Annotated in this window: 110 protein-coding genes and 9 pseudogenes (2 of these 119 only partly in view); 59 read left to right on the top strand and 60 right to left on the bottom strand. The window is 60.8% G+C overall.

The features are described 5' to 3' along the window. The 4 genes in view from ACKFRX_RS03355 to rbsD are tightly spaced (at most 12 nt apart) and all read left to right on the top strand, a layout consistent with a single transcriptional unit that may run on beyond the window. A protein-coding gene (locus ACKFRX_RS03355; protein ID WP_408928112.1) for an ABC transporter permease crosses the window boundary here: on the top strand, positions 1-927 show its 3' portion. The gene continues 15 nt to the left of window position 1, outside the view; only the last 927 of its 942 coding nucleotides appear in the window; the start codon falls outside the window, past its left edge; the stop codon is at positions 925-927. A 12-nt stretch (positions 928-939) separates the two neighbouring features. Further along, positions 940-1,854 carry a substrate-binding domain-containing protein gene (locus ACKFRX_RS03350; RefSeq protein ID WP_408928111.1) on the top strand — a complete coding sequence of 305 codons (915 nt, stop codon included), beginning with the start codon at positions 940-942 and terminating at the stop codon, positions 1,852-1,854. Continuing rightward, a complete protein-coding gene (locus ACKFRX_RS03345) occupies positions 1,851-2,759 on the top strand; it encodes a ribokinase (RefSeq protein WP_408928110.1) in 909 nt (302 codons plus the stop codon). Before ACKFRX_RS03350 ends, ACKFRX_RS03345 begins: the two co-directional genes overlap by 4 nt. After that, on the top strand, positions 2,752-3,126 hold the full coding sequence (rbsD, locus tag ACKFRX_RS03340) for a D-ribose pyranase (RefSeq protein WP_250408848.1): 375 nt from the start codon (positions 2,752-2,754) through the stop codon (positions 3,124-3,126). Before ACKFRX_RS03345 ends, rbsD begins: the two co-directional genes overlap by 8 nt. Here the strand turns inward: rbsD and ACKFRX_RS03335 are convergent. Further along, entirely contained in the window at positions 3,123-3,389 is a 267-nt protein-coding gene (locus tag ACKFRX_RS03335) for a type II toxin-antitoxin system RelE/ParE family toxin (protein ID WP_250408847.1), read from the bottom strand. The two genes, rbsD and ACKFRX_RS03335, sit on opposite strands and share 4 nt — an antisense overlap. Before the next feature lie 69 nt (positions 3,390-3,458). On the opposite strand from ACKFRX_RS03335, the gene ACKFRX_RS03330 reads away from it, so the two are divergent. Next, positions 3,459-3,710: a type II toxin-antitoxin system Phd/YefM family antitoxin gene (locus ACKFRX_RS03330; RefSeq protein ID WP_040424847.1), complete on the top strand. Its 252-nt coding sequence runs from the start codon at positions 3,459-3,461 to the stop codon at positions 3,708-3,710. Here ACKFRX_RS03330 and ACKFRX_RS03325 read toward each other — a convergent pair. The 3 genes from ACKFRX_RS03325 to ACKFRX_RS03315 all read right to left on the bottom strand — a co-directional run bounded on the left by ACKFRX_RS03325 (position 3,707) and on the right by ACKFRX_RS03315 (position 5,886). Further along, positions 3,707-3,988 (bottom strand): type IV toxin-antitoxin system AbiEi family antitoxin domain-containing protein, encoded by a 282-nt coding sequence (locus ACKFRX_RS03325; protein ID WP_250408846.1) that lies wholly within the window; start codon positions 3,986-3,988, stop codon positions 3,707-3,709. The genes ACKFRX_RS03330 and ACKFRX_RS03325 overlap by 4 nt on opposite strands. A 257-nt stretch (positions 3,989-4,245) precedes the next feature. Beyond that, positions 4,246-4,746: a 5-(carboxyamino)imidazole ribonucleotide mutase gene (gene purE, locus ACKFRX_RS03320; protein ID WP_005326706.1), complete on the bottom strand. Its 501-nt coding sequence runs from the start codon at positions 4,744-4,746 to the stop codon at positions 4,246-4,248. A 24-nt stretch (positions 4,747-4,770) separates the two neighbouring features. After that, a complete protein-coding gene (locus ACKFRX_RS03315) occupies positions 4,771-5,886 on the bottom strand; it encodes a 5-(carboxyamino)imidazole ribonucleotide synthase (protein ID WP_250408929.1) in 1,116 nt (371 codons plus the stop codon). Between the two features lie 79 nt (positions 5,887-5,965). Here ACKFRX_RS03315 and budA point away from each other — a divergent pair, with 79 nt between their 5' ends. Then, entirely contained in the window at positions 5,966-6,697 is a 732-nt protein-coding gene (gene budA, locus ACKFRX_RS03310; protein WP_250408844.1) for an acetolactate decarboxylase, read from the top strand. Here budA and ACKFRX_RS03305 read toward each other — a convergent pair. Together ACKFRX_RS03305 and ACKFRX_RS03300 are read right to left on the bottom strand one after the other, a co-directional pair. After that, positions 6,675-7,115, bottom strand: coding sequence for a hypothetical protein (locus ACKFRX_RS03305; RefSeq protein WP_250408842.1), 441 nt, complete (start codon positions 7,113-7,115; stop codon positions 6,675-6,677). The genes budA and ACKFRX_RS03305 overlap by 23 nt on opposite strands. Before the next feature lie 24 nt (positions 7,116-7,139). After that, entirely contained in the window at positions 7,140-7,994 is an 855-nt protein-coding gene (locus ACKFRX_RS03300) for a biotin--[acetyl-CoA-carboxylase] ligase (protein WP_250408840.1), read from the bottom strand. 44 nt (positions 7,995-8,038) lie between these two features. Between ACKFRX_RS03300 and ACKFRX_RS03295 the strand changes: the two genes are divergently transcribed. Continuing rightward, positions 8,039-9,031 (top strand): ABC transporter ATP-binding protein, encoded by a 993-nt coding sequence (locus ACKFRX_RS03295; protein ID WP_250412686.1) that lies wholly within the window; start codon positions 8,039-8,041, stop codon positions 9,029-9,031. A 5-nt stretch (positions 9,032-9,036) separates the two neighbouring features. On the opposite strand, the pseudogene ACKFRX_RS03290 reads toward ACKFRX_RS03295, so the two are convergent. The 4 genes and pseudogenes from ACKFRX_RS03290 to ACKFRX_RS03275 all read right to left on the bottom strand — a co-directional run. Beyond that, positions 9,037-9,123 (bottom strand): annotated as a pseudogene (locus tag ACKFRX_RS03290) (hypothetical protein); the annotation flags it as partial. 260 nt (positions 9,124-9,383) lie between these two features. After that, a pseudogene (locus tag ACKFRX_RS03285) lies at positions 9,384-9,503 on the bottom strand (IS481 family transposase); the annotation flags it as partial. Then, complete coding sequence (locus ACKFRX_RS03280; RefSeq protein ID WP_250412687.1) at positions 9,503-10,747, bottom strand: MFS transporter; 1,245 nt, start codon at positions 10,745-10,747, stop codon at positions 9,503-9,505. The gene ACKFRX_RS03280 and the pseudogene ACKFRX_RS03285, both read right to left, overlap by 1 nt. Beyond that, positions 10,744-12,396 (bottom strand): ATP-binding cassette domain-containing protein, encoded by a 1,653-nt coding sequence (locus ACKFRX_RS03275; RefSeq protein WP_250412688.1) that lies wholly within the window; start codon positions 12,394-12,396, stop codon positions 10,744-10,746. Before ACKFRX_RS03275 ends, ACKFRX_RS03280 begins: the two co-directional genes overlap by 4 nt. Before the next feature lie 400 nt (positions 12,397-12,796). On the opposite strand from ACKFRX_RS03275, the gene ACKFRX_RS03270 reads away from it, so the two are divergent. The 5 genes from ACKFRX_RS03270 (at position 12,797) to ACKFRX_RS03250 (ending at position 17,667) form a co-directional block, all read left to right on the top strand. Further along, positions 12,797-14,047, top strand: coding sequence for an ABC transporter substrate-binding protein (locus ACKFRX_RS03270; protein WP_408928109.1), 1,251 nt, complete (start codon positions 12,797-12,799; stop codon positions 14,045-14,047). Between the two features lie 122 nt (positions 14,048-14,169). Further along, positions 14,170-15,174 (top strand): carbohydrate ABC transporter permease, encoded by a 1,005-nt coding sequence (locus ACKFRX_RS03265; RefSeq protein ID WP_408928108.1) that lies wholly within the window; start codon positions 14,170-14,172, stop codon positions 15,172-15,174. Then, entirely contained in the window at positions 15,174-15,995 is an 822-nt protein-coding gene (locus tag ACKFRX_RS03260) for a carbohydrate ABC transporter permease (protein WP_005326715.1), read from the top strand. Before ACKFRX_RS03265 ends, ACKFRX_RS03260 begins: the two co-directional genes overlap by 1 nt. Next, positions 15,995-16,180 carry a hypothetical protein gene (locus ACKFRX_RS03255; protein ID WP_005326716.1) on the top strand — a complete coding sequence of 62 codons (186 nt, stop codon included), beginning with the start codon at positions 15,995-15,997 and terminating at the stop codon, positions 16,178-16,180. The genes ACKFRX_RS03260 and ACKFRX_RS03255 overlap by 1 nt, the downstream gene beginning before the upstream one ends. Then, positions 16,177-17,667 carry an alpha-amylase family protein gene (locus ACKFRX_RS03250; RefSeq protein ID WP_408928107.1) on the top strand — a complete coding sequence of 497 codons (1,491 nt, stop codon included), beginning with the start codon at positions 16,177-16,179 and terminating at the stop codon, positions 17,665-17,667. Before ACKFRX_RS03255 ends, ACKFRX_RS03250 begins: the two co-directional genes overlap by 4 nt. A 109-nt stretch (positions 17,668-17,776) precedes the next feature. Here ACKFRX_RS03250 and ACKFRX_RS03245 read toward each other — a convergent pair whose 3' ends face one another. From ACKFRX_RS03245 to ACKFRX_RS03235, 3 genes are read right to left on the bottom strand one after another with little or no spacing between them, the layout of a single operon-like run. After that, a complete protein-coding gene (locus ACKFRX_RS03245; RefSeq protein ID WP_005326721.1) occupies positions 17,777-18,355 on the bottom strand; it encodes a hypothetical protein in 579 nt (192 codons plus the stop codon). A 2-nt stretch (positions 18,356-18,357) separates the two neighbouring features. Continuing rightward, positions 18,358-18,930, bottom strand: a complete 573-nt coding sequence (locus ACKFRX_RS03240; RefSeq protein ID WP_005322542.1) for a hypothetical protein — start codon at positions 18,928-18,930, stop codon at positions 18,358-18,360. Positions 18,931-18,959: 29 nt separating this feature from the next. Then, positions 18,960-20,228 carry a hypothetical protein gene (locus ACKFRX_RS03235; RefSeq protein WP_179387461.1) on the bottom strand — a complete coding sequence of 423 codons (1,269 nt, stop codon included), beginning with the start codon at positions 20,226-20,228 and terminating at the stop codon, positions 18,960-18,962. 349 nt (positions 20,229-20,577) lie between these two features. On the opposite strand from ACKFRX_RS03235, the gene ACKFRX_RS03230 reads away from it, so the two are divergent. The 5 genes from ACKFRX_RS03230 to ACKFRX_RS03210 are packed head-to-tail and all read left to right on the top strand — an operon-like array spanning position 20,578 to position 24,047. Next, on the top strand, positions 20,578-22,038 hold the full coding sequence (locus ACKFRX_RS03230) for an acyl-CoA carboxylase subunit beta (protein ID WP_250412691.1): 1,461 nt from the start codon (positions 20,578-20,580) through the stop codon (positions 22,036-22,038). Positions 22,039-22,046: 8 nt separating this feature from the next. Then, positions 22,047-22,256, top strand: a complete 210-nt coding sequence (locus ACKFRX_RS03225; RefSeq protein ID WP_198492599.1) for an acyl-CoA carboxylase subunit epsilon — start codon at positions 22,047-22,049, stop codon at positions 22,254-22,256. Next, complete coding sequence (locus ACKFRX_RS03220; protein ID WP_408921461.1) at positions 22,256-22,843, top strand: Maf family protein; 588 nt, start codon at positions 22,256-22,258, stop codon at positions 22,841-22,843. The genes ACKFRX_RS03225 and ACKFRX_RS03220 overlap by 1 nt, the downstream gene beginning before the upstream one ends. 31 nt (positions 22,844-22,874) lie before the next feature. Then, positions 22,875-23,291, top strand: coding sequence for a DUF3151 domain-containing protein (locus ACKFRX_RS03215; RefSeq protein ID WP_049377994.1), 417 nt, complete (start codon positions 22,875-22,877; stop codon positions 23,289-23,291). 15 nt (positions 23,292-23,306) lie between these two features. After that, entirely contained in the window at positions 23,307-24,047 is a 741-nt protein-coding gene (locus tag ACKFRX_RS03210; protein ID WP_408928106.1) for a hypothetical protein, read from the top strand. Positions 24,048-24,158: 111 nt separating this feature from the next. Here ACKFRX_RS03210 and ACKFRX_RS03205 read toward each other — a convergent pair whose 3' ends face one another. Both ACKFRX_RS03205 and ACKFRX_RS03200 read right to left on the bottom strand, forming a co-directional pair. Further along, the gene (locus ACKFRX_RS03205; RefSeq protein ID WP_408928105.1) at positions 24,159-25,052 is read right to left on the bottom strand and encodes a DUF4282 domain-containing protein; all 894 of its coding nucleotides are present in this window, start codon (positions 25,050-25,052) and stop codon (positions 24,159-24,161) included. An 88-nt stretch (positions 25,053-25,140) separates the two neighbouring features. Next, positions 25,141-26,202 carry a Cj0069 family protein gene (locus ACKFRX_RS03200; RefSeq protein ID WP_005326737.1) on the bottom strand — a complete coding sequence of 354 codons (1,062 nt, stop codon included), beginning with the start codon at positions 26,200-26,202 and terminating at the stop codon, positions 25,141-25,143. A gap of 248 nt (positions 26,203-26,450) precedes the next feature. Here ACKFRX_RS03200 and ACKFRX_RS03195 point away from each other — a divergent pair, with 248 nt between their 5' ends. The 7 genes from ACKFRX_RS03195 (at position 26,451) to ACKFRX_RS03165 (ending at position 32,983) form a co-directional block, all read left to right on the top strand. Then, positions 26,451-27,314: a sulfurtransferase gene (locus ACKFRX_RS03195; protein WP_005322559.1), complete on the top strand. Its 864-nt coding sequence runs from the start codon at positions 26,451-26,453 to the stop codon at positions 27,312-27,314. Positions 27,315-27,469: 155 nt separating this feature from the next. After that, on the top strand, positions 27,470-29,233 hold the full coding sequence (locus ACKFRX_RS03190; protein ID WP_408928104.1) for an acetyl/propionyl/methylcrotonyl-CoA carboxylase subunit alpha: 1,764 nt from the start codon (positions 27,470-27,472) through the stop codon (positions 29,231-29,233). A 23-nt stretch (positions 29,234-29,256) separates the two neighbouring features. Further along, on the top strand, positions 29,257-29,700 hold the full coding sequence (locus ACKFRX_RS03185; protein WP_408928103.1) for a hypothetical protein: 444 nt from the start codon (positions 29,257-29,259) through the stop codon (positions 29,698-29,700). Positions 29,701-29,742: 42 nt separating this feature from the next. Beyond that, entirely contained in the window at positions 29,743-30,324 is a 582-nt protein-coding gene (locus ACKFRX_RS03180; protein ID WP_408928102.1) for an ATP-binding cassette domain-containing protein, read from the top strand. Next, positions 30,321-31,343, top strand: coding sequence for an ABC transporter permease (locus ACKFRX_RS03175; RefSeq protein WP_408928101.1), 1,023 nt, complete (start codon positions 30,321-30,323; stop codon positions 31,341-31,343). The genes ACKFRX_RS03180 and ACKFRX_RS03175 overlap by 4 nt, the downstream gene beginning before the upstream one ends. Positions 31,344-31,484: 141 nt before the next feature. After that, a complete protein-coding gene (locus tag ACKFRX_RS03170) occupies positions 31,485-31,862 on the top strand; it encodes a GntR family transcriptional regulator (protein ID WP_179387448.1) in 378 nt (125 codons plus the stop codon). 47 nt (positions 31,863-31,909) lie between these two features. Next, positions 31,910-32,983, top strand: coding sequence for a DUF5808 domain-containing protein (locus tag ACKFRX_RS03165; RefSeq protein ID WP_408922938.1), 1,074 nt, complete (start codon positions 31,910-31,912; stop codon positions 32,981-32,983). A 165-nt stretch (positions 32,984-33,148) separates the two neighbouring features. On the opposite strand, the gene ACKFRX_RS03160 is transcribed toward ACKFRX_RS03165, so the two are convergent. Continuing rightward, entirely contained in the window at positions 33,149-36,580 is a 3,432-nt protein-coding gene (locus ACKFRX_RS03160) for a pyruvate carboxylase (RefSeq protein WP_408928100.1), read from the bottom strand. A gap of 360 nt (positions 36,581-36,940) precedes the next feature. Here ACKFRX_RS03160 and ACKFRX_RS03155 point away from each other — a divergent pair, with 360 nt between their 5' ends. Genes ACKFRX_RS03155 through ACKFRX_RS03145 form a run of 3 tightly spaced genes read left to right on the top strand, consistent with a single transcriptional unit; the run spans position 36,941 to position 38,836 of the window. Continuing rightward, complete coding sequence (locus tag ACKFRX_RS03155; RefSeq protein WP_005326752.1) at positions 36,941-37,309, top strand: GntR family transcriptional regulator; 369 nt, start codon at positions 36,941-36,943, stop codon at positions 37,307-37,309. After that, a complete protein-coding gene (locus ACKFRX_RS03150; protein WP_250408809.1) occupies positions 37,296-38,150 on the top strand; it encodes an ATP-binding cassette domain-containing protein in 855 nt (284 codons plus the stop codon). Before ACKFRX_RS03155 ends, ACKFRX_RS03150 begins: the two co-directional genes overlap by 14 nt. Before the next feature lie 2 nt (positions 38,151-38,152). Then, the gene (locus ACKFRX_RS03145; RefSeq protein ID WP_005326756.1) at positions 38,153-38,836 is read left to right on the top strand and encodes a hypothetical protein; all 684 of its coding nucleotides are present in this window, start codon (positions 38,153-38,155) and stop codon (positions 38,834-38,836) included. A gap of 115 nt (positions 38,837-38,951) precedes the next feature. On the opposite strand, the gene ACKFRX_RS03140 is transcribed toward ACKFRX_RS03145, so the two are convergent. From ACKFRX_RS03140 to upp, 4 genes are all read right to left on the bottom strand, one after another. Further along, positions 38,952-40,379 carry an NAD(P)H-quinone dehydrogenase gene (locus ACKFRX_RS03140; RefSeq protein ID WP_204610085.1) on the bottom strand — a complete coding sequence of 476 codons (1,428 nt, stop codon included), beginning with the start codon at positions 40,377-40,379 and terminating at the stop codon, positions 38,952-38,954. Positions 40,380-40,449: 70 nt separating this feature from the next. After that, positions 40,450-41,640 (bottom strand): M20 family metallopeptidase, encoded by a 1,191-nt coding sequence (locus ACKFRX_RS03135; RefSeq protein ID WP_250408808.1) that lies wholly within the window; start codon positions 41,638-41,640, stop codon positions 40,450-40,452. Between the two features lie 93 nt (positions 41,641-41,733). Next, positions 41,734-42,108 carry a helix-turn-helix domain-containing protein gene (locus ACKFRX_RS03130; RefSeq protein ID WP_179387438.1) on the bottom strand — a complete coding sequence of 125 codons (375 nt, stop codon included), beginning with the start codon at positions 42,106-42,108 and terminating at the stop codon, positions 41,734-41,736. Between the two features lie 47 nt (positions 42,109-42,155). Beyond that, complete coding sequence (gene upp / locus ACKFRX_RS03125) at positions 42,156-42,791, bottom strand: uracil phosphoribosyltransferase (RefSeq protein ID WP_034667911.1); 636 nt, start codon at positions 42,789-42,791, stop codon at positions 42,156-42,158. A gap of 57 nt (positions 42,792-42,848) precedes the next feature. On the opposite strand from upp, the gene ACKFRX_RS03120 reads away from it, so the two are divergent. The 3 genes from ACKFRX_RS03120 to ACKFRX_RS03110 are packed head-to-tail and all read left to right on the top strand — an operon-like array spanning position 42,849 to position 45,362. Next, positions 42,849-43,127 (top strand): hypothetical protein, encoded by a 279-nt coding sequence (locus ACKFRX_RS03120; RefSeq protein ID WP_005322591.1) that lies wholly within the window; start codon positions 42,849-42,851, stop codon positions 43,125-43,127. Further along, complete coding sequence (locus ACKFRX_RS03115; RefSeq protein ID WP_005326764.1) at positions 43,128-44,072, top strand: C40 family peptidase; 945 nt, start codon at positions 43,128-43,130, stop codon at positions 44,070-44,072. Between the two features lie 51 nt (positions 44,073-44,123). Next, complete coding sequence (locus ACKFRX_RS03110) at positions 44,124-45,362, top strand: hypothetical protein (protein WP_005326765.1); 1,239 nt, start codon at positions 44,124-44,126, stop codon at positions 45,360-45,362. Positions 45,363-45,468: 106 nt separating this feature from the next. Here ACKFRX_RS03110 and ACKFRX_RS03105 read toward each other — a convergent pair. Next, positions 45,469-45,633, bottom strand: a pseudogene (locus tag ACKFRX_RS03105) (IS481 family transposase); the annotation flags it as partial. 140 nt (positions 45,634-45,773) lie between these two features. Between ACKFRX_RS03105 and ACKFRX_RS03100 the strand changes: the two are divergent. From ACKFRX_RS03100 to ACKFRX_RS03080, 5 genes are read left to right on the top strand one after another with little or no spacing between them, the layout of a single operon-like run. Beyond that, positions 45,774-46,409 carry an MptD family putative ECF transporter S component gene (locus ACKFRX_RS03100; protein ID WP_066484691.1) on the top strand — a complete coding sequence of 212 codons (636 nt, stop codon included), beginning with the start codon at positions 45,774-45,776 and terminating at the stop codon, positions 46,407-46,409. Further along, positions 46,406-47,131, top strand: a complete 726-nt coding sequence (locus ACKFRX_RS03095) for an energy-coupling factor transporter transmembrane protein EcfT (protein ID WP_071407493.1) — start codon at positions 46,406-46,408, stop codon at positions 47,129-47,131. Before ACKFRX_RS03100 ends, ACKFRX_RS03095 begins: the two co-directional genes overlap by 4 nt. After that, positions 47,128-48,597 (top strand): ABC transporter ATP-binding protein, encoded by a 1,470-nt coding sequence (locus ACKFRX_RS03090; protein ID WP_066484694.1) that lies wholly within the window; start codon positions 47,128-47,130, stop codon positions 48,595-48,597. Before ACKFRX_RS03095 ends, ACKFRX_RS03090 begins: the two co-directional genes overlap by 4 nt. Before the next feature lie 7 nt (positions 48,598-48,604). Then, on the top strand, positions 48,605-50,353 hold the full coding sequence (locus ACKFRX_RS03085) for an ABC transporter ATP-binding protein (protein WP_408928099.1): 1,749 nt from the start codon (positions 48,605-48,607) through the stop codon (positions 50,351-50,353). Continuing rightward, complete coding sequence (locus tag ACKFRX_RS03080) at positions 50,346-52,118, top strand: ABC transporter ATP-binding protein (RefSeq protein ID WP_408924511.1); 1,773 nt, start codon at positions 50,346-50,348, stop codon at positions 52,116-52,118. The genes ACKFRX_RS03085 and ACKFRX_RS03080 overlap by 8 nt, the downstream gene beginning before the upstream one ends. A 156-nt stretch (positions 52,119-52,274) precedes the next feature. Here the strand turns inward: ACKFRX_RS03080 and ACKFRX_RS03075 are convergent, their stop codons facing one another. Continuing rightward, entirely contained in the window at positions 52,275-52,508 is a 234-nt protein-coding gene (locus ACKFRX_RS03075; RefSeq protein ID WP_070769502.1) for a hypothetical protein, read from the bottom strand. A 619-nt stretch (positions 52,509-53,127) separates the two neighbouring features. Between ACKFRX_RS03075 and ACKFRX_RS03070 the strand changes: the two are divergent. Beyond that, positions 53,128-53,374, top strand: a pseudogene (locus ACKFRX_RS03070) (transposase); the annotation flags it as partial. A gap of 37 nt (positions 53,375-53,411) precedes the next feature. Here ACKFRX_RS03070 and ACKFRX_RS03065 read toward each other — a convergent pair. The 4 genes and pseudogenes from ACKFRX_RS03065 to ACKFRX_RS03050 form a co-directional block, all read right to left on the bottom strand. After that, a pseudogene (locus ACKFRX_RS03065) lies at positions 53,412-53,630 on the bottom strand (IS3 family transposase); the annotation flags it as partial. A 1,046-nt stretch (positions 53,631-54,676) separates the two neighbouring features. Then, a pseudogene (locus ACKFRX_RS03060) lies at positions 54,677-55,015 on the bottom strand (ATP-binding protein); the annotation flags it as partial. Between the two features lie 31 nt (positions 55,016-55,046). Beyond that, positions 55,047-56,239 (bottom strand): IS3 family transposase gene (locus ACKFRX_RS03055; protein WP_100067808.1). Its coding sequence is split into 2 segments (ribosomal slippage): positions 55,047-55,960 and positions 55,960-56,239, totalling 1,194 coding nucleotides; the frame shifts between segments, so codons are not numbered across the junction. Positions 56,240-56,311: 72 nt separating this feature from the next. Next, positions 56,312-56,545: pseudogene (locus tag ACKFRX_RS03050) on the bottom strand (ATP-binding protein); the annotation flags it as partial. A 47-nt stretch (positions 56,546-56,592) separates the two neighbouring features. Here ACKFRX_RS03050 and ACKFRX_RS03045 point away from each other — a divergent pair. After that, a protein-coding gene (locus ACKFRX_RS03045) for an IS3 family transposase (protein ID WP_239194158.1) occupies positions 56,593-57,827 on the top strand; the annotation gives its coding sequence in 2 pieces (ribosomal slippage) (positions 56,593-56,881 and positions 56,881-57,827; 1,236 coding nt in all). Between the two features lie 19 nt (positions 57,828-57,846). Here the strand turns inward: ACKFRX_RS03045 and ACKFRX_RS03040 are convergent. Together ACKFRX_RS03040 and istA are read right to left on the bottom strand one after the other, a co-directional pair. Beyond that, entirely contained in the window at positions 57,847-58,050 is a 204-nt protein-coding gene (locus tag ACKFRX_RS03040) for a hypothetical protein (protein ID WP_408928098.1), read from the bottom strand. 17 nt (positions 58,051-58,067) lie between these two features. Continuing rightward, positions 58,068-59,675 carry an IS21 family transposase gene (gene istA / locus ACKFRX_RS03035; protein WP_150851611.1) on the bottom strand — a complete coding sequence of 536 codons (1,608 nt, stop codon included), beginning with the start codon at positions 59,673-59,675 and terminating at the stop codon, positions 58,068-58,070. A gap of 68 nt (positions 59,676-59,743) precedes the next feature. On the opposite strand from istA, the gene ACKFRX_RS03030 reads away from it, so the two are divergent. Further along, positions 59,744-60,508, top strand: a complete 765-nt coding sequence (locus ACKFRX_RS03030; protein ID WP_408928097.1) for a hypothetical protein — start codon at positions 59,744-59,746, stop codon at positions 60,506-60,508. A gap of 29 nt (positions 60,509-60,537) precedes the next feature. On the opposite strand, the gene ACKFRX_RS03025 is transcribed toward ACKFRX_RS03030, so the two are convergent. Next, complete coding sequence (locus ACKFRX_RS03025) at positions 60,538-60,777, bottom strand: hypothetical protein (RefSeq protein WP_408924507.1); 240 nt, start codon at positions 60,775-60,777, stop codon at positions 60,538-60,540. 356 nt (positions 60,778-61,133) lie between these two features. After that, entirely contained in the window at positions 61,134-63,992 is a 2,859-nt protein-coding gene (locus ACKFRX_RS03020) for a DNA methyltransferase (RefSeq protein WP_408928096.1), read from the bottom strand. Positions 63,993-64,177: 185 nt separating this feature from the next. On the opposite strand from ACKFRX_RS03020, the gene ACKFRX_RS03015 reads away from it, so the two are divergent. After that, on the top strand, positions 64,178-64,441 hold the full coding sequence (locus ACKFRX_RS03015) for a hypothetical protein (RefSeq protein WP_408924504.1): 264 nt from the start codon (positions 64,178-64,180) through the stop codon (positions 64,439-64,441). A 134-nt stretch (positions 64,442-64,575) separates the two neighbouring features. Here ACKFRX_RS03015 and ACKFRX_RS03010 read toward each other — a convergent pair whose 3' ends face one another. From ACKFRX_RS03010 to ACKFRX_RS02995, 4 genes are read right to left on the bottom strand one after another with little or no spacing between them, the layout of a single operon-like run. Then, positions 64,576-64,776 carry a hypothetical protein gene (locus ACKFRX_RS03010; RefSeq protein ID WP_239192829.1) on the bottom strand — a complete coding sequence of 67 codons (201 nt, stop codon included), beginning with the start codon at positions 64,774-64,776 and terminating at the stop codon, positions 64,576-64,578. A 26-nt stretch (positions 64,777-64,802) separates the two neighbouring features. Beyond that, complete coding sequence (locus tag ACKFRX_RS03005) at positions 64,803-65,834, bottom strand: alpha/beta hydrolase (protein ID WP_408928095.1); 1,032 nt, start codon at positions 65,832-65,834, stop codon at positions 64,803-64,805. Next, positions 65,835-66,512: a type 1 glutamine amidotransferase domain-containing protein gene (locus tag ACKFRX_RS03000; RefSeq protein WP_408928094.1), complete on the bottom strand. Its 678-nt coding sequence runs from the start codon at positions 66,510-66,512 to the stop codon at positions 65,835-65,837. Between the two features lie 11 nt (positions 66,513-66,523). Continuing rightward, a complete protein-coding gene (locus tag ACKFRX_RS02995; protein ID WP_408928093.1) occupies positions 66,524-67,414 on the bottom strand; it encodes an adenosine deaminase in 891 nt (296 codons plus the stop codon). A gap of 39 nt (positions 67,415-67,453) precedes the next feature. Between ACKFRX_RS02995 and ACKFRX_RS02990 the strand changes: the two genes are divergently transcribed. After that, positions 67,454-68,659, top strand: a complete 1,206-nt coding sequence (locus tag ACKFRX_RS02990) for a D-alanyl-D-alanine carboxypeptidase family protein (RefSeq protein ID WP_408928092.1) — start codon at positions 67,454-67,456, stop codon at positions 68,657-68,659. Here the strand turns inward: ACKFRX_RS02990 and ACKFRX_RS02985 are convergent. The 7 genes from ACKFRX_RS02985 to ACKFRX_RS02955 all read right to left on the bottom strand — a co-directional run bounded on the left by ACKFRX_RS02985 (position 68,622) and on the right by ACKFRX_RS02955 (position 75,352). Continuing rightward, on the bottom strand, positions 68,622-69,554 hold the full coding sequence (locus ACKFRX_RS02985) for an RDD family protein (protein ID WP_408928091.1): 933 nt from the start codon (positions 69,552-69,554) through the stop codon (positions 68,622-68,624). The two genes, ACKFRX_RS02990 and ACKFRX_RS02985, sit on opposite strands and share 38 nt — an antisense overlap. 55 nt (positions 69,555-69,609) lie before the next feature. Then, the gene (locus ACKFRX_RS02980; protein ID WP_005322616.1) at positions 69,610-70,689 is read right to left on the bottom strand and encodes a YhjD/YihY/BrkB family envelope integrity protein; all 1,080 of its coding nucleotides are present in this window, start codon (positions 70,687-70,689) and stop codon (positions 69,610-69,612) included. Between the two features lie 102 nt (positions 70,690-70,791). Further along, the gene (gene trpS / locus ACKFRX_RS02975) at positions 70,792-71,817 is read right to left on the bottom strand and encodes a tryptophan--tRNA ligase (protein WP_250408800.1); all 1,026 of its coding nucleotides are present in this window, start codon (positions 71,815-71,817) and stop codon (positions 70,792-70,794) included. 116 nt (positions 71,818-71,933) lie between these two features. Then, positions 71,934-72,125 carry a hypothetical protein gene (locus ACKFRX_RS02970; protein ID WP_408928090.1) on the bottom strand — a complete coding sequence of 64 codons (192 nt, stop codon included), beginning with the start codon at positions 72,123-72,125 and terminating at the stop codon, positions 71,934-71,936. Positions 72,126-72,176: 51 nt separating this feature from the next. Then, complete coding sequence (locus tag ACKFRX_RS02965) at positions 72,177-73,160, bottom strand: trimeric intracellular cation channel family protein (RefSeq protein ID WP_408928089.1); 984 nt, start codon at positions 73,158-73,160, stop codon at positions 72,177-72,179. Then, positions 73,160-74,077 (bottom strand): exodeoxyribonuclease III, encoded by a 918-nt coding sequence (locus tag ACKFRX_RS02960; RefSeq protein WP_408928088.1) that lies wholly within the window; start codon positions 74,075-74,077, stop codon positions 73,160-73,162. Before ACKFRX_RS02960 ends, ACKFRX_RS02965 begins: the two co-directional genes overlap by 1 nt. A 21-nt stretch (positions 74,078-74,098) precedes the next feature. Then, a complete protein-coding gene (locus ACKFRX_RS02955) occupies positions 74,099-75,352 on the bottom strand; it encodes an MFS transporter (protein WP_408928087.1) in 1,254 nt (417 codons plus the stop codon). Positions 75,353-75,568: 216 nt separating this feature from the next. Between ACKFRX_RS02955 and ACKFRX_RS02950 the strand changes: the two genes are divergently transcribed. Then, positions 75,569-77,782: an NADP-dependent isocitrate dehydrogenase gene (locus ACKFRX_RS02950; protein ID WP_408928086.1), complete on the top strand. Its 2,214-nt coding sequence runs from the start codon at positions 75,569-75,571 to the stop codon at positions 77,780-77,782. Between the two features lie 71 nt (positions 77,783-77,853). Here the strand turns inward: ACKFRX_RS02950 and ACKFRX_RS02945 are convergent. From ACKFRX_RS02945 to pdxS, 3 genes and pseudogenes are all read right to left on the bottom strand, one after another. Further along, positions 77,854-79,114, bottom strand: a pseudogene (locus tag ACKFRX_RS02945) (IS3 family transposase). A gap of 184 nt (positions 79,115-79,298) precedes the next feature. Next, positions 79,299-79,889 carry a pyridoxal 5'-phosphate synthase glutaminase subunit PdxT gene (pdxT, locus tag ACKFRX_RS02940; RefSeq protein WP_408928085.1) on the bottom strand — a complete coding sequence of 197 codons (591 nt, stop codon included), beginning with the start codon at positions 79,887-79,889 and terminating at the stop codon, positions 79,299-79,301. Continuing rightward, entirely contained in the window at positions 79,883-80,785 is a 903-nt protein-coding gene (gene pdxS / locus ACKFRX_RS02935) for a pyridoxal 5'-phosphate synthase lyase subunit PdxS (RefSeq protein ID WP_040424867.1), read from the bottom strand. The genes pdxT and pdxS overlap by 7 nt, the downstream gene beginning before the upstream one ends. An 81-nt stretch (positions 80,786-80,866) precedes the next feature. On the opposite strand from pdxS, the gene ACKFRX_RS02930 reads away from it, so the two are divergent. The 4 genes from ACKFRX_RS02930 to ACKFRX_RS02915 all read left to right on the top strand — a co-directional run bounded on the left by ACKFRX_RS02930 (position 80,867) and on the right by ACKFRX_RS02915 (position 84,974). Further along, positions 80,867-82,171 (top strand): PLP-dependent aminotransferase family protein, encoded by a 1,305-nt coding sequence (locus ACKFRX_RS02930; RefSeq protein WP_408928084.1) that lies wholly within the window; start codon positions 80,867-80,869, stop codon positions 82,169-82,171. Between the two features lie 37 nt (positions 82,172-82,208). Then, positions 82,209-82,370, top strand: coding sequence for a hypothetical protein (locus ACKFRX_RS02925; RefSeq protein WP_179387425.1), 162 nt, complete (start codon positions 82,209-82,211; stop codon positions 82,368-82,370). Between the two features lie 172 nt (positions 82,371-82,542). Then, positions 82,543-83,859 (top strand): O-acetylhomoserine/O-acetylserine sulfhydrylase, encoded by a 1,317-nt coding sequence (locus ACKFRX_RS02920; RefSeq protein ID WP_408928083.1) that lies wholly within the window; start codon positions 82,543-82,545, stop codon positions 83,857-83,859. Next, positions 83,856-84,974, top strand: a complete 1,119-nt coding sequence (locus ACKFRX_RS02915) for a homoserine O-acetyltransferase (RefSeq protein ID WP_408928082.1) — start codon at positions 83,856-83,858, stop codon at positions 84,972-84,974. Before ACKFRX_RS02920 ends, ACKFRX_RS02915 begins: the two co-directional genes overlap by 4 nt. Positions 84,975-85,087: 113 nt before the next feature. Here the strand turns inward: ACKFRX_RS02915 and ACKFRX_RS02910 are convergent, their stop codons facing one another. The 3 genes from ACKFRX_RS02910 to ACKFRX_RS02900 all read right to left on the bottom strand — a co-directional run bounded on the left by ACKFRX_RS02910 (position 85,088) and on the right by ACKFRX_RS02900 (position 87,354). Further along, complete coding sequence (locus ACKFRX_RS02910) at positions 85,088-86,068, bottom strand: HNH endonuclease signature motif containing protein (RefSeq protein WP_408928081.1); 981 nt, start codon at positions 86,066-86,068, stop codon at positions 85,088-85,090. Positions 86,069-86,194: 126 nt separating this feature from the next. Next, complete coding sequence (locus tag ACKFRX_RS02905) at positions 86,195-86,509, bottom strand: DUF3017 domain-containing protein (RefSeq protein ID WP_408928080.1); 315 nt, start codon at positions 86,507-86,509, stop codon at positions 86,195-86,197. Then, positions 86,506-87,354, bottom strand: coding sequence for a bifunctional methylenetetrahydrofolate dehydrogenase/methenyltetrahydrofolate cyclohydrolase (locus ACKFRX_RS02900; RefSeq protein ID WP_150850691.1), 849 nt, complete (start codon positions 87,352-87,354; stop codon positions 86,506-86,508). The genes ACKFRX_RS02905 and ACKFRX_RS02900 overlap by 4 nt, the downstream gene beginning before the upstream one ends. Positions 87,355-87,377: 23 nt before the next feature. Here ACKFRX_RS02900 and ACKFRX_RS02895 point away from each other — a divergent pair, with 23 nt between their 5' ends. Beyond that, positions 87,378-87,848, top strand: coding sequence for a tRNA (cytidine(34)-2'-O)-methyltransferase (locus tag ACKFRX_RS02895; protein ID WP_005322648.1), 471 nt, complete (start codon positions 87,378-87,380; stop codon positions 87,846-87,848). Here ACKFRX_RS02895 and ACKFRX_RS02890 read toward each other — a convergent pair. Beyond that, positions 87,832-89,196, bottom strand: a complete 1,365-nt coding sequence (locus tag ACKFRX_RS02890) for a PH domain-containing protein (protein ID WP_408928079.1) — start codon at positions 89,194-89,196, stop codon at positions 87,832-87,834. The genes ACKFRX_RS02895 and ACKFRX_RS02890 overlap by 17 nt on opposite strands. Further along, on the bottom strand, positions 89,193-89,654 hold the full coding sequence (locus tag ACKFRX_RS02885) for a PH domain-containing protein (RefSeq protein WP_408928078.1): 462 nt from the start codon (positions 89,652-89,654) through the stop codon (positions 89,193-89,195). The genes ACKFRX_RS02890 and ACKFRX_RS02885 overlap by 4 nt, the downstream gene beginning before the upstream one ends. Positions 89,655-89,765: 111 nt before the next feature. On the opposite strand from ACKFRX_RS02885, the gene ACKFRX_RS02880 reads away from it, so the two are divergent. Genes ACKFRX_RS02880 through ACKFRX_RS02865 form a run of 4 tightly spaced genes read left to right on the top strand, consistent with a single transcriptional unit; the run spans position 89,766 to position 91,328 of the window. Continuing rightward, entirely contained in the window at positions 89,766-90,314 is a 549-nt protein-coding gene (locus ACKFRX_RS02880) for a hypothetical protein (RefSeq protein ID WP_005322654.1), read from the top strand. Continuing rightward, positions 90,307-90,525, top strand: coding sequence for a helix-turn-helix transcriptional regulator (locus ACKFRX_RS02875; RefSeq protein WP_040424873.1), 219 nt, complete (start codon positions 90,307-90,309; stop codon positions 90,523-90,525). The genes ACKFRX_RS02880 and ACKFRX_RS02875 overlap by 8 nt, the downstream gene beginning before the upstream one ends. A gap of 42 nt (positions 90,526-90,567) precedes the next feature. Further along, a complete protein-coding gene (locus tag ACKFRX_RS02870; RefSeq protein WP_408928077.1) occupies positions 90,568-90,831 on the top strand; it encodes a helix-turn-helix transcriptional regulator in 264 nt (87 codons plus the stop codon). Next, positions 90,831-91,328 carry a hypothetical protein gene (locus ACKFRX_RS02865; protein WP_408928076.1) on the top strand — a complete coding sequence of 166 codons (498 nt, stop codon included), beginning with the start codon at positions 90,831-90,833 and terminating at the stop codon, positions 91,326-91,328. The genes ACKFRX_RS02870 and ACKFRX_RS02865 overlap by 1 nt, the downstream gene beginning before the upstream one ends. Here the strand turns inward: ACKFRX_RS02865 and ACKFRX_RS02860 are convergent. After that, positions 91,325-94,444, bottom strand: a complete 3,120-nt coding sequence (locus ACKFRX_RS02860; protein WP_408928075.1) for an error-prone DNA polymerase — start codon at positions 94,442-94,444, stop codon at positions 91,325-91,327. The genes ACKFRX_RS02865 and ACKFRX_RS02860 overlap by 4 nt on opposite strands. Before the next feature lie 137 nt (positions 94,445-94,581). Here ACKFRX_RS02860 and ACKFRX_RS02855 point away from each other — a divergent pair, with 137 nt between their 5' ends. From ACKFRX_RS02855 to ACKFRX_RS02845, 3 genes are all read left to right on the top strand, one after another. Continuing rightward, positions 94,582-95,445, top strand: a complete 864-nt coding sequence (locus ACKFRX_RS02855) for a MetQ/NlpA family ABC transporter substrate-binding protein (RefSeq protein ID WP_005326805.1) — start codon at positions 94,582-94,584, stop codon at positions 95,443-95,445. A 70-nt stretch (positions 95,446-95,515) separates the two neighbouring features. Continuing rightward, the gene (locus ACKFRX_RS02850) at positions 95,516-96,553 is read left to right on the top strand and encodes a methionine ABC transporter ATP-binding protein (RefSeq protein ID WP_408919219.1); all 1,038 of its coding nucleotides are present in this window, start codon (positions 95,516-95,518) and stop codon (positions 96,551-96,553) included. Continuing rightward, a complete protein-coding gene (locus ACKFRX_RS02845) occupies positions 96,550-97,230 on the top strand; it encodes a methionine ABC transporter permease (protein ID WP_150851552.1) in 681 nt (226 codons plus the stop codon). The genes ACKFRX_RS02850 and ACKFRX_RS02845 overlap by 4 nt, the downstream gene beginning before the upstream one ends. A gap of 36 nt (positions 97,231-97,266) precedes the next feature. On the opposite strand, the gene ACKFRX_RS02840 is transcribed toward ACKFRX_RS02845, so the two are convergent. After that, entirely contained in the window at positions 97,267-98,127 is an 861-nt protein-coding gene (locus ACKFRX_RS02840; RefSeq protein WP_250411246.1) for a sucrase ferredoxin, read from the bottom strand. Positions 98,128-98,237: 110 nt separating this feature from the next. On the opposite strand from ACKFRX_RS02840, the gene ACKFRX_RS02835 reads away from it, so the two are divergent. After that, a complete protein-coding gene (locus tag ACKFRX_RS02835; protein ID WP_005326812.1) occupies positions 98,238-98,795 on the top strand; it encodes a hypothetical protein in 558 nt (185 codons plus the stop codon). On the opposite strand, the gene ACKFRX_RS02830 is transcribed toward ACKFRX_RS02835, so the two are convergent. Both ACKFRX_RS02830 and ACKFRX_RS02825 read right to left on the bottom strand, forming a co-directional pair. After that, on the bottom strand, positions 98,792-100,315 hold the full coding sequence (locus tag ACKFRX_RS02830; RefSeq protein ID WP_408928074.1) for a DNA polymerase Y family protein: 1,524 nt from the start codon (positions 100,313-100,315) through the stop codon (positions 98,792-98,794). The two genes, ACKFRX_RS02835 and ACKFRX_RS02830, sit on opposite strands and share 4 nt — an antisense overlap. Next, entirely contained in the window at positions 100,312-100,908 is a 597-nt protein-coding gene (locus ACKFRX_RS02825) for a hypothetical protein (RefSeq protein WP_150851531.1), read from the bottom strand. The genes ACKFRX_RS02830 and ACKFRX_RS02825 overlap by 4 nt, the downstream gene beginning before the upstream one ends. Positions 100,909-101,038: 130 nt before the next feature. On the opposite strand from ACKFRX_RS02825, the gene ACKFRX_RS02820 reads away from it, so the two are divergent. Together ACKFRX_RS02820 and ACKFRX_RS02815 are read left to right on the top strand one after the other, a co-directional pair. Next, entirely contained in the window at positions 101,039-101,458 is a 420-nt protein-coding gene (locus ACKFRX_RS02820; protein ID WP_150851532.1) for a hypothetical protein, read from the top strand. A gap of 137 nt (positions 101,459-101,595) precedes the next feature. After that, positions 101,596-102,633, top strand: coding sequence for an HNH endonuclease signature motif containing protein (locus ACKFRX_RS02815; protein WP_005322682.1), 1,038 nt, complete (start codon positions 101,596-101,598; stop codon positions 102,631-102,633). Between the two features lie 67 nt (positions 102,634-102,700). On the opposite strand, the gene guaA is transcribed toward ACKFRX_RS02815, so the two are convergent. Further along, the gene (gene guaA, locus ACKFRX_RS02810; protein WP_408924459.1) at positions 102,701-104,275 is read right to left on the bottom strand and encodes a glutamine-hydrolyzing GMP synthase; all 1,575 of its coding nucleotides are present in this window, start codon (positions 104,273-104,275) and stop codon (positions 102,701-102,703) included. Positions 104,276-104,308: 33 nt separating this feature from the next. On the opposite strand from guaA, the gene ACKFRX_RS02805 reads away from it, so the two are divergent. Continuing rightward, entirely contained in the window at positions 104,309-104,680 is a 372-nt protein-coding gene (locus ACKFRX_RS02805; RefSeq protein ID WP_005322686.1) for a hypothetical protein, read from the top strand. Between the two features lie 111 nt (positions 104,681-104,791). Here the strand turns inward: ACKFRX_RS02805 and ACKFRX_RS02800 are convergent, their stop codons facing one another. Further along, positions 104,792-105,955 carry a GuaB3 family IMP dehydrogenase-related protein gene (locus ACKFRX_RS02800; RefSeq protein ID WP_005322688.1) on the bottom strand — a complete coding sequence of 388 codons (1,164 nt, stop codon included), beginning with the start codon at positions 105,953-105,955 and terminating at the stop codon, positions 104,792-104,794. Between the two features lie 7 nt (positions 105,956-105,962). Beyond that, complete coding sequence (gene guaB / locus ACKFRX_RS02795; protein ID WP_250411226.1) at positions 105,963-107,483, bottom strand: IMP dehydrogenase; 1,521 nt, start codon at positions 107,481-107,483, stop codon at positions 105,963-105,965. Between the two features lie 119 nt (positions 107,484-107,602). Between guaB and ACKFRX_RS02790 the strand changes: the two genes are divergently transcribed. Further along, complete coding sequence (locus tag ACKFRX_RS02790) at positions 107,603-107,974, top strand: DUF5319 domain-containing protein (protein WP_005326826.1); 372 nt, start codon at positions 107,603-107,605, stop codon at positions 107,972-107,974. Positions 107,975-107,977: 3 nt separating this feature from the next. On the opposite strand, the gene ACKFRX_RS02785 is transcribed toward ACKFRX_RS02790, so the two are convergent. Further along, positions 107,978-108,733 carry a hypothetical protein gene (locus tag ACKFRX_RS02785; RefSeq protein WP_005322694.1) on the bottom strand — a complete coding sequence of 252 codons (756 nt, stop codon included), beginning with the start codon at positions 108,731-108,733 and terminating at the stop codon, positions 107,978-107,980. A gap of 65 nt (positions 108,734-108,798) precedes the next feature. After that, positions 108,799-109,371 carry a sigma-70 family RNA polymerase sigma factor gene (locus ACKFRX_RS02780; protein ID WP_040424956.1) on the bottom strand — a complete coding sequence of 191 codons (573 nt, stop codon included), beginning with the start codon at positions 109,369-109,371 and terminating at the stop codon, positions 108,799-108,801. A gap of 306 nt (positions 109,372-109,677) precedes the next feature. Here ACKFRX_RS02780 and ACKFRX_RS02775 point away from each other — a divergent pair, with 306 nt between their 5' ends. Further along, entirely contained in the window at positions 109,678-109,980 is a 303-nt protein-coding gene (locus ACKFRX_RS02775) for a WhiB family transcriptional regulator (protein WP_005326832.1), read from the top strand. A gap of 9 nt (positions 109,981-109,989) precedes the next feature. Here the strand turns inward: ACKFRX_RS02775 and ACKFRX_RS02770 are convergent. Together ACKFRX_RS02770 and groL are read right to left on the bottom strand one after the other, a co-directional pair. Further along, positions 109,990-110,318, bottom strand: a pseudogene (locus ACKFRX_RS02770) (hypothetical protein); the annotation flags it as partial. 93 nt (positions 110,319-110,411) lie between these two features. Then, a protein-coding gene (groL, locus tag ACKFRX_RS02765) for a chaperonin GroEL (RefSeq protein ID WP_005326837.1) crosses the window boundary here: on the bottom strand, positions 110,412-111,359 show its 3' portion. It continues 669 nt past the right edge of the window; 948 of the gene's 1,617 nt are visible here — the last part of the coding sequence; the start codon falls outside the window, past its right edge; its stop codon occupies positions 110,412-110,414.

Raw genomic sequence — 111,359 nt, 5'->3', positions numbered from 1 at the left:
GTAGTTAACTGGGCCATGAATAATGGCGCGCTCGTCGGCCTCATTGCCCTGTGCATCGCGCTGTTTATCGCTACGCCGTACTTCCTCACCGTGGCGAACCTGCTCAATATCGGCATCCAGGCCGCCACGGTGGCCATCTTGGCCTTCGGCATGACCTTTGTCATCGTCACCGCCGGTATCGACCTCTCGGTGGGCTCGGTCGCCGCGCTCGGCGCCATGGTCTCTGCCTATATGTTCTCCACCGCTGGACTGCCTGGCTGGCTCACCCTGCTTCTCGGCCTGATCGTCGGCGCGCTGGCCGGCGCCATCTGCGGCATGGCCACCGCGTGGGGCAAGATCCCCTCCTTCATCGCGACGCTAGCCATGATGTCCATCGCCCGCGGCCTCACCCTGGTCATCTCCCAGGGCTCGCCGATTGAAACCGCCCCGTCCGTCAACGCCTTTGGCGGCGATATCGCCGGCTTCCCCGTGCCCATCATCATGATGGTCATCGCCGGGCTCATCTGCTGGTTCATCTTGGAGCGAACGGTGCTAGGCCGTTCCATGTACGCCATCGGTGGCAACCTGGAGGCCGCCCGCCTCTCGGGCCTGCCGGTCAAGCGCATCCAGATCGCCGTCTTCGCACTCTCCGGTTTCTTCGCCGTCTGGGCCGGCATGGTCATGGCCGGCCGCCTCGAATCCGCACAGCCGCAGGCCGGCACCGGCTATGAGCTCGATGCCATCGCGGCCGTCGTCATCGGCGGCGCCTCGCTCTCCGGTGGCCAAGGCAAGGCCACCGGCACCCTGGTCGGCGCCATCTTGCTAGCGGTCATCCGCAATGGCTTGAACCTGCTCAACGTCTCCTCTTTTTGGCAGCAGATCGTCATCGGCCTGGTCATCGCGCTGGCCGTCGGCTTCGACGTCATCCGCAATAAGACGGCCAACTAAGGAGCACCCGCCATGAAAAAGCTCATCGCCACCCTCCTCGTACCTGCCCTCGCGCTGGGCCTTGCCTCCTGCAATCGCTCGGAAGAAGACCGCAACCGCATCACCCTAGCGCTCTCGACGCAGACCAACCCCTTCTTCGTCGAACTGCGCCACGGCGCACAGGGTAAGGCCAAGGAACTCGGCGTTCCGCTAGACATCCAAGACGCTTCCGATGACCCCGCCCAGCAAGTCAATCAGTTGGGCAATGCCACCTCCATGGGCGCCAAGGTCGTCGTGGTCAACCCCACCGATTCCGATGCCGTTGCCCCGGCCGTTCGCGGCATCAAAAATGACGGCGTGCCCGTCATCGGCGTGGATCGCGATGTCAACGGCGTAGAGCTGGATTCCATGGTGGCCTCCGATAACGTCGCCGGTGGCGCGCAGGCGGCGGATAAGCTCGCCGAATCCATTGGGGAAAAGGGCGATATCCTCATCCTGCAGGGCACCGCTGGCACTTCGGCCTCGCGGGAGCGCGGCAAGGGCTTTGAAGAGCAGATTGCGAAGTACGGGGACATTCGGGTCGTCGGCAAGCAATCGGCGAATTTCGACCGCACGGAAGGACTCAACGTCGCCACCAACTTGCTGCAGGCCAACCCGGATATCAAGGCCATCTTTGCAGAGAACGATGAAATGGCGCTCGGCGCGGTCGAGGCGTTGGGCTCGCGCGCCGGATTTGAGGTCAAGGTGGTGGCATTTGATGGCACCTTCGATGGCCTCAAGGCGGTCAAAGATGGCAAGCTGGAAGCTACCATCGCCCAGCAGCCCGCAGAGCTCGGTGCCCGCGCCATCGAACAAGCCGCAGCGCTCCTGCACGGTGGCGCGGCGGAGAAGAACGTCCCCGTCGAGGTCATCACCGTCACCCGCGACAATGTGGAGGATTTCCAATGAGCAAGCTAACCGTCGTCGGTTCCATCAATGCCGATCTCATCGTGCACGCCGAGCGCCACCCACAGCCCGGCGAGACCCTCCTGGGCTCTGGCGGCGACATCTTGGCCGGGGGCAAGGGCGCTAACCAGGCTGTCGCGGCCGCGCAGCTGGGCGCTACCGTGGCCTTCGTGGGCGCGGTCGGCTCCGATCCCTATGTCGAGCCCGCCATGCACTACATGCGCACCTCCGGCATCGATCTGAGCGCCGTGGAGCAGGCCGATACCAATACCGGCCTCGCCGTCATTACTGTCTCGGCCGATGGCGAGAACACCATCGTCATCTCCCCCGGTGCCAACGCGCTTGTCGACGCCCCCTTTGTCTCCTCCCGCGCCTCCACCATCGCCGATGCCGATGTAGTCCTCCTCCAGGGCGAAATCCCCGCCTCCGGTTTCCAGGCCGCGGTCGAGGCGGCCCAGGGCCGAGTGGTGGTTAACCTCGCGCCCGTGGTCGAGGTCGACCGCGACTCGCTCCTGCAGGCCGATCCCCTGCTGGCCAATGAACATGAAGCAGGGCTCATCCTGGACCAGCTCGGACTACCTGCAGAGGGTGCCCCGCGCGAGCTCGCCCACCGCCTGGTAGAGGCCGGTTTCCGCTCTGTTGTACTCACCCTTGGCGCCCACGGCGCCTACGTGGCCACCCCGGAGGGCGGCACGGACATCCCCACCCCGCGCGTGACCGCCGTGGATACCACCGGCGCCGGCGATGCCTTCGCGGGTGCGTTCTGCGCCCAGCTCCTCACCGGTGCCTCGCTTGTCGATGCCGCCACTTTCGCCGCCCGCGTCGGCGCCTTCGCCGCCACCGGCAACGGCGCACAGCCGTCCTACCCCACCACCGAATCCGCCCTGCCGGAGGTCACCGATGCGTAAATCCGGCCTGCTCAATCCCGCGCTCACCAGCGCCGTCGCCCGCTTGGGCCACACCGATACCTTCGTTATCGCCGATTGCGGCCTGCCCATCCCCCACGCTGTGCCCGTCATCGACCTCACGCTGACCTTCGGCATCCCCACCTTTGCCGATACCCTGGCGGCCCTCCTCGATGAGGTCGTGGTCGAAGCCGCCACCATCGCCGATACCACCCCGCCCGAGGTGCGCTGCCTGCTTCCCGCAGTACCGCTTACCGAGGTCTCTCACGACGACCTCAAGCGCGAGGTCGCCCGCGCCTCCTTTGTCGTGCGCACCGGTTCCACCACGCCGTTTGCCAATGTCATCCTGCGCTCCGGCGTGCCCTTCTAGCGCTTATAAACGCTTCCGCGTGCCCCTACGGTAAACACTTCCACCAGCACTTCTTGCTCCTCAACGGAGTACAGCACGCGGTAATTTCCCACCCTTATTCTTCGGCCACTCCTGCCGGACAAAGCGATAGATCCCGGTGGATATGGGTCTTTAGCCAGTCCACCGATCGCGCGCTTAATCCGTTGATAGTGCTTTCGGTTTCCCCGATGGATTTTTTGTAACTCTCGCTTAGCCTGCCGCGTAAACGCGATGTTGTAGTCCATGACCTCTTAAAAAGTTGTACTCTTTGCTAACTTAGTACTAGTAGTACTTTGATGCATTAGGAGCTTTCATTGTCTTTGCCACTTTCCGAACTCCGCACCCGCTTAGGCCAGGTCATTGACCAAGCCCACTACGCAGGCACCCGCACCGTTGTCACCCGCAACGGTAAGGAAGCCGCAGTTATCATTTCGCCTCAAGAACTAGCATTCCTTGACCGCCTCGAAGCCGCCGCAGATGCTGAAGCCCTCCGCCAAGCCCGCGCAGCCGATACCGGCGAACGCTTCTCTTTTGAGCAGGTCACGGAAGAAATTGAAGGGCGCTAGCCGTAAATTGCCTCGGCTTCAAACCACTGCGAACCACTCACGACATGCCTGTAGGCAAATTTCAGAGGAAAGGTCATCTCCTTCTTGGAGTACAGCTGCACCGCAGAGCTGCCTGAAAGCATGATTCCAGGCCACCGCTTGTGTAGGATGCGAGCTACCTCCATGGCAGTCGGTTCCCGCCACGTATAGATCCCGCGGCCGATTCGGATTATCTTTCCATTCGCTACATGAGTTTGCAGTTCTCCCCTGCTTAGGCCTGAAACCAGTACTTCTTCCATGCTTCCCCCTTTGAGCATTATCCCCCTGCCCGAAAGCTTAGAGCACGCTTCCTCACGCCGCAGGCTACAACGATGCACAGCAAGCACGTTTTATCCTTTTCCTCCGCGAATTTTGCCCAATCGTGCTTGTTTTGCATGTTGGCAAGGGGCGACGAGAACTTCGCTAAAGCTTAGGAGACAAAACAAGCACGTTTTGCCGAAAAACTACGTGGTTTTGGCTAAAACGTGCTTGTTTTGTTTGGCCTTAGACCGGAGAACTACTCTCCCAGCAGCTTGTCGCGCAGGTTCTTATCCTTCTGCTCGACTTCCTCGGCCATCTGCTTTTGGTAGTCCACCATCTTGTCTTGGATGGCGGGGTCGTCAGCGCCGAGGATGCGGGCGGCGAGCAGGCCGGCGTTCTTCGCACCACCGATGGAGACGGTGGCTACCGGCACGCCACTGGGCATCTGCACGATGGACAGGAGGGAGTCGAGGCCATCGAGATCCTTTAGTGCGCGGGGGATACCGATGACCGGCAGCGGCGTGGCCGCGGCGACCATGCCGGGAAGGTGCGCGGCACCGCCGGCGCAAGCGATAATCGCCTTCAACCCGCGGGTATGGGCTTCCTTGGCATAGGCCAGCATCTTTTCCGGGGTGCGGTGGGCGCTGACCACGCCGACCTCGAAGGGGATGCCAAAGTCCGCGAGGACCTGAGCGGCGGGTTCAACGGTGGGCCAATCGGAATCGGAGCCCATGATGATGCCTACGTGCGGTTGCATAGTGTCCTTTCTACAGGAAGGAATTTAAGCCCATTCGGCGTGCACGAGGAAGTGCGCGGCCTGGCGGGCGATGGTCAGGGTCTCGTCGGTATCTTCACCGGTGACGTTGACGTGGCCAATCTTGCGGCCTGGGCGGTGGTCCTTGCCGTAAAGGTGAATCTTGGCCTGCGGGTAGCGCTGCATGACCTCGCGGACGCGCTCCGGCATAGGCATGGTGGGATCTTCGTCAGCGCCCAAAACATTGGCCATCACGGTGACGGGGGCGAGCGCGTCGACTGCGCCCAAGGGGAGGTCGAGCACGGCGCGCAGGTGCTGCTCAAATTGGGAGGTCACGCAGCCATCCTGGGTCCAGTGGCCGGTGTTATGCGGGCGCATGGCCAGTTCGTTGACGGAGATATCCTCGCCTTCGGGGCCGTCGAAGGCAAAGAGTTCGACGGCCAGCACGCCGGTCACGCCGAGGGATTCAGCGATGGACAGGCCCAGCTCGGAGGCGCGCTGGGAAAGTTCCGGTGTAAGGCCAGGGGCGGGAGCAATGGCCTCGGCGCAGATGCCGTTTTCCTGGCGGGACTGGGTAATCGGCCACACCTTGGCCTCGCCGGAAGGACGGCGGGCGACCAAGATGGAAAGCTCGCGGGTAAGTTCCACCTTTTCCTCTGCCATCAGCGGGGTTCCGGCCTCGAGCAGCTCGGAGACCAGCTCAAAGCAATTCTCAGCGGTGGGGAACCATACGCCCTTGCCGTCATAACCACCGCGGCGGGCCTTGAGGCACACGCGGCCATCGACGGCGTCGAAAAAGGCGCGGGCATCGGCCACCGAGTCGATGGCGGCAAAGCGCGGCACGGGAGCGCCCAGCGCGGCGAGCTTTTCGCGCATCTTGAGCTTATCTTGCGCATAAATGAGGGCGGTGGGCTGGGGCTGGACGTTAAATCCGGCGTCGATAAGCGCGGCGGAGTGCTCGTTGGGCACATGCTCATGCTCGAAGGTAATGGCATCCGCGCCCTCTGCCACACCGCGCAGCTCCTCCAAGGAGGTGTAATCCCCCAGCACCACGTCCGGGGTGACCTGCGCGGCGGAGGAATCCGGCTTGCTAGCCAGAATCCGCAGGTGAATATCGAGTTCCGCGGCGGCCGGCTGCATCATGCGAGCCAGCTGGCCGTCGCCACACACAGTTACAATAGGCTTTAAGTCACTCACGTCCCCCAATACTAGCCTGGATACTATGTTCACTCGTCATACCATCTTCCAAAATTCCCTCATGACCGCTTTGCTGGACGGCATTTATGACGGCGAAATGACCATTTCGGAACTGCTTGGTAAGGGCAATTTTGGCCTCGGCACCTTTGATGGCCTCGACGGAGAGATGATCATTTTGGACGGCACCTGCTACCAGCTGCGCGGCGATGGCTCCGCGCAGATTGCAGACCTAGACCAGCGCACCCCCTACGCGGTGGCCACGAACTTTGTCCCGCGCATTACTGCCGACGCCCCAGCGGGCCTGCGCCGCGATCAGCTCTCCGCGTTCATCGATAAGCTCGAGCCTTCCGCTAACTACATGTACGCGGTGCGCATCGTGGGCACGTTCAAGGAGGTGACCACCCGCACGGTGGTCAAGCAAGAAAAGCCCTACCCGCCAATGTCTGAGGCCGTGGGCGGCGATAAGGAGCTGCATTTTAAGGACGTCGAGGGCGTCATCGGCGGCTTCCGCACCCCCGTCTATGAAAAGGGAATCTCGGTACCGGGCTGCCACGTGCACTTTATCGACGCCGCCCGCACCTCCGGTGGCCACGTGCTGGACTACGTAGTGGATGAGGCAACGGTTGAACTCTGCCCTGCCTCCGACCTAGAACTGCGCCTGCCGCTGACGCAAGAATTCAGCCGGGCCAACCTCTCCCCCGAGGATCTGGATAGCCAGCTGCACACCACCGAGGTTAAAACCAAGGGCGATCATTAATAATCTCGGCCACGCGCTTGGGCTTGGCCACGTTGGGAAAATACATGGCCCGGTCCCAGCCGTGAATTGCTAGGGATACCCCGCCTCGGCGCTTGCGGGCGCCGCGGATATCCTGCAGCGGAATCGAATCGACATTGCGGCCCTCGCGCGCGATGACGCGCCTATTAGTCACGATGAAGCGCTTCCGGCGGGCCTTATAAAGAGGAATGACAAAGCGCCAGATTCCCAGCAGCGCCCATACCGCGACGAGGCCGTTGCGCAGCATCGGGTCTACCGCTTGGACATCGCACCAGCCGATGGCGATCCACAGCAGGCCGGTGATGAGGATGAGCTCGAGGAAAGGGAAAATCAGCGCGCGAAACGGCGCGGAGACATCCGCGCGCTTGACCTCACCTTGGCCCATCTTCATTAGTCCCATAGCTATGGATGCTACCTCGCGTGTCTACTTCCGTGGACGCAGGTGCGTGACATCACCTGCGGAGTAGTACTCGCCGGCGACCATGATGCGGCCGTCCTCGCCGATTTCATCGACGTGCCCGGTGACATCGCCGGACGGGGTCTCTAGGCGTACCTCCTGGCCCAGCGAGGAGCAGACCGCACGGTAGTCACGCAAGAGCTGCGGCTCTTGGTTCTCCCACTGCACGATGCGGCGTCGCAGGTTCTTCAGCACGGTAATGGCCAGCTCGGTGCGGTCCGTATCGCGGCCCTCGAGTGCGAGCGAGGTGGCCTTTTCAATCGGTAGTTCCTCACGAGTCAGGGTGACGTTGATGCCCATGCCCACGACGACGCGCGCGGATGGTGCGGCGCCACCTACTGCCTTATTTACTTCGGCCTTATTAACCTCCGCCTTGTTAACTTCAGCCTTGCCTACCTCCACCTTGGTGAGCTCGGTCTTTGGCGCGGCCTTGAAGGCTTGGCCCACGGGACCGGCCTCGGCAAGGATGCCACACAGCTTATTGCCGTCGATATGCACGTCGTTTGGCCACTTCAGCACGGTGCCCTCGATCGAATCGGTCACCGCGAGGCCCGCGGCCAGCGGCAGGGTGCCCAGGTGCTCGAGGGATTCCGGCAGCAAGAGCACGGAGAAGATGACCTGGGAGCCGGCCGGCGCGGTCCAAGTGCGGCCGAGGCGGCCCTTGCCGGAAAGTTGTTCGTCGGCAAGCAGCACGGTGCCATCCGCAACGTTGGTGGCCTGCATCAAATCGGTATTGGTGGAGCCGGTCTTTTCCACGAAATCGATGGTGGTGAAATCGTCCGCCAGCGCGGTGCGAATGCGTTCCAAATCAAGTGCAGTCATAAGCTTCAAGGATACCGGCCTCCAATGGTGCTAGTGTGTTGCGCATGGCAAAGGTCACTTTTGAAAAGGTCAACATCACCTACCCCGGCGCGAGCGCGCCCACGGTAAAAGACTTGGACCTCGATATCGCGGACGGCGAATTCCTAGTCCTCGTTGGTCCATCGGGCTGCGGTAAATCCACGACGCTGCGCGCACTGGCGGGATTGGAGCCGACGTCGAGCGGCCGCATCACCATCGATGGCAAGGACGTGACAAACCTGGAACCAGGCGATCGCGATATCGCCATGGTCTTCCAGAATTATGCGCTTTACCCGCACCTAACAGTGGAAGAAAATATGGGCTTTGCTTTGAAGCTGGCGAAGTTGCCCAAGGCCGAAATCAAGGCCAAGGTGCACGAAGCCGCGGAAACACTCGGACTGACCGAGTATCTCAAGCGCAAGCCCAAGGATCTGTCCGGCGGCCAACGCCAGCGCGTGGCCATGGGCCGTGCCATCGTGCGCGAACCGAAGGCCTTCCTCATGGATGAGCCACTCTCCAACTTGGATGCCAAGCTGCGCGTGCAGACCCGCGCCGAGCTGGCCAGCCTGCAGCAGCGCCTGGGGACGACGACGGTTTACGTTACCCATGACCAAGTTGAGGCTATGACCATGGGTGACCGCGTGGCAGTGCTCAAAGACGGCGAGCTGCAGCAAGTTGCCCCGCCACGCGAGCTTTATGATGCCCCCGCAAACGAATTCGTCGCCGGCTTCATCGGTTCGCCGGCGATGAATATCTTTGACTACAACGGCGGCCGTGTAGGTGTGCGCCCAGAAAAGATGTTTATCAACAAGGGCCCAGTGGGTTTCCAAGGTGTGGTGGATATTGTGGAAGAGCTGGGCGCCGAGTCCTATGTCTACGTCACCGTGGGCGAAAACCGCTTTGTCGCTCGCGCCGAGGGCACCCCACCACAGCGTGGCGAAGAGGTGGTACTGACATTCAACCCGCGCGAAGCGCTCCGCTTCGATCCAGAAACGGGCCGTCGCATCGCCCAGGACTAGCTGAACTAACCGGAGCCGTAAGTCAAACGTGAAAACGGCGGCTGGTCTCCACACGCAGTGTGGGGACGATGCCGGTTGTAGTAATGCAGCCAGGCGTCGAGCTCACCGCGGCGTTCGGCTTCGGAAGTATACCGGTGGGCGTTGAATCACTCGCCAACCCCACCAGGACCGCGGTGGCGGTGATTGCGGTTTCGCCATTGTGAATCTCGGCGTAGACGAGGCAGAAGTAGTCGTCGATGACGGCGTGGACGTAGACCGTGCCTATCCACGGGTCGTAGGGCTTGCTCCGGGGTGGTCATGCTCGTAGCGCGGTCGACGCGAGTCAGCCGGTTGAAATGGCAGGACGAGAGGATACGGTCGGCCATGAGACCTGGAAGCGGGCAGCGACCTCGCTAATCGGCCATCCGTCGTCGACGAGGAGTTGGGCGACCTCCGAGCGGTGGCGAGGTGTGAGGATGGCGTTGGCATGCATTAATCCTCTCCTGCCTCGACAAGCGTCTTCTGCGGCATCTTGAGTTGTCCCAGGGCTGCGAGGAGTGCTCCCGTGGCCAGTGGCACTAGGCCGGCGGCGATAAACAGAGTTCTGATGTCGATGTGGCGGCTGAGGAGTCCGGTGAGAGCGATGGACAGAGGCATGAAGGCGATGGATATAAAGAAGTCGAGGCTGGCGACCCGGCCGAGCATCTCCATGGGGACGTGTTCTTGGAGTACTGCTCCCCAGATGACCATTCCGATCCCGATCAGCGCCCCGTAGAACGCGAGGCCTGCGCCGATGGCCCACGAATTGCTGGTGAGCGCCGGGATGGACAGGGGCAGGCATCCGATCACCCAGGCACCGACCATGGCCGGCAGGAAGCGTTCCGGTGTGCGCCACGACCCAGCTAGCAGAGAACCCACCACCCCGCCCGCTCCGAGGGCAGCCAGGACGGTGCCGTAGAGTGCAGGTCCGTTGTCATGCGATGAGCGCATGAGGGCAGGTAGGAGGACTTCGAGTGGTCCAGTCACTACCAGTCCCATTACGGCCGCGAACAGGACACTGGAGCGGACCCAACGTGTGCGGGAAACGTAGCGGAAGCCGTCGAGCAGGTCGGTGATCAGTGAGTCTTCCGCACCGTCGGCCTCGGGCTCGGCGCGGGTGGGGGCGGGAAGCTGCAGAGCCGCAAGCAGGGCAAGTCCGAGTGCTGCTGCGATGAGGTATCCGCCAGCGGCGGGCATGCTGGCACCGATGACCGCTCCGACGGCGGCGGGCGCAATTGCCTGTCCGACCAACGGGCGGGCGGCGCCTTCGAGGCCGTTGACGGCCATTAAGTCGTCCCCGTCCACCAGGACTGGCACCAGCGCCGTGTAGGCGGGGAAGAAGAAGGCGGTTGAAGTGCCAATAATGAACGCGGAAACCGCGAGCATCCAGAAGGTAACAATGTCGAGGATTGCTGCCGTGGACGTCGCGGTCGCGATTGCGAGGTTCAGGGTGAGCACGCTCACGATGACGGACTTATTGGGGAACCGGTCTGCGATTACGCCAGCTGGGAGGGATCCTGCAAGCAGGCCAATGCCGCTCCAGACTACGACACCCGACAGGGCGGCTGGCGTGGCGCCCAGGTCGAGGGTCTGCATGGCAAGGTAGAGGGCCCAGGCACCCTGGGCGAAGATGGTCAGCACCATCGCTGCGAACAGCTGACGGTACGTGGGGATGGTCAAGGGGTGAAGCGGGTTCATGGCATGTCTTTCAGGTCAAGGTTCAGGTGGGGCCAGTCGGCCAGGTCGTGGAGCATCTGCCGGTCATGCGTGGCAACGATCACCGCGCAGGAGGTCTGCAGCAGCTCGGTGGTGATGTCATCAACGAGGATCGAGGACAGATGATTGGTGGGCTCGTCCAGGAGCAGCAGGTCTGGATCCTGGGCCAGACACATGGCCAGGTGGAGACGGCGTTGCTGTCCTTGCGACAAGCGCCCCACCGGCGTGCCGGTTGCGGAGGCTTCGAGCAGCCCGAGCGAGCCGAGGGACGGCGCCTGAGCTCGACGGCCTAGCTTCGCCAGGTACGCCTCATAGACCTCGTGTGCGGGGCTGGAGCGGTCCCAGTCGGGGACCTCTTGGGACAGCAGAGCGATGCGCGCTCTCGGATTAACTCGCACATGTCCCGTGGTGGGGGCCAGCCGCCCTGCGAGAAGTGCCAACAGGGTGGATTTTCCCGCGCCGTTCGGTCCGGTGACCACCAACCGGTCACCGCCGTTCACGTCGACCGAAACCGGAGCGTCCAATCGGTCCTTCACAGTAACCTGGGTGGCGTTCATGATGCTCTGTCCGGCACGGGTTGCCGAGGCGGGCCACGCAAGACGCAGTGGCGGCGCCGGGACGCCGATTTCATGACTTTTCAGGTCTTCGATACGTCGGTTGAAGGCTTGGACCACTCCAGCAGCGCGTGTGGCGCGTTGGTGCTTGCCTGTGCCCTTTTCAGGTCTCCATCCACCCTGGGACAGGTGGGAGCGCGCCTCGGCTGCAGCGCGTGTCAGTTCCTCGTGTCGGGCAACCTGGGCGGCGTGATCCTGTTCCCACTTGAGGCGTTCTCGTCGGCGGCCTTCAATCCAGCCTTTGTAGCCGCCCGAGTAGGTTCGCGGGACACCATCTCGGGTCGGGTCGAGATCCAGGAAGGTCGTCGCCACATCATGCAGCAGCGCGCGGTCGTGACTGACCAGAGCCAGGCCACCAGGGTGGTCACGCAGTTGCTCGGTTAGAAAAGACAGTCCTTCAGCATCCAGGTGGTTGGTGGGCTCATCCAACAGGAGCAGGTCGGGGGTCGATCCAAGTGCGACGGCGAGCCGGACCCGGTAACGTTGTCCGACTGACAAGGTCGACAGGATGCGAGCGCGGTCGCTGCAGGCGTCGAGGCCTGCCAGTGCGATGTCCACCCGCCTTTCTGCGTCCCAGGCATCCAGTAGCGTGGCGGTCTCGAGCGCTGCGGAATAGGCATCGGCCGCGTCGTCACCCGCGGCGAGTGCAGCGCTCGCCACGTCAAGGGCCTCGAGCGCAGACCGGGAGGGAGCAGTCGCTTCGGCGATGAGGTCGCCGACGGTGCGGTTGCCCTCGGTAGACATGTCCTGCTTAACCAAGACGCGGGAACCCATTTGGGTCACTATTCCCGAGTCAGGGGTCAGGATCCCGGCCAAAATGTGAAGCAAGGTGGTCTTGCCACGGCCGTTGTCGCCGACGATCGCCAGACGTGAGCCGGCGGAGACGGTGACGTCCAGCCCGTTCAGGAGGTGCCTGTCCCCTAAGGTGATGTGTATTGATTCAGCGCGGATGTGTGCGGCGGACCCTTGGGGCGTTCCACTCCACACACATGACCGCAAGGTTGGTGTGTTTGGCATTGCATACTCTCAGCTCGTCATGGAGCCGGGCAGCACAAGATGGCCGCCCGGCAGATGGCCAGGACGGCAGACGAAAGATCAGAAGGGGTCCCGCCGCCGTCAGCGGGCGGAACGCAGCTTCATGGAAGCGATGCCTGAGTACATGCGGCAGAGTCTACCCAGCGGGACGGATCTCGGCAAACCAATTAACATCTAAGGTCAATACAACTAGCACCCACGATTCCCCACGGAGGAGACTTATCCGCAAAGGCAGCTAGGCCGTCGTAAAACAGGTACACGGCCGAGCCAGCAGCATCCCCCTTACTACCCCCATTTAGAGTTAAATAGGTCAAAATTATCCACCTTCCGGTTTCCGTATTTTAGGTTTAAAGAACCGAAAGTTTTCCGAAAGGTGATTTCCATGAAGAAATTCCTGCTTCGCACCACCGTTGCGACTACCGCAGTTCTGGCCTTGGCCGGCTGCTCTTCTTCCTCCTCCGATTCTGCTACGGGTGGTTCCTCCGAGGGCGGCGCGGATGCGCACGGCCCCATCACTTTTGCCATGGGCAAAAATGACACGGACAAGGTGACCCCCATCATCGAAAAGTGGAATGAGCAACACCCAGACGAGAAGGTCACGCTCAAGGAACTGGCCGGCGAGGCCGACGCCCAGCGCGAGACCCTCGTGCAGTCCCTACAGGCGGGCAGCGATGACTACGATGTCATGGCCCTCGACGTGGTGTGGACCGCAGAGTTCGCAGCTAACCAGTGGCTCCAACCGCTCAATGGTGACTTTGAAACCAATACGGATGAGCTTTTGCCGGCCACCGTGGAGTCCGCCACCTATAACGACGTGCTCTACGCCCTGCCGCAAAACACCAACGGTCAGCTGCTTTTCCGCAATACCGAGCTCGCGGATAAGGCGCCGGAGAAGTTCGCGGACCTTAAATCCGCCTGCAAGGCGCTGGACAAGGGCAAGGACTGCCTGACCACCCAGCTCAAGCAGTACGAGGGCCTGGCACTCAACACCGCCGACTTTATGGAAGGCTGGGGCGGCTCCGTCCTGGATAAGGACGGCAACGTCACCGTGGACTCCAAGGAGGCCAAGGACGGCCTGCAAGCCATGGTGGATGCCTACAAGGAGGAGACCATTTCCAAGGACTCCACCGCCGCCACCGAGGAAGAAACCAATATGGCCTTTACCGAGGGCAAGACCGCTTTCGCCATGAACTGGCCCTATATGTACTCCAACGCGGTTGATGCCGGTGTTGACGTCGAGGTTCAGGCCCCGCTGGGCAAGGACGGCGTAGGCGTGTCCACGCTGGGCGGCTATAACAACGGCATCAATATCAATTCCAAGAATAAGGGCACCGCGCTCGACTTCATGAAGTTCATTATCAACGAGGACAACCAGAAGTCCTTTGCGGAGCAGTCCTTCCCGCCGGTCTTGGCTTCCATCTACGATGACCCGCAGCTGCAGCAGGAATTCCCGTATCTGCCGGCACTCAAGGAGTCTCTGGAGAACGCGGCACCGCGCCCGGTTTCCCCGTTCTACTCGGCAATTTCTAAGGCCATCCAGGACAATGCCTACGCTGCCTTGACGGATGGCAAGTCGGTCGATGATGCCACCGCCGATATGAAGGCGGCCATCGAATCGGCTTCCCAGGGCTAAACGCCCAATCCGGGTGAGGTAGGCGGACACCCCGCCGCCTCACCCTTTGTGGTTTTCACTCCCCTAATGGGGATAGAATCTAGCCAATACTTAGCATTTCTTGAACAGAAAGGCGGTCCAGCGTGGCTATAGCTTCGCCGACTGCGTCCAAGGGGGCGCCGAAGGGGGCGTCGGCAAGCGCGCCGAAGCCCCAGCGCAAGAATTATGGGCGCGTGGCCGGGCTGATTGCTCCGGCGCTCATCGTGCTCGCCGTCATCATCGGCTACCCCATCATCCGCGCCATTTTTCTGTCCTTCCAAGGCAATAGGCACCTCAACCCGCAAACGGGGCTTTTTGAGGAAGGCGGCTTTGCCGGGCTGGAAAATTATCTGTACTGGATTAATAACCGGTGCGTTTCCGGCACTGGTCAGATTTCTACCTGCCCGCCGGGCGTTATCGCCACGGACTTTTGGCCGGCGGTAAAGATTACGCTCTTTTTCACCATCGTTACCGTGCTGCTGGAGACCATCCTGGGCATACTGATGGCGCTCATTATGAATGGTGAGTACCGCGGCCGCGGCCTGGTGCGTGCTGCGGTGCTTATCCCGTGGGCTATTCCTACGGCCGTCACGGCCAAGCTATGGCAGTTCATGTTCGCCCCGGAGGGCATCGTTAACTCGCTGCTTGGTGCGAACATTGCCTGGACCACGGACCCGTTCTACGCTCGCCTGGCTGTCATCATCGCGGACGTGTGGAAGACCGCACCGTTCATGGCGCTGCTCATCCTGGCCGGCCTGCAGATGATTCCCAAGGACGTTTACGATGCCGCCCGCGTGGACGGCGCCAACCGTATTCAGACTTTCTTCCGCATCACGCTCCCGCTGGTGCGCCCGGCGCTCATGGTGGCCGTGCTCTTCCGCACCCTGGATGCGCTGCGCATGTATGACCTACCGGTCATCATGATTTCTAGCTCCTCCAACTCCCCCACCGCGACCATCTCCCAGCTGGTGGTAGAGGATATGCGCCAGGGTAACTTCAACTCCGCCTCCGCGCTCTCCACCCTTATTTTCCTTCTCATCTTCGTCGTCGCCTTTATCCTCATCCGCTTCCTTGGCGCGGATGTCTCCGGCAGGAAGGCAGCTAAATAATGCGTAAATTCGGACACTACGCCGGCATCATTTTCATCATGTTCTGGGGCCTAGCGCCCTTCTACTGGATGCTGGTGACGGCGCTGCGGGATCAGCGGTTCACCTTCGACACCACCCCGTGGCCCACCCACGTCACGCTGGATAATTTCCGCGATGCCCTGGCTACCGATAAGGGAAATGACTTCCTAGCCGCGCTCGGTAACTCGCTGCTTATCTCCCTGGTTACCACCGCTGTGGCCGTGCTCATCGGCGTCTTTACCGCCTATGCACTCTCCCGATATGACTTCCCGGGCAAAGGAATCGTGACCGGCATTATCCTGGCCGCCTCGATGTTCCCGGCCATTGCCTTGGTCACCCCGCTCTTCCAGCTCTTTGGCAACCTGGAATGGATTGGTACTTACCGCGCGATGATCATCCCCAATATTTCCTTCGCGCTTCCGCTGACGGTTTATACGCTGCTGAGCTTCTTCCGCCAGCTGCCTTGGGAACTAGAAGAAGCAGCCCGGGTGGATGGTGCCTCGCGCTCCCAGGCTTTCCGCCTCATCCTCCTGCCTCTGGCAGCACCGGCGCTATTTACCACCGCGATCATCGCCTTTATCACCACGTGGAATGAGTTCATGCTGGCCAAGCAGCTGTCCACCACCGATACCGAGCCGGTGACCGTAGCCATTGCACGCTTTTCCGGCCCGTCCGCTTTCGAGTACCCGTATGCTGCAACCATGGCCGCCGGCGCATTGGTGACCATCCCATTGGTCATCATGGTGCTCATCTTCCAGCACCGCATCGTCGCCGGTCTCACCGCAGGTGGTGTCAAGGCCTAATGCGCCGGGCCATGCTGTGGGATACCGCCTTAGGTTTCCTCGGTTTCTTTAGCCTCCTCGCGGTTATCCAAGCTGTACTCAATCTCTTCCACGACTCCCCCGCCTTATGGCCCGGCCTCCTCGCCGGCGTCTTGTGCCTCCTTACCTACCTGACCTGGCGGGCGAAAAGAAAGGACCTTTCATGAGCTGGTACCACAATGCCGTCTTCTACCAGGCCCTCGTCGGCTCCTTCAAGGCCGATGGGGATAAGGAGGTAGGCACGCTGCGCGGGGTCATCGATAAGCTGGATTACCTGCAGTGGCTCGGCGTGGACTGCCTGTGGCTCTCGCCGTTTTATGCCAGCCCCTTGCGCGATGATGGCTACGATATCGCGGACTACTATTCCATCCACCCAGATTATGGCACGATGGAAGATTTTGAAGAGCTCATTGCGCAACTCCACCGCCGCGGCATGCGCATTATGACGGATTTGGCGCTCAACCACACCAGCTCCGATCACCCATGGTTCCAGGCCTCCCGCACGGATCCCACGGGCCCCTATGGCGATTTCTACGTCTGGGGCGATGACCCGGAGCGCTACCCCGAAATCCGCGTCATTTTCACTGACGTGGAGACTTCCAACTGGACTTGGGATGAAAAGCGCGGCCAGTATTACTTCCACCGCTTTTATTCCCACCAGCCGGATTTGAACTACGATAACCCGGCCGTGCAGGAGGAAGTTTTCAAAATTTTGTCCTTCTGGATGGATAAGGGCCTAGACGGCCTGCGCCTCGATGCTATTGCTTATCTCTTTGAACGCGATGGTGTAGGCGGAGAATCCCTGCCGGAGACCATCGAGTTTGTGGAAAAGATTCGCTCCTTCATGGACGCGCACTACCCGGAAGCCGTGCTCATAGCGGAGGCCAACCAGCCGCCGGCCGAAACCATGCAATTCTACGGCCAGGGCGAACGCTTCCACATGGTCTTCAACTTCCCGGTCATGCCGCGGTTGTATCAGGCTTTGGCGCTTGGCGACGCCACCCCGGTCTACTCCATTCTCGACGAACTGCCTTCCCTACCGAAAGGGTGCCAGTGGGGCACCTTCTTGCGCAACCACGATGAGCTCACCTTGGAAATGGTGGACGATGACGTGCGCGAGCTAATGTATGAGGCTTTCCTCCCCGATGATGAAATGCGCGCCCATGTGGGCATTGCCCGCCGGCTGATGCCGCTGATGAACGGTGATCGCCGCAAGGTGGAGCTCATGTTCTCGCTGCTGATGACCCTGCCGGGCGCACCGTTTATCTACTACGGCGATGAGATTGGCATGCTCGATGACACCACGCTCCCAGACCGCTATGCGGTGCGCACCCCAATGCAGTGGGACGATTCCGAGCACTCTGGTTTCAGCACCAAAGCACCTTCCCGCCTTCCGGTTGTGGGAGGTACCTCCGTGGCCGCCCAGCTTGATGACGCCACCTCGTTGCTCAACACCGTTCGCTCCATGATTGCCGAGCGCCATGCCCATCCGGATCTCGGCACCGCTCCGTGCGAGCCGGTCGAGACGGGCGAGGAAGCCGTCCTTGGCTATCAACGCGGCGATCTGCTGTGCCTGCACAACTTCAGCGATCGCTCCATCGACCTGGGCCCAGTAGAGCTCGGGCCGTACGGCTACGCCTGGCTGCCCGCCTAAGCCATAGCGCATAGCCACTCCCCGCACTCCCCGCTGCACTGCGACGCGCAGATAGAAAGCGCCCTCTCGATCCATACGAACCGAGAGGGCGCTTAATAGTTGTGGTGGCCTAGTTCCACTCAGGCGCGTCTTCGAGGCGCAGCTCGGAGTAGCGCGCTTCTGGCACAGAAGCCGAATACGGCTTGCCCTGGGCTTCCCACTGCTGGTCGGAGTTGCAGCGCACGTCCTGACCGTCAGTGTCGAGCATGGTAAAGCCCCATACCAGCTTGCCCTGCGAGTTCGCAGGCAAGGTGTACGGGCCAACCACCTGGTTTAGCTTCCAGTGCTGCTCGCTGACGTAGTTGAAGCCATAGGTCTTGGTCAGCACCTTGGCCAGCTCGCCGGTGCCCTCAACGGATCCGGAGACCTCGATGGTCTGCGTGCGAGCCTGGGTAACAGTGTGCTTGACCGGTACTTCCTCGGCGTTGCGGTTTGCCACGCTAGTAGCGTCGGTCTGCTTGAACCAGCGGCGCTTTGCGGTGACGTAGGTGCCGTTTTCACCTGGCGTCGAGCAATGCGTGCCTGGCTTGTAGTCGTCGTTCCAGCGCTGGGGCAGCTCAAAGTCCCCACCGAAATCAGCGGCGTGGGCAACAGGAGCGGCCACCAGGCTCAGCGCCGCGAGGGCGCTAGCGATGGACGTCTTGCTCACGTTTAGCCCCAATCGTTGTTATCGCGGGTGGAGACCTCGATGTGGCGCTCCTTCGGCAGGGTGGCGGTGAAGGTGCCGCCGTTGGCCTGCCACTTGTGGTCGGAGCCGCACACGGTCTTCTGGCCCTCGAAGTCAGAGACAACCCAGCCGGCGCGCAGGACGGCGGTCTTGCCCGGAGCGATGTTGTACGGACCAACCTGCTCGCCTACCTCGTAGGACTGGCTATCGGTGTAGCTGGAGGAGAAGGTGAAGTTGATGAGGTCCATCAGCTTGAAGTCAACGCCGGCGGAAACATTCCAGGTCTTGGTTTTGGTTTCCTTGATAGAACGGGTAACGGGCAGCGGCTCATCGTTGTAGTTGGACACGGTCCAGGAACCGGCGGAGCCATCGAAGTAGGTGCGCTTGATGTCAACGGTCTGGCCGGTATCACCCGGGTTGGAGCAACGCTCACCGATGGTGGTCGGGTTGGCCGGGCCGAGGTCGCGCTGCGGCAGGGCGTTAGCGGCCGGAGCGAAGATGAGGCCGGAAGCAACGGCAAGAGCCGCGGTGGTAGAAGCAATCTTGGACTTGAACATGGAACTTTCTCCTTGCGTAGGTGTGGGGTTTAGTAGATGGTTTGGGTGGAAACCGGCAGGTCGCGGAAGTCGTCCGGAGTGACGTCCTCGGTGCGGGTATTGCCGGCCTTATCGGTGATCTTGGCCTCTGCCCAGAAGCCGCTCGGGGCGGAGGTCTGCTTGTAGTTAGAGGTGAGGTCGTAGTTTCCGCTCTTGCCGCAGTGAATCTCGCGGTAGTTAATGCGGGTCATGGTGGTGCCATACTCCACACGCACGCGCTCGCCTGGCTTGAGGTCGACGTGCTTGAGCTCGGTGCCGACCGGCATGTAGGCGCGCTTTACGGCACCGACGGACTCCAGCCAGCCCTTCGGAATATCGCCGCGGTTGCCCTGCCAGTTGGTGTATGGGGCGTGCTCGGCGCCAACGACGAAGTCAGTTACCGGTGCAAACTCGTAGTCACCCTTGGACCAGTTGAGGAAGTCCGTGGAGTAACCAGCCTTGCGGTAGGTCGGCTTTACAGCGGTGATGTCCAGCGGGTACCAGGAGCTATCGCTGGCTTCACACTTATCGCCTTCCTTAGGCCAGGAGGGATCGCGCTGCAGATCCGCAGAAGGCTGCATGATCTCATCCTTCTTCGGATCGGCGATCTTCTCTAGGCTCGGGCCGGATACAGAGGTGTAGTTACCCTCGATCGGCTTGGAGTTTGCACCCGGGGAACGGGAGGGAATTTCCATGGCCAGGTCGGACACGGAGCCGTCCGCCTTGATGATGTAGGCAAAGGCGTAGCGCTCGGCCGGGCCCTTACCGCGGATGACGTTAGAGCCTGGGATATTTTCCAAGCGGTCATCGTTGCAGCCTACGAACATGGAGATGAAGTCCTTTTCAATCACGCCGTACTCGACGCGGAAGGACTCACCCGGCTTCAGCTTCACTGGGCCGAAGGTTTCTTTATCGCGCCAGCCGTTGGTCATCTTCAGACCGATATCGGACTTAGCGGTGGTGTCCCAACCGGAAGGCAGCTTGGCCTTGGAATTGGCTTCAATCTCGTGATTGGTACCAGTTTCTACCTCGGCGGTGTAGGGCACTTCTTGGTTGGTGGTGTTTTTAAACTGCAGGGTGCCGTCGCTCATGTAGCGGCGGCCGGTTTCTGCAAAGCGCCATTCGCGCTCTGCATTATCGCCGGCGGCACTGCAGCTCTTGTAGAGGTTGGAAATGGGATATGCCTGCGGCATCGGGGGAACATCTCCCGCGTGTGCCACTGGCGTGAAGAGAGCCGCTACGGCGAGCGGTGCGAGCAAACGCAGTCCCTTTTTAATCACCAGAAGACCGTCCTTAATAGATCGTTAAAATCAGGGGAAACATTCATGAAGACTCAGGCAATCATAAGGGCTTACGGGGCACACATCAATAGCTGAATGAAAATCTTTCTAATGCTTTTATCCACCTTGAGGTGCAATAATGGGCACTCACCTGCCCAGCACCGTTAAATGTTTACAGTGGGAACTACCCCCAGATTAGGGCCCTTTGACCTAGTGCCACCCAAGGAATTCCCAGGTTTTATGCACCGCCCACACTGTGGTGGCATTTGCCACCCAATCATTTTCCGCACCGCGTCCCCGCAGCGTTCCATTCCGCATTGACCGGGGTGCGCTAGTAATGTGGGGGCCTATGACTGACCTGAAAACCACCGCCGGCAAGATCGAGGACCTGGACGCCAAGCTCGCCGAGTCCCGCGCGCCGCTGGGAGAAGGCGAGCCGGCCGCCCGCACCCGCGTGACGCAGCTGCTCGATGAGGGCTCCTTCGTGGAAACGGACGCGCTAGCCCGCCACCGCTCTACCGACTTCGGTCGCGAGCATGACCGCCCTTATACCGATGGCGTGGTCACCGGCTACGGCACTATCGACGGCCGCCGCGTGTGCGTCTTTAGCCAGGACGGCGAAATCTTCGATGGCACGATGGGTGAGGTTTATGCCGAAAAGCTCACCAAGATATATGACCTCGCCATCAAGACCGGCGTGCCCATCATCGGCATCTATGAATCCACCGGCCCGCGTGTACAAGAAGGCATCGTCACCATGGCCGGATACGCCCGCCTCATGGCGCGTGTCTCCCAGGCTTCGGGCCTCATCCCGCAGATTTCCGTTGTCGCAGGCAATACCAGCGGCATTGCGGCGTTCGCGCCAACGTTTGCCGATGTCCTCGTAGTCACCCAGGGCACCGCCCTCCACCAGGCCGCCAGCCACGTGGCCGGCGCGGAGCCGGAAACCTTCGGCGGCGCCGCAGCCCACGCGGAATCCGGCACTGCCCACTTGGTGGCCAGCGATGACAAGCAGGCTCTGTCCCTCGTGCGCGACGTTGTGGCTTACCTACCCGCCAATAACCGCGCTGAAGCGCCGCGCGTGGAGGCCGGTAGCGTCGCGGACTTCGATCTCAATAGCGTCATCCCGGATACCGCCGCGCAGGCCTATGACATGAGCGATGTCATCAAGGCTGTCGTCGATGAAGGCTCCTTCTTCGAGCTTTCTGCCGAGGCAGCACAAAACATCCTTACCGGCTTTGCCTACATCGATGGCCGCGCCGTCGGCATCGTTGCCAACCAGCCGCTGGCGCTGGCCGGCGCTCTAGACTCCGCCGCGGCAGAAAAGGCCGCACGCTTCGTGCGTACCTGTGATGCCTTCAATACCCCCATCGTGGAATTCGTGGACTCCCCAGGCTTTGTGCCTACCCCGGAAGAGGAAAAGGCCGGACTGCTGCGCAGGGCGTCGAAGTTTGCCTATGCGCAGGCTGAAGCGAGCGTCGGAAAGCTCACTGTGATCACCCGCAAGGCCATTGGCCCGGCCTACGTATTTATGGGCGCCAAGGACCTCGGCGCGGATCTGGTCTACGCCTGGCCCACCGCAGAAATTGCCGTCACCCAGGCCTCCCAAGCTTCCCTGGCCATTTATGGCTCGGAGGACAAGGAAGAGGAGATGGACGAGCTCTTCTTGCACCCGTATGCCGCAGCAGAGCGCGGGCTGGCCGATAATGTCATCGAGCCAACGGCAACCCGCCACTACCTGGTAGAAGGCCTGCGCCTGCTAGAGCGCAAGGCCGTAGCCCAGGTACCGAAGAAGCACGGAACCGTTTAGGAGGGCACATGTCTGCACCTGAAATCAAGGTAGTAAAGGGCAATCCCACCGAGGATGAGCTCGCGGCCCTGCGCACAGTCTTAGCGCAGATGAGTGCAAAACACTCGGGCGCTACCGGCGAGCGCAATGAATGGGGCAACCCAGCCGAGCGCTTCGAGCGCTTTGGCGCGCAGCGCGTCTACAACCCCTCCGCCTTCCATACCGTGCGGTACTTCTAATGCGGCTTATCCTTGCCTCCCAATCACCCTCGCGCGCGTCTATCCTGCGCGGCGCGGGCGTGGAGCCCGTTTTAGAGCCGGCCGATATAGACGAGCGCTCCCTCGAAGCCTCGCTTGCGGGCCACCCACCGGCCGATATCGTGGCAGCCTTAGCCACCGCCAAGGCCGAAAAGGTGGCCGAGCGCTACCCCACCGAGCCCGTCATCGGCGGCGATTCCATGCTGCTGCTCGACGGCGAGCTACAAGGCAAGCCCCATACCGAGGAAGCCACCATCGAGCGCTGGCACCAGCAAGCCGGCCGCACAGCCGAGCTGCTTACCGGCCACTGCCTCATCTTTGGCAATAAGCGCCATGTGGAAACATCCACCACCACGGTGCACTTTGCCCAGGCCAGCGAGGCCGATATCGCAGCATATGCCTACTCCGGCGAGCCTCTCCACTGCGCCGGTGCCTTCACCTTGGAAGCAATGGGCGGCTGGTTCATTGACCGCATCGAAGGCGATCCTTCCTCCGTTATCGGTTTGTCCTTGCCAGTGGTGCGCCGCGCGCTCTACGCCTTTGACCTGAACGTCTCCGATTTCTGGTAGCCGCGCGTCGGCGCCGCTACAGTGGGGTGGCATGGAAATGAAAGACATGCTTGCCCCGAAACCCATTGAGCTGCCGGCCGATCCCGGCGCAGAGTCCACCTCAGACCTCGCCGCCGGCATTGTTGCCCACCCCGATTCCCCGCTGCTGTGGGCGCTCCTAGCGGAGCAGGAACTCAACCAGCAGGAGGGCTCTGAGCCGTCCGCTTTCATCACGGCCTATGCCTACGCTCGCACGGGCTACCACCGCAGCCTCGATCGCCTGCGCGGTAATGGTTGGAAGGGTTGGGGCCCTGTCCCCTTCTCCCATGAGCCGAACCAGGGTGTCCTGCGCGCCATCGCCGCGCTCGGACACGCAGCCAAGGCTATCGGCGAGGACGACGAGTATGACCGCATTCGCCAGATGCTTTCCGACGCCGACCCGGAGTCCGTCGCCACCCTCCTAGACTAATCCTGGAGTTCCCGCATGCCTGCCGTGACACCGCGCTACCTACGCCGCTTCTCTGCCGCCGTATTGCTCACCGCTGCCGTGCCGCTCGCGCTGAGTGCCTGCGGTGCTCAGGAGGATTCTTCTTCCTCCCATCAGCCGGTCTTTTCCAGCCAAGCACCTGCCGAAGATGATTCCGCCGGCGGGGACGATGCGGGTTCCGCTGCAGCACCCTCCCCGTCGGAGTCCACCGATAAGGGCGAGAAGTCAGCCACGCAGCAGCAGGATAAGAGCGAGGACAGCGAGTGCACGGAGCTCCCCAACGACCCGCGCAAGGTCTACGCCTCTGGAACGGCACCTGGGCGCATGCCCGCTGATGACGGCAGCGATTTCAATTACTGGATCGCCGATATCGATAACTCCTATGACCCGTGCGCCACGATTAGCTGGATCATCTTCCGCGGCTCAATGGGCGATTTAAACGGCCCGGCAGGCACCGGCGCCTCGATTACTGATGGCATAGCCTTCTACGTCAATGGCGCCCCGGCCAAGGACATGTCCATCTTCCACAAGGTAGAGAGCGTCACCCCGGTCTCAGACAACGAGGTCGATTTCACGTGGGGAGAGCGCAGCCGCACCACCGCAGAGGGTATTACCGCCCACCACACCGTGCGCCTGCGGGCACAGGGCGATTCCCTCGAACCGGTATCCGGCGAAGTCGCGGAATTCAACAAGATGTGGGTTGACCTTCCCAGCTACCAGCTTGGCACCTACGACTAACTTTTAGGCCGGCACTTAAACGTCTCTGCCTGTAACAAAGCGCGCCCCAGCGGAATCCCGCCGGGGCGCTCGCCTTTGCTCGCTTAATTGCGCAAGCAGCTCATTACAGCGCTAGTCCATCTTGTCCAAGATGTCGCCGGTGTTTTGCGCAATGCGCACGTTAGCCACCATGGCTTCCAGGAACAGCCTGATGGTGACCATGATTGCGTAGTAGATGACAGTGCTCAGTACCGCCAGGAAGATGAAGGCAAAGATGCTTCCGAAGATGGCGGACGCGGAATCTTCCTGAATGCCATAAATGCCCATGCCGGTGGCGAAAAAGAAGGCACCGAGGAGGTGAAGGATCCACATGATGCCGCCAAGAATCATGGCAACCTTGTAGATTTCCTTCACGTGGGTAAGTGTCAGGAAGTGCTTGAACTCGAACTCAAAGAGCCCGCCCAATAGGCCGTCCTTCTTGCCCAGGCCCTTGAGAGCGTCACTCATTTGGCTCTTCTTATCACCGAGAGTCTGGCCGGAATCGGCAGGAGCATCGCCTGCTTGCGGGAACTGTCCGAATCCCTGGCTCGTGCCCTGCTGTTGGGTGTAGCCGCCGAAAACCGGCTGATCGCTAGCGGACTGGGCGGAACCGAATTGGTTGCCGTTCGCAGCAGCATCCGACGATGCCGAATCCGTAAATGGATTATGCGCACGGGAGGCAGCGCCCCCGCTTGGGGTGGAGGACTTCGAGGAGGCCCAGAAGTCAGAGGAGTTGCCCTCCGCGCTCGGCTTCGGGGAGGAAAGGTCACTCGAATTTCCAGGCTCACCAGGCTTATCGGTGTGGCCGAAAGACTTCGTCTCCTTGGCATCGGTAGAGCCGAATTCCTTAGTCTCATTCACCTCGGAGGCACCGGCGCCTTCGGCGCTTTTCGCAGCGTCCTCGGCGCGGTGACGCGGGGTTTCAGAAAAATCGCGCGGAGAAAAATCCTTCGGAAACCCGTCGGAGTTGAAATCATTATCAGCCATAATCTGGTCCTTAGAAAATGCTTTAGGGGGATGGTAGGAAAATGCCCCACGGTCACCCGTGGGGCCACTTGGCAGAATACAGCGTGCGCTAGGCGTTCGCGTCCTGAACGCGACGAATCGCCTCGGCGGCAACCTTTTCTTGAATACCCATGTCCAGTTCGGAAGTGAAGCCAACGCAGGAGCAGTTGATTTCGCCGAGAACGTAGGTGTCGGTGCCATCCGGGGCATCGTCAAGCATGAAATCCGCGGTCCAAATCAGCGGAACGTCCTTGGTATCGCCGAGCTTTTCTGCGATAACGGGGCGAGCCTTCTCGAACATCTCGAGCAACTCCGGCCAAGACTCCGGCTTATCGTAGGTGTACTTTGCGCCGGAGAAGAGCGTGGCAGAGAAGTTGTCGCCGCCTTCCGCTGGCTTCTTGTGCACGATGAATACCGGCTCATCGCCCACGAGGAGAATGCGGATTTCGCCCTCCACAATGCGCGGCATAAAACGCATGTCCACCAGCATGCCGTTATCGCCCTCAATGTACTGGTCGCAGAAGTCCATGAAGGCGCCCAGCTTATAATCGTGGGTCTGGTTATCTACTGCCTCGGTGCACTTCAGGGCGGTGTCGAGCGGGAGCGCGGTGCCCGGTTCTACGGACTGGGCAAGCTCCTGGTCCGCAAGGCGCACGCGCCAGATGCCCTCACCGGTGGAACCGCGGTTCTGCTTGAGTACGCGCTCGCCATAAGACAGCGAGGTGGGGAAAGTATTGTGCAGCTCTTCTACCTCGTAGTACGCGGCGGTATCGTCCGGCACCAGAGGGGTGTCATTGAGCTTGACCAGTGCATCTTTGGCGCCGTAGGCCATCATGTCCGCCGGAGTGGACATGCCTACCAGGCCGGCGTCTGCCAGCTTGGTGAGCAATTCGAAATAGCCCTTTTCGCCACCGGGGATATTGCCTGGGTTCACACGAGAGATATAAGCATCAAAGTTTTCAGAAACCTGGGCGTAGATCTCCTCTGCCTTGTCTGGGTGGAAGTAGATGACCTCCGCATCCCAGCCTTGTTCCTTGATCGCGTTGACGATCGGCATGGTGTCCTTACGGTGACCATCTGCGCCTTTATCGGAGCCGCCCTCTACCTCAAATACAACGATTGCCTTGTGCACTAGCAGTTCCCTTCTTAGGTGGTGTTCATAGCACGTTTTCGCACCATATCCGTAGTTTATCCCAGCTTTTCCTCCCCCGCGCGGCCAACTGCCCCCTCTACCTAGCCCCGCCGGCCGGCGCCCCTACTTCCCCGGCCAAGCCCTGTATCGCACACCACAGGAATGATCCCCGAGTGATCACCACGGGAAAAATCGGGTTAAAGTGGTGGTAGCAAATTACTAACCCTTATAGGAAAGGCAGGCGGACAGTGGCTGACGTTGATCCCTATCCCCCATTTCAGGAATACGCACACCCCGAGCGCCTCGTGTCTGCACCGTGGCTGTCCGCACGCCTAGGTATCAAGGGCCTGCGTGTCATCGAGGTCGATGAAGACTCGCTCCTCTATGACATTGGCCATATCCCCACCGCCACTCGTATCAACTTCCGCACGGAACTACTGAGCCCACTTACTCGCGATTTCATCGATGGCAAAGAGTTCACTGCCTTGATGCGGGATAAGGGCATTAATGCCGACGATACGATTGTCCTTTATGGCGATAAGTCCAATTGGTGGGCCGCCTACGCCCTGTGGGTATTTACCCTCTTTGGCCACAAGGATGTTCGCCTGCTCGATGGTGGCCGCAATGCCTGGATGGCCGAGGAACGCGATACTTCCTTCATGGTGCCGGACTTCCCCGTATCCGAATACCCCGAGGTAAGCCGCGATGATTCCGTCCTGCGTGCCTTCGTAGACCAGGTGCGCGAGTCCGAAGGAGCGCTCGTGGATACCCGCTCCCCAGAGGAGTTTGCGGGCGAGGCCACCGAGCACGATCCCAATGGCGATTCCGCCTACGGCACCACCATGCGCCACGGCCACATCCCGGGCGCCATTAACCTCGAGTGGGACCGTTCCAACTATCCCAACTCCTGCTTCCGCTCGGCCGAGGAGCTCAAGGTCAACTACGGAATGTTGGAGCCTGAATCTGCAACGATCCTCTACTCCCACGTAGGTGCGCAGGCCGCGCACACCTGGTTTGTGTTGACGCATCTTTTGGGATTCACAAAGACGCAGGTCTACGATGGTTCGTGGTCTGAGTGGGGCAATATGGTGAAAATGCCGATTGAGCGTTAACTTTTCGGTTTCGCCACCTAAACCCATATCCGGCATGGATGTGGGTTTATTTTTGTTCAAAAATATCCCCACTCGCGTGCGTGAAAATTAACTCATGCTTTTGTGTGCAAGAATAGATTGCGTATTCAACCTAATGTGTTCAGGAGGTTGCTGCCGTGGCAGTAGAAACCAAAAAGATCTCTAAGGTTCTCGTGGCGAACCGCGGTGAGATCGCCGTTCGCGTGATCCGCGCGGCCCGCGACGCTGGCATTGCCTCCGTCGCCGTCTACGCCGAGCCAGACGCCCAGGCACCTTTTGCCTCGCTTGCCGACGAAGCCTTTGCCCTCGGCGGCACCACTTCTGCCGAGTCCTACCTCGTCTTTGACAAGATTCTGGACGCCGCAGAAAAGTCCGGCGCCGATGCCATCCACCCCGGCTATGGCTTCTTGTCTGAAAACGCCGACTTTGCCCAGGCCGTCATCGACGCCGGCCTGACCTGGATTGGCCCCTCCCCCGAGTCCATTCGTGACTTGGGCGATAAGGTCACCGCGCGGCACATCGCCGAACGCGCCGAAGCCCCCATGGCCCCAGGCACCAAGGATCCGGTAGCCGGTGCCGATGAGGTGCAGTCCTTCGCCATGGAATACGGTCTGCCCGTAGCCATCAAGGCTGCCTTTGGCGGCGGCGGTCGCGGCATGAAAGTGGCCTACTCCGCAGAGGAAATCCCCGAGCTTTTTGAATCCGCTACCCGTGAGGCAACCTCCGCCTTCGGCCGCGGCGAGTGTTTCGTAGAGCGCTACCTGGACCGAGCCCGCCACGTCGAGGCCCAGGTACTGGCGGATAAGCACGGCAACGTAGTCGTCGTCGGCACGCGCGATTGCTCCCTGCAGCGCCGCTTCCAAAAGCTGGTCGAAGAAGCCCCGGCTCCTTTCCTCACCGATGAGCAGCGCGCCTCCATCCACGAGTCCGCCAAGCGCATCTGCCGCGAGGCCGGCTACTACGGCGCAGGCACCGTGGAATACCTGGTGGGCGCCGATGGCCTCATTTCCTTCCTAGAGGTCAATACCCGCTTGCAGGTGGAGCACCCAGTTTCCGAGGAAACTACGGGCCTCGATCTCGTGCGCGAGCAATTCCGTATCGCTGAGGGCCACGAGCTCTCGCTCAAGGAAGACCCCACCCCGCGTGGCCACGCCTTCGAGTTCCGCATCAACGGCGAGGATGCCGCGGCGAACTTCATGCCAGCCCCTGGCACCATCGTGAAGTACTCCGAGCCAGCAGGTCCGGGCGTGCGCGTTGATTCCGGCGTCGTCCAGGGCTCCGTTATTGGCGGCCAATTCGATTCCATGCTGGCCAAGCTCATCGTTTGGGGCCCAGACCGCGAGACCGCGCTGCGTCGCTCCGCCCGCGCCCTGTCCGAGTACACGGTGGAGGGCCTGCCCACCGTTATCCCGTTTGACCAGGCTGTCGTTGCTGACCCCGCCTTCGCTGCAGAAGACGGCAACTTCCGTGTCTACACCAAGTGGATCGAAGAGGAATGGGATAACCAGCTTCCCGCCCACGATGAGTCCACCGATGCCGAAGCCGCCGAGGCCGAGCCTTCCCAGGTGCACACCGTGGAAATCGACGGCCGCCGCATCGAGGTTGCCCTCCCCGCCTCCTTCGGCGCCAATGGAACCCCGCGCAAAAAGAAGAAGCGCAAGGGCTCTGGCGCCAAGGCCGCAGTGTCCGGCGATGCCGTTACCTCCCCAATGCAGGGCACGGTCATCAAGGTCAACGTCGAAGAAGGCCAAGAGGTCACCGAGGGCGAGGTCCTCCTCGTGCTCGAGGCCATGAAGATGGAAAACCCCGTCAAGGCACATAAAGCCGGCACCGTTACCGGCTTGGCCGTGGAAGCAGGCGCTTCTACCACCAAGGGCAGCGTACTGCTGGAAATCAAGTAGCCTACCCCGCTAGCCTTGGAAGAATGACTGATTCTTCCCTCGGCGTGCGCTTGGCCAAGGAAGAGGACCGCGACTATCTTGCGGGCCTCTTCCCTTCTTCTATCGCGGACTGGTCCCCCATTGTGGACGGCGGGGTCATCGCCCTGCCCATGGCCGCCAACGAGGACCCCACCGTTGCTCCCCGCGGCGCCGCGCTCCTGCGCTACTACCCCGCCGCCGACAAGGGCCCAGCTTTCTTGGGCAATCCCTCGGCGCACCCGCTTGACGACGCCACCTGGCTTACCCCCTTCGACCCCGAAGACATTCCCGAGCTCATCGTCTCCAGCGATGACCCCGCCGCCCGCGAGTTGCTTATTGCCAACGCCATCGACCTCGCGGCCGAGCAGACTGCCCCCGGCATCTCTTCCGCTGAGCCCTTGCCCGGATTTGAAGAGCTCGCACCCGGTAAGTTCTTCCGCCGCTTCTAGCTCGCCCCTAGCTCCGGCCGCCCTCCTGCTAACCTAGCTACGATGCTGAAAATAGATGCAACTTATGGACATTCCACCGCTTTAGGGCGCCTGAATCGCACCTTCGACGCCGGTCGCGTATACGGCTTGAAGGGTCCCAATGGTGCGGGTAAATCTACGCTGCTGCAGACCTTGAGCGGCGAAATTGCCCCACTCGAGGGCACTGTCTCCATCGACGGTGCCGCCCCCGGCAACGCAGAGGCCGCCGGCTCCGTCATCGCAGTCGCGGATCCGGTCTTCTTGCCCGACCTCACCGTCGGCGAACACTTCACCCTGCTTTCGCGCCGCTCCGGCGTGGACTTTGCCGAGGTCCATGAGCTCTGGGCTATCGACGACGCCATCCGGAACTCCGCGGTCAGCGACCTTTCTTCTGGTCAGCGCCAGCGCGTCTACCTCGCCGCCCAGCTCTATCAGCCGGCTAAGGCCCTGCTTATCGACGAACCCGAGCGCCACCTTGACCACACCTGGACCGCCTTCTTGGCCGAGGAGCTGCGCCACCTCGCCACCGAGGGCCGTTGTGTAGTGCTGGCCTCCCACTCCCCGGCCATCTTCGATGCCTGCGACGAGGTGGTGGAAATTTCATGAAACTTCTATCCCACGCCTCCTCAGCCATCTATTACGCCTTTATAGCGGCGCTCATTGCGAGCGTCAGTGTCTACGCTTGGCAGAATGCCGCCGAGGTTTTGCCCTCGCTCGCGCAGCGCACAGCCGCGGCTCTGCCCGCCACCGCGACCATCGGCGCTGGGGTCGGCTCCCTCGCCCTCATCGTTCTTCTTGAAGCGCTCTATCCGCTGCGCAGCCTTTCGCTCAGCCGGTGGGTCTATGTGAATAGGCCGCGGGGGCGTATGCGGGGCGTCGATAAGCTGTCCATTGCCCAGCTCGCCGGCGTGAGCCTCCTCGGCCTCGCCCTGTGTACGTCGCTGCGCCTTCCGCTCTATGCGGCGATGGCCCTCCCCTTGCTGCGCATAGCGCTCGGCTGGCGTTCCTTCGACCTCGCCTCACTTCTTCGCTCGGGCCGCACCCGTGCCGTCGGCTCGTCCTCCTTTGGACTGCTGGATTCTGAGGTTTCTGCCGATGCCATTGCCTCCCAGTCGGCGCGCCTGCGCCCCAGCTCGCGCGCCACAACATCGCCCGGCCGTCTCTTTTTCCGACGCCTATACCGCCGCTGGTACATCCCGCTCGGCGCGGTAGCTGTCATCGGCCTCACCCTAGGCCTCGTCCCACAACTCGGCAGCCTGGCGCTCATAGGATTCGCTGCCGCATGGACCATCGTCGGCGCCGCCACCGGCCGCGCCGCATCCTTTGGCCGCATCATCGACGGAACCTGGCCTGACTGGGGTCTTCCATTGACCGCGACAGCCGGTGCCGCCGTTCTCGGTACCACCTTCATCGCCGCCGTGTGGAAGCTGCCTGTACTCGTACTCGCCGCGTGCTGTTTAGGACTTACCTACGCCTCCTTCAAGCGCTCCCGCCCGGCGCGGGTGACCACCATGAACATCATCGACACCGGTGGCTTCGGTGCTTCGTTCTCCCCCGAAGTCTTCGGTTACTTCCTGCGCGGTGGCTACGGCATTGCGGCCATAGCTGTAATCCTCTTTTTCTAGTCGCCCTGCGCTTTCCCCAGGTACGTCACTTCAATAAGTTGCACATACCTGGGGATTTCTTTTGAGCTTTGTTCTGTATTACTTCACATAACACAGTTTGTGTTACTATAAGTAATATAGAATAAAGATTGGAGGTGACAGATGTTCATTAACCTCAACCCCGATTCAGATGTCCCCGTCTTCCAACAAATCCACGATGAATTAGTACTGGCCATAGCTCGCGGCCAGCTCTCTGATGGCGACAAGCTAGACCCTGTCCGCCGCGTCGCCAAAGACATAGGCATCAACCCAGCCACCGTAAAGAAGGCGTACGACCTCTTGGTCTCTGACGGCCTCGTTGAAACTGCCGGGCGTTCCGGCTCCATCGTCAGACCCGGCGCTCACACCGAGGCTCAAGAAAGGCAACTAGCTGAGCAATTAGGCCGAGTAGTCGCGCTCGCCCGTGCCCAAGGCTTTAGCCCAGATGAGCTCCACACCCACCTCAGCTCCACTCTTAAACACTTGGAAGTATCCTCATGATTTTCGCCCTTTTAATGGCCGCCACAACTCTCGCAATTACTTGGATTATGGCCAAAGCCCCTTCCCTTGCCTCGCCCGGCACACCGCTCGGTGTGCGCGTGCCAAAGGCCTACCTTTCCGATAGTGCAGTTACCTCCGCCCTTGCTGGATACAAGGTCCGTACTTGGGGCTGCGGCATCGCGGCAACAATCCTGTCCCTCTTTGCCTGGAAAGTGCCCCTCCTCGCCGCTGTACCGTCCCTCTTGGTAACGCTCGGCGGCTTGTGGGCCTACATCTCTCAACGCCGCCGCATCATCGCGGCGAAAAAGACCGGCGATTGGTTCGACGAGGTCGAAACCACCATCGCTGCTCGTGTTTCCACCACCGCCAATGGCACACCCGAATTCGCAGGCATCCCCACGCCGACTTTTCCGTGGATAACAATGCTCGCCTCGCTGTTGTGTATCGCGGCTGGTGCCATCATCGTCGCTTCCCACTGGTCCGATATTCCTGACCCCGTTCCAGTGCACTGGAATTCTTCCATGGAGGCGGATAATTGGAGCGAAAAGAATATCGGCAGCGTATTTTCTATCTCCTTCATCACCTTAGGAACGCTCTTACTTTTCGCCATCATCTGCTCTTTTATCGCACATAGTGAGGTATCCCCACGTTCAGAACGCAGCATTAAAGCTCGGCTGCGCAACGAGGCCAACCTCGCCTTCACGAATACCGTCATGGGAGTTCTCACCCTGCTCATGTGTGCCGGCATGGCCTTCACGCAAGTAACCGGCCCTGTACCGCAATTTCAGCGGTTTAATGGCGCCGCCATTATCACGATGTTGGTGCTTACCATCGGTGGCAGCATCGGACTGGTTGCGCTTCTTCTCTACAAGCAATCTCAATTATCCGAGCAACTGCGTGGAATCCGCTTTCCCGATGAAGACAAAGAATCACCGGACAATGACCACCTCTATAAATGGGGCGTTATGTACTACAACCCGGAGGATCCGGCGGTACTAGTGGATAAGCGCTTCGGCACCGGCATGTCGTTCAACTTCGCCCGCTGGCAGGCCAAGGCATTCCTCATCATCACGCTTCTGGTTCTAGTCGGCTCAATAGCGCTACCTTTCCTACTAGGCTGAAAATTTTAGCCCTCCCCGCTGAATCAAGATTCTCGTCCATATAAACCACCGATTTCGTCGACGGTTTTGGTGGTTTATATGGACGAAAGTCGCGAAAGCCGCCTGCAGATAGCACAGCGCCCCGCTTCCTAGAGGTTTAGGAAGCGGGGCGCTGGCGTGCGTCAGTTAGTTGATGACGGCGATGAGGTCGCCGCCTTCCACCTTGGTGGCCTGGCCGATGGCCACGCGCTCGACCACGCCATCCTTGGTAGCGGAGATGGAGGCTTCCATCTTCATTGCCTCAATGACGGCGATTTGATCGCCGGCCTTAACCTCGTCGCCAGGCTTGGCGGTGGGGTTGACCACGCCGGCGAATGGTGCGGCGACATGGCCCTCGTTGGAAGGGTCGGCCTTTTCGACGGTAGCGACCGTGGATTCGGCGTTCTCGTCGCGGACCTTCATCGGGCGGATCTGACCGTTGACGTTGAGAACCACGTTACGCATGCCCTTTTCGTCCGGCTCACCCACGGCGTCGAGGCGCACCACGACCTGCTTGAGGTCAGCGCGATCGGTGGAGTCCTCTGGGAAATAGTGGACGACCTTTTCTTCGCCTTCGGTAAGACCGTAGAAGAAGGTGGTATCCGTCAGCGCCTCAGTGTTGCCGTACTTGCGGCGGAACTCGTTGAATTCCTCGAACTGCTTCGGGAACAGGAGGCGGTTCAGGCTGGCGCGGCGCTCATCTGAATTATCGGATTCCAGATGCGGCTGTTCTTCCGCAGGGACCTCGCTCACCTGGGCGCCGGTTTCCTCGCGGCCATCGAGCACCTTATCGCGCAGCTCCGGCCAACCGCCCGGAGGGGTACCGAGCTGGCCGCGGAGGAACTGGTTGACCGAGTCCGGAATATCGAACTTGGTCGGGTTGGCAGCGAAGTCCTTCGGGTCTACGCCTGCACCGACAAGGTGAAGGGCGAGGTCGCCCACGACCTTGGAGGATGGGGTGACCTTGGTCGGGCGACCCAGCATCTCATTGACTGCTGCGTAGGTGTCCTCGATGACCTCGAATCGGTCCGCCAAGCCAAGGGCAGCGGCTTGGGCACGCAGGTTGGACAGCTGGCCGCCTGGAATCTCGTGCTTGTACACGCGACCGGTCGGGCCAGGGATACCGTTTTCAAACGGGGCGTAGAGCTGACGCACGGCCTCCCAGTAGGGCTCGAGATCCGATACGGCCTGCAGGTCGATACCGGTATCGCGCTTGGACTGGGAGAACGCTGCGATGAGGGCGGACAACGACGGTTGCGAGGTGGTACCGGCCAGCGGCGCGGAGGCGCCGTCGACAATGTCGGCACCGGAGAGAGCAGCCGCATAGTAGGTAGCCATCTGGCCGCCCGCGGTATCGTGCGTGTGCACGTGCACCGGCAGGTCGAATTCCTTGCGCAGCGCCATAACCAGCTTGGAAGCGGCCTCAGGGCGGAGCAGACCAGCCATATCCTTGATGGCAAGGATATGGGCTCCGGACTCTACAATCTGCTCGGCCAGCTTGAGGTAGTAATCCAGCGTGTACAGGTTCTCGCTCGGAGAGGAAAGGTCACCGGAGTACGCCATGGCCACCTCAGCAACGGTGGTATTGGTCTCGAGGACGGCATCGATGGCGGGGCGCATCTGGGAGACGTCGTTAAGTGCATCGAAAATACGGAAGACGTCCACGCCGGACTTGGCTGCTTCCTGGACAAAGCCGCGGCAGACCGAGTCTGGGTACGGGGTATAGCCCACGGTATTGCGTCCGCGCAGGAGCATCTGGATGTTCTGGTTTGGCATGGCCTCGCGCAGCATATCCAAGCGGACCCAAGGGTCCTCGTGGAGGAAGCGCATGGCGACGTCATAAGTCGCACCACCCCATGCCTCGACCGAGAACAGGTTCGGGGTCATGCGGGCTACGGCCTCGGCCGCAGAAACCAGGGCGGTACTACGCACGCGGGTAGCCAGCAGGGACTGGTGGGCGTCGCGGAAGGTGGTATCCGTAACCATCAGCGCATTCTGCTGGCGGATCTTCTCCGCCCACTTTTGCGGGCCAAACTCGAGCAGGTCATCGCGGGAACCGCGCGGGAGCGGCTCGGAAAGGTCCAGCTCAGGGAGCTTATCAAAGGGGCGCAGAGCCGTCGGACGCTTACCGTTGGGCTTATTAACGGTGGTCTCCGCGATGTATTCGAGGATGCGACCAGATTCGTCGACTGCCGGCGGAGCCTTGAGCAGGTGCGGGTGTGCGTTGATGAATCCGGTGTCCACGCGCGTCTGAGTAAAGTCCGGTTCACGCAACAGAGCACGCAAAAAGCCGATATTGGTGGCCACACCGGAGACGTGGAACTCGTTGAGCGCGCGCTGGGCGCGCTGCACGGCCTGCTCGAAATTGACGCCGCGGCAGGTCATCTTTACCAGCAAAGAGTCAAAGTTCGGCGAGACCTCTGCACCCACAGAAGTTGCACCGTCCAAACGCACGCCAGCGCCGCCCGGCGAACGATACGCGGTCAGCGTGCCGGTATCGGGACGGAAGCCGTTATTCGGGTCCTCGGTGGTGATGCGACACTGCAGGGCAGAACCGGTGATGGAAATCTTGTCTTGGGCGAGGTGAATATCTTCCAGCGATGCGCCGGCCGCGATATTCATCTGGGCCTTGACGATGTCTACGCCGGTGATTTCCTCGGTCACGGTGTGCTCCACCTGCACACGCGGGTTCATCTCGATGAAGACGTGATTGCCGCGCTCATCGACGAGGAATTCCACGGTGCCCGCGCCCTCGTAATTGATGTGCTCACAGAACTTCACCGCATCCTGGCAAATGCGGTCACGCAGCTCAGAATCCAGCGACGGAGCCGGCGCAATCTCTACCACCTTCTGGTGGCGGCGCTGCACCGAACAGTCGCGCTCGAAGAGGTGCACCACGTTGCCCTGGCTATCGGCGAGAATCTGCACCTCGATGTGCTGCGGGTTGATGACCGCGGTTTCCAGGTACACGCTGCCGTCACCGAACGCCGCCTCCGCCTCGCGCGAAGCCTCGGCCGCCTTTTCGCGCAGCTGATCCTCGGATTCCACGAAGCGCATGCCACGCCCGCCGCCACCGGCGACAGCCTTCACGAATACGGGGAAGTTAAAGTCCTTGGAGTATTCCACCAGCTTATCGACGTCCGTCGATGGCTCCGAGTCCTGCAACGTCGGCAGCCCAGCTTCCTTCGCCGCACTAACTGCCGCAGCCTTATCACCGGTCAGGTCCAACGTGCTTGGGGTCGGACCAATGAACTTAATGCCATTGTCCTCACACGCACGAGCAAGATCCGCGCGCTCCGAAAGGAATCCGTAGCCGGGGTAAATGGCATCCGCTTCGGCCTTCTTGGCGGCGCGGATAATCTCATCAATGTCCAAATATGCCTTGACCGGCTGCCCCTCGGCGCCGATGCGGACGGCCTCATCCGCGAAGGCGCGGTGGAAGGAGTTTCGGTCTTCGCGAGGATAGACCGCGACGGTCTTTGCCCCGGTCTCAAAGGCAGCACGGAATGCACGCACGGCGATTTCGCCGCGGTTGGCTACCAGAATCTTTTTGAACGATGGAAGCGCGGGATTAGCCACTTCGGTGTTCCTTTCAACTCGGAAGGTACTGCGATACAGCACCTCCTCTTGGGTGATCCGTATCTCAGTTTAGAGATCGAAACCTTTCTTGTCTGCCCATTTTCAAGCGGATTTTGCCACACTATCCAGCACTTAACCCGTTGCAAGGGAAATTTCTGCCGCCCGACCAGTAATAACAGGGTTAGCCGGTCTGTAAATCCTGCAAATTTTTGCCTCAACAAAATATGCAGCGGGGACACCTGCGTGCCCAAGTAAACCGTTGTTGACCGAACGCCTTCCCGGCTATATGGTTACCCACATAGGTGGTAAACCCATACACCACGGAAGGAATCATATGCCGCATGTACGAGAGGCCGCACCATGAGCGATACCCGGCCCATTTATCAGCAACTAGCAGGAGGAATCAGGGACATGATTATTTCCGGTGAGCTCGCCGAGGGCGAACGCGCCCCCAGCACCAATGAGCTTTCGGCTTTCCACTCCGTTAACCCAACTACCTCTGCAAAGGCACTAACCGTCCTCTTCGAGGAGGGCCTGCTGGAAAAGCGGCGCGGTTTGGGCATGTTTGTGCGCGAAGGCGCGCGCGACAACGTCCGCCACCAACGCCAAGAAGCCCTTAGGGAAGATTTCATCGTTCCGCTTCTCAAGGAAGGAGCCGCGCTGGGCTTAAGCGCCAGCGATATCGCCGACCTCATCGAAGCCGAAGGAGACCACCATGACGCACCTTAAGATGCACAATGTCAGCTGCAAGCGCCGCCTGCACGTACCACACCTAGAGCTCACCGCCGGCATGTATGGGCTAATCGGACCCAATGGCGCGGGCAAGACCACGCTCTTGCGCACAGTAGCAGGGTTCCTGCCCGCAAAGGGCAGCATCGATACCTCACAGGTAGCGATTGCGCGCACCGGCGCCGATATCTTGCTCGCCGGTTCCACCGTGGCCCAGCACCTGCGCGCCGCACAGCATGTGCGCGCGGGATTCGACGTGGGGTATGCGGAGGAGCTGTTGGATAAGGTGGGCGTCGATAAGCGCAGCAGAAACCGCGCCTTGAGCACCGGCCAGCGCCAATTGGTTGCCTGTGCCACTGCCCTGGCTGCGCGCACGCCGGTCACCCTCCTCGACGAGCCTTTCAATGGCTTGGACGCGCCAACGCGCACGCGCCTGCGCGAGCTCATTATCGCCCACGCCTCCAGCACCCCGGACTGGCTGCTGGTGCTTTCTTCCCACCGCGCCGAAGACCTCGTCGGCCTGGTTGACCACGTCATTACCGTGCACGACGGCACGGTCAATAAGCCCACCGCCCTGGAGTCCCAACGGCCGCACTACCCCGTTATAAGCGGCAGCACCAAGGACGTGGAGCAAGCACTCGCGCTTGCCGACGCCCTCCCCCTCCACCATTCCTCCCTTGGCTCCACATCCAAGGTGCACGCCTGGTGCCCGGCCCCGTTCCCTGCCGATACCGCAGCCGCCGCCCAGGTCACCGTCTCCTACCTCGACGACGGCCAACTCATTGATTCCCTTGTCTCCCGCGCCCACGAATCCACCCGCACCTCACAAGAGGAGTCCTAGCCATGCAGACACTCAAGACCTTTAATCTCAACGCCACCAAGGCGCTCACCGTCATAAGCATCATCGTCGTGTTGCTGTGGGTTCTCCCGTATGCCGTCCCCAGTGATCCTTCTACCCTCGGTGCCAATCCGACCGGCTGGGGAATATTCGCAGTCTTCATGTGGGGACTCTATTGTGCCTTCGCCGCAACCGAATACCGTTCCTTGCGCGGCCTAGGGATGCACCCCCGGCAATGGCTTACCAGCATGCACGCGACTCTGTGGCTAGCCGCGCTCATTTTTGGTGCCGTCGCTTGGACCGCTTACTACATCGCACTGCAATCGGGTGCGTATGCGAATTCTTCGTGGGCAATCACCCCCGGCACAGTCGAAGCCAGCCTTCCTTTCTGCTATGCAGCAACCTTCGGTAGCTTCGCCTGTGGCCACCTCATTACCGGATACGTTGGCGCGCTCATCGGTGTGGTGGTCAGTAGCGCAAACCAAAGCTCCCTGTTTGTTCGGCTGCTACTTATCGCCGGCATCATCATTGGCCTATTCCTAGCGGATGGCATTCTCATCACGCTCGTAGAATCATTTGGAGCTGCAGAAATCGGCGCACCCTGGCCCGGCATGTTCTTCTTCGCTGGTTTAGCTGCCCTGATCTGCACCGCAGCAATTCACCTGCTCGCGCGGCGCATCCAGCCTTAACCTGCCCCGGTGTTAAATGCACCGATTCCCCCGCCTCCAAGAAGACTGCAGTCTCTGGAGCCGGGGGAATTCTTGTCATACGCTGCCGCTGTACTAGTGGCGGAAACGGTGTGGTTTACTCCAAATCGTCGTGGGCAACGAGGCGTCGAGCAGCCTCGGTGATGGTGCCCGACAGGGACGGGTATACGGCGAAGGAATCGGCCAGCTGGTTCACGGTGAGCTGGTTGGTTACGGCCATGGCGATGGGCAGGATGAGCTCGGAGGCGGTCGGCGCGACAATGACGCCGCCGATAACGCGGCCCGAGGTGGCGCGGCAGAAGAGCTTGACAAAGCCGTGCTGCAGCGAGCGCATCTTGGCGCGCGGATTGGTATTGAGCGGCATGGTGATGGTGCGGGCGGCGACTTCGCCGGCCTCAATTTCTGCCTGGGTGAAACCGACGGCGGCGATTTCCGGACGGGTGAAGACGGCGTTGGCCACGGTCTTCAGGCGCAGCGGGGACACGCCCTCGCCAAGTGCGTGGTACATGGCTACGCGGCCCTGCATTGCGGCTACGGAAGCCAGCGGGAAGAGGTCAGAGCAGTCGCCAGCGGCGTAGATACCGGCAATATTGGTGCGGGAGACGCGGTCGACCTGAATGTGGCCGGACTTGGCGGTTTCCACGCCGACATTCTCCAGCTTGAGGTCCTGGGTATTCGGGATGGAGCCGATGGACATGATGACGTGGGAGCCGGTGATTTCGCGGCCGTCCTGCGTGGTGACTAGGACGTTGCCGTCCTCGGTGCGGTTGACGGTTTCCACGCGGCAGTTCTTTTCCAGTTCCACACCGCGCTCGCTCAGCACGGTCTCGAGGACGTCGGCCGCGTCGGCGTCGTCATGCGGCAAAATGCGGTCACGGGAAGCAACCATGGTGACCTTCACGCCCAGCTCAGCGAAGGCGGAGACGAACTCGGCGCCGGTCACGCCGGAGCCGACGACGATGAGGTGCTCAGGAAGCTCGGTGAGGTTGTATACCTGCTGCCAGGTGAGGATGCGCTCGCCGTCTGGCTGCGCGCCCGGCAGAATGCGTGGGGTCGCGCCGGTAGCTACCAGGACGAGGTCCGCGTCGATGGTCTCCTCGTGTCCGTCCTCATTAAATACGGCGGTAACCTTGTGGCCGCCGAAGGCATCGGCTTCCTGATCCTCAGGGAAGTAGCCGCGGCCGTCGATAACGCGGGCTCCTAGGGATTCCACCGTGGCGCGGATATCGGAGGACTGGTTGCTTGCCAGGTCCAGCACACGCTTATTCAGCGCGGTGAGCGATAGGTCGGCTTGGCCAATGCCCTCGTTGAGCTTCATATCCTCGGCGCGGCGCAGGTCGGTCTTAATATTGGCGCCGGCGATAAAGGACTTGGAAGGAACGCAGTCCAAGATAACGCTGTTACCGCCCATGCCTTGGTCTTCAATAATGGTGATTTCTGCACCATATTTGGCGCCTGCCAACGCGGCCTCATAGCCTGCCGGGCCACCGCCGATGATGACGATTCGCTTGGTCTGGTTCAACACGCACTTGCTCCTTTATAGGCTCCACTTTAAAAGTCGCCTACGAGTTTAACGTGTAGAACCTTTCAGCGCGTTAGTCCGTCTCCGCATTCTCCCCTATGAACTGCTCAACCACGGCGCCGAAGAGTTTGATGCCCACGCCGATGGCCCGCTCGTCCACGATGAGATCGCCCATGTGCAGGTCATGCTGCTCGCCCTCGCCGGACCAGCAGCCAAGCCGCGCCATGGAACCGGGGACCTTTTCTAGGTACCAGGAAAAATCCTCGCCGCCGGAGGACTGCGGAGCTTGCACGACGGCCTGCGGGTCGATGGATTGGGCGGCGGAGGCAAGCAGGGCGGTGGCGACGTCGTCGTTAAGCACCGGCGGAACGCCGCGGTTATAGGTCAGCTCGTGTTCTACGCCTACCGGCGCGAGGATTTGCTCCAGCAGCTCGGTAAAGAGGCTTTGCATATCGCGCCAGATGCCAATATCGGCCGTGCGCATGGTGCCGGTCAGGCTGCCGGTCTCTGGAATGGCGTTCGGGGCGTAGCCGGAATTGACCTGGCCAAAGACCAAAACGGTGCCGGTGCGCGGGTCAACGCGGCGCGAGAGCAGCGCGGGCAGTTCGGTAATCACCTTGCCCAAGGCATAGACAACGTCGGCCGACAGGTGCGGCCGGGAGGTATGTCCGCCTGGGCCCTTGATATTAAGCTCCACCACGTCGGTAGCAGAAGTAATCGCCCCGGCGCGAATACCGATGCGCCCCACGCGCAGCTTGGGCTCGGCGTGGATGGCAAAAATGGAATGTATTCCCTCCAGCGCGCCCCATTCAATGACGTCGGTCGCACCGCCGACCCATACCTCTTCGGCCGGCTGGAAGATGACGCGAATGCCCAGCGGCAGGTCGTGGACGCGCTGGAAATCCGCCAATGCACAGGCCAGACCGAGCGCCACGGTGGTGTGCACGTCGTGGCCGCAGGCATGCATTTTGCCGGGAACCTCAGAGGTATATTCCAGGCCGGTGACCTCGGTGACCGGCAGGGCGTCGATATCGGCGCGGAAGGCCAGCCGGCCTAGTTCCGTATCGGGGCCAATATCTACCATGAGGCCGGTCTGTGGGAAGCGCTGTGGCTCCAGACCATAGTCCTGCAGGATAGAGGCGAGGAAGTTGGTGGTTTCCACCTCTTGGTTCGCGGTTTCCGGGTGGCGGTGGATATGGCGCCGCCACGCGATGACCTCCGCACGGTGGGCATTGAACCACTCGTTGATGAATTCCGAGATCATCCGCGTGCCTTCCCTGTCGTTGAAATACGTCTGGGTACAAAGTCTACAACTAGACCATGCGGTTCAGTAACTCAGGTGGTGATGCGGGGTGCGCTAGCTCAAGGCGCCATTCCACGTGGCGGCAAACCGACGCCGGTCCACATAGCCTTGCGGGAAGGGCGCGACGTCCTCGGCGGCGGCCACCGCGGAATCGGTCAAATGCCCTTCCACCACGTCCCCGCCAGCCGGCAGCAGCACCGCCGGCGGGATTTCTAGAGCCAAGGCCAGCTTATATACCGTAGACAGCTGCGGATCAGCCATGGCGTGCACGCCATTTTCGTTGCGCTCCAGGTTTGAAATTTGGCTGCGCGAGACCCCAGAAATCTCCGCCAGCGCCTGCTGCGAAATCCCCCGACGCTGTCGCACCCGCCGCAATTGTTGCGAAAATCCGTGGCCGTAGCTCGACCACATTAGATGAATGAAACTCATATTCTCCCCCTGGAAAGTGCGGTCGCCTTTCCAGGGAGAAGATTACCTTAAAGGTCGATATTGCGCGGACCGTAGAGGCGGTCGCCGGCATCGCCCAAGCCCGGCACGATATAAGCATCCTCGTTGAGCGAAGGATCGATAGCGGCGGTGACTAGGCGCACCGGCAGATCGGAGTCAGCCAGCGCATCCACACCCGGCTGCGCCGAGACCATGCAGATGGCGGTGATATCGGTGGCGCCACGATCGGCAAGCAGGCGCAATGCGTGCAGCAGGGAACCACCGGTGGCCAGCATCGGATCCACCACGAACACCGTGCGGCCGGTCAGGTCCTCCGGCAGTGCCTCCAGGTATGGCACTGGCTCGTGCGTCTCTTCGTTGCGCGCCATGCCAATGAAGCCGACCTGTGCATCCGGAATCATAGACAGGGCCGGGTCCACCATGCCCAGCCCAGCGCGGATGATCGGCACGATGATAGGCGGGTCCTGCAGGCGGGTGCCCTGTGCGGTAGAAACCGGGGTAGCGCAGTCGAAGTTCTCCACGGCAAGGTCGCGAGATGCTTCATAGACAAGCATGGCGCCCAAGTCTTTCAGGGCGGCGCGGAACGCGGAGTTATCGCTGCGCGCATCGCGCATGAGGGTAAGGCGGGAGGCGGCAAGCGGGTGGTCTACTACGTGGATGTCCATGACCACCACTTTAAACTTTTTGGGAACCAAATGGGCCATCGGGCAGTCCAATAGGGCATGAGACCTTTCACGATCGATACTGACTATGCCCGCCACCTCGCCCGCGACCTGCACGCCCAGTCCCAAGGGGAGAATCCGCCCCACCCCGTTTTGCCTGAAGATTCCGCATTCACCGCTTTCAATGAGGCGGTGCATGCCGCGCTCGATAATGTGGGCGCGCGCATGAGCGTGCTGCGCAACGATATGGGACAGGTTGCCCACTCCGGTTTCCAGATGTCGCGCGAGGCAGAAGACACCGATGCCTCGCTAGGCCAGCACCTTGGGGCGGCGATGTAGATGCTCGATACCGCGCTCAAGCAGATTGCCACCATGCAACCGGCGCAGCTTCCGGAGGTTGAGCTTCCCCGCGTGCCGGATCTCTCCGCCGCCGAGCCTTTGGCCGCCATCGCCCATGGCAACCCCGCTCCCCTACTTGAATCGGCGAAAAATATCGATCTCGATAATGCAACCATCTCTGCCGCGCTCAGCCAGGCTCGCACCTTGGTGGCGGGCACCATCCGGGACCTGGTGGGCATCGCCACGCAGCTGGTGCGCCAGGCCCTGCCCACCGCGCTGGGTTTCCTATCGCTGGATCCATCGGCGCGTGCCGCCGCTCTGGCTCAGCTTCGCGCGCTTATCTCCCAGCACTTGGGCATGGCCACTGCCCGCGTGCAGCGCTTGATGGGTGATCTCAGCGCGGCCGCTCAGTCCTTGCAGCCGGTAGCGCAGCGGCCGGTGCACTCCGCGCTTGCCGACGCCCCCGTAAGCCCCACCGGCGCCCAGCACTCCACCGCTCTTCCAGAACAATCCGCCGCGGGCGCTGATGCTGGCGCCGACGCCACCGCACACGAGGTATCTTCTCCCCCGCCCGCACCAAAGCCTTCTGCCGAGGGCGGTTCGGCCGCCGGGCAGGCCGCGGTCGCCGCGGCGAAGAGCCAAGTGGGCCAGCCCTACGTATGGGGCGGCACCGGAAACGGTGGCTTTGATTGCTCGGGCCTTACCCAATGGGCTTATTCACAGGCCGGAGTGGACTTGCCCCGCACGGCGGACCAGCAGACGGTTGGTCAGCAGGTTAGCGCGGATCAATTGCAGCCCGGTGACCTGGTGGTATGGGATGGGCACGTGGCAATGTATTCCGGCAATGGCGAAATCGTGGAGGCCGGAGACCCGGTGCAAACCAACCCGCTGCGCACCACAAATATGGGTATGCAATTCAAAGGCTTTTGGCGGCCCACGGCCTAAGGCCGGTGCGGCCTCGCGCGCTGCTTAGGGCGTTGGGTAGACTAAAACGCCATGAGCACCCGCGCAATTGTACCTGTAAAGCTCTCGCTGACCGAGGGCGATTTTTATACCCTCTGGGCACCCAAGTGGCGCCAACATGGCTCCGAGTGGCAGGCCTTTCTGGGCGATGACGAGGCCGTCCTAGCCTTTAACTCACCCGCCGAGCTGCTGTGCTTCGTGGAGTCTGGCACTAAGCATGATTTGCTGGACCACCCGCACTGGGACCAGTTTGCCGGCCGCGATGCGGACCGCGTTACCCCGGCGGAGCGCGATGAGTATGACCTCATCGGCATGCCGGAGGCGCTGGCTGGTCGCCCGAGCCACCGGAACGTATCCACGGTGGCCCGCAACCTGGAGATGGCCTCCGCGCTTGCCGACGTCGCCGGTGCAGAGCACACCACCATCTTCTTCGCCTCCCACTCCATCCTGCGCAACGTCTCCCGCGGCGCCGACCACTACTCCGGCGAACAGGGCATGAGCGAGTGGTCCGGCGTGGGCCACGTCATCGCCGGCAACTGGAAGAAGGTCATCGAGGACCTGGATGAGCACGTCCGCGTGGTCTCCAGCGATGACTTTGATGCGGCCAAGGTCTCCGATGCCAAGGAGCGCATCTCTTCTGCTGCTGCCGCCTCCGCTGCAGCGGCCAAAGAAGCCGAGGAAAAGCGCAAGGCTGCCGCCGAGGCCGCTGACCCGTACGATAACTCCCCGTGGGCCGCCGCCGGCATCGATCCCATCAAGATCACCGCGCAGTCCAAGTCCGTCTACACCCTGCGCACCTACCTGGACGGCAAGCCCATCTTCTTGGGCAAGTGGGGCGAGATTTTCACCTTCGATTCCCCGAAGACCCTCGTGCGCTGGATCATGGACAACGATGACCACGACCTAGCCCGCGTATCCACCTGGGAAGAGGTTGTCGCCGCCGCTAATGCCGGCGAGCTAGAAATTCAGGTCCACCCGGATAACCAGTACTCCTTCAACGGCATCGTGCGCGATATCGAAAAGGGCCCAGAGGCCGTCGATTCCGATCAGATGGCGCGCTGCTATGAGGTATGCGCCGATGCCGCTGACTGGGCAGGCGACGATTCCATTAACTCCTATATGCTGGCTCACCCGCGTCTGCAGGACTACTTGGGCTACATGCTCGGCTCCACCGAGCACGCCGGCTACGTACCGTCCAAGCCATATAACGAGCACGCCGAGTCCTGGAAGGGCTTGGAGGATATGCTCATCAAGCGCTTCTCCAAGTTCTAAACCCGCACGGTTCGCGCGGCCTCGGCCGCGCGTGGCATCAGCCGCCCTAGCCTCTGTCCCCACTGCACAGCAGCGCCCTACGGGGCGCTTTCTTTTTACCCCACACGCCGCCCGCCGTTATTTTGATGTCGACGTGGTTCTCGATGCAGACCATGTTGATTGGTTCCCCGCCCCATCGGCAGCCGATGTAGAGGCGGCGTAGTTTACCGCCCCATCACAGGGTTGTCTTGCCGTTGGTGCTTACTTTATCGGTGCATAGTCGGTAGTCGTGCTCTGGTTTGATGTCCGCTTATCTACATTCGCCCCCATTAAGGGTGAATCTTCAGATCAAAACTAGAAATAGTTTATATACAGCACTATCTGTATTAGGTAAGCCTTACCTTTCCAGCTGTTCATGAATCGAGGTTTACGATGACCCAACAGTCCTCTACGCCCGCACGGAGTACAAGCTCATCCAGTGGGTCGACGGCACGTTTAAACACCAGAGATCTCATCAACGCTGGTATCTTTGCTGCACTTTACTTTGTAATCACCTTTGTAAGCGGAATGATTGGATTCGCAGGACCACAATTCATGTTTATTGGATGGTTTATCGCGGCAATCGCAAACGGAATCGTGCTAGCGCTTTATGCCGTCCGCACGTCCAAAATGGGTGCTTTCACCCTCGTCGGTGGTATTAACGGATTAGCATTCATGCTCACCGGACACTACTTCTGGACCTTGCTAGGAAGCATAATTCTTGGGTTTATCGCGGATTTGATTATTACAAAAAGCCACCTCAGTATTGCCAAGTCCTTCCCTATTGCCTACGGCGTCTTCTGCGTCTGGATTTCTTTGCCTTTTCTCCCGCTAATTCTGGATACGGACTCATACTACGTCGATATCGCAGACCAAATGGGTCAAGAATATGCCGATGCTATGTCGGATATCTTCCAGCCATGGACCATTGGAGTACTGGCCATTTGTGCGCTCATCGTCGGCTTTATCGGAGGAAAGGTCGGAGTTCGCGTCAGCCGCAAACACTTTGAAAGCGCTGGTCTCCTGTGAGCCTGCAAAAACAGGGCGTGCTTCGTCGATTTTCGATCGATCCACGGACCGTGCTGCTTTCTGTTCTAGTAATCAATGCGGTAGCTCTCAGCCACGGCCACCTACCGACACTGCTGATTTCTATCGCCTTCAGCTCCATCGCACTAGCTACAGTAAAGCCACACTATGGTCTTATATGTCTGTTCGCTTTTGCATTATCCTATCTAGGGTATTGGGGCCTATTACAGCTTCCTGGCTCCACATTTTTCGCTTTTTCAGCGGCAATTTTTTCGTGGCTAAGCCGTTTTGTCATCAGCATGTCCATCGGCGCATTCGGCTTGCTCACTCTCACACCATCCACGTTGACCTCAGCACTGCGGGACCTGCGTTTACCAGGCTGGGTCACCATTCCACCGGCGGTATTCCTGCGCGTTTTGCCGATCATCGTGGCAGAAGCCAAAGCCATCCGCGATGCCATGGTCCTTCGGGGTCTCCAGCCTGGAGTAAAAAGCTGGATCACACAGCCCACACAATCGTCCGCGATGTTGATCATCCCCTTATTAGGTGCCGTCGTCCGCGCTGGTGATGAGCTCGCTGCCTCTGCTCTTGTCCGGGGATTGGGAGGACCCGCACGCCCAACCACCACCGCCGATCTTTCCTTCAAGCTTGTCGATGCAACTGCACTAGCTGGGTTGGGCCTCGTTGTTGCCTCTGTCTGGCTTCCCACGGAGGTCCACTTATGAACGAACGCAGTATCGCAACCAGTGTAGACGCCCACAACGTTTCTTTTACATATCCATTGGGCGCTCGGCCAGGCATTCAAGGTGTATCTGATGTGTCTTTTTCTGTCTCTCCAGGACAGTGTCTACTGATTACCGGTGATTCCGGATCGGGAAAGTCCACGGTACTCAAGTTGATCAACGGACTCATCCCCCATTTCAATCCAGGAGAGCTACTAGGCACCATCACTATTATAAAGGATGACCAGGCTTTTAACCCTGCGGAAGAACCGCTGTCCCGAGCCATCGAGTTCAGCGCCTCAGTATTCCAGAATCCAAGGACACAATTTTTCACTGAAAGCGTCAATGCAGAATTGGCCTTCGGGCTAGAAAACCTTGGTGTAGATCCCAAAGAAATTGAGTCGAGGATTCAATCAGCGGTCGAGCTACTAGGCATTAAGGATCTTCGGGGCCGGCGATTCAAAGAATTATCCGGTGGGCAGTTACAAACCGTGGCATGCGCATGCGCGCTTGTGTCCCCGGGCAGTCTCGTGCTTCTCGATGAACCCACGTCCAATCTCTCCATGGAAAGCATCGATATTCTTGCACGCGTGCTACACCGCTTGAAGGAATTAGGCACAACGATCATTATCGCTGATCACCGTCTCTTTTTCTTAAAAGATATCGCTGACCAAGTTATTTACTTGACTCAGGGAAAAATAACGCGGAGTTTCCGCGCTCAGGAGTTTTATGCCTTAGACGAACCCGAACGCAAACAATTGGGGCTACGCAGCTTACACCATGTTCCCCTGCCCGCGAGCGTGCCGGTACCACCCACGCTCGAAAACGCCGATCCCCAGCGGAGCGGACTCGAGCTAAGCAACATCTGTTTTTCTTATGGCGCACATGAGGTGTTAAACATTGACCACGCATTTTTCCCCAGCGGCGAAGTCACCGCCTTAATCGGGCCCAACGGCGCTGGAAAAACCACCCTCGCCAGGATCATTTGTGGTCTTGCTTCTCCCAAACGCGGCGGTAGTCTCCGTTTGAACAGCAAACGAGTAGGAGCGGCTGCCCGCAGACGTGCCGCGTATATGGTGATGCAAGATGTTGGCCGCCAATTATTCGCAGCCACCACCGAAGAAGAAGTCACGCTCGGACTGGCAAAGAAGAAGCGGGACCACATCGATGTCAATGAGATTCTCCATCGCCTCGATCTGGCAGGAATGGCCCAACGGCATCCGCAGTCTCTGTCCGGTGGGCAACGGCAACGCTTAGCCATAGCTTCAGCCCAAGCCGAGCAAGCAGCGATCTACATCTTCGATGAACCTACCTCTGGCGTGGGCTGGCGCCAACTGCAATCCATCTCTGCGCTACTTCGATCTCTTGCAGCAAGCGGAGCAGTGGTCATCGTCATCACCCATGACCACGAATTCATCCAAGAATCAGTCACCAGAATCATCGATATGACTGACATCAACAAGAATTGAGAAAGAAATGTCTGAACTAAAACAAAGTTCCACAGAATCAAGCGGAACCCACGCACCAGAATCACACGGTGCGTCACCGGAAGAAGAGGCTCGCGCAAAACTAAAAGCCGGCCAGGTCGCTCTAAAAAAACTACTGGCCCCAGTGCAAACAACCATCTACTTCGCACAGTTTCTCGCGCTTATATCCTCGGTACTCGCCGTAGCACCCTACGTCGCGTTGGTGGCACTGGGAAATGCTCTAATCGACGGCAATACTGATGACGTCGCGTCCATTGTGAAATGGCTACTTGCTGCATTTTTGGGCCAGCTATTCTTCTATTTCCTTGCCCTTGTAATCACCCACTTCGCTGATGCAAAGCTGGTGGGGATTAACCGGCGCCGAATTATTACCGCTATTGCGAAAGCACCACTCTCGTGGTTTAGCCAGACTAATTCCGGCAAAGTCCGCAAAGCCGTCGAGGACGATACGTTAACTCTGCACACCCTGACAGCCCATGCTCCTGTAGAGAAGGTCGCCGCGATCTTTACGCCCCTCGCGCTTCTGGTTTATGCCTTTATCTTGGATTGGCGCCTTGGTCTACTTTCTATTGCCACTGTGCCCATTTTCCTAGCAATCCAGGCGTATTCAATGAAAGATATGGGCACAAAAACTGCGGAAATGGATAATTATCTGGGTGAGGTCTCTGCGACTGCGGTGGAGTTCTCCGAAGGTATTTCCGTCGTCAAGGCTTTCGGCACCGTTGGCAAAGCCCACGCTCGATATCGCGAAGCTGCCCAAAAATTCGCGGAATTCTATTACGAGTGGGTACGTCCACTTCTGCGTGTTAGCGCAGTTTCAGAATCCGTGGTGGCGGTTCCCGTGCTCATCCTTATCAATGTAGGAGTCGGTTCTCTGCTAATAGCCGGGGACTATGTCACGGTTGCTGAAGTCATCGCCACAACATTGATTGCCCTGGTGATCCCGGGCACGATTCAAACCGTCGGCCGCATGATGTGGTCTTACCAGCTCGCTGGCAATGCGGCGTTGCGCCTTGATGAAGTCATGACAATCTCCCACGTGAAAGAAGGCCAAAAGAGCCTCGATGCCAGTAGTGAAGACATGGAGGTGGAGTTCCATAAGGTCAGCTTTAGCTACGCCCCAGACACACCAGTCCTCCAAGACTTTTCTGCGCAATTAAACGCAGGCACTGTCACGGCATTGATTGGCCCCTCCGGGTCTGGCAAATCCACAGCAGCAACGATGCTGGCGCGTTTCCAGGATCCAGATTCGGGCACAATCACTATCAACAACGTGGATATCCGTGATCTCACTTTCGACAGTTTGTACCGCACTGTGGCTTTCGTCTTACAAGATCCTCACTTACTGCGAATGAGTATTCGGGAAAACATTCGCCTTGCACGCCCAGAAGCTCGTGATGAAGAGATCTGGCAAGCAGCAGAGGCCGCGCACATAGCTGCTGATATTCGCGCTTTACCGGCTGGGCTCGACACCGTTGTTGGTGAGGACATCTCTTTATCCGGTGGACAACAGCAACGCATTTCTATTGCCCGGGCAATTATTACCAATGCCCCAATCTTGATCCTGGATGAAGCTACTGCGGCAACTGATCCTGACTGCGAAGCAGAAATTCAAGCAGCTCTAGCCACACTCGTCAGAGACAAGACTGTCTTAGTCATCGCCCACAAGCCAGAGTCCATCCAAGGCGCAGACCAAATAATCCGCCTCAAGCCTATGAAGGATAATTCTCATGTCTAATGCCACCACGCCTGCTAGTTCGCGGCTTCGTGATCCGTTACTTACTCGCAGTGTCAAAAAGCTGCAAAGTCCTGTAGGTCATAAGCTCAATAAAAGGCATGCTTGTCTATCGCTTATCGTTGGCGTGCTTGACGGCCTCGCCGTTCTCACGCTCGTGCCACTTACAAAGGCACTCGATGGGGATACGACGATCGCACCATGGATGTGGACGCTTTTGGCAATTGCGCTCGTAGCTTTTGCGCTACGATTTTTCGCAACCATGGCCTCTTACCACACGGCCTTGGATTTCATCCGAACCGCGCACACGACTGTGGGCGATAAATTGGCAACGCTACCGCTCGGCTGGTTCATACCGGCTAATACCGGCGGGCTATCTCGTCTCGTCTCAGATCGTTTTATGGTGGCGGCCGAGACTCTTGCACATACTCAAGGCATGGTGTACCGCGATGGTGCAGCACTTATGACCCTGTTGGTTGGAGCGTGTTTCTGGAATCCGCGGTTGGGATTGGTCTTTCTAATCATCGCACCATTGGCGCTCGTGGTGATGCAGTTGGCTGCATGGATTCGTGAGAAAGCATCGAACCGCGCACTCGGGCCGAGTAAAGAGCTCTCCCAGCGCATCGTAGAATTTGCTAACCGCCAGCCGGCCTTGCGCGCGGCGGGAAAATCACAAGGGTTTGCGCCACTTGAGCAAGCACTAGAAATCGATCATAGAGCACGGATACGCGAGCTATGGGTATCCACATTAGCTTTGCTACTCAACGGCATAGTAGTACAGATCTTCATCGTGGCTCTCATTATGGTCTCCGCGGATCTTGCCGTTGAAGGCGCCCTATCGCCACTAGAAACAATTGCGATCATCGGAATCAGCTTGAGGTTTACCCGCACGCTTGAGCAGCTGGGTTCTTCTTTCGTCGGTTTAGATGCCGGCCGTATCGCGCTCGCAGAAACTGAGCTCATCACCGATGCTCCTTCCCTGCCAGAACCCACTACTCCGCGCCTAGGCGATGGTTCGGGAAATGTAGAGCTGCTTAATGTCACGTTTGGATACGGCGATAAACCAGTATTGGTAGATGTCACTTTCCATGCTCGACCAGGCACCGTTACCGCCATTGTCGGTCCTTCTGGCTCCGGAAAGACCACAATTGCGCGCCTTATTTCGCGATTCTGGGATGTAGATTCCGGGGCGGTGATGGTTGACGGCGTAGATATCCGCGAGCTTGGAACCGAACAGTTAATGTCCAGACTGTCCATGGTCTTTCAGGACGTCTACCTCTTCGACGACTCGTTAATCGCTAATATCCGCGTTGGTCGTCCCGACGCCTCCGATGAGGAAGTCTTCCGCGCAGCTGATCTTTCAGGCGTGACTTCTATTGCCAACCGCCTAGGGTGGCATACTCCTGTTGGTGAAGGCGGGCGGCTTCTGTCCGGCGGCGAGCGCCAGCGCGTATCTGTTGCTCGTGCGCTGCTCAAACAAGCGCCGATTGTCCTCTTTGATGAAGCAACTTCCGCGCTCGATGCAGAAAATGAGGCAAACATTCTTGCTGCGATGGACGAGCTACGGGAGCAATCTACTTTTATTGTCATCGCCCATAAGCTGGATACAATCAAATCTGCTGATCAAATCGTAGTCTTGGATGAACACGGGCAAGTCAGCCAGCTGGGCACGCATTCTGAGCTTTCCGATGTCCCCGGTATCTACCGTCACTTCTGGCAGCAACGCAAAGCAGCAAGCGGGTGGAAAATCAGTTCGGGACGCGATTAACGCGGGCACCGAGATCGGCATTGTTTGCGGGGGACTCCCTTCTCTCCCCCTCTCCCCCCGCAGCACGGAGCACCCTAAGTGCACCGACAAGGCTCAGAGCGAAGAATGCGGTAGCGGCTACGAGCGACCACTGCGCGGCGTTGGCCATGCCTTCGCTTAAGGCCTACACCACTGCCCCAGGCGCACGGTGGTTTGCGTTGCGGAGGCTTGCTCGGAGTCATCGACGGGAATATCCCGCAGCATCGTGCCGGTCAGCTGCGCGGAGGCGAACCCCAGGCCCAAGCCGTACAGGGTCAGCGGCGCGGCGATGATCCAATCATTCGTATCCGGCCCCATAAGCAGGACGAAGCTAAGGACGCCGACGGCTTCCAAGCCGAGCCCAATGAGCACGGTGCCAGACGCCCCGTACCGTGCCGCGACATGAGGGCTGATGCAACGGAGAAGAATGCACCGATTGCCATGGCTGCCAGCACCAGGCCAGACCACGTCGTGCAGAGGTCCAAAGTATTAATCAGGTACAGCGGCAACACGAAGATGATGGCAAACTCGCCGATTGCTACCGCACCAGCGGTGATATTGCCCCACGAGAACGTGGAATAAGAAAAACAATTCAAGATACAACAGCGCCGAGCGGTGACCCCGCTCGCGGTGCTCTTCCGACCTGATAAAAAGCGCGAAGCCCACGGCCGAGATCGCGAGCCCTAGCGGAACCGGTGAAATAGCCGCGTTTTCGAATCAGGTCCAGCCAAAGAAGCTGAATGAGGATTGGGGCTCCCACCAGCCTAGGCCAGGCCCTCGATAATCGCGAATACTAGGACACCCATTCCGTCAGTGCACCATCGGCAAGCGGTCCGACCGCTGCCGCACCGGAAATCACCGCGCCCCACACACCAAAGGCTTCTGCGCGTTATTTTCCGCGGAATACGGTTTACTCGTGGAAAGCGTGGAAGGCATGATGAATGAAGCGTCCTGGGTTTAGTTCCTACCTCAGCTAACGAAGGATTGAACTATGCCTAGAAAATATTCCGTCGAGTTCAAGGAGAAGGCGGTCCATCAGATCATCGAAATGGTCCGCCTGGAGTCTTGCTCACTGCAACGCGCCTACACGGAGGTCGGTGAGCTGCTTGGAGTATCCCACACACGTTGCGGGCTTGGTACCGTGACAGCCTTCAGTACACGATAATTCTGACGCTTCAGGCGGCGAAACAATGGAAGAAGAACTCAGGCGCCTGCGTCGAGAAAACCGCGAACTGAAAACTGAACTTGCCCCCGAAAGTTGGACTAGGGGTAATCCTACCCGGCTAACGTCTTAAGGGCCTTATCCCGGTATTTCATCGGGGTGCAACCATCAAGTCCCAGCTGGAGTCTTTCCGCGTTGTACCAGTCGATGTACGCGTCTACCGCAGCGGTAAATTCTTTGACAGACCCGAACTTCTCACCGTGATACATCTCGGCTTTCAAGTGGCCAAAGAAGTTTTCCATCACGGCATTGTCATAACAATTACCTCTCCGCCGGGGAACCATTTCGCAGACACTGCGCATATTTACCCTCACCGCTGCGCATATTTACCCTCACAAGGCGTTTGCCCAGTTCAGGATGCGCATATTTACCCTCACTCAAAAAGAGGATGCGCATATTTACCCTCACCGCTGCGCATATTTACCCTCACCGCTGCGCATATTTACCCTCACCGCTGCGCATATTTACCCTCACCGACCCAGTTATCCACAGGGTTTTACCTGCGGGTTTACCTATTTTCCCAGGTGGCTTATAACTATATCCCTGTAGATCTATATCCCGAGCCGATCAACTAACAAAACCGTTCACTACGGGTTACGGTTCTTGCTCCCGCCTCGCCTTACGGCTCGTTGGGCTGCCGCCCAAATCAAAGATTTGGTTGCCACTAAAACACCCCACAACAACCACAGTCCTATAACCCTCCACGTAGCCTTGTGTCTTCTAGACTTTCTTCAAAGAAAAGAACCATGGGACAGGGGAGGCAAGGCAGTGCCCTACAAGCGCTACATCGACGACCCGAACTTTCGAGGCAACCTCGAAGCAATCCTAGAGCGCCTGGAAGCCCAAGAGACCACGTCTCCACTAGAACTTGGCGCTTCCATCCTGCAGGCCTACAGCCAAACCCGATTCAACTACACCTACCCCGCTGCCCCTGCCGTCACAACGCAAGAAAGCAATCTGCATGACTCCCACACTTGGAGCCGATTCCTAGACTCCACTGCTGCCTATCCCGGCTGGGACAAAGACGAACTAGAACACCTCGCGGAGTCTTCTACCCCACTCGATGCCGACAGCATGAACACCAAAGGCTTAGCCTCCCACCGCTACCGCGTGAGCGCTAAGCGCCCTGATACGCGCCAGCGGCTGCTAGATACCATGCTGGAACAACTCGACGACTCTAACCTCGTTGACGTTCACCTCACCCACACCGTAGGTGTCAGATGCGAGTTTTTGGTACCGGTGTTCTGGGGACTCGGTACTGTCGTGTTCCGGGTAGTTGGTACCGGGCCGAGGGGTACGTCGGCCCGGGCCGTTAGTCTTAGTCGTCTGGGGTGGTCGGGGCGGTGGCTTTACGCATGTCGAAGTCTCCGATATGGATTCGGTGGCCGTTGTTGAGGCGGCTTACGAGTGAATCGGCTCCGACTCTGTCTGGCAGTGTTTCAACCCAGTAGGCGGCAGCTGATTGGGAAGAGATCAGTGTTGGGAGCCTTCCGTCGCGGTCGAATATGATCTTGGCTAGGTCTTCTTGCCCGCGCTGGTTGATGCTGATGGTCATAAAGTCGTCGATGATAAGGACATCGACGTTGATCAGTTTCCGCATCTTATCGAGGTAGTTTTGGTCAGTCGGTGAGAAGACCGCCAGCATGTCTAGGGCCTGACCCCCGGAAAGTGGACACGTCGGGGGTTAGCTATGCTGCTCTAGTCAGTGTAGCTGAATTCTCGGCTTCAAAGACGTCAGGAGCTGAAAGATTGCACCAGGAGTGCCGTCGGCGTGTGTTGTAGCGCATGCACCACCGGAAGACTTCTTGGCGGCAGGAGATCGGATTGTCAAAGACTTTCCTGTCACGCAAGATTTCCCGCTTGAGCGTGGCGTTAAACGATTCTGCTAGGGCGTTATCAGCACTCGTTCCTACCGCTCCCATAGACTGGCGCACACCCAACGACGAGCAATAGTTCCTAAAGGCTTGTGAGGTGTACACGCTGCCGTGATCAGAATGGAAAATTGCCCCTTTAAGGCTTCCGCGGACTTTCCTGGCATGGGACAAAGCTTCGATAACCAGTGATACCCGCATGTGATCGGCGAGTGCATGTCCGACAAGTTTGCGCGAGTAGACGTCGATGACCGTGGCCAGGTACATGTTCTTGCCGCCCTTACACGGCAGGTACGTAATGTCGCCTACATAGACGTGGTTTGGCCTGTCAGCTGTGAATCTGCGGCCTACTAGATCTGGCATGACGCGGTGACCAGGCTTACGCCTGGTAGTGACGCATCGGCGGCGTTTGGTAAAGCCTTTAAGTCCCATGGATTTCATGATTCGTGCGACTTTCTTGTGATTTATCGGGCCAAAGCTCGTATCGGCTTTAAGGCTTGCAGCGATGCGTTTAGCACCATAAAGCCCGTATTCATCATCGAAGATGGTCTTGATTCTTGCACCAATAAGAGCATCCGAACACGTCTTTAACCTGCGTTCTTCGCGGGTTTGCACCCATTTGTAGAACGAGGAGCGATTGAGCTTTAACACCTGGCACATCCGCTTAACCGAGAATTCGGTTCGGTGGTCATAGACAAACTGGAAGCGGATCACCAGTGAGTCTCTTCGGCAAAATATTTCGCGGCCTTGCGCAGGATGTCACGTTCTTCGCGCAGCTTTGCGTTCTCTTTTTCTAACTGGCGGATCCGTTCGGAATCATTCGCTGCTTGGACCTTGTCGCGCATGCTTTTTGTGCGGGCACGTTTGCCGGTGCCGTACTTCTTGATCCAAGAATGCAGCGAGGCACGGTTGATACCGAGCTCTGCTGATGCTGAGTTCAGTGAGAGGTCCTCATTGTTTTCGTAGAGGGCCACGGCATCGCGTTTGAACTGTTCGGAGTACCTGGACATGGTGGTAGATTACCTTTCTTCCAGCCCGACTGGGCTGGATATCAGGTGTCCACCAAACAGGGGTCAGGTCCCTACAAGTTGATCCAGCCGGTAGTACGCCACGGAATATCCGGCTTTGCATGCGGCGATGCCGATGGCGCAGGCAATGTATGTCTTGCCTGTTCCGGTCGGTGCGAGGATGTGTATGTTGGTCGGGTTTTCCCGCCAGTTGGTTGCTGCGATTCGTTTCAGCTGGCGCATGTTGATACCACGTTGTTCTGCCCGGGTGATTTCAGCCAGGCTTGCATCCGGGTATCGGAATTGTGAAGTGTCCCAGGTTTTGTTCCGTTTGAGTAGATGGGAAAATCTGGAATATGCCGAGGAAATTTGACCAGGATGCAAAGGACCGTGTGGTCCGTCTCGTGGAAGATCGCATCTTGGCAGAAAATATGTCGATGCAAGCCGCGTGCCAGGCAGTAGCTCCAAAGCTGGGGGTTTCATGGCATACGGCCCGTCAATGGACTCAACAGGCCCGTCGTGCGGGAAACATCCCAGAACCTGTGCCTGAAGATTTGGCCGCGGAAAACGCGAGGCTGCGTCGTGAAAATCAAGAGCTACGCGACACTAATGAGCTGCTGAAGGCCGCTTCAGCTTTTTTCGCGTCGGAACTCGACCCAAAACGTCGGAAATGATCCGGTTCATCGATGAATACCGGGTTCGTTTCTCTGTCGAGTTCATCTGTAAGACGTTGAAGAATAACCGGGCTGGTGGGTTTATCACCTCGCGTGGCTATCGCCAGTCCAAGGCCCGTGGGTTAAGTGCTCGTCGCCTTCGTGATGCTGTGCTGGTCGAACGCATTAGAACTGTTCATCGGGATAATTACGGTGTCTACGGTGTACGGAAAATGTGGCATGCTCTCCGCCGTGACGGAATTGATATCGGTCGTGAACAAACTGCCCGTTTAATGCGCTTGGCCGGTGTTTCTGGCAAAGGCAAAGGCAGATCACCTCTCACAACCCGTAAGCCTAACGTGCCTGATCTGCGCCCAGACTTGGTCGAGCGTGAGTTCAAAGCCCCCGGCCCGAACAAACTGTGGGTGGCTGACATTACGTATGTGCGCACGAAGAAAGGCTTTGTGTATGCCGCGTTTGTCACCGACGTTTACTCCCGACGGATCGTTGGGTGGGCGTTATCAGACTCCATGCGCACCGAAGCGTTGCCGCTGCAAGCTCTTAATCAGGCGATCGTGTGTGCTGAGGAAACAACAGGTCTCATTCACCATTCGGATCACGGCTCGCAGTACGTCAGCGTGGTCTACAACGAGCGCCTTGCCCAGCACGGGATTGCCGCTTCCACCGGAACTGTCGGGGATTCTTATGACAATGCTCTGGCTGAAAACGTTAACGGCTCCTACAAGAACGAGCTGATCCATACTCGCAGGTGGGATGATGTTGTCGAGGTAGAAATCGCGACGTTCGAGTGGGTGTCATGGTGGAACGAGATGAGGCTTCACCAAAGCTTGGGATACCGAACCCCAGTCGAAGTGGAAACCGATTTTTGGAAGCAGAACCCGCCGCAAGAAATAATAGAAATCAAGGCAAATGCCTAGGAACAAAACTCGGGGCACTTCATTGTGCCTGGGTGATGGCCTTGGCGATATTGCGCTGTTGGCGTTGTGTGTAGGCTTCTTCGACTGCGGCGAGGAAGATGTCTTCTGGTAGCGCATCCGCATAGGCCTCGTCGTTGACAACCTCGTAGAAGATGTCAGCGAAGGTTGATACACGAAGCTTGCGCATTTTTGCCCGCACAATCTCGTCGTCGATGCTGCTCATGATTTTTCACACTCCTTCTAGTTTTCGTAGTGGTCAGCAGGCCGGATAAAGACGGCATCGGCCACGTCGCCGGTAAGCGGGGTACTTGGGCGTGGTTGGCGCTTGGCCACAGGCTGTGTTTTTGGCCCTGGTTCCCCGGGATGTTGTTGGGCGTGGGCAATGTCAGTCTGGAGGCGTTTGATCACTGCCATCGTTGGGGCCAGCTTCTTGTCCACGACCTGCTGGCAGGCAGGTTCCAGGGTGGCTTTGTTGTGCTTTTTGCCCAGGTTGGCCAACACGTTGCGTGCCTGGATGAGTCCGCGGGGTACGGCGGCACTATTGCGGTCGAGGATCATCGCTATGACTGCGTGCGTTGCTGCCCCAAACGACGAGGCCCAGGCCAAAAGCTCATCACGGGTAAGCGCCTTGTGGCCTTCATCATCGCCACGCGGCCCATGCTGAGGGTTGGTGGAATACCGGTATTTGAATCCGTGAAGGCGCGTGTGTTCAGCAACAAGCTGCTCCCCGTTGAAGACGCTCACCAGTTGCGGGGTGAGCCTGACTGTTACCGACTCTCCTACCAGCTGAAATGGCACTGAGTAGTACTGGTAGTCACAGGTGATGTGCCAGTTGCGATCGACTTTAAGCCGCTTATAAGACACTTCCGTAAACGGCGTCGGCGGAAGATCCCGCATCATTGGTGCCTCTTCTTTATCAAAGCGCATCTGCCGTGTTGAGCCATCAGGCCGCGTCATTGCGCCGTTGATAACAGCAAGACGGCAAGCGATCGCCTCATTAAGCTCATCAAGGTTATAGAAGACCTCGTTGCTAAAGTAACCCAGGATTTTGGTGTAGGCGATTTTCACGGCACGCTCTACCGCTGCCTTGTCACGAGGCCTGCCGGGCCTAGTCGGCACAATCGTGACCCCGTAATAGTCAGCAAACGCTGCGTAGCGGTCAGTGACCATCCGGTATGTAGAGGTCTTCTTCGGCCGATAAGTCGCCGTAGAAGCATTATCTGGCACGATGATTGCTGGTACTTTGCCAAGATAATTCAACGCCTTAACATGGCACTCAATCCACGCCGACATCTTCTCATTCGCAGCAGCAGTAACGTACATCAGCCCTGAGTACGGGCTGACCGAGACAAACAATGACGCCTTGAACACGGTATCACCACTGGCCTGATCTACTACAGGCACTTTGTCACCGGCCCAGTCGACATAAAGCTCTTGCCCTGGCTCATGGGTGATAACTTCGACGAGATCGTTGGCACGCAGAAACTCATTGAGCCCACTGCAGAACTGGGAGTACTGGTACTTTGTCTTATCCGTCGGACAAGGCTTCGACACGTAGTCCATCCACAGCTTATGCCTGGTCACATGCTTCGTACCTTTCAGCTTGCGTGCAAGAGCATGAAAATCAGGCTGGTCGTAGGGCAACGACCGCTTACTCCGGCCATCACTGAATCGATCATCGAACCATCCCGGTGGGAGCTGACGGAAACGCTCTGGAGTTAGTGCCTCATCGTTGATGACTTTCTTTGCTCGGGATACTTCTCGTCGTGAACATCCCAATGCATGTGTGATCTGCGCGTAGCTAGCACCATCAAGGCACATCGCGATGATCTGTTTGAAGTTAGCCACAAGGACCGGCTCCTTCCAAGTAGAAGTTGACGCAACACCAGCGGATTGTGGTGTCGCCAACATCAACTATGAAAGAAAACCCCTTGCAGTACCGGGTACGCGGAACACCGGTACCAACTACGCAGACTCGCGGTACCAACTACCCCAAATCGACAGTAGGCACATATCTCACCGCAGAAAGCAGCAAGACCAACTTCCGCACCCTTCCCCAGGGCGAAAACGCCAGCCCGCGCTACCGACTGACCATCAACACCACCGAACCACTAGAAAGAAACTTAAGCACTGCTACCCGTGCAGTCTTTACTGCCAGTACGCGTACATTGCGCGAAACCTCATTACAAGACTGCGCCCGCTCAGGACTTTTCGGAAACCGGGAGACCAACCCGGACGTATTCCACGACAGGTGGAAGACCACCGCAGAGTTTTTCACCCACAGCGCCTCCCGCGTGTTTACTGGCCTATTTAAAGACCAAACCACTGAGCGAGGCGACATCACTGTTCCAGACTTCCTCAACCGCGAGGAACTCGACGCTATCGCTACCCGCCTGCATGTCTGCGCACACCAATGGATAGACACTATCCGCCCCGAGGCCACCACCCCACACGGCCCACAGGAGCGCAACAACCTCGATACTGTGCTCTCACGCTTTACTGACTACAAGACAGACCTTGCACCAGGGGCACAGGAAGGCCTCGACTTCATCGCAAGCCTCGGACTAGACGAGACACCTACCGGCTACCAGGCCGCAGATAGCGCACACGACAACCAGACCGAAGACATGGCACCAGAGCTAGAGCAACAGCACGAAGGCGACCAAGGTGCCGAGCTCTAACCGCCCCGGAGCCGGAACAGGCTTAGTCCTTAGTCGGTGCTTTCCCAGAAATCATCAGGGATAGCCTTCCTATCCAGATCGTCTAAATACTCTATGGCTTCCTTCTCGCTCATGCCTTGGCTCATGAGCTCATCAATCATGTACTGGGTGGCAGCATTTAATTCCTGTGGGGAAATATCCCGCAAACTCGGCCCCCGCCGCTGACCCTCCCCAGTGGTCGTAGTAGCGGGAGCTGGGATGGTGGTTGGATAGTCCTGCGAAGTGCTCATAGCACTAAGGCAACCACACCCACGCCTGCCACGAAAGACCAACCACGCCCGCCCTGTGTATAACTCCCACGGTGCTGGTGTAGTTGTCCACAGAAATCCACGCTGTCGTTATGTTCGATAGCGTTTAGGCCGGCATGTCGGTAGAGGCCTCTACCTTTGAGGCTATGGGCCTTTTGGACGACCTTCTCAACCGCTACACCCCACTTCTGTCCCGCGAAATATAGACACCCACCAGCACAAACACTAACCACGGTGCTCCATACAGGTGGACATATGCTAAAGCATATGGCGGAACATACGCTACAACATATGCCACACCATATGTCCCGCCATATGGCAAGACATATCAAGTGTTCCTAGGACTGGTGCGAGATGAGCTTTTCGTAGTTGGCAAACAATAGCTCCTGGCGCTGACGAATGGTGGTGAGCTTGCGAGGTGCACCAAACGCCTTGTCCACTTCCCGGTCGAGCCCGTCGTGAGCCTTGATGAGTTCGGGCGCCATAGCAAGCGGAGTGTAGTGCTCGGCCAGTGAGCGCTCTGGGTGAAGTGCGCGAGCATCGAGTACCTTCTTGCCCGCCTTAATGATTTTCTGCCGCGCCTTTTCGTCCAACTCTGGAACGGGGAAAGTATTCCACGTCAAGGTGTTAGCGAAATTAAGGTCAGATTTGAGTCTTCCACCGACCGTTTTTTGCCAAGTAATAAACATAGACGAAGAAATAAGCCCGAACAGAAGACCGTCTGGATCTACCGCTGTGAAGAGCTTGTTTCCGGCAATCACTTCTGGCCCTAGTTGAGCAGCGGTATAAAACCTACGGGTTTCGGAAACAACTGCTGGAATCCCCACGTAAGCGCAGTCTGGTTGGTGGTCTTCTTGGAAAAGATACGGAGTATCAGCTGACCGCTGGGTGGCCTTCTTCTTGCTCCCTAGCCGCATTTCTCGTACTGCTTCTACGCGCCTTTTTAGCACTGGCGATTTAGAAATATCCGCAGGGGCAAAATCATTATCCCCCATCCATAAGCACCAGCGGTCAAGGCCGCGCACCAGTTCCTTGCCCATGCGGAACGGGCGAAGATATTTTGCTGCAATTGGGTCTGCTGCTACTTCGTCGTAGTCTTTCGTCTCTACGATTAAGTTTCCGCCGTCTACTGGCTTTGAACCGAACAGCGCACGTGGAAGCTCACTACTTAGAGGCTGCATCCGCTTGGCAACGAGTACGTTTGGCCCGTCTATCAAGTAAGCATTAATCCCGTGTCCCACTGATTGCTCAACGGGTTCTCCTTTAACGTCTGGGTAATCCCACAAGCGAGACTTAGCCTCTCTATCGCGGGTGAAGCCAACAACGACGCAGTGAACAGCAGCCTTGCCAGGCGCTTCAGAGTCCCATTTAAAGGTGCGGTGGGCGAACTTGATTCGCCACCCTTCTCGAAATAAAGGGCCGAACAACGCCGGAACGGGTTGGCCTTGGGTAATCGAGTTAGTGGTTACGTAAGCAAACTCGCCAGGGCGGTCGGCCAGGAGGTCTTTTGCCTTTGCATGCCAGCCAGTGACGTAGTCCAAGTAGCCGTCGTAGTCTTTGCCCCAGACTTGCTTCATATCCGCCGTCTGCTCTGCGGTCTTTGTGTACTGGCCAATAAATGGCGGGTTGCCGAAGATATAGGTCTTGGTAGCAGAATCCGGGAGCATGTCTGCCCAATCAAGCTGCAGGGCGTTTCCGTGGACAATGTGAGCGGTAATCTTAATCGGCAACCGCTCAGGAGGCCTGCCTACAGCGTTCGCAAGTTCTTTATTTGCCTGGTGGTCGACTAGGAACATGGCGGTCTCGGCAATCTTTGCAGGCCACCAGTTCAGCTCAAAGCCGTAGAACTGACCGATAGATAGCTTCTGTTCCCACTCAATATTCAACGACATGCCTGTTTCACCGCGGCGCTGGCGGATTGCGACAATCACGTCCGTTTCAATCCGCCGCAATTCGCGGTAAACCAGCAGCAGGAAGTTGCCGGAGCCGCAGGCAGGGTCGCAGAAGACTAGCTCGGAAAGGGAGTCGCGGAAGCGCTCCAACGCGGCCACCGACGTCGACGGAGAAGACACCAACTTGTCTGCCTCCGCTCGAAGCTCGTCGAGGAAAAGCGGGCCAATGGTCTTCATGATGTTTTTCTTCGGTGTGTAGTGTTCGCCGTCGCTGCGGCGAGCTTCCTTCGACTTAACCAACTGGAACAAAGAACCAAAGACGGAGACATCGATAGTAGACCAATCGAAGTCACAGGCAGCAAGCAATGCTTCGCGCATCTGGTAGTCGAAGTACTCCGAAGCCAACGGCTCGGCAAACAACGCACCATTGACATAAGGGAACTTCGCCAACGTCGATGGCAAACGCTTAGGCCGCTTCTCCGGGGCGGTATTGAGCACGCTAAATAGCTCATTGAGCTGCGGGCCTAGTGATTCTGGAGTGGTTTCATTGCGCACAAAGTCCGCAAACAAATGCGGAGTATCCCAGAGTCCCGCGTCGTCGCCGAAGAGAAGGAAGAGGATTCGGGTGAGGTAGATAGAGGTGCGCATGACGCGCTCGTCTTCTTCCTCCGGCGTGGTGGGAGCGTCATCGCCCACTGCCTCGTCTACGTCGTCGCCGTTCATGGCGCGGAAGAGCTCCACCATCAGGCGGGAGGCTTCCAGCGAAGCCTTTTCTTCCTCCCGGTAAGCGGAGGTTTCGTAGTCGGCGAGGAAAGCGAGTTGTTCGACGTGCTCGTCAATCTCCTCTAAGGGGAACGTAATATCCCAGTCGGCGCTATCGCCTACATAGTTGCGGTTAAGACGGGTAACCCGCAGGGTCTCGAAGTTGGAGCAGATAACATAGGCCGGCATGTGCGAGTTCGCGATAGTACCGCCCAACAGGTAATCGAGGGCCTGGGCGTGGGCGTCGTCGAGTGGGACGCCGAGGGACTTGGCCTCGCCAATGACTTTGCCGGGCATGAACATGTCAATCTTGCCGGTGCGCCCGGTCGAGGCGCGTTTTGCACTGCGTTGGTACAGGTACAGGTCGCGGGCGTTAACACCGAAGCAGTCGAGCAGGTCTCCCCAGAACTGTTGGTCGTGACTCGACTCGGTTGCGGGTCGGTTTTCCGCCTTCCACTGTTCAATGTGGGCAAGCCACCGGAGTTTGAATTCGGTGAGGTTGTGGCGAATGGTAGCGCGGTCAAAAACAGTCGTAGGGGCCATAACCACTAAGCATATAAGCCCACAGCTACCCACCCTGTTGCGCGGGCGCGTTAAGTCACTTTCCTGCCCGGGAAGGTTGTATATCGCCTACGGCATACACACTCTCATTCTCAGAAAAATTCAGCACACAGGCCGTGCACACCCTCCCGATAAGATAAGCACCAACCCCAGAAAGGAGAAGAGGAATGTACATAACCATTGTCCTGGCTGCACTGGTGTGTGCCGCCGTCCTAGCCGTCCAGACCATCCGCCGCGAACAGTCACAAGACCGTATGCGAGTCGCTGCGATTGGAGGCGGAACCAGCGTGGCAATGATCCTGGGTGCCTATACCCTTTTCGCCCTCGCGGAGCTGCCGCTAATTTTTACCGCACTTATTGTGTCGCTTGGACTGCTCGCCCTGTGGGCTCTCCTTTTCGGGGCCTGTCTATCCGAAAGAATCAGCAGGTAAACCCACGTTCTGGCGGACATATGTGAAAGCATACGTCGTGCCATATGTTAAGACATATGATAGGGCTGACGGGCACGCTGACTTACCACACAACCCCAGGTTATCCTGAACGGAGAGGGGGCGGCTTTTTACGTCTAGTCGCCCGCTGCTTCTTCCTCTTGGCGTCGAGTCCGGTCGCGCATGTATTTATCGAAAATCAGCCACACAACAAAGGCACTGAGTCCAACAATGGAGCGGCCTAGGGTTCCTATCCCAAAGACTCCGCCCAGAATCAGACCGAGAACAATCAGGCTGGCGAAAGTTACGACCCACGACACGTGCGTGTTGTATTTCATCGCTCGTCCTCCCTTAGTACGTGACTTTAGAGGTGGCGGCGAAGGTGGTCAATGAGGGCGTCGATAAGCTCGCGCGATTGTGGCGCCTTGGGTTTAATCTGGTCGAAGCCGTGGTAGGCGCCGGCCCACACGTCGAGGGTGTTGTCCACGCCGGCTGCGTCGAGGGCTTGGGCAAAAGCCACGGATTCATCGCAGAAAAGGTCGATGCCGCCTACCCCGATCCACGTGGGCGGCAGGCCGGAAAGATCACTGCGCGTGGCCGGCGAAGCATAGGGCGGCAGGTCAACATCCAGGTGATCATCTCCCAGGTACATCGACCATGCGCCGCGGTTCGGGCCCGCCGTCCAGATGAATTGGCCCACCGCACCGGACTTATCCGTGGTGCGGTGATCCAGCATGGGATAGACCAAGCCGAGCGCGCGAACCGGATGGCCCTCATCAAAGGCACGCTGCACCAAGCCCGCGGCAAGGCCGCCGCCGGCGCTATCGCCGGCGACCGCGATGCGCGAGGAATCCCCGCCCAACTTATCGCCGTGTTCTTGCACCCAGCGCAGCGCGGCGTAGCACTCATCATGGTCCGCGGGGAACGGCTCCTGGGTGGATTTGTGGTAGCGCGGGGCCACCACGATGGCGCCGAGCTCTGCCGCCATGCGGGCATTTTGCGGGTCATACATGGCCGGGCCACCGATGAGATGGCCGCCACCATGCGTCCACACCACCACGGGGCGCGGCCCAGCGGTGGCTGCGCCCTGGGCATCGTCGCGTGGGGTAAGCACGCGAGCACTAAAGGCGTGGCCATCGAAGGAAGCGGAAAACTCCGTAATATCCACCGCGTGCCGCACCGGACGGGAGAAATCGATGCTGGCAAAGAAGCGGCTGGCGCGGGCAAAGGTGGCGTCGGCAAGCAGGTGCATAGGCAGGTACAAAATCGGGCTGCGAAGGCCCGGTGCCACCTCGCGCAGGTACGGCCTGCGGCTGAGCGCATACGCCGCCATGCCCGCTACCCCGACCACACCGGTCAGGGCAGCCCCGGCCTTGAGGACTCGCGAAACGCGCATTTAGAAATCGCGCAGAATACGCTGTGCCAGCGGCTCAGAGGAAGCCGGGTTCTGGCCGGTGTACAGGTTGCGATCCACAATGACGTTCGGGGACATCGGATCGGTCTCCTGGTAATCCGCGCCGAGCTCGCGCAGGCGGGTCTCCAGCGCCCACTTAGCGGCGGCGATGACGTCCTCGCCCTCCTCAGCATTGCTGAAAGCAGTCATTTTGTAGCCCTTGAACGGCCAGTTCTCGTTATCTACGGCCAATAGCGCTGCCGGGGCGTGGCAAACGAGGCCGAGCGCGCGGCCGGAATCCATGCGAGCCTGCAGAAGCTTAGCGGAATCCTGGTCATAGGCCAGATCCTCCATCGGGCCATGGCCGCCTGGGTAGAAAATGAGGTCATAGTCTTCCTCATTGACATCGGCCAGGTTCATCGGGTTCTCTAGCGCCACGCCCAACTCTGCCAGGTAATTCTCCTGCGCCATGCGCACGTTATCGGGCAGTACCTCCAGGCTGTACTCGTCTACGACGGGAGCCTTCGCACCCGGGGTGGCGAAGTGGATATCCCAGCCCGCGCCCTGGAAGACGCGGTGCGGTGCAATAAGCTCCTCGGCCCAGTAACCGGTCGGGCGCTTGGTGCCATCGGCCAGCGTCCATTCCTCAGCGGCGGTAACAACAAAAAGTACGGAAGGCATGTGATTCTCCTTTAGTCAGTAGTTTCTTCAGCGGCGTCTGCCAAAGACTCTTCAGTGTCTGGGCCTGCCAGCTCGGGGTCTGAAAGTTCCTCGTATGCTGGCAGGATAACCGTTTCTAGCAGATGCTGCCGTAATTCCTGGTCAGCAAAGGAATTCTCCACCGCTTTGACGGTGAGGTCGAAAAATTCCTCCAGCCCGTAGCCAAAGGTCTCACTCAGCGCGAGGAACTGCTTGGTCAAGGTGGTCTCGCCCGAGGAAATGGTGCAGGTAAAGCCCAGCTGCTGCAGCAGTGGCAGTGGGTGGTCGGTCAGCTCCTCGGCTTCCTCCAGTGGGGTAAAGACCAGGGGAATATGGCGGTCGCGGATGTAGCCAGAGGCCTTGCCCGGCACGATGCCTTCGATATTCGCAGTGAAGTCATCGATCATATTCACCGGGTGGATAAGGCGATTCACGCCGGCCTGGGCGGCGCGCTCAACTTCCGCGAAGTCCTCGCCCACGTGAATCTGGGTGGGTAGGTAGGCGGCGCGGAAGTCCGCGGCCGCGCCCGCCTCGTCCTGCGGGAGGTTATAGCCCACCACGGGGGCGTCGTCAGGCACTGCTGCCTCAGGGGCCGTGCCGGCCAGGACGAGGCGGGAGTCCAGGGAAGGAATGCGGGCTGCAACGGCGGCTTCAACAACCGCGGCAGCGTCCAGGCCAATCGCTGCTGGATCCAAGTGCAGTTCCGCGTAGACCACGCCGTCTGCGGCTAGGGCTTCGTAGCGCTCGCGGATGGTCGCGGTAAGTTCCTCCGGCGTAGCGGCCGTGGAGGTAATGGGCTCAAAGAGGGAGACCTTAGGCAGCTTGGCCACTACGTCGGCGGCGGAGTCCTTGTTTTCAGGGCTAATCAAAGGCGCGTCATGCATGCGTCCCATCGTAGGCACGGGCCTAAGATGTGTCATGTCATGAAAAGAATTATAGCTAGTTCCCTCGTTACCGTCCTGCTCAGCGGCGCGCCGCTCGCGCTGGCGGAAGAGCCGGAAACTCCTATCACCACGCGCACCACCGCCCCGGATACCGATAAGTGTCCGCACGCCGAGCGCCCGGAAAAGGCCACCACTACCTCGGAGCGCCTCGCTCCTGGGCAGGCCTCCCCCACCCCGCTGCCGCCGGTGGAGAGCGATGAGGCTTGTGGCACCACGCTGCCCGAAGGGTTCAAGGTGGATAAGGATGTGGTGGCCGCGGCGTGGATGGTCTCCGATATCGATACCGGCGAAATCATCGCTATGAAGGACCCTAACGGCCGCTACCGACCGGCCTCCATCATCAAGGCGCTGCTGGCGCTGGTGGTTATCGACGAACTGGATCTGCACCAGAAGGTCGAGGTGGGCGAAGAATCGGCACAGATTGATGGCTCGGCGGTAGGCATCGGCCCGGGCGGCACGTACACGGTGGAACAGCTTTTGCAGGGCCTGCTCATGGCCTCTGGCAACGATGCCGCGCACGCCCTGGCACAGGAATTGGGCGGCGACGAGGCCACACTGCGCAAGGTCAATGAGAAGTCGGCCGAGATCGGCACGAATTCCACTTACGCGGCCAGCTACTCCGGGCTCGATGCCCCGGGCATGTCTACCTCGGCCGAGGATATTTCCCGCATTTACCGCGCGGCTTTCCATAACCCGACCTTCGCGCGGATTGTGGATACGGAATCCGTGGAGTTCCCCGGCTGGGGTGACCTTGATGGTTACCAATTAGGCAACGATAACGGGCTCTTCCTCAATGATCCGGATGGCATTGGTGGCAAGACGGGCTTTACCGATGACGCACACCATACCTTCGTCGGCGCGCTTGACCGCCATGGCCGGCGGCTGCAGGCGGTGCTGCTCGATACCACCGTGGAGCACGGCCCGCGCGCGTGGGAGCAGGCCCAGAAGCTACTGCACGAGGCCTATAAGGTGCATCCCGGTGATGGTGTAGGGCAATTGCTTGCCGACGCCCATTCCGACGCCGACTCCCCTGCGTCCCCTGCAGCAACGCCGGCGCCCGATACCCAGGCGCAATCAGCGAACCCCTCTTTGGACGGGGTGCAGGGTTGGCTCGGCTGGGTCATCGCCGGTGCTGTGGCGCTGCTCGCTATTTGCGTGGGTGCTTTTTCACTACTTCGGCGTTAGCCCACTCATCGTGGGAGCCGCGGCGGTTATTCTTCTCCGAAATGGTGAAGGTATGCACGCCGGCGCCCACCCAGCTGGCGAACGTACCGGGGCCCGGCACGATATTGACTAGGCGCCACCACTGGCGCTTAGCGGACTGGGTGAGGGTGAGCCGCTCTTTGGTGTCGACATCGCGCACCGTGTAGCCCATCAGCAGCTTGGCCGGGCTGGCGCCGAGCCAACATTCGGTGCCCAAGGTGTAGAGCAGCAAGATGATGGCGCCGCCAATGAACGTCGAGAGCTCATCCACACCGCCGGAGAGCAGCGCGACGCCGAAGCTACCGCTGATGAGTGAGAAAAAGAATAGGTCCAAAATGGCCATGCCGATGCGCGCATCTTGACCGGCGCGCTGGCTAATTTCGGCCGCTGGGTGTTGTAGCAGCGGTGCGGGAACGGCCGCGTTCGCCGTTGCCGGCGGGAAAGGATTGTGCTGCGGGTCAAAGGGATTGCGCGCATACGGCGACCCATAGGGGCTCGCGGTCTGCGCAAATCGTGGTTCCTGCTGAGCGTGGCGCCCTGGCCCTGCCGCCTGACCGGGCTGGAAGGACTGAGCTTGCTGCTGGGCCTGCTGTGTCCGCGGGTTCCACTGCCCTACCGCGCCCAGCTGCCCGAGGTCTCCCCAGGTGGGGCGCACTCCCGCCGCGCACGCCTTATCGTATTCCGCCCGCTTGGCAGCAGAGCCCAAGACGCTGGCAGCGATGCGCAGCTGCGCGCGCCGCGGATCTTCAATGTCTTGGCCTTGCTGCTCTAGCGATAAATCCTTGGACTCCAGTAAGACTAAGAGTTCCCGCTCGCCATCGCGGCGGTCTAGTCCCCATTCTTCATAAAGATTCGGTGCGATGTCATTGGCGTTCATAATGATTCATCCTAAAGCTAAACGACCGCTGCGTCCTCACCCCTAAGGGGGAGATTTACTTACGGCGCAACAAGCTCCATGCGCCCACGGCCGCAGCACCCAATGCGGCACCGACGCCGAAGGTCGCACCTGCAGGCGCGCCTTCCTTGACCTCGTTGCGGACGCGAATAACGGCTGGCTCTGGGACCGGCGGGTGAGCGTACTTCAGGGACTCGGCGGTGGTGGCGGTCCACGCGGAGATGTAGAGCACCACGCGCCAAATCAGATACATGACCACCATGAGCACGATGACTGGGCCGAAGACCGCGCCGGCAGGGCTGCCGGTAGCAGAGGACATAATGAGCGTGGACAGCTGCTTGAGCAGCTCAAAAGCCACGGCACCGATGGCCGCGCCGATAAGGCCGGACTTCTTCGGCACCTTGGTGCGCGGCAGGATCATAATCAGCCACCACATGACGATGAGGTTGGCCAGAAGGCCCACTGCCAAGCCGACAAAGAAAATAACCGAGTCCATGCCCGGGAAGGACTCGATTCCTACGCGCTCAAAGATCTTCTGGGTAAGGCCGGAGGACCCGGCAGCGGTCACGCCAAAGGCGATGAGGAACGCCACGATAAGGCCAATGAGGCCCACCAGGTCAGACAACTTCTTCTTCAAGAAGGAACCGCCCTCGTTGGCATCGATGCCCCACATGGCCGAGATACCGATGCGCAGGTTGTTCATCCAGCCTAGGCCGGACCACAGGGTGGTCAAACCACCGATACCGAACATGGCGCCGCGTTGGTCAATGGCGGTATCCAAGATCTCATTGACCGTATCTCCCATATCGCCATCGATAGAACTGGTGATATGGGATTGCAGATCATTGAGCAGGTCCTCGCGGTTAGCCAAGACGGCGGCGACGGTGGCCACGACCAGCATGGCAAGCGGGAAGATGGAGAGCACCGAATAATAGGTGATGCCGGCGGCAAACTGGTTGCCGCCTTCGGCACCGTAGCGCTCGTTCATGCGCATGAGGTGGTCAACGAATCCGGACTTGGAGCGGATTTTATCTACCGCACCGGGATCGTCGGCATTGGCGCGTTCGATGCCGTAGTGGTCCGTCTTCTTCGAGGAGGATTGCGTGGTGGTAGGCACGTGCTTCCCTTCTTGCTCGCACAGTTTTTATCTCACCTAGAGTAACTGGCAGATGCCCACTTGTCCCTTTGTGGGGTGGGGTGCGGGGGAAGCGGCTGCTTGCTACTTGCGCAGGCGGGGAAGGAAGCCGACCTTTTCATAGACGGCGTCGACAAGCGGCTGGGCAATCTCCTGTGCCGTCTCCGCGCCCTGCGCCAGGATGCGCTCGAGCTCGCCGCGGTCCGCCATCAACTCGTCATAGCGCGCCTTGAGCGGAGTGGTAAATTCCTGCAGCGCGTCGGCGGTATCGACCTTGAGGTGGCCGTAGCCCTGGCCGGCGTACTTTTCCACCAAGGAATCGATGGATTCACCGGTGAGCGCAGACTGGATGACCAGCAGGTTGGACACACCCGGCTGGTTATCGCGGTCGAAGGCCACCGAGCCCAAGTCATCCGTCACGGCGGACTTGATGCGCTTAGCCGAGGTCTTCGGCGCATCGAGCAGGTTGACCAGGCCCTTCGGGTTGGCGCCGGACTTAGACATCTTGGACGTCGGCTCTTGTAGGTCATAAATCTTTGCCGCACCCTCTGGGATGAATGGCTCCGGCACCTTGAAGGTCTCGCCATACTTATTGTTGAAACGCTCGGCCAGGTTGCGGGTCAGCTCCAGGTGCTGGCGCTGGTCCTCGCCCACCGGCACATAATCCGGCGAGTAGAGCAAGATATCGGAGGCCATGAGAACCGGGTAGGTAAATAGGCCCACCGAGGTGCGATCCGAGCCCTGCTTGGCGGACTTATCCTTGAACTGGGTCATGCGGGAGGCCTCGCCAAAGCCGGTGAGGCACTGCAGTACCCAGGTCAGCTCCGCGTGGGCGGGCACGTGCGACTGCACGAAGAGCGTGGACTTTTCCGGATCAATGCCCAAGGCAATGAGCTGTGCGGCACCCGCGATGGTGCGGTTGCGCAGCTCCTCCGGATTTTGCTCCACGGTGATCGCGTGCAGGTCAGGGATGAAGTAGAAGGCGTCATAGCCGTCCTGCAGGTCAATCCACTGCTTCAGCGCTCCCAGGTAATTACCCAGGTGATAGGAATCAGCGGTGGGTTGGATACCGGACAGGACACGGGAAACGGTGGAATTGTCTGCAGTCATGGTGCCTTATCCTACCCCCTAGCCCCGACGCACGGTTCACATCCTTCCCCGGCGCCGCCTGAACGAGGGATCGAAAAATCCCCTACCCGATTGGGCAGGGGATGCGGCGCAAGACCTTAAATCTTGCGGGAGGTGGGGCTAACAACATCCATAAAGATGGCCCAACCGGATACCATCAGCGCGCCGCCCACGCCCATGAGCACGATGGGGCCGAGGAAAGCGAAGGACGGACCAACAACGGTCCACCACCAGATGCTCAGGCCGAGGATTACAGCGCCGAGGACGAAAGAAATAATTGCGCGAGCCATGAACTTTCTCCGTTGCAGATTACTGAATTTTTTGACCTAGCCATAATAGCACTACTGCTTGTGCTTGGGGGCTTTACGCTTGCCGACGTCCCCCTTATTAAAGCTCCACTGCTGCTCCACGTCTACTCCCCTCGCCCCTGGCGAGTGCCGGCCGCTCGGCCGCGTAATCGACTGCCGCTTCGGCCGGCGCGCGATGCGGTTGCTCGACATATCGTCGTAGTCCGTTCCTTCGGTCGCGGTAGAAAACGCTCGAGACTTGTTCCTAAACGTGCGGCTCAAGGGTCGGCTTAGCGGCCGGGTCAGCGGGCGCGTGATCGGGCTGGCATAGCGTGTGGCCGCGCCAGCCTTACGCTTGGCTTTGCGGGCGCCATCGCGCACGATGCGCGCGGACAAACGCAAGCGTGGGTCCATCTGCTGTTCGGCGTCGCGGTATTCGAAGACGGGCAGTCCCTTCTTGAAGTAAATCGCAGCCAAGCGGGCAATGAAACACACGGAGGCGGTGATGATCGCAGCCGGTTCTTCGGCTAGACCACCGTGGTACAGCGCCATAAATAACGCCGCGGCGAGCACCGAAATAGCGGCGTAGAACTCGCCGGAAAAGACCAGCGGAATGCGGTCTGAAAGCAGGTCACGCAGCACGCCACCGAAGACGCCGGAAATCACCGCGGAGACCGAGGCAATAATGAACCCGTGGCCTAGGTGGACTGCAATTTGGGTGCCGAGCACCGAAAAGACTGCAAGCCCCAGGGCATCCAAGATGAGGAAGAGGTGGCGGAAGTAGTGCATGAGGAAGGACATGCCCACCGTCACCACGGCCGCCACGATGACGATTACCAAATAGATGGGGTGCTCAACCCAGGTAAAGGGAGGGTCATCGAGGATCATATCGCGCACCGTGCCGCCGCCCAGCGCCGTCATGGAGGCAATCATGGTGACGCCAAAAAGATCGAGCTTTTGGCGGCCGGCGGACAATGCGGCGGTCATGGACTCGGCCGTAATACCAACTACATACAGGACGCTAAATAGTGGCGTCATCAGCGGTACTCCACCAGCAGTGGGGAATGGTCGGACCAGCGCTGCTCCACGGTAGGAGCCTTATCCACCCAGGTGCGCTGCGCGCGCTCCAGCATCGGGCGGGTGGCCGCCTGGTAATCGATGCGCCACCCAGCGTTGTTATTAAAGGCCTGGCCGCGGTAGGTCCACCAGGTATAAGGACCGTCTTCGTCCGGATGCAGGCGGCGGGCGACGTCGAACCACTGCGGTTCTGCGGCCGGGGACCACGGCTCGCCGCCGGCGTACTCGACTACGCCCTGCCACTGCCCCAGGTTCTTCTTCTCCTGCGGCGTGTCATCCGGGAACGCACCAAAGACATGGTCCATGAAGGCGCGTTCTTCCGGCAGGTGGCCAGCCTTCTTTTCGTTGGCCTTATTATTTTTCAGGTCCTGGGCGCGGTGGCAGATATTCCAGTCGCCGCCGATGACCATATCGGCCGGGCTGCCATCAGAATTCGTGTGCGCCGCATTCTCCGCTAGCACCTCCTGGAACTCGTCCAAGAAACGGTACTTTTCATCCAACTTCGGTGAACCGGTATCGCCGGAAGGCAGGTACAGGGAGGCGACGCGGATATCGCGGGCGGTAGCCGCAATCCAGCGGCCGGCGTCGGTAAAGGAGCCGAAGCCCACTTCGACGTCGGCAAGCGGGGTGCGAGACAGGATGCCGACGCCGGCGCGGCCCTTTGCGGCGGCGTCGGCAAGAGCTAAGTGCCAGCCCGCCTCTAGGGCTGGGGCCAGGGCCTTTTCGGCTTGCTCCGGGGTTGCGCGCACCTCCTGCATGAGCACGATATCGGCCGGGGTCTCCTCCAGCCAGGCGTTCATTCCGGGGTTATTTTCATTGCGCTGCTTGCACGCAGCGCGGATTCCATTGACATTAACGCTCGCGATGGTAAGGGTCATGCCAACAGCATATCGGTCCGTTTATGAATGGCGAGCAAGGCGCCTTTTATCCCACATCGTCGCAGACCACACCAGGCAGCCCGCAGCCGCCAGGCCGGCACCCGCCAGCGCCGGAGCGGAGTAGCCCAGGCCCGCACCCACGACGGCACCGCCAATGGTCGCACCCGCTGCATTCGCAATGTTCAGCGCGGACTGGTTGAGCGCGGCGGCTAAAGTCTGGGCGTCGCCAGCCACATGCACCAACCGCAGCTGCAAAGAAGGCACCAGCGTGGAACCCATAAATGCCACGCAGCCAAAGCAAATCGTGGCTGGGATGGCGTGCCCGGAGAGGAAATAAAAGGCGGTCAAAATCACAATCAGGCAGGCCAAGGCAAAGATGATGCCGAACTCCAGGTTGCGGTCCGCCAACCAGCCGCCGAAGGCATTGCCGATAGTCATGCCGATGCCATAGGCCATGAGCACGACCCAAATGAGGTTCTGGTCCATGCCGGCGACCTCGGTCATGGTCCACGAAATATAGGTATAGACGGAGAACATGCCGCCGAAGCCGACCACGCCCATGATGACGGTGAACCACACCTGACTGTTTTTGAACGCACCAAATTCGGTGCGGATATCGGTCTGCTTCATTTCCGTCATGTGCGGCATCAGGAAGAACAACGCAATGGCGGTGACGATGCCCAAGGCCACGACCACCAGGTAGGCCGCCTGCCAACCCAGCGCGGAGCCGAGGGCTTGGGCGGCCGGTACACCGATAACCGTGGCGATGGCCAAGCCCATGCCTACATAAGCCATGGCCTTGCCGCGGCCGCCTGGGGGCGCCATGGAGGCGGCAGAAAGGTTAGCCACGGAGAAATAGGCGCCGTGGGGCATGCCCGCGATGAAGCGCGCGATCATGAGGATGGCGTAATTCGGCGCGAGCACCGAGAGGAGGTTGCCCACCACGAGGAAGCCGATGAGCAGCAAGATGAGACGGCGGCGCGGCAGCTTGCCGGTAAAGGCCGCAATCAGCGGGGCACCGACCACCACGCCCATGGCATAGATGGTGATGAGCGTGGAGGCGTTTTCTTCCGAAATACCAAAATCATCCGCGATGAGCGGCAGCAAGCCCATAGACACGAACTCCGTCGTGCCGATGGCAAACGCGCCCAGGGCCATTGCCACCATGACGATGGCGCGGCGGCGGGCGGTAATCTCCGTTTGCAACGGCAGCGGACGGCGGCGAACGCGGTGTTCGTGTGCGCTGCGCGGGCTTAGCTCATCGATGATTTTCATGGGGTGTGAGGGTACACCCCGTCTGCGCCGGTGGCATGCCCGCAGCGGGGGCTCGTGAATATCTCCACCCCTCCCGCGCATGGGTGACAGCGGCCACGCAACCCTTTTCAAGGGGCGGCAAATGGGGGATCACTTTCCGCAAACTGGCCCACATGCCGCCCACAAAATCGGTAATCTGGGCACTTGAACAATTTTCCAACGTTAATTAGGAGAATCATGGCAAAGATTACGTGGACCCGTACCGATGAGGCGCCGCTGCTGGCGACCTACTCCCTCAAGCCCATCGTGGAGGCCTTCGCTTCCACCGCTGGCATCGACGTGGAAACCCGCGATATCTCGCTGGCCGCCCGCATCGCCGCGCAGTTCCCGGAGCGCCTCACCGAGGGGCAGAAGGTCGAAGACGCCCTAGCGGAGCTGGGCAAGATGGCCAAGACCCCGGAAGCAAATATCATCAAGCTGCCGAATATTTCCGCTTCCCTGGTGCAGCTGAAGAAGGCCATCGCCGAGCTGCAGGCCGCCGGCTACGATCTGCCTGATTACCCGGATAATCCTTCCACCGAGGAAGAAAAGGGCATCGCCGCCCGCTATGACTCCGTCAAGGGCTCCGCTGTTAACCCGGTGCTGCGCGAGGGCAACTCCGACCGCCGCGCACCGGAGGCCGTAAAGAACTTTGTGAAGAAGCACCCGCACCGCATGGGCGAGTGGTCCAAGGACTCCAAGACCAACGTTGCCACCATGGCGGACAACGACTTCCGCCACAATGAGAAGTCCGTCATCCTGGAGAACGAGGACACCCTGTCCATCGTCCTCAAGACCGCCGATGGCGAGCAGACCCTGCTGCCGGAGCTGCCGGTTCTCAAGGGCGAGGTCATCGACGGCACCTTCATGTCCGCCAAGGCCCTGGATGAATTCCTCCTCGCACAGGTCAAGCGCGCTCAGGAAGAGGGCGTTCTCTTCTCCACCCACCTGAAGGCCACCATGATGAAGGTCTCTGACCCCATCCTCTTCGGCCACGTCGTCCGCGCCTTCTTCGCCGATGTATATGACAAGTACGGCGAGGAGCTGCTGGCTGCCGGTCTCAACGGCGAGAACGGCCTGGGCGCTATCTACGAGGGCCTGAAGAACCTGGACAACGGCGAAGAAATCAAGGCTGCTTTCGACGCCGCGCTTTCCGACGGCCCCGACCTCGCCATGGTCAACTCCCACAAGGGCATCACCAACCTGCACGTGCCTTCCGACGTCATTATTGACGCCTCCATGCCAGCCATGATCCGCACCTCTGGCCGCATGTGGAATAAGAACGACGAGGAGCAGGACACCCTCGCCGTCATCCCGGATTCCTCCTACGCCGGCGTTTACCAGGCCGTTATCGAGGACTGCAAGGAAAACGGCGCCTTCGACCCGACCACCATGGGTACCGTGCCGAACGTTGGCCTGATGGCGCAGAAGGCCGAGGAGTACGGCTCCCACAATAAGACCTTCAAGATCCCGGCCGCGGGCACCGTCGAGGTTCGCAACTCCCAGGGCGAGGTCCTCATCTCCCACGACGTGGAGGAAGGCGATATCTGGCGCGCCTGCCAGACCAAGGACGCTCCGATCCAGGACTGGGTCAAGCTCGCCGTCAATCGCGCTCGCCTGTCCGGCATGAAGACCATCTTCTGGCTCGACCCAGAGCGCGGCCACGACCGCAATATCAAGTCCCTGGTGGAAAAGTACCTTAAGGACCACGACACCGAGGGCCTGGACATCTCCATCGAGGATCCGGTCACCGCTACCAAGACCTCCATCGAGCGCATCCGCCGCGGCGAAGACACCATCTCCGTGACCGGCAACGTGCTGCGTGACTACAACACGGACCTCTTCCCCATCCTCGAGCTGGGTACCTCCGCCAAGATGCTGTCTGTAGTTCCACTCATGGCAGGCGGCGGCCTCTTCGAGACCGGTGCCGGCGGCTCCGCCCCGAAGCACGTCCAGCAGGTCGAGGAAGAAAACCACCTGCGCTGGGATTCCCTCGGCGAGTTCCTGGCCCTGGCTGAGTCCTTCCGCCACGAGAAGCAGACCAACGGCAACGAGAAGGCCGGCGTCTTGGCCGCCACCTTGGACAAGGCCACCGAGCGCCTGCTCAACGAGGGCAAGTCCCCGTCCCGCAAGGTGGGCGAAATCGACAACCGCGGTTCCCACTTCTTCCTGGCCACCTTCTGGGCCGAAGAGCTGGCTAACCAGACCGATGATGCCGATCTCGCCGCCGCCTTCAAGGACGTGGCTTCCCAGCTGTCCTCCCAGGCAGACGAGATTGCCCAGGCGCTTGTCGACGCCCAGGGCAACCCCGCCGACCTCGGCGGCTACTACTGGCCAAATGACGAGAAGACCTCTGCCGTCATGCGCCCAGTTGCTCAGTTCAACGAGATCATCGACGGCCTGAAGAAGTAAGTCTTCACAGGCGAATGCCGCCCCGCAGCGTTCATTGTGAACTGCCCCCCGAAAGTTGGACTGGTTTAATTCTAGGCGGTTAGGGCTTCAAGGGTCTGATTTCGATATTGCATCGGGGTTAGACCCTTGAGTCGTTGTTGGATGCGTTCGGTGTTGTACCACCGGATGTACTCGTCGATTGCCTGGTTGAACTCTGCGACGGTGTCGAAGGCTTCTCCGTGGTACATCTCGGTTTTCAGGTGGCCGAAGAAGTTCTCCATGACCGCGTTGTCGTAGCAGTTGCCTTTGCGTGACATCGATTGGACTCCCTGGTGCTGGCTAATCAGGGTGCGCCATGATGAGTGCTTGTATTGGAATCCTTGATCGGTGTGGATCATCCAGCCCGGCTCTGGAGCACACGCTTTGATCGCCTGCGCCAACGAAGCCGAGGTAAACGCCGTAGACGGCGATGTGGCCACTGTGTGGGCGACGATTGAGCGGTCGAACAGGTCCATCACCGGTGAGAGATACACCTTGCGGCCAGCGACTTTGAACTCGGTGACGTCGCTGACGAAGACAGTGTTGAGCCTATCGGGGGTGAAGTTGCGCTCGAGTGTGTTCTCAGCGATGTAGCTGATTGTGCCAGTGTAGGAGATGTAGGGCCTGCGCTGGCGGATCTTGGCTTTCAAGCCCATGGCGCGCATGAGCTTGTAGACAAGTTTGTGGTTGACCACCCAGCCCTGGTTACGCAGGTCGAGCAGTACCCGCCGGTAGCCGTAGCGGTGTTTGTTGCGCTGAAAACTGTCCCGGATCGCTTGTTTGAGCTCGGCATGTTTATCCGGTGCGGTGAGTCGTTTTTGGTGGTAGAAGAATGTCGAGCGTGCCATGCCGGCCGCATCCAGGAGGTAGTCCAAGCGGTGGTGTGACTTGAGGATGACGATTGCCTGGGCTTTCAGGCGTGTCCCTGGTTCCTCAAGTCTCGCAATTTTTTTAAGTAGGCGTTTTCCGCTTCCAGCCGCTCAACCTGGCGGCGAAGCTTTTCCTCTTCCGTGAGGCGTTTCGGCGCAGCCGATCCTTTGGGCCTGCCCTTCGGCTTCGGGCGCAGAGCCTCGTCGCCGCCTCTGCGCCACTTAGCCACCCAGTCCTTGACGAGGTGGTCGGATGAAAGATTGAACTCTCGGGCAAGATCCATCATCGACTCACCCGCAAGATGACGTTCTACAACTTCCTTCTTCGCCTCGAAGGAGTAGTGCTGCTTGTTTGGTTTCTCCACGAGACATAGTCTGCCACGCAGTTGGAAACGGCGATAAAGTCTACGCGTTGCGTCTCTCGAGACACCGACAACACGAGCAGCGGCTCGGCAACCCATTCCCTGCTCGAAAAGCTCCACTAACTGCTCACGCTGAACTTCACTCAGCGAACTACGTGCTCTCAAAGAAAATGCTCCCCACTAGTTGTTGGCAACTGATTTCTCAGTCCAACTAATGGGGAGCAGTTCATTGCTTCGCTGCGGGGCGGCTTTGGTGTGTCTGCATGCTTAGAAGCTGTCGAGCCAGGCGGCGTGCACGCGGGCGTCGCCGTTTTCTTCTGGGTGGAAGCTCAGCGCCGTCACGCGGCCCTGGCGCACGCCGACCACCGCGTCGCCGTCCGCGCCCGGCACCGTCGCGATGACCTCAACACCCTCGCCCACGCGGGTGACCAGCGGGGCACGAATGAAACTCGCCTCAATGTCGAGCGTTTCCTCGCCCGCCGTCACAGGAACCGTGCGCTCTTCGGAAAAGCGCTGGTTGCCAAAGGCATTGCGGCGCACGGTCACGTCCACTAGCTCCAGGGTTTGCTGCCCCGGCGCGGGGTTATCGAGCTCGCGGGCGCAGTAGATGAGTCCCGCGCAGGTCGCGAGCACCGGCAGGCCCGCAGCCGCGGCGTCGTGAAGCGGCTCGGCCAGCCCGAAGCTGCGCGCCAGCTTGTCGATGACACTCGACTCGCCGCCCGGAATCACCAGCCCGTCGAGCCCGTCCACGTCGCGCGGCACCCGCACGCGGCGCGTAGCCACACCGAGCCCGTCCAAAATGCGCAGGTGCTCCTCGACGCCGCCTTGCAGCGCCAGCACCCCGACGGTGGCTACCATCCGCGCTCAGCCAGGCGGTGCGGTGCAGGCACGTCGTTGACGTTAATACCCACCATGGCCTCGCCCAGGCCGCGGGAAAGCTTGGCGAGCTCAGCGGGGTCGTCGTACAGCGTGGCAGCCTTCACGATGGCCTCCGCGCGCGCCGCCGGGTTGCCGGACTTGAAGATGCCGGATCCGACAAAGACGCCTTCGGCACCCATCTGGCGGACAAGGGCGGCGTCGGCAGGCGTGGCCACGCCACCGGCAACGAAGAGCACAACCGGAAGCTTGCCGGTCTCCGCCACCTCTGCGACCAGGTCGTACGGTGCCTGGAGCTCCTTGGCCGCAACGTAGAGCTCGTCTCGGTCCAGGTGGCGCAGTCGGGCAATCTCGGCCTTAATGGTGCGCAGGTGCTTCACGGCCTCGGAGACGTCGCCGGTGCCGGCCTCGCCCTTGGAGCGAATCATGGCCGCGCCCTCGGTGATGCGGCGCAGCGCCTCGCCCAGGTTGGTCGCACCACACACGAACGGCACGTCGAAATCCCACTTATTGATGTGGTTGACGTAATCGGCCGGGCTGAGCACCTCGGACTCGTCGATAAAGTCCACGCCCAGCTCGCCCAGGATCTGCGCCTCTACAAAGTGGCCGATGCGGGCCTTAGCCATGACCGGGATGTCCACGGCCTCGACGATGCCCTCGATAAGCTCTGGGTCAGACATGCGGGCCACGCCGCCCTGCGCGCGGATATCGGCCGGCACGCGCTCCAGCGCCATCACGGCCGACGCGCCCGCGTCCTCCGCAATGCGCGCCTGCTCCGGGGTCACGACGTCCATGATGACGCCGCCCTTCAACATATCGGCTAGTCCTCGCTTCACGCGCGTGGTAGCGCGTCCTTGTTCATTTACCTGTTCAGTCATAGGTGCCATAGTGACCCACACAAGTGGTACAAGACAAGAGCCATTTTCAGCGTGTTGGATTAGACCACTTATGATGGGCCCGTGCCCCTTCGCCTCGATCCCTCTGATGCACGGCCGCTGCCCGTGCAAATCGCCGCAGCCCTACGCGCCCAGGTCGCCGCCGGCGTCCTCCTGCCCGGCGAGCGCGTTCCTTCGACCCGCCACTTGGCTTCGCAGCTCGGCATTTCCCGAGGCAGCGTGGTCACCGCCTACGACCAACTCACAGCCGAGGGCTACCTCACCGCCGAGGTTGGTTCCGGCACCGTCATCAACCCGCTGCTTCCCCATGCGCGTGCCCCACGGCCGGAGCCGGCCCCCGCACCCGCCGCCGAGCCCGAGCTGGTGTCACTGACCCCCGGCCTTCCCGACACCGCCGGCATCCTCACCCCTGAATGGAGGGCCGCGTGGCGTGCAGCGGCCGTCGACCCCTCCGGCAATCTGCCCCACGAGGTCGCAGCACACCTGCGCCACATGCGCGGGCTCACCGTGGACCCGGCCTGCGTGCTAATCACGGCCGGCGCCCGCGACGGCCTCTCCGTACTCCTGCGCGCCCTCGGCCGACAGCTGCGCGTGGGCGTGGAATCCCCCGGTTACCCCAGCCTGCGCCGCGTGCCCCACGCCCTCGGCCACACGTTGGTGGAAATCCCCACCGGCCCCGAAGGCGTCACCGTCCCCACGGCCAATCTCGACGCCCTCATCGTCACCCCCAGCCACCAATATCCCTACGGCGGCTCGCTGCCCGCAGCCCGGCGCGCCGAACTCGTCGAATGGGCCCGCGCACACGACGCCCTGCTTATCGAGGATGACTTCGACTCCGAACTGCGCTACGTCGGCCAGCCGCTGCCCGCCCTGGCCGCACTCGCCCCGGAACACACCGTGCTGCTGGGTACCTTCTCCTCGGTCATCTCCCCCTCGATTGCCTGCGGCTACCTCGTCGTTCCACCGCGCCTGCGCCCGGCCGTGGACCACGTGCGCGAGGTCTTCGGCCAACCCGTCGGTTCCATTCCCCAGGCCGCGCTCGCCCACTACCTTTCAAGCGGCGCTTTACGACGCCACACCGGCCGCATGCGCCGCACCTACAAACGCCGCCGCAACCTCGTAGCCGAAACGCTCGGCACCATCGATGGCGCGCAACTCCTCCCCATCCACGGTGGCCTTCACGCGGTATTGCTGTGCGACCCAGCCGTGGTCCCCCGCGCCGCCGCCCGCGGCATTAAGCTCACCCCGCTGCGCGATTATTGGGGCGGCGCCGACGCCGAAGACGGGGTCGTCCTCGGCTTCGGCCACCTCAGCGACTCCGAGCTGCGCACGAGCCTCACCGCGGTCGCGGCCGCATTACTCGAGTGATACCGTAGCCCCAAAGACCATAAACGAAAGGTGATAAATGTCCCTCGGCCCGCTTGAATTTCTACTCATACTCATTCCGTTCCTCATCCTCGCCGGAATCATCGCCATCGTGGTCAAGCTCGTGCGCAATAGCAACGAAACTCGTGCAAACACCCGCCGCATTGCCAATCAGCTCGAGGAACAAAATCACCACCCGTAGAAACTCTTAGCCACGAGGCCACGTGCGCTGCCGCGAAAGCCCCGCCGTGCGCCTTCCGACGCCCACATAAAACTCGAGACTGACCGCTTAGTCTATTTTTATTCTCGCCCCTGCCAGCGGGTTTCACTAAACCCGTTCGCAAGACATACCGCTTGGTCTAGTCTTGCCAAGCATGACGACGAAATACGATAACTCCAATTCCGACTGGTCCTTCGCTACCCGCTCCCTCCACGCCGGCCAGAACCTGGACGGCTCCACCAACGCACGCAACGTGCCGATTTACCAGACCACCTCCTACGTCTTTAACGACGCCGAGCACGCGGCCAACCGCTTCAATCTTTCCGACGCCGGCCCCATCTACACCCGCCTGACCAACCCCACCCAGGACGCGCTGGAAGAGCGCCTCGCCGCCCTCGAGGGCGGCGTCGCGGCCGTTGCCTTCGCTTCGGGCCAGGCTGCCGAAACCGCGGCGATTTTGAACCTCGCCTCGGCCGGCGACCACATCGTGACTTCCCCGCGCCTCTACGGCGGCACCTCAACGCTCTTTACTGTCACTCTCAAGCGCCTAGGCATCGACGTCACCCTCGTCGAGAACCCGGATGACCCGCAGTCCTGGCAGGACGCCGTCCAGCCGAATACCAAAGCCTTCTACGGCGAGACCTTCGGCAACCCCGTGGCCGATGTCCTCGATATCCCGGCCATCGCCGAGGTCGCCCACAACAACCAGGTCCCGCTCATCGTAGATAACACCATCGCCACCGCCGCCCTCGCCCGGCCGCTGGACCTCGGCGCGGACATCGTCGTGGTTTCCACCACCAAGTTCTACACCGGCAATGGCTCGGCCATCGGCGGCGCGATTATCGACGGCGGCTCCTTCGATTGGACCGTCACCCGCAACGGCGAGCCCGTCTTCCCCTACTTCGTCACCCCGGATGAGGCCTACCACGGCCTGAAGTACGCCGATCTCGGCGCCCCAGCCTTCGCGCTCAAGGCCCGCGCCGGCCTGCTACGCGATACCGGCGCCGCCATCTCCCCCTTCAACGCCTGGCTGACGCTGAATGGAATTGAGACGGTGGGACTGCGCGTCGAAAAGCACAATGCCAACGCCCAGGCCGTTGCCGAGTACCTGGAAGGCCACGCCAAGGTCACCAAGGTCAACTACGCCGGCTTGGACTCCTCGCCGTATAAGGCCACCAAGGAAAAGCTCGGCTACGCCTATACCGGCTCCGTGCTCTCCTTCGACATCGACGGCAGCCGCGAGGAAGCCTGGGCGTTTATCGACGCCCTCAAGCTCCACTCCAACCTCGCCAATATCGGCGATACCCGCTCCCTGGCCGTGCACCCAGCAACCACCACGCACTCCCAGTCCGACGAGCCTGCGCTGGCAGCGGCCGGCATTACTCAATCCACCATCCGTCTGTCCGTGGGCATCGAGCACATCGATGACATCATCGCGGACCTCGAGCTGGGCTTTAACGCGCTGGCATGAAGCTAGTTAGCATCGGCGACTTCCACACCGAAGCCGGCGCCACGCTTGCCGACGCCCACATTGCCTACCACCGCTTCGGCCACCTCCTCGGCGATCCCCACGGCCGCAATAACGTCATTGTGGTTGAACACGCCCTAACCGGTGATTCGAATGTGGCCGAGTGGTGGGCCGATCTAGTCGGCCCTGGCAAGGCGCTAGATACGACGAAGTGGTGCGTTATCGCCACCAACGCACTGGGCGGCTGCGCCGGCTCCACCGGCCCTGCCTCCCCGCACCCAATCGACGGCCGCGCCTGGGGCTCGCGCTTCCCTGCGCTGTCCGTGCGTGACCTCGTCTCGGCCGAGCGTACCGCGCTCCGCGAGCTCGGCATCACCCACGTCCACGCCATCATCGGCGGCTCGATGGGAGGCGCGCGCACGCTGGAGTGGACGCTGATGCACCCCGAGGCCGTTGATGCGGCTTGCGTCATTGCCGTATCGGCCCGCGCCTCTGCCTGGCAGATTGGCATCCAGTCGGCGCAAATCGCGGCCATTGAGCAGGATTCCTTCTGGCATGGCGGCGACTACTACGCCTCCGCGCAGCGCCCGCGCGAGGGGCTGGCGGCCGCACGTCGCATTGCACACCTGACGTATCGCGGCGAGCAGGAAATCGACGAGCGCTTCGGTGTCCAGGCCCAGACCGGCGAGAACCCACTCGGGCCCTACCGCCGCCGCAATGAGCGCTTTGCCGTCAACTCCTACCTGGACTATCAGGGCATCAAGCTGGCCGATCGCTTTGACGCCGGCTCCTACGTCACCCTCACCGAGGCGCTCAACCGCCACGATATCGGCCGCGGCCGCGGCGGCCTTAACCGCGCGCTGGGCTCATCCGAGATACCGACCATGGTCGTCGGCGTGGACACGGACATCTTGTACCCGTACCACCAGCAGGAACACATCTCGCGCAACCTCGGCAACCTGCTGGCGATGGCGAAGATTGTCTCCCCTGTAGGCCACGACGCTTTTCTTACCGAGTCACGCCAGATGGATCGCATCCTGCGCAATTTCCTCACGCTTTCCCAACCGGACCCGGGCATCGATTCTGCGGCGGGCGATCCCACCGAGTACTCGATTTAAAGGCTCGCTGCATCCGCGATCGCCGAAGCCGCGCAGCGCGCACTAACTATAAGCGGTGCGGCACGCTGCGCTGGTCCTATGGCCAGTCGTGGCGAGCAGAGGCGGGACGGGGCTCAGCAGTCTTCGGGCGGTGTGGCCCAGGGCGGGCGCCAGACGATACCTTCACCGGGGCGGCGCTCGAGCCGGCCGCGGCGCGGCGGCGCATTGGGGTCATCATCATTGACCCCGTTGTGATACTTGCAGGCCATGGTGAGATTCTCGGGATTCGTGTCCCCACCGAGCAACCACGGGGTGAGGTGGTGGACCTGGCATTCATCCGCCGGCGTATGGCAGTCGGGCCACGGACACACAGGGTTTTCCGCCATCGCCATCTGGCGTTGCTTCCATGTAGCCCGGCGCCGCGATTGATAGAGGTTTACGGGGCCGGTGACAGGGTGGATGAGGGTGATAAGGCCGACGTCGGCAAGCGCACGGCGGGCAAGGTCCGCACCGGAGATTTGCGCGCCATTGGTTAGCTGCAAGGTGACGTCCTCGCCGTGGATGACCTTGACCATCTCATTGAGGGTGAGCACCACATTGGTGGTGATTGTGGAAGCGGCGGCGCCCTGGGAAAAGACGCGGCGGGCATCGGCGACGGTGGAGACATGGTTATTAATCTCTGCCACCAGTTCGGACTCGGCGGTAATGGTCAGCGTCCACAGGTCGTCGCGGCGGCGGGTTAGGCGCACGCCCTCAGAGCGCTTGGTGGTGCGCTCCTCGCGCACAAGGCGGCGGGCGCGCCTTTCAATCTCGCTGGTAGCAACGCGCAGAGCGCAGAGTTCCTCGCGCAGCGCCCAGGCCGCGCGCTGGGTTTTCATCTTCTGTGCGTAGTGCTCGATGATTTTTAGCGCGTCGAGCGGCAGCGTAGTGCGGCGGGCGGTACGCTGCTTGGCGCGAAAGGAGGTGCGGCCGAAGTAGGTATCGGCAAGGCGGGCGAACTCGGCGGCTTCGCGGTCGCTAAAGCCCTTATCGACGAGCTCTTCTACCGACAGCCCAGCACACTCCTCGATGAGCACCATCGGGGAGTTCACGGCTGTCAGGTAGGTCGAAATCATGGCCCTGAGCCTAAGTGGGCCGCGCAACCCGGCGCGCGGTGGCGGGCGCTGGCCTGTGGATAACCGCCGGAACTACACCTTTTAGGGCCGAGATGGGTGATGATTCTACAAAAAGCCTGTGGACAACTAGCTGCCGAGCGAGTCCACGGAGAAAGCCAGAAAGGCCATCGTGGCGCCGAGCAGGCCGGTAAAGCAGGCATCGAAGCGGCGCGAGCGCACTGCCAGCACGCCGACGCGACTGGAATCACACGTCAGGCGGACCACGGTGAGCCACAGCAGGGCGAGGCCGAGGAGGAACGTGGCCCGGCGCCAGTACTCGAAGACGGCGTAGCCGCCGGAGACCACCACGCCGGCCACGAAGATGCCGATGGCCGCCCACTGCGCGGCGGGAGGCAGCGGGGAGGGCGCGAGACCGGCATCGTGCGGGTTGTCTAGATTCACGCCAACTTTTCCGCGCGCTCGACGATATTGCGCACCAAGAAGGCACGGGTCAGCGGGCCGACGCCGCCCGGGTTCGGCGAGACGAATCCGGCCTTGTCCCAGCAGTCTGGGTGGATGTCGCCGGTGAGCTTGCCGTCGACGCGGGAGACTCCGACGTCGAGAAGCGCGGCGCCTTCCTTAATCATGTCCGCAGTGAGCATGTGGGGCTGGCCGGCGGCGGCGATGACGATATCGGCCTCGCGGGTCTCGGCGGCCAGGTCCTTGGTGCCGGTGTGGCAGAGGGTGACGGTGGAGTTCTCGCTGCGGCGGGTAAGCATCAGGCCGATGGGACGGCCCACGGTCACGCCGCGGCCGATGACCACGGTCTTGGCGCCGTCAAGCTCAACGCCGAAACGGCGCAGCAGGTGCAGGCAGCCGTTCGGGGTACAAGGCAGGGGCGCGTCCTCGTTGAGCACGAGCTTGCCCAGGTTGACCGGGTGCAGGCCGTCGGCATCCTTTTCGGGGTCGATGCGCTCGAGGATGGCGTTTTCATCCAAGTGCTTGGGCAGCGGGAGCTGGACGATGTAGCCGGTGCAGGCGTCATCGGCATTGAGCTCATCGATGACGGCCTCAAGTTCTTCCTGTGTGATATCGGCCGGCAGGTCCTTGCGGATGGAGTTGATGCCGAGCTTTTCGCAGTCGCGGTGCTTCATCTTCACATAGGACTGGGAGCCGGGGTCTTCGCCGACCAAGACGGTGGCGAGGCCGGGCGTAATCCCCTTGTCCTTCAGTGCGGCCACGCGCTGGGCGAGGTCGGCGAAAATCTCGTCGCGGTACAGTGTGCCATCTAGTTTGGTAGCGCTCATAGCCACCATCCTAGACTGAAGGCATGAGCCAGCTGCACATTGTCTTTGATAACCCGGTCATTCCTACTAATACGGGCAACGCCATCCGCACGGCCGCGGTAACAGGCGCGAGCCTGCACCTGATTGAGCCGCTGGGCTTTAATTTCGACGATAAACACTTAAAGCGCGCCGGACTGGATTATCACGATCTGGCCGATGTGCAGATTCACAAGGATTTTCAGGCCTGCATGGACGCGCTGCCGGGGGCGCGCGTCTTCGCGTTTACCACGCATACGGATAAGTGGTTTACGGATATCGAATACCAGGAGGGCGATGTCTTGCTCTTCGGCACGGAGCCGACTGGCCTGCCGGAGGAGCATATTAACCATCCGCGCGTGACGGACCGCGTGCGCATTCCGATGGTGCCGGCCAGGCGCTCGATGAACCTGTCGAATTCGGCGTCGACGGCCGTATTCGAAGCGTGGCGCCAGCTGGGATTTAACGGGGCGGTTTAAAATCCGGCAGTTGGCGGGAGCGTAGCTGGGTAAGGAGTGCGGTGGCGTCGGCAAGCGTGAGGTTGCGCGCATCCATGCGCACCGGGCCTTGGACTAGGTCGAGGCCGACGGTGGCTAGGCCGAGCGCCTGGGAAATCGGCCCGCGGCGATAGGTCAGCTCCTGGATATGGGAGGTGTGGATGGCCTTGACGCGGCGGTTGAGCCGGCCGTTGCGCACTATGACGTAGTCGCCGGTGAGCGCGACGGTTTGTTGGCGGTAGTCCAGCGGGGAGACCCACTTGGCGCGGGCTGGCGAGGCGTAGGTGGGTGCGGCGTCGGCCGGCAGGAATTGCCGGGCTTGCGCGAGGGTGCCCACCGGAAGGATGCGAGTGGAGCCAGAAGCCTTGCCGCTTGCCGACGCCCCATACCCCGCCACCGAAACCCTCACCTCGTACCAGCCCAAGGGCCGCCAGAGGAAGGGCTGGGTAATTTGTACGGCGTGGATGCGGTCGAGGCGGATGCTTTGGCGGCGGCGATCGGCCAGGCCGTAGGTGATGTTGAGTACCTCGCCGTCGGTGCGGGCGGTGTAGCGCCAGGAAGAATCGAGCACGTTCCATGCGTTGGGTATCGCGCCGACGAGGATGGGCAGCGCGGTCGACAGCGGTAGCCGGGTGACCACGACGACGATGAGGAAGCCGACGAGGAAAAGCGTGGAGGCGCGCAGCGCGGCTGCCATAAGGGAGCGCGCGATGGGGATTTCGGGCACGAGGGCTGGTTCTTCGGCTGGTTCGGCGGGTGTGTGGGCGCTGGTTGCGTCGGCGGCGGTTGCGTCGATGTCAATGTCCGCGGCCGGTGCGGGTGCGCCGTGAACGCGGGCGAGGATGTCCTCGCGCAGGGCTTCGGCGTCGGCCTTTTTGAGGTACGCGATTTCGATGACGGATGATTGGCCGCCGGCGGTTTCCACGCGCACGGCCGCTAGCCGGAAGAGGCGTGCGATGACGGGTTCGACGACGTCGACGGCCTGGGTGCGGTCATAGCGCGCGGTGCGCAGTTGGGTGGAAAAGAGTCCGCGGCGCAGGGAGAGCTCGTCCCCGCCGAGCTGGTAGCCCATGCGGCGCCACCATAGGCCGGAGGCGAGCCACACGACCGCGCAGACCGCAACGAACCCGGCGAGCGCAAGGGCGGTATCGCGCAGGGCCTCGCCGCGGTGCTCGCCGGTGATGAAGGCGAAGATATCGCGCAGGGCTTCCAGGTTGACGTTGAGGGCGAAGGCCGCGATGAGGGCCAGGATCACTGACCATAGGCGCAGCAGTGGGGTAAGACGGTGGACGCGGCGGAAGCTTGGTTGGGTGCTGGACTGGTCGTTCATAGGCCGCTCATCCGTTCGCGGGCTTGGTGGGCAAGGCGGGTGCGGAGGGCGTCGGCAAGCGGGGCTTCCAGGCCCTTAATGGTGGCGTCCGTGCTGGCTGAGGCCGTGTGGAGCTGCAGCTTTTTCAGCCCGAGGGCGCGGTCGATGGGCCCGGAGGTCACGTCGACGAATTGGATGCGGCCGTAGGGCACGACGGTGAAGGAATGCCAGAGCTTGCCGCGAGTGATAAGTAGCTCATCGTCGGTTTCGAGCCAGCCCATGTTGCGCACTTGGGCGGGGATGAGCCAAAGCAGCCAGAAGAAAAAGGCGACGAAAAGCCCGGCCGCCCAGTAGAACCACGGGGTCCACCAGAAACCTGCCGCACCGGCGGCCGCGGCGAGGACAATCATCCAGCTCAGGTGGTGAATATAGCGCGAGGTCACCAGGCGTGGCGAGACGGGATTCATTTCTTCGCTCATAGTTATTGACAGTATCAATCGGGCCATACCCTTGCGTCACTTATCGTTAATCGATATTATCGAATTACGACAACATCGAGAGTCGATAAACAATCGGCGGAAAGGATTGTCATGACCACCCCACAACCCACCTCCAAGGCCGAGCGCCGCGAAATTAACACAGCGGCCGGCATCTGCCTCCTTACCATCGTCATCCTCGGCCCTACCTACCTGCGTGAGCTTGCCACCGGACGCTTTTCCACCGCACTGAGCGCAGCCATCCCAGAAGGCCTAAGCAAACACAACCTCGACGGCGGACCATTCTGGATGCTCACCGCAGCGCTCGTCGTTAAGATTGCGGCTATTTTGATCATCGCGTTCTTTACCTACCGTCTGGTCAAGCCCATGCTTCGCGGGCAGGTCTTCACTACGAAAAATATTCGCTTCCTCAATGGAATAGCCATCGGGATTCTCGTCTGGTTTATCGGACGCTTCCCGCTCGAAGGTATGGGCAACAACTGGGCCTCTTCACAGCTAGGGATCGACTGGTGGTCCAGCCAGAGCGGAACGTCATTTGGCGAGCTCGCGCTGCTTTACCTCTTTGCCTGCGCCCTACAACTCTTCTCAGCCGCCATCAAGCGCGGCTGCAAGCTAGAAGAGGAGGTCGAAGGACTTGTCTGAGCCACAAGGACCCCAGGTAGTCTGCCACCTCGACCGAATAATGGAAGAGCGCGGCATCACCGGTGCAGCCCTGGCCAAAGAGGTAGGCATCACCCCAGTTAACCTCTCCGTCCTGAAGAATAATCGTGCCAAAGCCGTACGCTTTAGCACCCTCGCAGCACTGTGTGCGGCGCTGGACTGCCAGCCGGGAGACATCTTCGGCGTCGAATAACAACCCTTGCCAGGGTGTTGGGTTTATGCAATACTTTGACTTATGTCCCCAAAGAAGAAGCCCTCCGCACCCATCTATAACCGGGTACGCGTGCTACGCGCCGAGCGGGACATGTCGCGCGCGCAGCTGGCTAAGGCCATCGATGTTAACCCCCAGACCGTCGGAGCCCTTGAGCGCGGGGACCACTCCCCCAGCCTGGACCTAGCCTTCCGCGTCTGCGAGGTCTTTGATCTTCCGGTGGAGGCCATCTTTTCCCGCCAGGAATTTTCCCCCATGTCCACTGAAATCTACAGGAAGAATTCCTAATGGCTAACACGATTCCCGCCTCCGTTTCTCGCCGCAAGCGCCTTGTCCTGGCCGGCGATATTTTTCTCGGCCTGGCCATCGTGGCGGCGGCCCTGCACTTCTTCGCGCTTGGCTTGTCTAATCTGCTGTGGCCGATAGCTGGCATTGCGGCGACCATGTGCACCACGTGGCTGCGCCAGTCCATTCGGCACCTCGACGTTCCTACTACGGAGATGGATGAGTACGAGCTGCGCCTGCATACCGACGCCCGCGACAAAGGCCTGAAAACCGCATTGGCCACGGCCATAGTGCTCTTCCTCGTCGCCGTCACCACCGCATTCGGCCTGCGCTTTCTCGGGGCGGAGCAGGTTGCAGTGGAGGAGGCGACCTCGGGGGCTAGTATCGCCATCTTCTTTGCCAAGCTCATCTACACCCAACTGCTGTGGATTCCATTTGCGGTAGCCAAAGAATTGGCCAATAAACTCAACGCAGACGAGCTGCGCAGCGGAGGCAACTAGCGGAAATCGCGGGAGCCGCGGGAGAGGAATTCGCCTAAGTCCAGCGGCTCGAGCTTATCCGCGACCACGCTGACCGCCCCGGTGGCATTTTGCACGATGCCTCGAATAATCATTGCGCGGGCGGTGCGGGCCAGAACTTTATGCCGCGACCACAATCCGGGTGAAACCATCACGTTCATCAGGCCGGTTTCATCCTCGACGCCCAAAAAGGTCAGGCCGGACGCAGTGCGCGGGCGCTGGCGGTGAGTAATGATGCCGGCGATGCGCACGCGGGTGCCATCGGGGATATGGGGGAGCTGGGAGGCAGGGAGGACGTCGGCAAGCGAGGCACGCACCAGCTCCATCGGCTGCTGGTTATGGGTCACGCCGGTGGCGGCGACGTCGGTAGCCATAAGCTCGAAGGCGGACATGCCGGGCAGGTGCGGCGAGGCCAGGGCGGACGTACCGGGCAGCATGCCCTCACGCTCGGTGGCGGCGACGCCAGCCTGCCACAGCGCTTGGCGGCGATCCAGCCCCAGACACTCCAGCGCCCCGGCCGTAGCCAGCGCCTCCACCTGCTCCACGCTGAGATCCGCCCGGCGCGAAAGATCGGACACGCTAGTAAAAGGCGCGGCCGCCTCCACGCGCTCGGCGGCGGACTCCCCTAGCCCCTTGATGAGGTTAAGGCCCAAGCGAATCTCGGCCGAGCCCGTCGCGCGGGCCTGGGCGCCGGAGTCATTAATGCTTACCGGCAGCACCCGCACGCCGTGGCGCCGGGCGTCTTGGATGAGCGACTGCGGGGAGTAGAAACCCATCGGCTGCGCGCGCAGCAACCCCACGCAGAATTCCGCCGGGTAGTGGTACTTAAACCACGCGGAAAAATACACCAGCGAGGCAAAGGACTGCGAGTGGGATTCCGGGAAGCCATAGGCGGCGAAGGCCACGATTTTTGCCCAAAGCTTATCCGCTACCTCACCCTCAATACCGTTGGTCTCGCGCAGGCCGGCAAAGAAGCGGCTGCGCAGCGCGGCCATCTTTTCCGGGGAGCGCTTCGAGCCCATGGCGCGGCGCAGGTCATCGGCCTCGGCGCCGGAAAAACCGGCGGCGTCGACAGCGATCTGCATCAACTGCTCCTGAAAAAGCGGGATGCCCAGCGTCTTGCCCAGGGATTTTTCCAGCACCGGATGGTCATAGGTCACCTCCTCAAGGCCGTCGCGACGGCGCAGGTAGGGGTGCACGGACCCGCCCTGGATAGGGCCGGGGCGAATGAGCGCGACCTCGACCACCAAGTCAAAGAAGCGGCGCGGCTTCAGACGCGGCAGCGTGGCTAGCTGCGCACGGGATTCCACCTGGAAGACGCCCACCGCATCGGCGCGGCAGAGCATGTCATAGACCTCCGGCTCGGCAAGGTCGAGCTCCCACAGGTGCACCTCGCGGCCGGTGGTGGCGCGCACGGCATCGATCATGTGGTGCAGCGCCTCCAGCATGCCCAAGCCCAAGAGATCGAATTTCACCAGGCCGGCGGCCGCGCAATCGTCCTTATCCCATTGCAATACGGAACGATTGTCCATGCGCGCCCATTCCATAGGAACGACGTCCGCAATGGGGCGGTCACACAGCACCATGCCGCCGGAGTGGATGCCCAGGTGGCGGGGCTGGCCGAGGAATTGCTCGGCTAAAGAGGAGACGTCGGCAGGCGGCTCGGAGGTACCTTTCGACCACGCATCGGCCGAGCCCTGCGGGTAGCCCAACGCGCGGGCGGCATCGCGCGTAGCTCCCTTGCGGCGATAGGTAATGACATTGGCCACCTGCGCGGCGCGATCGCGGCCGTGGGTGCGGTAGACATACTGGATGACTTCCTCGCGGCGGCCGGACTCGATGTCGATATCAATATCGGGCGGGCCATCACGGTCCGGGGAGAGAAAGCGCTCGAAAAGCAGCTGCGCGGAGATGGGCTCCGCATTGGTAATGCCCAGCGCGAAGCACACCGCAGAGTTGGCGGCCGAGCCACGCCCCTGGCACAGAATATTCTCGCGCCGGCAAAAGTCCACCAGGTCGCACACGATCAGGAAGTAGCCGGGGAAGCCCAGCTGCTTGATGACGCCCAGTTCATGCCGAATCTGCTTCCTTGCCGCCTGCCTGATCTCGGCCGGGCGCGAGGCATAGCGGTCCTTGGCGCGGCGCCAGACCTCGTGCTCCAGCCAGCTCATTTCGGTGTACCCCTCCGGCACCGGAAAATGCGGCAGGTTGGGCGCAAGGGCGTCCCAGGTAAAGGAGCACTCGCGGGCGAGCGCCACGGTTTCGGCGATGAGCTCCGGCCGATCCGGCAAGAGTTGCGCCATCTGCTCGCCGGATCGCAGCCAGCCAGCCCCCATGGGGTGGGCGTGCGGCGCGGCGGCCGCAAGGGATTCGCGCCGGGCTAGGGCACGCTTGGCGGCGGCGAGCCGAGCTTGGTCGCGGGTCGCGGCCGCGGGCCGTGCGGTTGCGATGGCCCGCAGGTTATTGTATTTATCGAGGAAACGGTGCTGATCCGCATCCTCGGGGGACATGCTGCACGAATATTCGAGAACTATGCTGTCTATTTTTATTCTTTCGAGCAGGTTATCGATTTCCGCTAGCGCCTCCGGCCCCACCAGAAAGAAGCACTCCCCTTCCAGTTCGCGTGCCACCTCATCTAACGGCGGATAAGCTACGCGATCCTTCTCCCCAGCCTCCATTCGGGCGCGCGCGATGAGGCGCGACAGGCGGCGATAGCCCTCCGGAGTGCGCGCCAGCACGGTCACCGGGGCCTCCGCAAGCGATAGCTCCGCACCATATACGGCGGGAAGTCCTGCTTTAGCTGCGGCTTCAGCAAATTTCATCAGGCCATAAAAGCCATCGCAGTCTACAATGGCCAGCCCCTCAAGGCCCAGCTCTACAGCTCGGGCCACCAGTTCCTCCGGCTCGGCGGCGCCGTCAAGAAAGCTATAGGAACTTACCGCGTGCAACTCCGCGAAGGGGACGGCGGAGTGACCACGCCGAGCAGAATCCGCTGGCCCATGAAGGTGATTAACCGGCACGGGCGCAGTAGATTCGCGACCAGAGAGAATGCGCTCCACCCGCGACCACGACAGTGCTTTTCCGCCATTAAATTCCACTCCAGACAGCGTAATATCGAATCATTGTTCTATACAAGCCGGTGGGGCGTGATGTTCACAATAGACAAAGCGGTTCGCTGATTGCTAAGTTGCTAAACAAGCAAATTATTTCAACTCCTACAAGAAGGGGATTCCCCATGCAGATCCGTCGCGTAGTGGCTGCTACCGCCGCCGTAACCATCGCCGCCACCAGCCTGGTGGCATGCTCTTCCGACTCCGATGACTCCAAGGCCATCAAAGTCGGCACCACCGATGACGCAAAGAAGGCTTGGGTAGCGTTCGAGCAGGAAGCAAAGAACGCAGGCTATGACATCGATATCCAGCCTTTCGCGGATTACAACACCCCGAACCAGGCTCTGGACCAGGGCGAGCTGGACACCAATAACTTCCAGCACCTGAAGTTCTTGGCGGAGTATAACCACGGCAACAGCACCAACCTGGTGCCTATCGTGGCTACCGAGATCGTGCCGCTGGCACTGTTCTGGAAGGACCACGACTCCCTCGACGGCATCGAGGGCGAAGAGGTCGCCATCCCGAATGACTCCACCAACCAGGCTCGCGCCATCAACGTGTTGGTTCAGGCCGGCCTTCTCACCCTGAAGGACAAGGACAACCTGGAGCCCACCCCGCTGGACATCGATGAGAAGAAGTCCAAGGTCAAGGTCACCCCGGTAGATGCCGCACAGACCACGTCCGCACACGGCGAGGGCACCCCGGCGATTATCAATAACTCCTTCTTGGAGCGCGCCGGCATCGACCCAGCCACCGCCATCTTCCAGGACGACCCGAACTCTGAAGAGGCAGAGCCGTACATCAACGTCTTCGCCGTCCGCGAGGAAGATGCCGATAACGAGGACATCAAGAAGCTCGCCGAGCTATGGCACAGCGACGCCGTCCAGGAGGGCGTTGACGAAGACTCCGCCGGCACCTCCGTCGAGGTGGAGCGCAGCCAGGAGGATCTGCAGAAGATCCTGGATAAGCTCGAAGCAGATCTGGACTAATCACCCTTGCTTTTACCCCGCCGGAGACCCCGGCGGGGTTTGGCACTTTCCTAGCTAAGGACGCAAACACGTGGCAGATTCCACCCACCGCGGCACCCGCATTGAGTTCCGCGAGATCACCAAGATCTTTAAGCAGAAAAAAGCGCGAATTAAGGCGCTCGACCATGTCTCCATGACCATCGAGCCTGGCGAAATCGTCGGCATCATTGGTTATTCCGGCGCCGGCAAGTCCACCCTCGTGCGCATGATCAACGGCCTGGACACCCCATCCTCTGGCGAGCTACTGCTCGACGAGACCAATATCGTTGGCATGTCCGAGCGGAAACTGCGTGGCATTCGCCGCAATATCGGCATGATCTTCCAGCAGTTCAACCTGATGAGCTCGCGCACCGCGGCCGGCAATATTGAATACCCGCTGCAGCTGCAGGGCGTCGGCAAGCAAGAGCGCGCCCAGCGCGTGCAAGAGCTGCTGGACTTCGTCGGCCTGGGAGACAAGGGCAAGAGCTACCCGGAGCAACTTTCCGGTGGCCAGAAGCAGCGCGTTGGCATTGCCCGTGCGCTGGCCACCAACCCTTCGCTGCTGCTTGCCGACGAAGCCACTTCCGCCCTCGACCCCACCACCACGCAGGAAGTCCTCGACCTGCTGCGCCGGGTGAACAAGGAACTCGGCATCACCATCGTGGTTATTACCCACGAGATGGAAGTCGTTCGCTCCATCGCCGATAAGGTCGCCGTGATGGAAAACGGCCGCGTAGTAGAGCAAGGCAGCGTCTATGAGGTCTTCTCCAACCCGCAGACCTCCGTGGCCGCCAAGTTCGTGGCCACCTCGCTGCGCAACGAACCCGACGTCGTCGAAACCGACGACCTGCTTGCGCACGAAGGCCGCCTGTTTACCATCAACCTCACCGAGGAATCCGGCTTCTTCACCGCTGCCGCTCGGCTCAAGGAGGCCGGCGTGTCCATCGCCGTCGTGCACGGCGGTATCACCACGTTGCAGCAGCATTCCTTTGGCAAGCTGACCGTGCGGCTTAGCGGCGATAATAACGCCATCGAGGAGTTCTACCGCACGCTTTCTACCACCACCCAGATTGAGGAGATTGCACGATGACCGTCACCAACCTCGCCCAAGCCAACTGGGACCGCCTCGGCCCCTCGCTCGCCGATGCCATCGTCGATACCCTCATCATGGTCTCGACCACCCTCATCGTTGCCGGCATCCTCGGCCTTGGCCTAGGCATGCTGCTCTACACCACCCGCACGGGCGGCATCCTGCAAAACAGGTTTGTCTACGTCATTGTTAACCTGTTGGTGAACTTCGTCCGCCCCATCCCCTTCATCATTTTGCTGGCCTTTGCCCAGCCACTGACCGTCGCCGTAATGGGAGGTTCCATCGGCCGCGGCCCGGCGACCTTCGTCATGGTCATCGCCGCGACCTTCTCCGTGGCCCGCGTGGTGGAACAAAACCTCGTGGCTATCGATCCCGGCGTCATCGAGGCCGCCCGCTCCATGGGTGCCTCGCCGTGGAAGATCATTACCTCCGTGATCGTTCCGGAGGCCCTCGGCCCGCTGATTCTGGGCTACACCTTCCTGTTCATCGCCATCGTGGATATGTCCGCCATGGCCGGCTACGTCGGCGGCGGCGGCTTGGGTGACTTTGCCATCGTCTACGGCTACCGCGCCTTTGAGTGGGAAGTCACCGTCGTGGCCACACTCATCATCATCGTGCTGGTGCAGGCCGCCCAGTTCCTCGGCAACTGGCTCTCTTCCAAGGTCATGCGCCGCTAGCCCCCGCTTGCCGACGCCGCCCCCACCCCGCGCAGCCTACCCCGCGACCGGCTCCACGCCGGTCGCTACGATGGCCTGGCCTTTCTTCGGCGCATCGCCGCACGAGGAAACCACGCCTTCTACCTCGCGCTCCTCGAGCGCCACGCGCCAGCGCCGGCCGTCAGCGTGGCTGACCTCGCCGCCGTCGGTGGCGGTGAGCTGGCCATAGGAGAGGTCCTCGCCGGCGTCGATAAGCGCGCGGGCCACCGCCAACTCCGCCACCTGGCCGCGCGGGCCGAAAATACCGCGCCCGCGATTTACCGGGTAGAAATACTTCCCCTTCGCCGCCGCCGCAATCATCTGCGCGGCGGCTTCTTTATTCATGCGGCCAAAGGAATAGGCCCATGGCATGAGCATGACCGACGGCGCGAACCGGTGCCCCTTCGTGTGCGAGGTCTCCCACACCATATCCGGATAATCCGCCACCAGCTCCGCAGCCAGCGGCCGGCCCTTGACCGCACAGCACGTATCGCGCTTCGCATGCGTACACACCAGCACTAGCGGCGTATCCAAAGAGCCGCCCCCATTGCGGCCAGGCCCGGTCAGATCCAGATCGAGGATTTTCTCTGGGCCCGTCAGCAGCACGAGTTCCATCACGCCCTGTTCGGCCCACACCAGGTAGCAGCGGTGCATCTTGCCCACCTGGCGACCGTTGCGGCCCGGCCGGCGAATAAGCTGCAGCCCCGCCGCGCCCTTCAGCTTGGACTTAAGCTGCGCTGTGAGCTCCGGCCCAAAGGTATCGCCATCAAGCACGTCTCGCGACCATCCACCCGGCCACTCGAAAAGCACATAGACGGATTCCTTCTTCGCCGTGCCCGGCAGCGGCTCTACCTGGATATCTGAACAGAACTCGGTCATATACCTAAGCCTAACCTTTCTGCATTCCAGCTCACACCCTTGGCAACAATTCGGCCACGAAGTACCCCCTCAGCTATACAGTTCACGGCCGAAAATATAACCTAGGGGACATGTTGAAAGTCCGTCTCGCCGCAACGCTTCTCGTCGCTGCTTCTCTCAGCGGCTGCGCCGCCCACGAGACGGACCGCACCACCATGGCCGCGTCTGCGGATAACTCCCAGCTCAATCCGCTAGGCCAGGCCAATATGGAGATGAAAACCCTCCGGCCGCAGGCGCCCTCCGAGCTCACGGTGACCGACGTGCGCATCGGCCGGCACGAGGGTTTTGAGCGCGTCGTCTTCGAGCTCGACGGCGGCGGCACTCCCGGCTGGTTCGTGGACTATGCCGACACGCCCACGCAGCAGGGCTCCGGCAAGACCATTGACCACTCCGGCGAGACCGCACTCAATGTCAATATCGACGGCGTGGTCTATCCCTTCGAGGCCGGCAAAGATGATCCTCGCATCGGCGTGGTGGATGCCCCTACGGAAGGAATTGTCACCCAAGTGGTCAATGGCGGCACTTACGAGGGCCGCTGCCAATTTGTCATCGGCATGACCTCTCGCAAGCCTTATTCCGTGCAGGTGCTCGATAACCCCACCCGCCTCGTGGTCGATATTCGCGATTAATAGGTCGCCTCAACCCGCCAGCGGCCGCCGGACCATACCAAGAGCCAGGCCCGCTGATGCTCTTCGTGGTCGGCCTGGCCCACCACCTGCAGGCGCGCCACGCGCTGCGGGGTATCGGTCCACCACTGCGTATCCACCGGCCACGGCCCGGCCCAGCCCAGCACACGGAAACGATGCGCACCCCAGCTCAAGGCCACCGGCACCCCGGACAAGAGGGCTTCGGCGGTGACGAAGACGGGTCGCTCGGCGGCGTCGATAAGCCGAATGCGCGCGGCCGGGTGGTTCGGCCCACCGCCCAGCCGTGCAGGCAAGGGTGCGGGAATGCGGCCGGGCCACTCGCCGTCCGGCGGGGCGTCGCGCTGCTCGCCATAAGGCACGTACTCGATGCGCTCGGCCACCCCACGGCCGCCCACCGCCCGCGGCTGCAGCACGCGATCCACCCCCAGCTGCGATTGCACGCGGGCGATCACGCGCTTGACCTGCTCCTGCGAGCTCTCCCCGCCCCAGAGACCTGCAGCGGACGGGGCGGCGACCTCCACCGGCTCCAGCGCTAGGCGGCGAATGGCCGCGCCCTCACCAGTAGCGCGCGTGAGCCAGCCATCGAGCTGCCAACGCACGCGGTCCGCGGTGGCCTGTTCCGTCAGCGCTTCCTGTGTGCGCCATACCCGCGCCAGCTCCTCACCGGTGCCAAACTCCGCCACCACGCGCAGCCGCAGGCACACCTTGCCGGCCTCTTCCAAGCGGGCATGCAGCCGGGCCGCGAGTTGGCGGGCCGCGAAGGCGGCCGCGTCCACACGCTCGATGCGCTCTTCCATCTCCACCGCCAGATCCGGGCGCGCCAGCTCTGGGGCCACGCGCCTATCCGCACGGGCCTGGGCCAGTTCGTGGGCGCGCCGGCCAGGCTCGCCAAACCGGGTGGCTACCTGCTTAAACGGCAGCGCGGCTAAGTCGCCCAGGCGTCGCACGCCCAGCTTGTCCAGCTGTGCGATAAACCCAGCCTCAAAGCCCAAGGCCTCATCGGCCGCCAGCACGCCTATGGGCTGGGTAGCCAAAAACTCCCGCGAGCCGCCCTCTGGCACCACCGCGCCCACGCCGCAGTACCGGGCTGCGATGACGGCCGTGGCAATCTCATCGGCGACGCCGAGGGTGGAGTCGAAGCCGGCGTACGATGAGGCGTCGACAAGCATCTCTAGTGCTTTCTCTCCGTGGTAGCGCAGCGCCGCGCCCGCATCCACAATCGCCAGGCCCGGGCGCAGCACCTCCACCGAAGACGCCACCGCATCTAAGCCGGCCGCAACCTCCGCAAACGCCGCACCATCCCGATCCGGATTGGCCTCCACCACTGCGGCCTCGGGGCACAGCGCTTGGGCCTGGCGCAGGCGCATCCCGCGCCGAACACCCGCCCGGCGCGCCTTCCTATCGCACACCGCCACCGCGTGATTGCGCGCAATAACCATAGGGCCCTGCCCGCCGGCGGCCTGGATGGGCCAATCCGGAAACCACACGGCCGCTACCCTCATACGGCCTCCAACCGGCGACGCTCACCCACCGTGAGCACCCCGCGCGAGGCCCCCTGCTTCGAGGTCACCTCCACGTCCATGTCCACTCCGCGAATGCGTCCGCTGCCCTTGCCGACGCCCCGATAGGCACCCACCCGCGCCCCTATCCCCACCGCTGTGCCGGGCAGGCGCGTGCCTATCGTGAGCACCGCCGCGCGCCCGCCGCGCACCTTCGCCAGCACCGGCCGCGCCTTGGTAGGGCTCACCTCGCCGGGCGGCCCATGGTGGACAACAAGGTCCAGCCCTTCCGCCAATACTCCCGTCACCATCCAGGATTCCAGGCCCGGATCCGGCACGGTTACCACGCGTTCGATAGCGCCTTCCTCGGCCACTTGTGCGAGTAGCAAATCCGGCCACCCCACCACTCCCACATACCCGCCACGGGCGGTGAGGTGACAGATAAGCTCCACCACCAGCGCCGGGCAGCTCGCACAGTGCACCACCTGCCGGCGCGCCAGGCCACCTGCGGGAAGCAAGCGTGCCAGGCCAGGGAGCGTATCTACCAGCTCTTCTTCCGGACCGCACTCCATAGCGCGCATGCGGGTACGCAGCATCGCCACGCGGTCCGACCTACTTAGCCCGGCCACCGCTTTCTCTAGGCGAACGCTCGTTTGACTCACCCGAATAGTATGAACCCTCACCCGGACACATGCAAGTATATGTTCGAATGGTAGCCTTAGCGGCATGAACTTCAACGCTGCCTACGGCGCCATGCGCGAGCACACCACTCCCATCCCTACTCCGCCATGGGTGCGCTTGGGCTCGTCCATCCTCATCGGTGCGGCCGTGGCACTCTTGGCAAGCCGCGCGCATATCTTTGCCGCACTGGTTGGGGCGCTCGTATGCCTCGTGGCGGCCTTCGTCCTCGTCTTTGCCCACCCCTACCGCCGCGCGATGCGTTCCTATGCCAACAAGCGCAATGTCGCTCTAGTTCCTACCATCGCACAGCTCGTGCCACTGATGATTCTGTGGCTTATGGTGATGCTCGCACCCATCGTGGCCCTGCCCGCGTGGGGCGCCGGGCTGGTGTGGCTCGTGGTCTTTGGGCTGAGCTTTTTCGTCTTCCCCCACGTGGATGGCACGCGCCGGCTCGCGTTTGCCTGATCTATACGACACTTTTCGGGGTTATCCACAGCTTTTCCGGCCCTAGTGCCGGGTGTGGGGCGGGTTATCCACAGAATCCGCTGTAGCGGTTGCGCCGGCCGTGCACCGGTGTAGGTGCGCGCCGTAGCGTTGCAGGCATGAACGCACTCGAGACCTACCTCACCGCCTTGGGCCCTGGCATGGACATCATCGCCGGGTGCCAAGGCATGTCCGGGTCCGAGCTCATGGACCGCGGCGCGCCCGATGCCATCGCCGCCGATCTGCTGCTTTTGTGTGAAAGCTACTTCGGCCGCACCAAATTTACGCGCCTGCAGCGCCGCGCTATTGCCGACGCCCGCCGCAACACCCACTCCATCGCCACCCTTACCGCCCTAGAACGCATTGTTAACCGCGCGCCCAGCAAAAAGCAGGCCTGGCAGCTGCGCGCGGAATGCTGCGCGATGACCGGCTCGATGAGCCACATCCTTAAACACGCCCGACGGCGCCTGCGGGAGATGAAAGACGACACCGTAAGCCCAGGCGTGCGCACTTACCGACGCCCCAATGACTTCTGGACGCTGGCCATCACCGGAACCTCTAGTTTCATCGCGGATCTTAACGCCGCGCTGGCCGCGACTGGAAAGCAATCGCTCGAGGCAGTAGAAAAGATTTTCTTTGACCAAGCTGCGGCCGCGCGGGCAGAAGTGGTGACCAATGCCATCGTGCCGTTAGACAAATTCATCCGCATCCGCGACGGCCATGGTGATGATATCGAGCTCGATCTGACCAATGGCGCCACCATCACCGGCACCGAATATCTGCGCCGCGTGCTCAACGACGTCGGCTTTTCTGGCGAGAAAGAAACCGGCTACGTCACTCTCGTGCACCCCGAGGAAGGGCCGGTCAATCTCTACCGCACGGCGCGCGTGGCCAATGACAAGCAGCGCATTATGGCCGCTGCAGAAAATCCGCGCTGTGCCTGGCCGGGCTGCAATCAGCCGGCCGACCTCTCCCAAGTCCATCACCTTAAAGCGTGGAGCAATGGCGGGGAGACGAATATGAAAAACTTGGTCATGTGCTGCGCCTACCATAATGGCGTCAACGACGATGACCCCAACGCCCCACCTCGGCGCGGCCGCCTCGAGCGGGTGGGCGGACGCGTTGTGTGGCGGCCACCGTTTACCCCGCGCGAGTAAGCGCCGCCCGCTAAAACGAGCGAAAAGGCGCTCAGCACTAGACTGAGCGCCTTCTACGCATGCCGTTTTACTCCCACTCGATGGTTCCTGGTGGCTTGGAGGTGCAGTCCAAGACCACGCGGTTGACGTCCTTCACCTCGTTGGTGATGCGGGTAGAAATCTTCTCCAGCACCTCATAAGGCAAGCGAGTCCAGTCTGCGGTCATGGCGTCCTCCGAGGACACCGGGCGCAGCACAATCGGGTGGCCATAGGTACGGCCGTCGCCCTGCACGCCAACGGAGCGGACATCGGCCAGCAGTACCACCGGGCACTGCCAAATCTGGTCATCCAGGCCGGCATTGGTCAGCTCGGTGCGAGCAATAAGGTCTGCCTCACGCAGGGTTTCCAAGCGCTCCTCGGTCACCTCACCGATGATGCGGATACCCAAGCCCGGGCCAGGGAATGGCTGGCGGCTAACGATCTCTTCTGGCAAGCCTAGCTCGCGGCCGACGGCACGTACCTCGTCCTTAAACAGCAGGCGCAACGGCTCGACCAGTTCGAACTCCACGTCATCCGGCAAACCGCCGACATTGTGGTGAGACTTAATATTCGCCGTGCCATCGCCGCCGCCAGACTCGACAACGTCCGGGTACAGAGTGCCCTGGACGAGGTAGTCGACGGTGGAGCCTGCAGGGGCGTCGTCAAGCACGCCTGCAACCGCGCGCTCAAAGGAACGGATAAACTCCGCGCCGATGGCCTTGCGCTTGGCTTCTGGGTCGCTAACTCCTGCCAGCTTTTCCAAGAAAGCAGCGCGCTCATCTGCGGTCACCAGCTTCGCTCCAGTGGAGGCAACGAAGTCCTTTTCTACCTGCTCGCGCTCGCCGGCACGCAGCAAGCCGTGGTCAACGAAGACACAGGTGAGGCGATCGCCAATGGCACGCTGCACCAACGCGGCCGCTACAGCGGAGTCCACACCGCCGGACAGGCCGCAAATGGCGCGACCTTCCTCACCCACCTGTGCGCGGACATCCGCGATGAGCTGCTCGGCGATATTATCGGCCGTCCAGTTCTGCTCTAGGCCAGCAATCTCAGTGAGGAAGCGGGTAAGCACCTCCTGGCCATGCGGCGAGTGCTGTACCTCAGGGTGGTACTGCACGCCGGCCATCTTCTTGTCTAGGCACTCCATCGCTGCAACCGGAGCACCGGCCGACGTGGCCGTAACCTCAAAGCCTTCGGGAGCAGCAGATACGGCATCGCCGTGAGACATCCACACCTTGTGAGTAGCCTCCAGGCCTTCGTGAAGTACGCCGCCCTTAACATTCATATCGGTACGGCCGTACTCACGCTCGCCGGTGGAAGAGACAGTGCCACCAAGCGCATGGTTCATAGCTTGGAAGCCGTAGCAAATGCCGAAAACCGGAATGCCGAGCTCAAGTAGCTCCGGCTTGAGGGCCGGGGCGCCATCGGCATATACGGAAGATGGTCCACCCGACAAAATGAGAGCGGCTGGATCCTTTGCTTTAATTTCCTCTACAGAAGCGGAGTTGGGGACAACCTCGGAGTAAATCTTGGCCTCGCGCACGCGGCGGGCAATAAGCTGCGCGTACTGAGCGCCAAAGTCCACAACGAGGACGGGGCGCGGGGTAGTATTTGGCTTAGTCACGCCCCATAGTCTAACCCACTAAACTGATAGCTTATGAAGCGCTTGGCTATTGTGCTCGCCGCGAGCCTGCTGTTGTGCGGTTGTGACACCACCCCGACTACGGCCGAGGTGACGTCTGCGCTGGATGAACAAGGCCCGCAACAGGTAACACTTCCGGCCGCGGAAATCTTTGGAAGCGAGTGGGATGAGTGGGTTCCATTGTGCGGCACGCAGCAGGCAGAGCGCGTGGGGCATCCAGAAGTAGCGCAAAATTCGGTGGTTCTACGCGCGAGCAGCGAAGAGAAGGTTGTAGAGCTCAATCCCTCGGGAGTACGCGTGTGCCCAGTCCACAACTCAGGGCAATGGCGGCCAACGACGGACAAGACCACGTGGAGGCGTGAGGGCGGCTGGCAATTGGTTTCCTAAACCACTCTCCTACCTCGCCAACTGGTATCTGTTCGGCGACGAAGGAAGCCCTGAGACAAAGAAACGCGGCTGCGCCAAGAAGGCACAGCCGCGTCAGGACTCTCGCGCGGATTAGTAGCGAACGGCGAGTTCGACCTTCTGGAAGGACTTCAGGTCGGTGTAGCCACACTTGGCCATGGAACGGCGCAGCGCGCCGACCAGGTTGGTGCGGCCAAAGGGCTCGCTGGAGGGACCGTGCAGCACGGTTTCCAGCGACGGGGCGGCCGATTCTTCTGTGGCTTCGGCCGGGGTACCGGTGGTGAGGAAATCGACGTCCAAGTCGGTATCGGCCCCGGAGAACTGGACGAAGCCGCGTGGGAAACGCGGGTGGCCGGCCGTGGCGGGCCAGTACCAGCCCTTGCCGCCGGCCTCGCGGGCCTGGGCAAGCAGTGGGCCGAGAGCAACACCGTCAGCGCCGCAGGCGAAAGCCTTGGCAATATTGCCGGAGTTTTCAAACTCGGTATCGGCGATGATGTGCACGTAGCGGCCGCCGGTCTCGTCGAGGTAGTCGCGGCGGGCTGCGGCGGCGTCGGCAATCGCGGTGCCCATGGCCGAGTCGATGCCAACGGTCTCGGCGTTGGTGGTCACACCCGCGCCTACGATGACGCCGGCCGCGCCGGTGCGCATCAGGTGTAGCGCGGTGGTGTAGTCGGTAACTCCGCCGGCAATGACGGGAACGTCAAGGGAACCAATGAACTCCTTGAGGTTCAGCGGCTCGCCGCCGGTAGCTACGTGCTCGGCCGAGACTAGGGTGCCCTGGATAAACAGCAACTCGGCACCGGCCGCGATGACCTTAGGGGCCATCTCGCGAGCATTTTGAGGGGATACGCGCACAGCAACGGTAACTCCGGAGTCGCGGACTTGGGAGATGCGCTCGGTAAGGAGGGCGTCGTCAAGCGGGGCGGCGTGCAGCTCCTGGATGATGGAGTTATCGCCCGGCTGCGAGTAAATGCGGGCTAGGGCGCCCTCGAGGTCCTTGTGGCGGCCCCACAGGCCCTCGGCATTAATGACGCCCAGGCCGCCCTGCTTGCCCATCTCGATGATGAACTCGGGGGTGGCGAGCGCATCGGTGGGGTGGGAAACGAAGGGGATGTCGAAGGTATAGGCGTCGATGTGCCAGGTGGTGTCCACGTCCTTGGAAGAACGGGTACGACGCTGCGGCACGATGGATAGTTGCTCTAGATCGAAGGTGCGGCGGGCCTCGCGGCCGATGCCAATTTCGGCGTATTCACGCATGATATTCCTAGCGGTAGTTTGGTGCTTCTGCGATTTGCTGCAGGTGGTGCGGGTGGGATTCCTTCAAGCCCGCGGCGGTGATTTGGACGAAGCGCTTGGTCTTCAGCTCGGCCAGGGTGGCGGAGCCGGTATAGCCCATGGAAGCGCGCAGGCCGCCGATAATCTGGTGCACGATGGCATCGATATCGCCGCGGAAGGGCACGCGGCCCTCGACGCCTTCCGGAACCAGCTTGTCTTCGCTGCGGACATCGGCCTGGAAATAGCGGTCCTTGGAGTAGGAGCGCTTCTCACCGGAGAGGCCGCGGCCCTGCATGGCGCCCATGGAGCCCATGCCGCGGTAGCGCTTGTACTGCTTGCCCTGGTAGACCACGATGTCACCGGGGGCTTCGGTGGTGCCGGCAAACATGGAGCCCAGCATGACGGTATCGGCGCCGGCCGCCAGGGCCTTGGCGACGTCGCCGGAGTACTGCATGCCACCATCGCCGATAACCGGCACACCGGCCGGGCCAGCTACTGCGGCGGCCTCCATCAGGGCCGTAATCTGCGGTGCGCCCACGCCGGCGACGACGCGGGTGGTGCAAATGGAGCCCGGGCCGATGCCGACCTTGATGGCGTCGGCGCCGGCATCAATCATTGCCTGGGCGGCCTCGCGGGTGGCGAGGTTACCGCCGATGACATCGACCTTGGAGCCGAAATCCTTTTGGACGCGGGAGACCATTTCCAGCACGCGGTTGTTGTGGGCGTGGGCGGAGTCGACGACGAGGGCGTCCACGCCGGCGTCGACAAGCGCGGCGGCGCGCTGGTAGGACTCTTCCCCGGTACCGATGCCGGCCGCAACCAACAGGCGGCCGGCCGAGTCCTTGGACGCGTTAGGGTACTGCTCGGTCTTGACAAAGTCCTTGACGGTAATCAGGCCGGTGAGCTTATTATCCGCATCGACGATGGGCAGCTTCTCCACCTTATTGGCCGAAAGCAGTTCGAGGGCTTCCTTCTTAGATACGCCCTCGCGCGCAACGACGAGCGGCATGGCCGTCATGACCTCGCTGACCTTGCGGTCAAAGTCAGGCTCGAAGCGCATATCGCGGTTGGTGCAAATGCCCATCAGGGTGCCGTCCTCGTCTACCACCGGCAGGCCGGAGATGCGGTAGCGGGCGCACAGCGCGTCTACTTCCCCGATGGTCATATCCGGGCGGGCGGTGATGGGGTCGGTGACCATGCCGGACTCGGAGCGCTTCACAATCTCTACCTGCTCGGCTTGGTCCTCGGTGGACAGGTTGCGGTGCAGCACGCCGATGCCACCCTGACGGGCCATGGCAATGGCCATGCGGGCCTCGGTCACGGTATCCATGGCGGCCGAGGCAAGCGGGACGCCGAGGCGGATATTGCGGGTAAACTGCGCACCGGTATCGACCTCGGAGGGCACGATATTGGATTCGGCGGGCAAAAGGAGCACATCATCAAAGGTCAGGCCGCGCAGGGCTACCTTGTTCGGGTCATCTCCACCAGTATGAATACGGTTCTCGCTCATCGAGGTCTCTCCTTAACAGGTTTAGCGGCTACCACAACTGTAGTGCGTTGCCGGCCGACGACACCATTTGGGCAGGGGGTAAATTGCCTCGGGAGGGTAAGTTCAATAGGCTCGCAGGCGTGAACTTCTTCGCCAATATGCCCCGCGATCCTTTCGCCGATGACCCGAATGACCCCGCCTCCTTCTTGGAGGAGGACGAGCAGGTCATGCCGCTTACCGACGACGACCGGATCGCCATCATCCACGACCTCGCACTGGTGCAGAAATTCGCGTCCATCCTCGGCCCGCGTGGCATCGATGGCATCTTCTTCTTGTGCGAGGATTGCCAAGAAAACCACTTCTACGAGTGGGACATTATGGCCGCCAATATGCGCGCCACCCTTGAAGGCGAGCTAGCGCCGGTGCATGAACCTGGCGCCGAGCCGGATCCCTCCCGCTACGTGCCTTGGGACTACGCCTTGGGTTACTTGGATGGCCTAGAGGGCCGCTAGCTTCTACTGCTGCTGGTCCAACTCGATGGTCGTCGTCGGCTCATCCTCAACGTTGGGGTTGGGCTGCGGGTTTTGCTGCGCCTGTTCCGTGACCACCACGGTTTCGGTGGCGTATTGAGTCTCGGTCACGGTGACCTGCTCCGGCTGCTGTTCCGGTTGCGAAGCTTCTTCCGCCACGGTTTCGGTGGCAGTCTCCGTCACGGTGTGCGGGGTGGGCTTCGGGTGCGCAGCCCGCTTTTGTTCCGCCTCGCGGTTGGCGGCTACGACCTTTTCTTCTTTGCCTTCGGCCTCATCCAGCTTGGCGCGGGCGTCCTTCATCAGTTCGCGAGCGCCTTCAATATCACCTTCGGCCGCGCGAGATTCCATCTCTTCCAGCGTGCCGGCCAGCTCTACGTTGCGGGTCTTATCGCCCTTATCAAAGGTTCCGGCGTGCAGCATGGCTCCACCGGCTCCAGCGATGACTAGCGTTGCGGCCGCCGCACCGATGAGCCCATGTACGAACGGGCCGCCGCGGCGGCGCTTGCGGGCCTGGCCTAGGTCGATGACCGCGGGCTCAGCTTCGGCGCCTTCTACCAGCGGGGCTGGAGGCATCTGCTTATCGACGTCCCCCTTTAACTCCAGCAGCAGCTCCGCCAGGTCATCCTGGCCGTCGGAAGGGTTAGTTCCCTTCGAAAGCTCGGTGAGGAATGCATCATCATCTATCAAGGGCTGGAGCTGGTCTGCAAGGCCGTCATTATCGCCGTGGTGCTTCGGTGCCATGATGGTGTCTCTCCCCCTTCCTTTCTGTTAAGAGATATCTGCTGTAAGAGTCGGCCGCTAGGCCCTTAGCGCGCAGTTTCCTGGGCGGCTTGGAGGGTCTTTCGCAATTGAGCGAGTGCTCGGTGTTGTGCGACACGAACCGCGCCTGGGGTGGAACCCACAATTTCCGCGGTCTCTTCTGCCGACAAACCGTTGAACACGCGCAGAATCACGATGTTTTTCGCCTTGTCACTTAACGTATCGAGCAAGGCGCGCATTCTGTTACTACCGTCGGCCTCTAGCGCCCACTCTTCTGGGGTAGCTTCGTTCGCGGAGTCTTCTGGAATTTCTTCGGTAGGGGTGGACTTATCGCGCCCCATGGCGCGGTGGGCATCGGTGACCTTGTTGAACGCAATGCCGTAGACATAGGCCATAAACGGGCGGCCCTTGTCCTCGTAGGAGCCAATGGAGGTGGCCACTGCAAGACAGATCTCTTGGGCTACATCCTCCGCGGTGGGTTGGCGGCCGCCACCGATGCGGGCGCGGCAGTAGCGCAGCACCTGCGGGTGAATGATCCGCAGAACTTCTTGCAGCGCTCGACGGCTGCCGTCGACGGCATGCGGGACGAGATCCGCTAGCTCCTGTTCCTTATCACTCACGTATGCACCCTCTGACATGTTTTAAACCGGTAACTAACCATATTGGCACACGGGAAGATTATGCAAAGGCAACGCGCGGCCCCAGCGCGTGCGCAACCCGAGCGGAAGAAAATTCACAAACCGTTAACCTTTGTTGTTTCCGCTGGTAAACCGCGGTGCCGGAGGGACGAACAGGGGAAGAATACCTAAAAGTCAAAAATAGGTAACCCATCGTTAACCCACGCGCGAAACACTACGTGAGGTTGCTTCCCGCGACACTGCGGAAGCCGCACTAGAATTCTCGCCCTTACAAAGGAGCTAAGTAACGTGTCTCAGCCTCATTTGCTTCCCGGTCCCACCGCTGACCTGTGGGATTGGCAGCTACAAGGCGCCTGCCGCGGAGAAAACTCGGACGTGTTTTATCACCCAGATGGCGAGCGCGGTCGTGCCCGCGCCCAGCGCGAGAACCGCGCCAAGGCCATCTGCAATTCCTGCCCGGTCATTGATTTGTGCCGCGAGCATGCCCTGCAATCCGCCGAACCTTACGGCGTCTGGGGCGGAATGAGCGAATCCGAGCGCGTCGTTGCGCTGCGCCAACGCCGCCGCGCGGCCGCGCCGGTCAACGCTTAAGGCAGAAGGTTAGGGGGAGACGAGGGCGTCGGCAAGAAAGCGCCCCGTCACCGATTCTTTCTGCTCGGCTAAATCGGCCGGGGTGCCGCTAAAGACCAGCTGGCCGCCGGCCGAACCGGCGCCGGGGACCAAGTCGATGGCGTAATCCGCATGCGCGAGTACGGCCAAGTTGTGATCGATGCAGATGACGGTGTGGCCGGAGTCCACCCGCTCATCACGCCCTGCTCCACGTAGACCGCACCCACACCGCTGCGCTTGGAGCAGAGACCCTCGGAATGCGCGGAAAAGAGTGCGGGTTTGACGCCATTGGCCTTGGCGAAGGCCTTGCGAATGGGGTCGGTATCAGCGGTGATCTTGATGTATTCCACGGCCCTAGCTAGGTACAACAAAACCCGCCACGCGGGAAGCGGGGCGGGCGTTGTTGGGAAGGTTTAGTGCTGGTGGCCGTGGCCGGCGTCAGCAGGCTGCTCTTCCTGTGGCTTTTCCACCACGGAGGCCTCGGTGGTCAGAACCATGCGGGCCACGGAGGTGGCGTTGACCACGGCGGAGTGGGTGACCTTCACCGGGTCGATGATGCCGTTATCGATGAGGTTGCCGTACTCGAGAGTATTGGCGTTGAAGCCCTCACCGTTGGACATCTCGGCAACGCGGGAGACGACGACAGCGCCGTCGAGGCCAGCGTTTTCGGCGATCCAGAACGCCGGGCGGGTCAGGGCGCGGGCGACGGCGAGAACGCCGACCTTAGCCTCGCCCTCGAAGCCCTCGGCAAAGGACTCGAGTTCCTTGGAAATCTGGACCAGCACGGAGCCGCCGCCGGCGATAACGCCTTCTTCGACGGCCGCGCGGGCCGCGTTGATGGCGTCTTCGACGCGCAGCTTGCGCTCGTTGACCTCGGTCTCGGTAGCCGCACCGACGCGGATGACGGCCACGCCGCCGGAGAGCTTAGCCAGGCGCTCCTCGAGCTTTTCCTTATCCCAGGTGGAATCGGTGCGCTCGATGTCGCGGCGAATGTGCTCGCGGCGCTCCTCTACTGCTTCAGCGGTGCCGCCGCCATCGACGATGACGGTGTCATCCTTGGTGATGGTCACGCGGCGAGCGGAACCGAGCACGTCGAGGCCAGCCTCGTTGAGGTTGACGCCCACCTCTGGGTCGATGACGGTAGCGCCGGTAACGACGGCCAGGTCATCCATGAATCCCTTGCGACGCTCGCCAAAGTACGGAGCCTTCACGGCCGCGACCTTGAGCACCTTGCGGATGGAGTTGACGACGAGCGCCTGCAGCGGCTCGCCCTCGATGTCCTCCGCGATGATGAGGGTCGGGCGGTTGGTCTCGGCGATCTTCTCCAGCAGCGGCAGGAAGTCCGGCAGGGAGGAGATCTT

This window comes from Corynebacterium tuberculostearicum (genome assembly GCF_046097465.1).
Taxonomy (GTDB): Bacteria; Actinomycetota; Actinomycetes; order Mycobacteriales; family Mycobacteriaceae; genus Corynebacterium; species Corynebacterium tuberculostearicum_I.
This window is presented reverse-complemented; position numbering and strand designations above follow the sequence as displayed.

Bases quoted from the DNA above. Each gene is read 5' to 3' on its own strand.
- ACKFRX_RS03350 (WP_408928111.1), top strand. From the start codon at position 940: ATGAAAAAGCTCATCGCCACCCTCCTCGTACCTGCCCTCGCGCTGGGC.
- ACKFRX_RS03345 (WP_408928110.1), top strand. From the start codon at position 1,851: ATGAGCAAGCTAACCGTCGTCGGTTCCATCAATGCCGATCTCATCGTG.
- rbsD (WP_250408848.1), top strand. From the start codon at position 2,752: ATGCGTAAATCCGGCCTGCTCAATCCCGCGCTCACCAGCGCCGTCGCC.
- ACKFRX_RS03335 (WP_250408847.1), bottom strand. From the start codon at position 3,389: ATGGACTACAACATCGCGTTTACGCGGCAGGCTAAGCGAGAGTTACAA.
- ACKFRX_RS03325 (WP_250408846.1), bottom strand. From the start codon at position 3,988: ATGGAAGAAGTACTGGTTTCAGGCCTAAGCAGGGGAGAACTGCAAACT.
- purE (WP_005326706.1), bottom strand. From the start codon at position 4,746: ATGCAACCGCACGTAGGCATCATCATGGGCTCCGATTCCGATTGGCCC.
- ACKFRX_RS03315 (WP_250408929.1), bottom strand. From the start codon at position 5,886: ATGATGCAGCCGGCCGCCGCGGAACTCGATATTCACCTGCGGATTCTG.
- budA (WP_250408844.1), top strand. From the start codon at position 5,966: ATGTTCACTCGTCATACCATCTTCCAAAATTCCCTCATGACCGCTTTG.
- ACKFRX_RS03305 (WP_250408842.1), bottom strand. From the start codon at position 7,115: ATGGGACTAATGAAGATGGGCCAAGGTGAGGTCAAGCGCGCGGATGTC.
- ACKFRX_RS03300 (WP_250408840.1), bottom strand. From the start codon at position 7,994: ATGACTGCACTTGATTTGGAACGCATTCGCACCGCGCTGGCGGACGAT.
- ACKFRX_RS03295 (WP_250412686.1), top strand. From the start codon at position 8,039: ATGGCAAAGGTCACTTTTGAAAAGGTCAACATCACCTACCCCGGCGCG.
- ACKFRX_RS03280 (WP_250412687.1), bottom strand. From the start codon at position 10,747: ATGAACCCGCTTCACCCCTTGACCATCCCCACGTACCGTCAGCTGTTC.
- ACKFRX_RS03275 (WP_250412688.1), bottom strand. From the start codon at position 12,396: ATGCCAAACACACCAACCTTGCGGTCATGTGTGTGGAGTGGAACGCCC.
- ACKFRX_RS03270 (WP_408928109.1), top strand. From the start codon at position 12,797: ATGAAGAAATTCCTGCTTCGCACCACCGTTGCGACTACCGCAGTTCTG.
- ACKFRX_RS03260 (WP_005326715.1), top strand. From the start codon at position 15,174: ATGCGTAAATTCGGACACTACGCCGGCATCATTTTCATCATGTTCTGG.
- ACKFRX_RS03255 (WP_005326716.1), top strand. From the start codon at position 15,995: ATGCGCCGGGCCATGCTGTGGGATACCGCCTTAGGTTTCCTCGGTTTC.
- ACKFRX_RS03250 (WP_408928107.1), top strand. From the start codon at position 16,177: ATGAGCTGGTACCACAATGCCGTCTTCTACCAGGCCCTCGTCGGCTCC.
- ACKFRX_RS03240 (WP_005322542.1), bottom strand. From the start codon at position 18,930: ATGTTCAAGTCCAAGATTGCTTCTACCACCGCGGCTCTTGCCGTTGCT.
- ACKFRX_RS03230 (WP_250412691.1), top strand. From the start codon at position 20,578: ATGACTGACCTGAAAACCACCGCCGGCAAGATCGAGGACCTGGACGCC.
- ACKFRX_RS03225 (WP_198492599.1), top strand. From the start codon at position 22,047: ATGTCTGCACCTGAAATCAAGGTAGTAAAGGGCAATCCCACCGAGGAT.
- ACKFRX_RS03220 (WP_408921461.1), top strand. From the start codon at position 22,256: ATGCGGCTTATCCTTGCCTCCCAATCACCCTCGCGCGCGTCTATCCTG.
- ACKFRX_RS03215 (WP_049377994.1), top strand. From the start codon at position 22,875: ATGGAAATGAAAGACATGCTTGCCCCGAAACCCATTGAGCTGCCGGCC.
- ACKFRX_RS03210 (WP_408928106.1), top strand. From the start codon at position 23,307: ATGCCTGCCGTGACACCGCGCTACCTACGCCGCTTCTCTGCCGCCGTA.
- ACKFRX_RS03205 (WP_408928105.1), bottom strand. From the start codon at position 25,052: ATGGCTGATAATGATTTCAACTCCGACGGGTTTCCGAAGGATTTTTCT.
- ACKFRX_RS03185 (WP_408928103.1), top strand. From the start codon at position 29,257: ATGACTGATTCTTCCCTCGGCGTGCGCTTGGCCAAGGAAGAGGACCGC.
- ACKFRX_RS03180 (WP_408928102.1), top strand. From the start codon at position 29,743: ATGCTGAAAATAGATGCAACTTATGGACATTCCACCGCTTTAGGGCGC.
- ACKFRX_RS03175 (WP_408928101.1), top strand. From the start codon at position 30,321: ATGAAACTTCTATCCCACGCCTCCTCAGCCATCTATTACGCCTTTATA.
- ACKFRX_RS03170 (WP_179387448.1), top strand. From the start codon at position 31,485: ATGTTCATTAACCTCAACCCCGATTCAGATGTCCCCGTCTTCCAACAA.
- ACKFRX_RS03165 (WP_408922938.1), top strand. From the start codon at position 31,910: ATGGCCAAAGCCCCTTCCCTTGCCTCGCCCGGCACACCGCTCGGTGTG.
- ACKFRX_RS03155 (WP_005326752.1), top strand. From the start codon at position 36,941: ATGAGCGATACCCGGCCCATTTATCAGCAACTAGCAGGAGGAATCAGG.
- ACKFRX_RS03150 (WP_250408809.1), top strand. From the start codon at position 37,296: ATGACGCACCTTAAGATGCACAATGTCAGCTGCAAGCGCCGCCTGCAC.
- ACKFRX_RS03145 (WP_005326756.1), top strand. From the start codon at position 38,153: ATGCAGACACTCAAGACCTTTAATCTCAACGCCACCAAGGCGCTCACC.
- ACKFRX_RS03135 (WP_250408808.1), bottom strand. From the start codon at position 41,640: ATGATCTCGGAATTCATCAACGAGTGGTTCAATGCCCACCGTGCGGAG.
- ACKFRX_RS03130 (WP_179387438.1), bottom strand. From the start codon at position 42,108: ATGAGTTTCATTCATCTAATGTGGTCGAGCTACGGCCACGGATTTTCG.
- upp (WP_034667911.1), bottom strand. From the start codon at position 42,791: ATGGACATCCACGTAGTAGACCACCCGCTTGCCGCCTCCCGCCTTACC.
- ACKFRX_RS03120 (WP_005322591.1), top strand. From the start codon at position 42,849: ATGAGACCTTTCACGATCGATACTGACTATGCCCGCCACCTCGCCCGC.
- ACKFRX_RS03115 (WP_005326764.1), top strand. From the start codon at position 43,128: ATGCTCGATACCGCGCTCAAGCAGATTGCCACCATGCAACCGGCGCAG.
- ACKFRX_RS03110 (WP_005326765.1), top strand. From the start codon at position 44,124: ATGAGCACCCGCGCAATTGTACCTGTAAAGCTCTCGCTGACCGAGGGC.
- ACKFRX_RS03100 (WP_066484691.1), top strand. From the start codon at position 45,774: ATGACCCAACAGTCCTCTACGCCCGCACGGAGTACAAGCTCATCCAGT.
- ACKFRX_RS03090 (WP_066484694.1), top strand. From the start codon at position 47,128: ATGAACGAACGCAGTATCGCAACCAGTGTAGACGCCCACAACGTTTCT.
- ACKFRX_RS03085 (WP_408928099.1), top strand. From the start codon at position 48,605: ATGTCTGAACTAAAACAAAGTTCCACAGAATCAAGCGGAACCCACGCA.
- ACKFRX_RS03080 (WP_408924511.1), top strand. From the start codon at position 50,346: ATGTCTAATGCCACCACGCCTGCTAGTTCGCGGCTTCGTGATCCGTTA.
- ACKFRX_RS03040 (WP_408928098.1), bottom strand. From the start codon at position 58,050: ATGAGCAGCATCGACGACGAGATTGTGCGGGCAAAAATGCGCAAGCTT.
- ACKFRX_RS03030 (WP_408928097.1), top strand. From the start codon at position 59,744: ATGAAAGAAAACCCCTTGCAGTACCGGGTACGCGGAACACCGGTACCA.
- ACKFRX_RS03025 (WP_408924507.1), bottom strand. From the start codon at position 60,777: ATGAGCACTTCGCAGGACTATCCAACCACCATCCCAGCTCCCGCTACT.
- ACKFRX_RS03020 (WP_408928096.1), bottom strand. From the start codon at position 63,992: ATGGCCCCTACGACTGTTTTTGACCGCGCTACCATTCGCCACAACCTC.
- ACKFRX_RS03015 (WP_408924504.1), top strand. From the start codon at position 64,178: ATGTACATAACCATTGTCCTGGCTGCACTGGTGTGTGCCGCCGTCCTA.
- ACKFRX_RS03010 (WP_239192829.1), bottom strand. From the start codon at position 64,776: ATGAAATACAACACGCACGTGTCGTGGGTCGTAACTTTCGCCAGCCTG.
- ACKFRX_RS03005 (WP_408928095.1), bottom strand. From the start codon at position 65,834: ATGCGCGTTTCGCGAGTCCTCAAGGCCGGGGCTGCCCTGACCGGTGTG.
- ACKFRX_RS03000 (WP_408928094.1), bottom strand. From the start codon at position 66,512: ATGCCTTCCGTACTTTTTGTTGTTACCGCCGCTGAGGAATGGACGCTG.
- ACKFRX_RS02995 (WP_408928093.1), bottom strand. From the start codon at position 67,414: ATGCATGACGCGCCTTTGATTAGCCCTGAAAACAAGGACTCCGCCGCC.
- ACKFRX_RS02990 (WP_408928092.1), top strand. From the start codon at position 67,454: ATGAAAAGAATTATAGCTAGTTCCCTCGTTACCGTCCTGCTCAGCGGC.
- ACKFRX_RS02985 (WP_408928091.1), bottom strand. From the start codon at position 69,554: ATGAACGCCAATGACATCGCACCGAATCTTTATGAAGAATGGGGACTA.
- trpS (WP_250408800.1), bottom strand. From the start codon at position 71,817: ATGACTGCAGACAATTCCACCGTTTCCCGTGTCCTGTCCGGTATCCAA.
- ACKFRX_RS02970 (WP_408928090.1), bottom strand. From the start codon at position 72,125: ATGGCTCGCGCAATTATTTCTTTCGTCCTCGGCGCTGTAATCCTCGGC.
- ACKFRX_RS02965 (WP_408928089.1), bottom strand. From the start codon at position 73,160: ATGACGCCACTATTTAGCGTCCTGTATGTAGTTGGTATTACGGCCGAG.
- ACKFRX_RS02960 (WP_408928088.1), bottom strand. From the start codon at position 74,077: ATGACCCTTACCATCGCGAGCGTTAATGTCAATGGAATCCGCGCTGCG.
- ACKFRX_RS02955 (WP_408928087.1), bottom strand. From the start codon at position 75,352: ATGAAAATCATCGATGAGCTAAGCCCGCGCAGCGCACACGAACACCGC.
- ACKFRX_RS02950 (WP_408928086.1), top strand. From the start codon at position 75,569: ATGGCAAAGATTACGTGGACCCGTACCGATGAGGCGCCGCTGCTGGCG.
- pdxT (WP_408928085.1), bottom strand. From the start codon at position 79,889: ATGGTAGCCACCGTCGGGGTGCTGGCGCTGCAAGGCGGCGTCGAGGAG.
- pdxS (WP_040424867.1), bottom strand. From the start codon at position 80,785: ATGACTGAACAGGTAAATGAACAAGGACGCGCTACCACGCGCGTGAAG.
- ACKFRX_RS02925 (WP_179387425.1), top strand. From the start codon at position 82,209: ATGTCCCTCGGCCCGCTTGAATTTCTACTCATACTCATTCCGTTCCTC.
- ACKFRX_RS02920 (WP_408928083.1), top strand. From the start codon at position 82,543: ATGACGACGAAATACGATAACTCCAATTCCGACTGGTCCTTCGCTACC.
- ACKFRX_RS02915 (WP_408928082.1), top strand. From the start codon at position 83,856: ATGAAGCTAGTTAGCATCGGCGACTTCCACACCGAAGCCGGCGCCACG.
- ACKFRX_RS02910 (WP_408928081.1), bottom strand. From the start codon at position 86,068: ATGATTTCGACCTACCTGACAGCCGTGAACTCCCCGATGGTGCTCATC.
- ACKFRX_RS02900 (WP_150850691.1), bottom strand. From the start codon at position 87,354: ATGAGCGCTACCAAACTAGATGGCACACTGTACCGCGACGAGATTTTC.
- ACKFRX_RS02895 (WP_005322648.1), top strand. From the start codon at position 87,378: ATGAGCCAGCTGCACATTGTCTTTGATAACCCGGTCATTCCTACTAAT.
- ACKFRX_RS02890 (WP_408928079.1), bottom strand. From the start codon at position 89,196: ATGAACGACCAGTCCAGCACCCAACCAAGCTTCCGCCGCGTCCACCGT.
- ACKFRX_RS02885 (WP_408928078.1), bottom strand. From the start codon at position 89,654: ATGAGCGAAGAAATGAATCCCGTCTCGCCACGCCTGGTGACCTCGCGC.
- ACKFRX_RS02880 (WP_005322654.1), top strand. From the start codon at position 89,766: ATGACCACCCCACAACCCACCTCCAAGGCCGAGCGCCGCGAAATTAAC.
- ACKFRX_RS02870 (WP_408928077.1), top strand. From the start codon at position 90,568: ATGTCCCCAAAGAAGAAGCCCTCCGCACCCATCTATAACCGGGTACGC.
- ACKFRX_RS02865 (WP_408928076.1), top strand. From the start codon at position 90,831: ATGGCTAACACGATTCCCGCCTCCGTTTCTCGCCGCAAGCGCCTTGTC.
- ACKFRX_RS02855 (WP_005326805.1), top strand. From the start codon at position 94,582: ATGCAGATCCGTCGCGTAGTGGCTGCTACCGCCGCCGTAACCATCGCC.
- ACKFRX_RS02845 (WP_150851552.1), top strand. From the start codon at position 96,550: ATGACCGTCACCAACCTCGCCCAAGCCAACTGGGACCGCCTCGGCCCC.
- ACKFRX_RS02840 (WP_250411246.1), bottom strand. From the start codon at position 98,127: ATGACCGAGTTCTGTTCAGATATCCAGGTAGAGCCGCTGCCGGGCACG.
- ACKFRX_RS02835 (WP_005326812.1), top strand. From the start codon at position 98,238: ATGTTGAAAGTCCGTCTCGCCGCAACGCTTCTCGTCGCTGCTTCTCTC.
- ACKFRX_RS02830 (WP_408928074.1), bottom strand. From the start codon at position 100,315: ATGAGGGTAGCGGCCGTGTGGTTTCCGGATTGGCCCATCCAGGCCGCC.
- ACKFRX_RS02825 (WP_150851531.1), bottom strand. From the start codon at position 100,908: ATGCTGCGTACCCGCATGCGCGCTATGGAGTGCGGTCCGGAAGAAGAG.
- ACKFRX_RS02820 (WP_150851532.1), top strand. From the start codon at position 101,039: ATGAACTTCAACGCTGCCTACGGCGCCATGCGCGAGCACACCACTCCC.
- ACKFRX_RS02815 (WP_005322682.1), top strand. From the start codon at position 101,596: ATGAACGCACTCGAGACCTACCTCACCGCCTTGGGCCCTGGCATGGAC.
- ACKFRX_RS02805 (WP_005322686.1), top strand. From the start codon at position 104,309: ATGAAGCGCTTGGCTATTGTGCTCGCCGCGAGCCTGCTGTTGTGCGGT.
- ACKFRX_RS02800 (WP_005322688.1), bottom strand. From the start codon at position 105,955: ATGCGTGAATACGCCGAAATTGGCATCGGCCGCGAGGCCCGCCGCACC.
- guaB (WP_250411226.1), bottom strand. From the start codon at position 107,483: ATGAGCGAGAACCGTATTCATACTGGTGGAGATGACCCGAACAAGGTA.
- ACKFRX_RS02785 (WP_005322694.1), bottom strand. From the start codon at position 108,733: ATGGCACCGAAGCACCACGGCGATAATGACGGCCTTGCAGACCAGCTC.